This is a genomic window from Intestinimonas massiliensis (ex Afouda et al. 2020) (assembly GCF_001244995.1).
Taxonomy (GTDB): Bacteria; Bacillota; Clostridia; order Oscillospirales; family Oscillospiraceae; genus Intestinimonas; species Intestinimonas massiliensis.
In genome coordinates, this window is sequence record NZ_LN869529.1 from 758006 (window position 1) to 870627 (window position 112622).

Here is a 112622-nt window from a genome sequence, read left to right on the forward strand (position 1 = left end):
ATGTTTTATACTGCCAACAACGACCGTGGGGACGGAAGGAGGGGGCTGGGCCTGGGGCTCTCCCTTTGCAGGTCGATTGTGACGGCCCACGGCGGCACCATATCCGTCGAGGACAACGCGCCCCACGGCGCCGTTTTTATGTTTACGCTGCATTCTGCGGAGGTGAATCCCATTGAATAAACCGCAAATTCTAGTGGTCGAGGATGATGTGGCCATCGGCAATCTGATTACTACGACGTTGGAGACACAGAACTATCAGTACCACAAGGCCCGGACCGGCGCTGCTGCCATTCTGGAGGCGGCCTCCAGCCATCCCGACGTCATCCTACTGGACTTGGGCCTGCCCGATATGGATGGGGTGGATATCATCAAAAAGGTGCGTTCCTGGAGCAATACCCCCATTATCGTGGTCTCCGCCCGAAGTGAGGATATGGACAAGGTCAGCGCGCTGGACGCCGGAGCCGACGACTATCTGACCAAGCCGTTTTCCGTGGAAGAGCTGCTGGCGCGGCTGCGGGTCGCCCTGCGCCGGGTACGGTATGACACTTTGAAGTCCAGCGAAGGGAACAGCATCTATGAAAACGGAGACCTGAAGATCGACTACGCGGCCGGCTGTGCGTACAAATGCGGCAGAGAAGTCCACCTTACGCCGATTGAATACCGGCTGCTGTGCCTGTTGGCCCGAAATACAGGAAAGGTGCTGACCCATAACTACATTATGAAGGAAATCTGGGGGAATACCCTGCCGTCGGATACCCCCTCCCTCCGGGTGTTCATGGCGACCCTGCGTAAAAAGGTCGAGACAGATCCCTCCCGGCCCCGGTATATCCAGACGCACATCGGCGTGGGCTACCGGATGATCCGGATGCAGGAGGAGGGGCCCGGCGACTGAACCGGCCCCATCTGTCAGGGCCGGTCCAGTGCCCAGGCCTTGCGGAGCAGTGAGAAGGCGGGCGCCATGTCCTCCCCGCGCATCCGGGCATAGCCCATGACCAGCGTGGGGAGGGCAGAGCGGGCCCCGGGCGCCAGATAGTAGCTGGAAAGGGGATAGACGCCCACGCCGGCCTCCGCCGCCCGGCGGACCAGCTCCGGCTCTGTCATGCCGTTGTTCATTTGCAGCAGCAGGTGGAGGCCCGCCTCCGCGCCGGAGAAGGTCCCGCGGGAGGTGATCCCCTCTTCCCGGGCGGCGAACAGAAGGGAGTCCCGGATTCCCTTATAAAGCGTGCGCATGCGGGCGATATGGCGCTCAAAGTGCCCCCGCTCCATGAATCGGGCCAGCGTATACTGCTCGAAGGAGGGGACCGTGGAAGAATAGAACTGCAGCTCCTGACGGTAACGGGCCAGCAGATGGGGCGGCAGCACCATGTAGCTGATGCGCAGGGAGGGGGCCAGGCTCTTGGCAAAGGTGTTGAGATAGACGACCCGTTCCCCGGTGTCCAGGCTCTGGAGAGCGGGGATAGGGCGGCCGGAAAAACGGAACTCGCTGTCGTAGTCGTCCTCAATGATATAGCGGTCCTCCGACTGTCCCGCCCAGGACAGGAGAGCCCTGCGCCGGGTCACGGGCATGACCATACCGAGGGGAAAGTGGTGGGAGGGGGTGACGTGGGCCACACGTGCGCGGCTCCGCTTCAGCAGATCCACCCGCAGTCCCTGGGCGTCCAGCGGGATGGGCAGCACCTGCGCGCCGTTGTTGGCCAGGATGCGGGCGGGCTTCCGGTATCCGGGGTCCTCCACGGCGTAGCCCCCCTCCCGGCCCAGGAGCTGGGTCAGCAGGCCGGTCAGGTATTCAGACCCGGCGCCCACCACAATCTGCTCCGGCTCGGCCTGGATACCGCGGAAGTCTCCCAGGTAGCGGACGATGGCCTGCCGCAGCTCCTCCACCCCCTGGGGGTGACTGGCGGCCAGAAGGCCGCTGTCCTCCTGCGTCAGAACCTCCCGCATGAGTCTGGCCCAGGTGGAGAAGGGGAAGCGGGCGGTGTCTACCGCATTGGTGGTAAAATCATATTGAATGCTTTTTTCCTTTACAGACGCAGCGGCGGAAGGCCGGGCTGGGATGGCGGCTGGGGCGGGCTGCGCTTCGAAGGGCTGGACAAAAAAGCCGCGTTTGGGCTCAGAGCGCAGATAGCCCTCCGCCAGGAGTTGGCCATAGGCCCCCTCTACGGTCACTATGCTGACCTTCAGATGGGAGGCTAGGGCCCGCTTGGAGGGGAGCCGTTCGCCGGCAGCCAGGGCCCCCTGTTCGATTTTGTGCCGAATACCGCGGTAGAGCTGTTCATAAAGAGGCTGGGCGCCGTGTGGTTCCAGCGTGATGGTGAGCATGAGAGTCCTCCGATCTGACCTGATTTTAAAAACAGGTCAGATTCATTATAGTGAAAGATAAGCTTGGATGCAACCGGGCAGACTGGGTATTGCCTGATTGCTGAGATATGCTATCGTAAGGGGGAGAAGATGCGGGCTTATGTCAGCGCAGTCGCGCAGTATCTTTTGCCTATACGTCATCTGTTCCAACACAAGCTTGCTCGTCATTCTTTCCAGGTCCCTTGTCCTGTGTAGACAGCCGCGCCTTTGGCTCGGGATTTTTCTTGCGGTAGAGCGTTGTCCGATGGATATCAAGGACTTTGGCCGCCTCATTCAGTGCTCCATGGTTCTCCTCCAAAACCGCATTGATATAGTAATTCTCAAACGATTCTAAGGCGTCTTTGAGTGGAAGATCAAAGCGGATATGAAAGCCTTCGCCATAATTGAGGACATCCATCCCGTTGGTACCAAAAAGGGAGGCCTGCAGAAAATCCCCTACGTTTTCCTGCTGGCACATAACCACAGTGCGCTCAATAATATTCTTAAGTTCCCGTACATTGCCTGGCCAAGGATAAGCCTTCAGAAGCTCCATCTCCTGCTCAGCAAAAAGGATAGCTTTTTTATATTTCTGGTTGTATGTGGCAAGAAAGGCCTCTGATAGCACCTTGATATCCTCAATCCGTTCCCGTAAGGGGGGGATACGGATGGGGATCACATTAAGCCGATAATAGAGGTCTGTCCGGAAGGTTTTCTCCCTCGTCATCTGTAACAAATCCTGGTTAGTGGCAGTTATAATGCGCACATCCACCTCTTCTGGCTTGTTGCTGCCCACAGGGATGAACATTTTTGTGGAAAGAAATCGGAGCAGTTTGGTCTGCATATCCAGCGGCAGCTCCGCTACCTCATCCAAGAACAGAGTACCGTTATGGGCCAGCTTGATAAGGCCATTCTTCCCCTTGGATGAGGCTCCTGTAAAGGCGTGGGGTGCATAGCCGAACAATTCGGATTCAAACAGTTCTTTTGAGATTGCGGCACAATTGATCGGGATAAAGGCATTTTTCCTCCTGGGGCTGTTATTGTGGATGTGATGAGCGATGACCTCTTTTCCCACACCGGACTCCCCCAGCAGCATAACGGTGCTGTCAGCCCCGGATATGATATTGCAGATCGACATGATGTCCTTCATTTGATTACTGCAATAAATTACCTTATCCGTACGTATGTCCGTCAGATAAGCGGCGATCTCTTGATACTTCTCATGCAACCCCTGTTCATAGGCTAGCTGTTTGGAAAATTCATTCAGTATATCTTCAGCGCGGGAGTTGGTGATGACCATGGAGAGGTCTCCCTCAGTATTGAACATGGGCACACTGGTAGAGAGTCGGCGGGCGCCATTAGGGAAGTGAATAATTTCGGTCACCGTATCTCTCGTCTCAATCGCTTTAGTAATGCTGGAGTTGAGGTAGACACCTTCAGCAATCAACTGGGACGGGGTCTTACCAATCAACTGTTCCCGAGTGAGGGAAAAGGAATCCAGAGCCGCTTGATTGGCTAAGATGATTACACCATTGCTGTCGGTGACCATTACAGCGTCATAAAGGGCCTCAAGAACCGGAAGAAAGACTGCCTGCTCATTCATCTGCTCCACCTCTACTCTACATCATTTCTCATGGAAGGCGTTTCATGCGGCCTCTCTGCTTCGCTTTATTTTCTTTTAGGAAAAGAGCTTCTTTTTGTTTCCGACATTTAACCTCGCTTTTTGCAGCCTGCGCAGGTACTTTTGCCTGTCTAAGGATATTATACCACACTCCAACGAGGATACGATTCATAACTTGGTGCTGGTCCTTGCAACGTAGCGCCGCCGAATACTCGGAGCGAGCGCCAGGATTGCGTCAGAAGAATGACAAACGGGGGGAGCATAAAGCCGCCCATCTCTCCGCAAGTAGCTGTACGGCCATCAAGGGCAAAATCGCCTTAATGGCCGTACATAGAGGGGGAAAGGGCTCCATTACGGCTGCTTAATGCTTAAATTGAGCACGAATCCAACCACAGCAAAAGCGATGAGCATCAGGACGGAGGCCATGTAGCCGCCGGTGGAGGCTGCCAGAGCAGAGGCCAGAGTAGCCGTAAAGGAAGCTGGAATCAACATGGTGTTTGCAATGCTGAAATTCATGGCAAAGTGCTTGGCCCCGTAGAAAGTAGCCACAAACGCAGAAGAAATGGTCGGAGCACAGCCATAGGAAATGCCAGTCAGGCACAACCCTGCCACACACAGTGGCACCGAGCCCATCCAAATCGCCCCCAGTGTCACAGTTGGGGCCAAAATCGTCAGCACATTGGAAAGTAACATCGTTTTTCTTCGGCCCAGCGCATCAAAAATGGCACCGCACAGGATGCGGCCCAATCCATTGCAGACTGACAGCACTCCTACCAGCGTAGTGGCAAGCGCGGCAGAAGCCCCCACTGAGAGAGCCAAGTCTTTTGCAAAGCTGATGACCGTATTTCCGACTGCCGCCATGGCGATCGTGAACAGGAAAAACCGCCAGAAGCTGGGGCGCTGAATCATTTCCGGAGTGGTATAGTCCCGAGTCTCGAAAGAATCCTCGCTTTTACGAGCCTTCTTCTGCTTTGGCTTGGGCAGGGCCCCTGCCTCTTCCGGAGAGGGCAGGCGGACCACCCGGGCTGTAACCAGCAAGACCACCCCGATCAGGATGCCGAGAATCAGATAGGTTCCCCGCCATCCGATAGCGGGCGTCTCGATCATCGCCCCGGCCACATTTCCCAGTACCAAGGTGCTGGCTCCGAAGCCCATCATTAGGGCCCCGGAGCACACACCTTTTTTGTCTGGAAACCAGGCATTGGTCGAGGCGATCACGGCATTATAGGCCATTCCGATGCCCAGGCCACACATAACTCCGTAGGTAATATACAGCATGATGACCTGCCTGGACAGGCGGGAGGTCAGCGCAAAGCCCGCCCAGGACAGGACCGCCGCACACAGCACGGTCACCTTGGGGGAGGTCCGTTTGGTCAGCACACCGGACACCACGCCGCCGATACAGAAAAAGCACATGGTCAGGGTAAAGTTCATGGCCAGTTGAGAGGCGGTCCACCCGAAGGCGTCCCCCAACGGAGCCTTCAGGATGGACCAGGCATAGATGATGCCCGCAAAGAGCATGCTCACCACGCCGACTGCCAGAAACGGCCAGCGGACAATACCCTTCCTCATTTCAAAAGCTGGCCGGAGATGACCATCTGCTGGACCTGGGAGGAGCCCTCGTAGATGGAGCAGACCCGGACGTCGCGGTAGATGCGCTCGATCTCGTACTCGCGGGAATAGCCGTAGCCGCCGTGGAGCTGGAGGGACTTGTTGACGATCTCAATGGCGGCCTCCGCGGAGTAATACTTGGCCATGGAGGCGGCCTTGTCCGCCGGCTGCCTGGTGTCCAGCAGGTAAGCGGCGTTGTAGGTCAGCAGCCGGGCGGCGTTGAGCTTGGTCTCCATATCCGCCATCATAAACTGCAGGGCCTGCATTTTGGCCAGGGGCTTGCCGAACTGCGCCCGGTTCTTGGTGTGGTTCACCGCAAGGTCGATGGCCTCCTGGGCCATGCCCAGGCACATGGACGACACCCCCACGCGGCCCACGGACAGCGTCTTCATGGCGTTGATGAAGCCCATGCCCACCTCGCCGATGACGCAGTCCTTGGGTACCCGCACGTCCTCCAGCACCACATCGCTCACCGGCACGCCCCGCTGGCCCATCTTCTCCTCGTGGCGGCCGCAGGACACGCCGGGCAGGTTCATATCCACCATAAAGCAGGTGATGCCCTTGGCCCCCTTCTCCGGGTCGGTCTTGGCGTAGACGATGCACTGATCGGCGATGGGAGCCATGGTGATGAAGCACTTGCGGCCGTTGAGGATGTAGCTGTCTCCGTCCTCCACCGCACGGGTGGTCATGGACGCGGCATCCGAGCCGGCGTTGGGCTCGGTGAGGCCAAAGGCGATCAAGCTCTCGCCGGCGGCCACGCCGGGCAGGTACTTCTCCTTCTGTTCCGGGGTGCCGGAGATGACGATGGGGGCGGTGGACAGGGAGTTGGCCGAAGAGATGAAGATCGTAGCAGTAGCGCACTTTTTGGCGATCTCCTCCATGACGCAGATATAGCTGCGCATATCCAGGCCCAGACCGCCGTACTCCTCGGGGATCTTCAGTCCCAGAAAGCCCATGCCCGCCATGGTCTTCACCACGTCCATGGGGAATGCCTCGGTTTTGTCGATCTCCCCCGCGATGGGGGCCAGGGTCTTTTCGGCGAAATCCTTCGCCATCTCACGGATGCCTTCGTGATCCTCGTTGAAATAGGGATATTTGATATTCATGCGGAATGGTTCCTTTCTTAAAAATGCCCGTTTATACGCGGCTCTTCACCATCAGGGTCTGGTTGGACTCCATGATGACCCGCTCGTCCTGATTGACCAACTTGACTAATTGCTTCAAAATACCCTTGCCAGGCTTGGAACTGTGGATGACTTCGGTGGGGATGACTACGATATGGACGGTATCGCCGATCAGCAAAGGCGCCGTATATTTTACAGTGCATTCGATAAACGCAATCGTAGTGCCTTCCGCAATACCCATTTGATTGTTGAGTCCGTTGGAAATAATGAAGCCCAAGGCTCCGTGGGCGATCCGCTTTCCAAACTGGTTGGCCTTTCCAAACTCCTCATCCGTGTGGAGCGGGTTAAAGTCGCCTGAAACACCTGCAAAATTCACCACATCGGCTTCTGTGATCGTACGGCCCTGGCTGGTGTATTCCCTGCCAATTTCGTAATCCTCCAGATAAAAGCCCTTTGGATTATACAGGTAAGACATAAAAATTCCTCCTTGTTGATACCTTTCGGCTGTCCTCTGTTATTTGTTTTGGAAGTTGGCCTCTCGCTTCTCCAAAAAGGAGGCGATACCCTCGCTTTTATCCTCCGTTTCGAAAATGTCGCCGCTCAAATTTTGTTCGTATTCAAGTCCATCCATCAGAGTATGCTCTCTGGAATAGTTGATACATTTTTTATCTGCCGCAACGGCTAACGGGGCTTTCGTACAGATTGTGGCAGCCACCCCCATGGCTTTGGCAAGACACGCATCCTCATCGGCCAAGTATTCACACATACCCAAGCGATAAGCCTCTTCACCGCGGATGGTCTCGCTCGTGTAAATTAACCGCTTGGCCGCACCCAGACCGATGAGTTTAGACAGACGTTGTGTTCCGCCCGCGCCTGGAATAATGCCTAGGCCGCCCTCGGGAAAGCCTACCTTCGTCTTGGCGGTAAAGACTCGAAGGTCGCACGATAGGGCCAGCTCCAGACCGCCTCCCAAAGCGACACCGTTCACCGCGCAGATGACGGGATGCGGGAAGTTCTCAATCTGCAGGAAGACTCTCTGCATGTGGCGTGCGGTCTCCAGGTTACCAGAGCGGCGAACAACCGCCAAATTTTTTAAGTCCGCGCCAGCGGCAAATAAGCGCATGCCGCTGCACAATACTACGGCCCAGACATCCTGATCTGCCTCCAGTTCATGGAAGGCTCCGGAAAGGTCGTCCAACAGATCAAAGGTCAACGCGTTGACAGGAGCGCTGCACATAACGACAACGCCCACATGTCCTTCTCTGGTAACAGTCACATTCTGATATTTGCTCATACCATGCTCCTATTCTCGCACTGCAATGTTAACAAATACCCAGGCCGGCCAAAGCAAGACCAAGGAATTGACAAATCATCGGGATGATACAGGTAATAACAAAAATGGGGAAGTAGCCCTCCTTAAACTTGAGATCGCAGACAGTCATAAAGGTCAAATTGGGACCGGCGTGGGGCAGGGAATCCAACGTGCCGGCAGCCACTGTGACCAGGCGGTGGAGTTGTTGGGCATTGACGCCCATGCTGAGGAAATGCTTTCCCAGAAGCTCACACCAAATCTGGATACCGCCGGAGGAGGAAGCCGTAATGGCGCAGATGATATCCATGGAGATGACTGCGGCCAACAGCGGGGAGCCGCCAATACCAGTAGCAAAATCCAAGAAATTCTGGAAAGCCGGCACCATCTTGACCGCCCCGGCAAATCCAACGATTGCGGCACTGTTTGTAATGGAAATCAATGCGTTGGCAGCACTCTTATTGATTCCCTCTAGCTTTGCAGCATTGGAGATATTCTTCCAGGAGAGGATAGCGGTATAGAGAATACCCAGCAACAGGCTGATGCAGACAGCAAATGTGGCGTTGAGGCCCATCCTGGTCCCAACTAAGTTGCCTACAAAGATGATGGCAACAGGGACAAATGCGACAAAGAAATTAGGGACATCCTTGCGACTCTCCCCCGACATAGGCATCATGACATCCTTGGACCCAGGGGTAAAGTGCTCGCCGTTCTTCTTCCACACCTTAGCCTGCCACTCCAGATAGACAAGCCCCAGTACGGCTGCTACGATAGCCAGAATGATACCTAGGGTGGGAGCGGCATAAATAGTGGTGCCTAAATAATTGGCTGGTACCACGTTGGTAAGAGCGGGGGAGCCCGGGAGCATAGTCATGGTAAAAACGCCGGCACCTAGGTTGACCATGCCGGGTAGAAGGCGGCGGGGGATGTCTCCGGCCTGGAGGACATAAAGGGCGATCGGATAGATAGCGAATATGACTACGAAGACCGACACGCCGGAGTAGGTTAGAATGGCGGTGGTGGCCACGATGATCAGAATGCCGCGCTTGGCACCAAAGATGTCAATCATCTTGTAGGCGATTGAGCGGGCAAAGCCGCTTAGGGACATAAACTCGCCAAAGGCAGCGCCCATAAAGAACATAATAACGTAGTTTTTGATAAAACCCGTCATACCGGCGCTGTAGCCGTTAAGAAAGGTGTCCCACACGGGAACTTGACAGCAGACAATGACCACAGCGGTGGCCAACAGGCCTGCGATTAAGGGATGCAGGCCCTTGAAAACAGTAATGATCAAAAGCGCAATTGCCAAGATACAGCCGATCGTACCTAACATGAGTGATCCCTCTCTTCCGATTTTTATTGTACCTTTATTATGTAAGACGTAAAGGTCCCTCCAAGGGTATCGCGCTGTGCTGTCATTTGGCTCCAATGATGGAGGCAAGGCCCATGGGTTCCTCCCGGAAGATGCGTGCGTCCATGAGCTTGAGGTTGGGGGAGATGAGCGGCTCAAATTCCATACAAGGCAGGATGTGCTCCTCAATCGTGATTCCTGGGGCAATCTCGGTGAGCATAAGACCTTTCTCTGTGACCTCGAAGACGCAACGTTCCGTGATAAAGAGGACCTTTTGCCCGGCTCTCCTGCTCTGGGCGGCGCTAAAGGTAATTTGACCGATGGAACGAAGGAACTTTTTCTTTTGCCCCTCTTCCAGGATGTGGAGCGTTCCGTCCCTGATTTCCAGCCTCAGCCCACCGGCAGTCATGGTCCCGGAAAAGGCAACCTTGGGGGTGGACTGGGAGATATCGATGAACCCGCCAGCACCGGCGATGCGGTTTCCAAAGCGGCTGACATTGACGTTTCCGGCAGGATCGACCTCGGCAAAGCCCAAGGAACAGATGTCCAAGTTTCCACCGTCGTAATAGTCAAATTGGTGTGTCATGGAGAGAGCTGCCCAAGCGTTATAGCTGGAGCCAAAATGTGCACCGCCGGCTGGAACACCTCCAATAAGACCGCTTTCGATGGTCAGACACAGGCGGTCGGCAATGCCTTCCTCACTGGCTACCTTGGCGACTCCTTCTGGGATTCCAATTCCCAAGTTGACCACCGAATTGGGGGCCAGTTCCATAGCGGCCCTCCGTGCGATGACCTTGCGGTCATTCAGCGGCAAGGTGTCAAAGCCGATGTCATTGGCTCGGAAATGGCCCGAAAGGATTGGGTCGTAGAATGCAGCGGGGGTCTGACGGTGATTTTCCTCGGGGTTCGTGCAGACCACGACCGCGTCTACCATGCTGCCCGGTATAACAACTTGGGAGCGGTCCATGGAGCCGGAAGAGACATAATTCTTGACTTGAACGATGACTTTGCCGCCCATGCCCTTGACACCCATGACCACATCTAACAGGTCTACGGGGGCGGACTCCTCCTCGATGGTAATGTTCCCCAACTCATCCGAGGTAGTTCCACGCACTAATGCAATATCCAGCTTTGGGGTCTTATAGACCAGATACTCCTCCCCGCAGATATCGGTCAACTCCACCAGATCCTCTGTGGTGATCTCGTTCATCTTGCCGCCACCCAAACGAGGGTCGCAGAAGGTGTGCAAGCCAATCTTGGTGATCTCACCAATCTTTCCGCCGGCCGCGGCACGGTACATGTGATCGACGACACCCTGTGGTAGGTTGTAGGACTGGATCTTGTTTTCAATGACCATTTGGATCATCTTCTGGTTACCAGCGTAGTGTCCCGTGATATACCGCGAAAATAACCCTTCTTCTGTCATGTCCTGCACACCCGTATTGCCGGCACCCTGCATGAGTGTCAGGCCACAGGGATGGCCGGTGGTACGAAACCGCTCAGCCAATGCCAAGTAAAGCTCCCGCGACACAGTACAAGACTGGAAGCCAGAGATGGCAATTCCATCCCCATCATGAATCATGTCGATGGCTTGGTCAATGCTAACTCTTTTGCTCATAAAATCCCTCCTAAGTGGTTGTAGAACAACGGTTTGTGCATATGAATCGCTACCCCTGTGATCGGCGCCCTCCTTGTATTATAAAGTAGTAGTTATTAGAGCCCCTCTCCAAGGGCTATGTGCTACACTGTAAGGGATGCTGTGGATTGGTGTTGTCCTCCTACCAGAAGATGGTTTAAGAAAGGTTCCAACCACAGCCCTTTGCAGTTTTGTTAATCAGTTAAATACCGCCAGACGGTTTATGTGGAACAAGGCTACAAGAGCAAAGTGTTCTGTGGAGCAGCATCACAATCTTACCGTTGGAGGTTTTATCATGGTAGTTTCTGTTGGCATTGATGTCTCAAAGGACAAGCACGACTGCTTCATTCTCAACTCGGAAGGTGAAGTCCTGGCAGATGTGTTCACCATTCCCAACAACATGGATGGTTTTACCTGCCTGCTTCAGAAAATCCGGGACTGCACCACATCCCAGGACAAAATAAGAGTAGGGCTTGAGGCGACCGGACATTACAGCTACAACATCCTTGGGTTTCTTCTTGACAACGGTCTGGCCACCTATGTCTTGAACCCTTTGCGCACCAATCTCTACAGGAAAAGTCTCAGCTTAAGAAAGACAAAGACTGACCGTGTGGATGCACGAACGATTGCAGCTATGCTTCTGTCCGATGTAGGCCTCAAGCCCTACACAGACACAGCATACCACAATGAGGAGCTAAAGTCACTCACAAGATACCGTTTCGACAAGGTGAAAGAACGAGCCAAACTGAAATGCTCTGTTTCCAGGCTGGTCTGCATCCTGTTCCCAGAGTTGGAAAATCTGGTACCGTCCCTCCATGGGGCTTCTGTCTATGCCTTGCTGGAAGAGTTCCCTGGCGCCGTTCAGATCGCCGGGGCGCACCTGACACGACTGAAATCCCTTTTGACTGACGCCTCCAGAGGCCGTTACGGGCGGGACATGGCCCTGGACATCCGGGATGCTGCCAGGAATTCCATAGGCTCCAGAATGCCTGCCAAGTCCCTCGAATTGCAGCATACCATCCGGCTTATCCGGGAACTGGACGCTGAAATTGAGGAAATCGAAACAGAAATCCAAGCTATGATGGATGAACTGCACTCTCCGATCACGACCATTCCGGGCATTGGCTGTCGCATGGGGGCTATGATCCTTGCCGAGGTTGGGGACTTCTCCCGCTTTGAATCTCCCGACAAGCTGCTTGCCTATGCAGGGCTTTCACCATCGACCTACCAATCCGGACAGCTCAAGAACTGCTATCCGCACATGGAAAAACGCGGCTCCAGATACCTTCGCTACGCCATTTACAACGCCACCAAGTATGTCTGCTTATGGGACCCGGCCTTTGCGTCTTACCTTGCCAAGAAACGAGCGGAAGGCAAGCATTACAATGTTGCAATCTCCCACGCGGCCAAGAAACTGGTACGGCTCATCTTCGCTCTGGAGAAGTCCAGACAACCGTACCGTCTGGTAGCCTAACTTACTCTTGCTGGCATCCGGGGTCCTAACGGACCTCTACTTTGATATACTTTTTTTGAACCATCTGTTTTTGTACCACCGCCATTCATTTTGGGGGTTGACTTCTAATAGTTAATCTTTCTTGGCGTATCAAGGCGTTGTTCTGTTGTTGTTTAAAGCAAATTGCGTGCCAAAAGATTATCTTGCATAAAACCCCGCAATTCCAAGGCCCTTGGAGGACGGCAGAGCATTCCCATTTAAATCTGAGTTGCGAAAATGCATCCTGGATGTTGCGCAGTCGTTAAAACCGTGTGATGTAGGAGTAGGATATGCCCAAGGATAAAAATGCCTCTGCGGAGAAGTCTCTCTGTGAGACATTTCCGCAGAGGCGCAAAGACTTTTTGGAGGGGATTCAGGATACAGAAAACTCCTCCCCAATATGCATTCAGAAATCCGTGTATGAGACTGCGGTGGGCTTGACGAATTGCCCTGCCCGGGTTATACTGATAAAAACGCAGCATAGAGGCCATGCCGTCCCCATCCCGGAGGGCGCTGGCCGCGTATTTCCGGACAGAGATGACCTGCGGTCTTTCTGTGCGCCCCCTTGGGGCGCTTTTTTTGTCGGAAAAGAGAGGAGGAATCCTTTGTGGAACAAACTCGCCGCGGAAAGGCGGCGCTGATCTGGCACTTTTTGAGGGGGGTGCTGGGCCTTTTTCTAGCCGCACTGGTCTTTTCCATGCTGAACACGGTGTGCAATGCGGTGACGCCTCAGATCATTCGGACGACCGTAGATTCGATCATCGGTGACAAGCCGTTTGCCCTGCCAAATACTGCTGCCGAGTGGATGGGCGGCCTGGAGCTGACCCGGGCGCTGGCCTGGGCCGCCGGGGCGGTCCTGGCGGCGGCGGCGGCATCCGGCGTCTGCAATTACTTCAGCCGCCTGTGCACAGCCAAGTGTTCCGAGCGGTTCGTCAAGGGGATGCGGGACGAGCTCTACGGTCACATCCAGCGCCTGCCCTTTGCGTGGCACACGGCCCATCAGACGGGGGAGATCATCCAGCGGTGTACCTCTGACGTAGAGGTCATTCGCGGCTTTGTCACAAACCAATTTTTAGAGGCCTTCCGCACCATCTTTCTGGTGACCTTTTATCTGATGATCATGTTTTCCATGGATGCGGAGATCTCGCTCATCGCGCTGGCCTTTCTGCCTGTGGTCGTGGGCTACTCCGTCTTCTTCTACCGCAAAATCGCCAGCCGGTTCCTGGCGGTGGATGAGGCGGAGGGGGAGCTCTCCACGGCGGTACAGGAGAACCTGACGGGGGTGCGGGTGGTCCGGGCCTTCGGACGGGAGCGCTTTGAGATCCAGCGCTTTGATGAGAAGAACGAGCGGTTTTCTCAGCTTTGGATCAAGCTGGGGCAGATCCTGAGCGCCTATTGGGGCAGCGGTGACCTGATTACCGGCCTGCAGATCCTGACGGTGCTGCTGGCCGGGGTGCAGAAGACCGTGGACGGAGGTATCACCTCGGGGGAGCTCTTGGCCTTTCTGTCCTATAACGCCGCCATGGTCTGGCCGGTTCGTGCCCTGGGCCGCATTTTGTCCGAGATGAGCAAGGCCGGCGTGTCCATCGACCGGGTGAATGATATCCTGAGCGCCGGGGAGGAACGCCAGCCGGCCCAGCCGTTGAGGCCGCCCATGGACCGGGATATCCGCTTCGAACACGTCACCTTCGGCTATGAAGAGCAGACTCCGGTGCTGCGGGATGTGGACTTTACCATCCCGGCCGGGACTACCTTTGCCATTCTGGGCGGGACAGGCAGCGGAAAAAGCACTCTGGTCCACCTGCTGGACCGCCTTTATGATCTGGAACCGGGGCAGGGCCGGGTGACCATCGGCGGGGTGGACGTGGCGGAGATCCCCAGAGATTACCTGCGCAGCCACATCGGCCTGGTCCTCCAGGAGCCCTTCCTCTTTTCCCGCACCATCGAGGAGAACATCCGGGCCACCGCCCCACGGGCCGGCCGGGAGGAGGTGCGTCACGCCGCCCAGGTGGCCTGCGTGGACCGGGCCATGGAGGAGATGCGCCTGGGCTACGACACCATGGTGGGGGAGCGGGGTGTGACCCTCTCCGGCGGACAGAAGCAGCGGGTGGCCATCGCGCGGATGCTGATGCAGCAGGCCCCCATCATGGTTTTTGACGACTCCCTGTCCGCTGTGGACGCCGAGACTGACGCCCAGATCCGCGCCGCGCTGAAGGAGCACGAGCAGGGCCGCACCGTCATCCTGATCTCCCATCGGGTCACCAGCCTGATGCAGGCCGACCAGATTCTGGTCCTGGAGGGCGGCCGGGTAGCCGAGCTGGGGACCCATGCCCAGCTCCTGGCCCGAGGCGGCACCTACAAGCGCATCTATGACATCCAGATGAACCGCGACGACCGGGTACTGCTGGAGACGGAAGGGGGGAAAGAAGACCATGGCTTATGAGGAAAAGGAGTATGCCCAATCCTTTGACTGGCGGGTGTGGAGGGGGCTGATGCCCTTTCTGCGCCCCTACCGGAAGACCATTGCCCTGGTGGTGGTATTCAACCTTCTGTGCGCGCTGATCGACATTCTGCTGCCCCTCTTCCAGCGCTATGCCATCGACCATTTTATCGAGGAGGGGACTACGGAGGGCATGTTTGGCTTCGGGGTGGCCTACTTTGCAGCCATCCTGCTCCAGGCTCTTTTTGTGATCCTATTTACTCGCGGCTCCATGCGCATTGAGATGTACTTTGGGCGGGACCTGAAGCGGGCCTGCTTCGTCCATTTGCAGACGTTGTCCTTTTCCTACTACAATGTGACCCCGGTGGGATATATCCACTCCCGGGTCATGAGCGATACCAACCGCATCGCCACCATGACGGCCTGGAACCTGTTCGACATGCTCTGGTCCCTGGCCTATGTGCTGGGCGTTTTTGTCGCTATGCTGCTGCTGAATGTGCAGTTGGCCATGCTCATCATCCTGGTGGTCCCCGCGATCGCCGCACTCACCTGGTATTTCCAAAACCGCATTCTCCATTGGAACCGAAAGGTGCGCAAGCTCAACTCGAAGATCACCGGCGCCTTCAACGAGGGCATCACCGGCGCCAAAACATCCAAAACGCTGGTCATCGAGGAACAGAACCACCGCCAATTCCGGGAACTCACCGAGGAGATGCGGGCTTCGTCCGTGCGGGCCGCCCGGCTCTCCGCCGTGTATATCCCACTGGTGCTCTTTGTCAGCTCGGCGGCCACCGCGGTGGTACTGGCCAGGGGCGGCTTCCTGGTGGGCCGGGATCTGCTTCTGCTGGGGACCCTCTCCGCCTTCACCTCCTATGCGGTTGGCATCTTTGAGCCCATCCAGCAGTTTGCGCGCAATCTGGCCGACTTCATCTCCATACAGGCCAGCATGGAACGGGTCACCGGTCTGCTGCACGAGGTGCCCCAGGTGGTGGATGCGCCCCAGGTGGTGGAGAAGTATGGAGATACCTTTCACCCCAAGCGGGAGAACTGGGAGACCATCCGGGGAGAGATCACGTTTGAGGACGTATCCTTCCGCTATCCGGACGGCGACGAGGATGTTCTGAGGCACTTCAGCCTTCACATCCCGGCGGGCACCACCGTAGCCATCGTGGGTGAGACCGGGGCGGGCAAGAGTACGCTTGTCAACCTGGCCTGCCGCTTTTTCGAGCCCACTGAGGGCCGTATCCTCATTGACGGCGTGGATTACCGGGAACGCAGCCAGCTTTGGCTACACAGCAGCATCGGCTACGTGCTCCAGAGCCCCCATCTCTTTTCCGGAACGGTGATGGAGAACATCCGATACGGGCGGCTGGAGGCCAGCGAACAGGAGGTCCGCCGGGCGGCCGAGGCGGTGAGCGCCGATACCGTGGTCAACAAGCTGGAGCAGGGCTATGACAGCCCGGTGGGGGAGGGAGGAGACCGGCTGTCCACCGGGGAAAAGCAACTGATCTCTTTCGCACGGGCCGTGCTGGCCGATCCGCGCATCTTTGTGCTGGACGAGGCCACCTCCTCGATCGACACTGAGACCGAGCAGCTTATTCAAAATGCCATCGCCCGCCTGCTGGAGGGGCGGACTTCCTTCCTCATTGCCCACCGGCTGTCCACTATCCGACACGCGGATGTGATCCTAGTGGTGAAGGACGGCCACATCGTAGAACAGGGCCGCCATGAGGAACTGCTGCGGCGGCAGGGCTACTACCATACCCTCTACAGCCGGCAATTTGCCGAAGAGGCGGCGCTGCGGCTGCTGGAGAACGGAAAATAAAAGCAAAAGAAAGAAAACAGCCCCCGCCGTGACGGCGGGGGCTGGACAGCGGCCTCAATCGGTGAGCCAGTTGGTGGAAGAGCGGATGACTGAACGCTCCTGCTCCGAGAGCTGGGACAGGAGATCCTCCGGGCCGGTTTCAGAGGGGGCATAGTCAATGATGATGCGTCCATCCTGCGGATCCACATGCACGCGCTTCACACCGGGGAGGCGGCGGAGCAGAGCACTTTGACGCTCGACAGCGCGGGGACCGGACAGATAGTCCGAGAAAAAGGAGTACAAATCCATCACCTCTCACGGATAGAATCCCCGGCATAGACGTTCCGGGTTTGACCAAGGGGAAGGGCTAAATCACCAGCGTACCGGACTCGTCCTCGAGAAGAATGAGGATCTTTTCCTCCTGGCCGGTCTGCGCGTTGATATAGACCAGAACATGCCGGCCATCCGCAGACTGGCACTTGAACTCGTGCGTGAGCACCTCATATTCTCCGCCGGTGGGGATCAGCGCCAGTCGGTGGGAGAGGATATCCAGCTCGGGGGAGAGGGCCGCCTGGGCCTTACCCAGACTGACGGGGAAACGGGGCAGGTCCCGGAGGGTATGGTTCATCAGATAGCCCTCCGACTCGAAACCCACGACCCGTCCGTTGTCCAGGGCCACCGAGACCTTCACCAGGTCGGGATAACAGAGGACCTCGCCCTGCTGGGCGGCAAAGTTGATGGTGAGCACGTTGCCCTGGTCGATGAAGTAGCTTTCCGTCATATTGGGATACCCGCGGCTGGTCAAAAAAGCGGCTGCGGCGGCAACGGCCTCCTCCCGGGAGAGCGCCGCGGACTCCACCGGCCTGGAATGGAGCAGTTCCACCACCAGGCCACCCCGGCGGGTGACCTCCACATACAGCTCCCCGCCGTCTACCATGGCGGAGAAGGAGTAGGTGGGCAGTCTGCCGCTCCCGGCGGAGACCAGCGTAAAGAGCTCGGGCTTCAGGTCCAGAAATCGGGCGGCGGCCAGCCGGGCCTCGTCCTGCGTGACGTCCTCCCGGCCTTCCAGCATGGCGGGTGTCCGCCCGGCAATGTGCTCGGAGAAGGGACCGTCGTAAATGAGGGAGGGGAGCTCCGGAAAGTCGCTCTCCACCGTCTGATAGGAGGAATCGGCCAGCGTATGACCGCCTCCTTCGGCGGCGGAAAGGCGGGCCTCAGCGGCCTCCAGGTCTTCCAGGGTAACGGCTCCGCCCATCAGGTCGCTCTGGAGCCCCGCCACCCGGGCGGACAGGTCGCTGGCCCCCGCCGAGAGCCCGCGCAGGGCCTCCCGCTGCTCGTCTGAGCAGACCCCGGTGACGGCGGCGGATCGGGAAAGCGCGGCGGCGTAGTCTCCCGCCTTGGCCAAAAAGGCGGCGGTCTGCTCCAGCTCGACGTTGCTGTAGGGCAGCTCACCCAGCGCCATCTGGGCGGACATGGCCTTGCCGTAGATCTGGGTGCAGAGCACTCCCAGCATGGAGGGGGAGGTGGCGTAGATCCCCTTTTGCAGGGCCACATCCAGTTCGTTGAGATTGGCGGAGAGCTCGGCAAAGGCGTGACGGTAGCCGTTTTCCAGATAGAGGCGGTAGGCCTCTGCCCGGGCCCGGGCCTGCAGAGCGAGGCCGCCGACTACCACAAAGGCCGCGAGCAGAAAGCTGGCCGCCCGGACCAGGGTCCTGCGGCGGAAGATTTGTTTATGCATAAGAATGCCCCCTCTTTGCCATGCCCGCGCGCCGCGGCACAGCCATGTCGCCCCCATGACGGGCGGCGGCCTGAAATCATATCCCTATCTTGGTCCGGGCATGGATGCCTTATTCCTCCGGGGCTGTGAGAAATTTTGGCGCGGCGCTGCAAAGAGCTTTGAGACCATGCCCAGAGCCCGGTTTGACAAGCTGCGGGGGCTATGCTATATTAAACATAATATCGTAAGATTTGAGGTGAGAGGATGCGCAAATAACTTGCTGAACTGTTGTACAGCCAACGAGGCGGCCCGGGAGCCGCTGATTTGCTGTGCCCGTCGGCAAGCGACTGCGCTTCTCTCACGTTTTGCGCCGCCTATGGACAGAATGGGCGCGGAGCGTGGCCGCTCTGCGCCTTTTTTGTGCATATGGAGGTTTTTTATGGCTTTGATTGACATTTCCCGCCTCTCGTTTACCTACGAGGGCAGCTATGACCCGGTGTTTCAGGACCTGTCCCTGCAACTGGACACCGACTGGCGGCTGGGCCTCATCGGCCGGAACGGCCGGGGCAAGACCACCCTGCTCCGTCTGCTGATGGGGCAGGAGACCTACCGGGGGACCATCTCATCCCCGGTGGCCTTCGACTATTTCCCCTTTTCGGTGCCGGATGGGGCGCGCACCGGGGAGGAGGTGGCGGAAGCGCTGCACCCCGGCCTGGAGCGGTGGCGGCTGCTGAGGGAGCTGCACCTGCTGGACCTGGACGAGGGCGTCCTGTACCACCCCTTCGGTACGCTCTCCAACGGGGAGCAGACCCGATTCCTCCTGGCGCTGCTCTTCCTGGGAGACCACCGTTTCCTGCTGATCGACGAGCCAACCAACCACCTGGACCTGGCGGGCCGGGACCTGGCGGCAAACTATCTGGCGGGGAAACGAGGGTTCATCCTGGTATCCCATGACCGGGCCTTCCTAGACCGCTGCGTGGACCACGTGCTGGTGTTCAACCGGACGGGGATGGAGGTGCAGAAGGGGAATTTCTCCTCCTGGTGGGAGAACAAGGCACGGCGGGACCAGTTCGAGCGGGCGGAGCAGGCCCGGCTGAAAAAGGACATCCGCCGCCTGGACGAGGCGGCCCGCCGAGCCGCCGGGTGGTCCAACACGGTGGAAAGGACCAAGAAGGGGACCAAAAACTCCGGTCTGCGCCCGGACCGGGGGCTTATCGGGCACAAGGCGGCCAAAATGATGAAGCGCTCCAAGGCGTTGGTGGAGCGGCGGCAGAGCGCCGCGGAGGAGAAGTCCGGGCTCCTCCGAGATCTGGAGACGGCGGAGGCGTTGAAGCTCCACCCCCTGAGCCACTCCCAGCGGCGCATCTTGGAGGTGAAGGACCTCTGCGTGGATTACGGCGGCGGGCCGGTCTGCCCACCTCTCTCCTTCACCCTGGAGCGAGGGGAGCGGGTGGCCCTCCGGGGGCCCAACGGGGCGGGGAAGTCCAGCCTGCTGAAGCTGCTGCTGGGCCAAGAGATCCCACACACCGGCACGGTGTGGCTGGCGGGGGGATTGCAAATCTCCTATGTGCCCCAGGACACCGGCTTTTTGCGGGGGAAGCTGGGGGCATTTGCCCGTGAGAGCGATATTGACGAGAGCCTTTTTAAGGCCATTCTGCGCAAGCTGGACTTCCGGCGGGTGGAGTTTGAAAAGGACATGGCGGACTACAGCGGTGGGCAGAAGAAAAAGGTCCTTCTGGCCCGCAGTCTGTGTCAGCAGGCCCACCTCTACCTCTGGGACGAGCCGCTGAATTTCGTGGATGTGTACGCCCGGATGCAAATAGAGGACCTTTTGCTGACGTACCAGCCTACCATGATCTTCGTGGAGCACGACCGGGCCTTTACGGAGCAGGTAGCCACCAGCGTGGTGGAGCTGTAGGCGCCGGTCCTTATCGAAGATGAAAAAGCGGCGTCCTCCCAAAGGAGGACGCCGCTTGGGTACAGGCGATCACTGGGCCAGCTTTTCCATGCCGGTCCGGATGCGGCGGAGCGTCTCGTCCTTGCCCAGAATCTGGCACAACTCCACCGCCCCGCCGGGGGTGACGGCCTTGCCGCTGAGGGCGGTGCGCACCGGCCACATGATGCGGCCGTTCTTCAGCTCCAGCCGTTCGGCCAGGCCGATGAGCGCGTCGTGGATGGAGTTGTAGGTCCAGGGCTCTAACTGCTCCAGCACGGGCAGCACCTGCTGCAGGGCCTCCAGGGAGTTTTCCAGATTGGTCTTCATCTTCTTGTGCACGTACAGCTCGGTGGAGTAGTCGGGCAGCGCATCGAAAAAGTCCACCTGGGGAGCGACGTCCTCGAAGGTGTCGCATCGGGGCTGGACCAGGGGAGCGATGAGCTTCCAGTCAATGGCGGGATTTCTCACCGCTTGCCTCAGATAGGGCTCGGCGGCGGCGCAAAAGGCGTCCGCATCCATGGCCCGGAGATATTTGGCGTTGAAATACTTCAGCTTCTCCCGGTCAAAGATGGCGGGCGACTTGGAGATGCCGCCGATGTCAAAGCTGTGAGAGAGCTCATCCAGGGTGAAGAATTCCCGCTCACTCTCCTCGCCCTTAGGGGACCAGCCCAGCAGGGCCACGTAGTTGACCACAGCCTCGGACAAAAAGCCCATGGCCAGCAGATCCTCATAAGAGGGGTCTCCGTGGCGCTTGGACATCTTGTTGTGCTGGTCACGCATGACGGGGGAGCAGTGGATATAAGTGGGGACCTCCCAGCCGAAGGCCTGATAGAGCAGATTGTACTTGGGGGCGGAGGAGAGATACTCCGAGCCACGGACCACATGGGTGATGCCCATCAGGTGGTCGTCGATGACGTTGGCGAAGTTATAAGTGGGCAGGCCGTCGGACTTGATGAGCACCTGATCGTCCAGCGTCTCATTTTCCACGGTGATGTCCCCAAACACCGCGTCGTGGAAGGTGGTGGAGCCGCTGTCGGGGATACGCTGGCGGATCACGTAGGGGACGCCGCGTGAAAGATTCTCGTCGATCTCCTCCCGGGTGAGATGGCGGCAGTGGCCGTCATAACCGCCGACGCCGTTTTCTCCGTGGAGGGACTCCAGCCGCTCCTTATCACAGAAGCAGCGGTAGGCGCCGCCCTTTTCCACCAGGAGCTGGGCATACTTTCCATAGAGCGCCCGGCGCTCCGTCTGGATATAGGGGCCCACCGGGCCGCCCAGATCGGGACCCTCGTCCCAGGTGAGGCCGCACTTGCGCAGGGTGGCGTAGATGACGTCGGTGGCCCCCTCCACCAGCCGCCCCTGGTCGGTGTCCTCGATGCGCAGGATGAATTTGCCGCCGGAATGGCGGGCGATGAGCCAGGTATACAGGGCGGTGCGCAGATTGCCCACATGCATGTAGCCGGTGGGGGAGGGGGCGAACCGGGTACGGACCTCTCCGGTCGGGATGCGGCGCTCCATCTCCTCAAACCAAGTCATATCCATGACGATTCCTCCAAAACGATCTTTTGTGTGTCTGGGACCATTCTAACGGTGTGGGTAAAACTTGTCAAGCGGTGCGGGATGTGATATGATAATCAAGTATGTAAATCCAGGGTATCGAACCTGATTTCGAGGTGTTTGAAGCATGGAAAACGAGAAGAAAGTGATTCTGTCCGGCATCCAGCCCAGCGGAGAACTGACGCTGGGCTCCTATCTGGGGGCCATCAAGAACTGGGTGGAGCTGGCCGATGAATACGACTGTTACTATATGATGGCGGATATGCACTCCATCACGGTACGTCAGAACCCCGCCGACCTGCGCCGGCGGACGCTCACCCAGATGGCGGCCTATATCGCCTGCGGCCTGGACCCGGAGAAGAACACCATCTTCATCCAGTCCCATGTGCCCGCTCACGCCGAACTGGCCTGGGTGCTCAACTGCTACACCATGTTCGGGGAGCTCTCCCGCATGACGCAGTTCAAGGACAAGTCGGCCAAGAATGCCGACAACATCAACGCCGGGCTCTTCACCTATCCGGCCCTGATGGCCGCCGATATCCTCCTTTATCAGGCCGACCTGGTGCCGGTGGGCGGGGACCAGAAGCAGCATGTGGAGATCTGCCGCGATATTGCCAACCGCTTCAACGGCGTGTATGGAGAGGTGTTTCAGATCCCGGAGCCCTATATCCCCAAGGTGGGGGCCCGCATCATGTCCCTCACCAGCCCGGACAGCAAGATGTCCAAATCCGACAAGGACCCCAACGGCTGCGTCTACGTGCTGGAAAAGCCGGAGGACATCCTGCGCAAATTTAAAAAGGCCGTTACCGACAGCGACACCGAGCGCTGTGTCCGGTATGACCCGGAGCAGAAGCCCGGCGTGTCCAACCTCATGGCCATCTACTCCGTGGCCACGGGCCGAAGCTTCGACGAGATCGAGGCCGAGTTCGACGGCAAGGGCTACGGGGCGTTCAAGCCTGCCGTGGGCGAGGCCGTGGTGGAGATGTTCCGCCCCATCCGGGAGGAGACCGAGCGCATCCTGGCGGATAAGGCGTATCTGGAGTCCGTCTACCGCGCCGGGGCGGAGAAGGCCGGCTATGTGGCCAACAAGACCCTGCGCAAGGTCTATAAAAAGGTCGGCTTTGTGGCCCGCTGATACAAAGGAGTAACATACCCATGCCTTTGACCGAATTGAGCTTTCTCGGGCTGGTGGCCACCGCCCTGATCACGGCGCTGCTCATCTCCTTTGTGGCCACGCCGGTGGTCAAATCCTTGGCGCAGAAAGTGGGAGCGGTGGATGTGCCCAAAGACGGCCGCCGGATGCACGACCACCCCATCCCACGGATGGGCGGGCTGGCTATCTTCCTAGGCTTTACCCTGGCGGTACTGGTCTTTGCCGACCTGACCCGGCAGCTCCAGGGGATGCTGCTGGGGGCGGTGATCATCGTCGTCCTCGGCATCTTCGATGATATCTACGCCCTGCGGGCCTCCTTCAAATTCGTGGTCCAGATCATTGCCGCCCTGGTGGCGGTGCTCTACGGCGGCAACGTCATCTCCGTGCTGTCCAACCCCAATATCTTCAGCAGCAACCCCTGGTGGGTGCTGGGACCGCTGTCCATCCCCGTCACGGTGCTGTGGATCGTGGCTATCACCAACGCCGTCAATCTGATCGACGGGCTGGACGGCTTGGCGGTAGGGGTGTCGACCATCAGCTCCATGACCCTGCTGGTCATCGCCCTGACGGTGGCCGACTGGGAGGTGGCGGTGCTGATGGGGGCCTTGGCGGGGGCCTGCATCGGGTTCATGCCATACAACCTGAACCCCGCCAAGATTTTTATGGGGGACACTGGCTCCACCTTCCTGGGCTTTGTACTGGCGGTGGTGTCCATTCAGGGACTGTTCAAATTCTACACCATCATCTCCTTTGCAGTGCCCTTCCTCATGCTGGGACTGCCCATTTTTGACACGGCCTTCGCCTTTATCCGCCGCATCGCCCATGGGCAGAACCCCATGTCGCCGGATCGCAGCCACGTCCACCACCGCCTCATTGACATGGGCTTCAACCAGAAGCAGGCGGTGGCGGTGCTGTACGTCATCAGCGCCATTTTGGGCCTGTCCGCCGTGGTCCTGACCACCAGCGGCGCGCTGAAGGCGATGATGCTGCTTCTGGCCCTCTGCGCCGCCGGGGCGGTCTCAGCCCGGCTGTTTTGGGGCAATAACAACGGGAAAAACCACCCCGATGAACCGAGGAAGAACAAGCCGGAAGCCAAACCGGATGGAGGAGAGGACAAGCCATGAAGCCAATCCGTGTGATGACCATCTTCGGCACCCGGCCAGAGGCCATCAAAATGGCCCCGCTGGTCCGGGAACTGGCCGGGCGGGACGGCATCGAGAGCCTCTGCTGCGTGACGGCGCAGCACCGGCAGATGCTGGACAGCGTGCTGGAGATTTTTCGGCTGAAGCCGGACTACGACCTCAACATCATGGAGCCCAATCAGACGTTGTCCACCATCACCAGCAAGTGTCTGGCCGGGGTGGAACAGGTCCTGGGTCAGGCGAGACCGGACCTGGTGCTGGTCCACGGGGATACCTCCACCACCTTCGCCGGGGCGCTGGCTGCGTTTTACAGCAAGGTGGCAGTGGGCCATGTAGAGGCCGGGCTGCGAACCTATGACAAGTATTCCCCCTTTCCAGAAGAGATGAATCGGACGCTGGTGGGGGATATAGCCGATCTCCACTTCTGTCCCACGGTGGCCAACCGGGACAATCTGGCCAGGGAGGGGATCACCAAGGGTGTTTTCATTACCGGGAATACGGTGATTGACGCCCTGAAGACCACAATGGTAAAGGATTATCACTTTTCAACCGATGGTTTGAACCGGCTGGACTTTGCCGGCAAAAAAGTCATTTTGGTGACCTGTCACCGGCGGGAGAACTATGGCCGCCCCATGGAAAACATCATGGCGGCCCTGCGGCAGCTGGCCCAGACCTTTCCGGACGCCGAGCTGGTCTATCCGGTCCATCTGTCGCCGGTGGTGCAGCAGGCGGCCCACGCTGGGCTGGACGACCTGCCGAACGTCCATCTGATCGCGCCGCTCTCCGCGGACGAGATGCACAATCTGATGGGCCGGTGCTACATGGTCATGACCGACTCCGGCGGCCTCCAGGAGGAGGCGCCCGCCCTGGGCAAGCCGGTGCTTGTCCTGCGGCGCGAGACCGAGCGGCCGGAGGCCGTCGCCGCCGGAACCGTCAAGCTGGCCGGCACGGAACAGGAGGATATCTTCCGCATGGCGGCCGAACTGCTGGAGTGTCCCGAGGCCTATGCAGCCATGGCCCATGCGGTGAATCCCTACGGCGATGGATTTGCCTGCCGACGGATTGCGGATGCCATTGAGTGGCATTTTGGCCTGCGGCCGGAGCCGCCCCAGGCGTTTCGCGCGCAGTAAAAAAGGACGCCGCAGAAGGCGGGGGAGGTGGGACCGGCTTGGGACAGAAGAATAAGACGGTGCTCGCCCTTCTGATTGCCGTCGTCATTGTGGCGGCGGTGGGCGCCAGCTCCCTGTTCAATCTCATCAGTCCGGGGACCCCTGCTGTGGTGCTGCCGGCGGCGACTGAGCCCGGCAGCACGGAGGAGCCGGGTACACCCGGCGGTGACTTTTTCACGCCGGTGGAGGTCACGCCGGAGACGGTGCAGAGCGTGATCGAGACTCTGAGCCGCCCCAGCAACTATGCCCGGACGGTTACCATCCTCACCGCCGTCGGCGGGGATGCCTACGCGGCGGACACGGCCCGGGTGTGGGTGGACGGTGCGCCGGACACCACCTGGCCCCGGTGGACCCAGACGGAACGGACCAGACCCACCGGCCAGGTGGAGCACAGCATCATTGAGGAGACCGGAGAAGGGGAGGGAACGCTCTACCTCTGGTATAACAACGACCGGGAGTATCGCAGCTACCCGGCGGACCGCTGGTCGGCGGATCTGTCGCAGCGTATTCCGACCTACGAGGATGTGCTGGCGCTGGAACGGGACTCCATCACGGATACGGGTTACGAGGAAAAAAGCGGTACCCCCTGCATTTATGTCGAGGTGGAGGACCCGGAGCTGCACTACCGGCAGCGGTATTGGGTCTCGGTCAGCGACGGGCTGCTGGTGGCGGCCGAGACCGTCAAGGACGGCCAGGTGGTGCTCAGTGCCAGCGCCTCTGGCATGGAGTCCACCGAGGGCACCGCGTTCACCCTGCCGGACGGGACGGTGCTCCACCGCACCAGTGACTGAGCATGGCAGACAGGCACGCAGAGGGGCTCCCTCCGCGTGCCTGTTTTGACCTTATTCTTTTTCCTTGTCCTTATCTCTGCCGCCCAGACTGAACAGGAGCAGCAGGCCCAGGATAATGGCCATTTCGATGTTGTCTCCGTCGCCGTCCAGAAACAGGAACAGCAGGATGAGCAGCAGAAGGATATCGCCGGTATCAATCTCGTCCAGTTTCAAGCCCTTCAGAAGACCGGACAGCCAAGAGGCTTTCCGGTCCGGACCGCCCGGCGGCCCGGATGGTCCGGGAGGCGGCTGGTGGGCGGTATGCGCTCCCGCCGGCCCGGGGCCAGGGGAGGCGGCCCGGTGGGCCTGGTGAGATTCCGCTGCGTGAGTCGTCTGCGGCGGCGGCAGGTGCGCCTGACGGGAGGAAGCGCCGCCACGGGGCGGCTCGGGACGCCGGAAGGGAGGGGCGTCCTCCTCCACGACCCGGGTGTAGGTTGTGCCGTTGGGGATGTACCGGTTATACATGTTCGCCTTCGCCCCCTTCCTTGCTCTCGCGGAACATTCGAAGGGCGGCCCGAACCACCCGGGCCAGCCGGGCGGCCTGGATCGCCCGGTCTACCTTGGCGAACCGTTCTTCCTTGACAAAGGGGCGCAGGGCGGCCAGCAGGGCGGTCTTGTCATCGGCAGGACTGTTGTACTCGCTGATCAAACGCATCCCCAACTGGATGAGCCTGGGGTCCAGATCGGCCAGGGCGGACAGAGGATTGCCTCCGCCGTTCTGGAGCTCTTTCTTCGCATCCCCTTCACCCCGCTGGCCAGGACCTCCGCCCCCCTGGCCCAGCTCGGGCGGGACCTGGGCGACGCCCTCCGCTTTCTCTCCCGGGACAACCCGCGGCTCTTGAAGCTGCTGGTGGTGGTGGCGGGCATCAATCTGTTCCTCTCTTCTCTATTCACGGTGGGCCTGCCCTATCTGGTTAAGGTCCATCTGAGCCTCAGCGATCCGCTCTACGGGTTTGCCGAGGCGGCCATGGGCATGGGCTCCATCCTGGGCGGGCTGCTCTCCTCCACCCGGCTGGGCCGCCTGGGCTTTGNTGCCTGCGGCGGCGCGGCGTTCCCGTCCCCGGTCAGGGCGCGGGCGATGGACATGATCTGGCCCATGGCCTCCGGGTTGCCGAGTACGGCATTGAGTTGTTCCGTGAAGTCGTCGGCCATGGTTTGATCCCTCCAATCCAGTGCCGGGGAACTTCAGGCGGGGGTGCCCGTCATTTTCCCTGAATGGTCTTGTTGAGCTGTTCTACCACCTTGGCGCCGTTTGGGTCCTTCATCAGACGGTCCATCAGGCCCATAAGCTGGGAGGTGTCTCCCTTCATGGCGGCCTCCGCCGCAGATTTCAGGCCGCCGCCCGCGCTCTGGTTGAGGAGATTCATCAGATGCTGGGTCTCGGGGGCCTTGGCCAGGTTTTCCACCGCCGTCCTGTTCTTCAGAAGCTGGGCGGCTTGAGGGCTTTTCATAAGGTCGTTCATGTTGGGCTGACGATTTGCCATGGCAGTTTCCTCCTTCGAAGGCGGTACGGCCACGCCGGTCCGCCGGTTGGGGTTCCTAAATTTGGGTTCAAACTATTATATGTGCCGCGGCAGGTAAGGTGACTGCGCAGCGGCAGGTTCGGAAGAGAGGCACGAGATGAAAGCAGTGGTTTTTTCCGACTCCCATGGGGACACGGCTGCCATGCGGGAGGCGGTGGAGCGGGAGGCTCCCGATCAAATCCTCCACCTGGGGGATCTGGCCGGAGACGCCGAGCGGCTGGGCATCCGGTTCCCCCAAATCCCGCTGGAATATGTCTGCGGCAACTGTGACGGCTTTAGCCTGGCGCCGGCTGTGCGGCTTTTGGAGCTGCGGGGGCGGCGGGTCCTGATGATGCACGGGCATACCCATGGGGTAAAGACAGGCTATGGAGGCGCCATCGCCGCCGCCCGGCAGGTGGGCGCGGATATCCTGCTGTTCGGCCACACACACCAGGCGTATGCCGAGCGGCTGGAGGACGGGCTATGGGTGATGAATCCCGGTAGCTGCCAGAGCTGGGGTAGGTCCACTTACGGCGTTATTTTACTGGAAAAAATGGACACGCTGTGTTACACTGTACCAGTATAAACAGTATGAGCCCGCACATGGGAACATGCGGAGGAGGAAGTGCAATGCTGCTTGCCATTGATGTTGGAAATACCAATATGGTTTTTGGCCTGATCGAAGGGGACGCTCTGACGGGGAGCTTCCGGCTGATGACCGACGCGAACCGCACCTCGGATGAGATCGGGCTGGCGGCCTGGGACTACTTCCAGCGCTTCGGGCTGAAGACGGAGGATGTGGAGGACGTCATCATCGCCTCAGTGGTTCCCCAGGTCATGCACACGCTTTCCAACGCCATCATCAAATACTTCAACAAGACCCCCATCATTGTGGACGACGGAGTAGATCCCGGCCTGCCCTACGGTGTCAGCGGTGACGAACGGCTGGGCCCGGACCGGGCGGTGGCCTGTATCGGGGCCATGGCCAAGTACGGAGCGCCTCTGATCGTGTTGGACTTCGGGACAGCCACGACGTTGGACGCAGTCAACCAGGCCGGGGAGTACATGGGCGGCTGCATCACCGCGGGAGTGCGCATCGCGGCCGACGCTCTGTTTACGCAGACCGCCATGCTGCCTAAGGTGGAGCTGGTCAAACCGGACACGGTTCTGGGCTGCACTGCTGTGGGACAGATCCAGGCCGGAGCAGTGGTCGGCTATATCGGCGCCATGGAATACCTCATCCGGGAGGCAAAACGGGAGCTGGGCGGCGGCGATATCCGGGTGGTGGCTACCGGCGGACTGGCCCGGCTGATCGCGGACAACACCGGGCTCATCGATGATGTGGACCCGAGTCTCATCCTGGAGGGACTGCTCCTCATCTATAAGCGGTACAAGGAACAGGCGTAAGGGCGGCGTGCCGCCGATAAAAGAGGGAAGGGGGGGTACCCATGCCGGAGCAGGAAATGGATATGACCCGCGGCAGCCCCATGCGGCTCATGGTGCGCTTTTCCCTGCCGCTGCTCTTTGGGAATGCGCTGGAGCAGTTCTATAACATGGTGGATAGCTGGGTCGTGGGAAATTTTGTGGGGACCTCCGCCATGGCGGCGGTAGGCATTGCCTTTCCCATTATCTTTTTACTCACCTCGCTGTTTATCGGAATGGCTGTGGGCACCAGCATCCTGATCGCGCAGTTTTTCGGCGCAGGGGACCGGGACGGGGTCCGCCGGTCGGTGGACACGGTGTACGGCGCGCTGATGGTGAGCATCTTGCCGCTGACCCTGCTGGCTCTGCTGGCCTCCGGCCCCATCCTGCGGCTTATCCAGGTGCCGGAGAGCGTATATGAGGAAGCCCATATCTATTTGATGGTGGTTTTTGCCGGAATCATCGGCAATCTGGGCTATAACGTCAATGCCGGTATCCTTCAGGGGTTAGGTGACAGCCGGACGCCGCTGCTTTTTCTGTCGGTGGCCTGCGGCATCAACATCGTGCTGGATCTCCTGTTCGTGCTGGTGTTCCATTGGGGCGTGTTCGGTGTGGCGTTGGCCACCATTCTGGCCCAGTGCTTTTCCTGGATATTTGGTGTTTTTCACATCAACCGGACCTATAAGAACTTCCGCATCTGCCTTTTCAGAAGCCCCATGGATCGGGGACTGCTGAAGCGGGTCCTGCGGCTGGGCATACCCTCTGGCATCCAGCAGTGCCAACTGGCGGTGGCGGTCTTGGTGATCCAGGCCCTGATCAACAGCTTTGGTGAGGCCTTCGCTGCCGGGTTTTCAGCGGCCAATAAAATTGATACTTTCGCCTTCATGCCGGTGGACAGCTTTTGCCTGGCAGTCACCACCTACGTGGGCCAGAACGTAGGGGCCGGTCGGCTGGATCGGGTGAAGGATGGGGTGCGGAAGTCGCTGCTCCTGTGCGTGGGGACCTGCCTGGTCATTTCAGTGCTGGTGGTACCCAATTCGGCGTGGCTCATCTCCATCTTCAATAAGGACCCGGCGGTTATTGCGGCGGGACAGGCCTATTTGGTGCGGGTGCTGTCCACTATGTGGCTACTGTCCATTATGTATCCGCTCAACAACGCCCTCCGGGGCGCGGGCGCATCGGTGGTGCCGATGGTGTCCAGTATTGTGGCCCTGTGGGGGGCGCGGGTGCCGGCGGCCTATGTACTGGCCCATTTCTTTGGCAAAGAGAACCTCTACTGGGCCTATCCCATCGGCTGGACGGTGGGGATCGTCATCTCCGGGACCGTATACCTCCGGGGCAAGTGGAAGCTAAAATGCGCGGCTGGCCTGGAGTCTGTGCCAGATCCCGTGGAAGACTAAACGAGCGCGCCGCGAAACAACTGTTTCGCGGCGCGCTTTTCGGTCGGAAGTAGTGTAAAGGACGTTACAGCCCCGGGGCAAGCTGGTCCAGAAGGCCCTGGACCGCCTGGAGAAGCTGGGCGACATGCCACCCATCCAGCAGCCGGTGATTGAGCTGAACGGCATAGGGGAGGATAAGCCGCCCATTTCGCTCTTCATATTTGCCCCAGGTGATGCGGGGGATGGAGTCGTCTGGGTCGCAGTCCATCTCGTTGGAGAGTGAAGTAAAGGAGAACCAGGGTGTGCAGGAGATGTAGACCAGATCATCCCGGTTCTCCTGCTGAGCGTCGGGAAAGGGTTCCTTCTGAGTTAAGACCTGTTCCTCCGCCCGGCGGCAGAAAGCCTCCATTGTTCCGTCCAGAGGAACGTTGACTATTTTGATCAAGTGGGTGTCTTCATCCAGCACCACAAAACTGGGGTGAAGCCTGTCGTGGCGGACGATCCGATCCCCGCGGATTTTATAGAGGAAATCAGGCAGGCCGTTCATGGCTGTCAGGGTCGCATAGATAAGGGCGTAGTAGAAGGACAGTCCGTGTGCTTTGACATAAGACCGGAGGTTGGTCACGTCCAGGGATAGGGTCACGCCATAAAACGGGAAAGAGAGGCTGGAGAAAAAGCGAAAATGCTCTTTTCTCGGCCAGGAATGAAAGTCAATGTATTCCAAATCATGCGCCTTCCTTGCGGAAAAAGTCGCACCAGGGCCGCAGGGTGCAGTTGGGACAGTCAGGCTTCCGCGCCATGCAGACCGCCCGGCCATGGAGGACCAGCCGGTGGCAGAAGTCGTTGGATTCCTCCGGAGGCAGGATTGCCCGGAGCTGCTGCTCCACCTTGCCCGGGTCTTTGGTGCCGTCGGTGAGACCCAGCTTGCCGGAGATCCGGATACAGTGGGTGTCCGCCACCACTACCCCCGGCTTGTGGTAGATGTCCCCTAAAATGAGGTTGGCTGTCTTGCGGCCCACCCCGGGGAGGCGCAGCAGGTCCTCCATGGTGTCGGGGACTCTGCCGCCGTACTCCTCCAGAAGCATCCGGGAGGCGGCGACGATATCCCGAGCCTTGGCACGGAAGAAGCCGGTGGAGTGGATGTATTCCTCCACCTCGGTCACATCGGCGCTGGCCAGGGACTCCAGGGTGGGGAACCGGGCGAAGAGGGCGGGCGTGACTAGGTTCACCCGCTCGTCGGTGCACTGGGCGGCCAGGCGGACGGAGAAGAGCAGTTCATAGTCTTTGGGGTAATCCAGTGAGCAGATGCCGTCGGGATAGCGTATTTTCAGCTCCTCAATGATATGCAGCACGTCAGCTTTTTTCTTCATATGTGGGATTCCTTTCTTTTGTGTCGATTCATGGTATTATCATACCATAAACGGCGGTGAAATGCGACGGCCTTTTTCTGAGTATGACAGTTGTATTTCCTGGGAAGGTCCGGTATAATACCGATATATCGCTTTGACACATTACTTACTTAAGGAGAGGTGCGACGGCAATGGTTCAAGAAATGATCGACTTTCTGACTGCCAGCGATCCCGAGATCGGGGCTTCCGTGGCGGCCGAGCTGGCCCGCCAGAGACGGAACATCGAGCTTATCGCCTCCGAAAACATCGTCAGCGAGGCGGTGCTGGTGGCCATGGGGACAGTGCTGACCAACAAGTACGCCGAAGGCTACCCCGGCAAGCGGTACTACGGCGGCTGCCAGGAGGTGGACGTGGCGGAGAACATCGCCCGCGATCGGGCCTGCAAGCTCTTCGGCGCCGACCACGCCAATGTACAGCCCCACTCCGGCGCCCAGGCCAACTTTGCCGTCTATCAGGCCCTGTGTGAGCACGGCGACACCGTGCTGGGCATGGATCTGGGCAACGGCGGACACCTGACCCACGGCTCTCCCGTAAACTTCTCCGGCAAGAACTACCATATGGTGGCCTATGGCCTGGACGACAGGGGCTACATTGACTACGACCAGGTCCGCGATCTGGCCCGGCAGCACAAGCCCAAGATGATCATTGCCGGCGCCTCCGCCTACCCCCGTATCATCGACTTTAAGGCCTTTGCCGACATCGCCCACGAGGTGGGCGCTTATCTCTTCGTGGACATGGCCCACATCGCCGGTTTGGTGGCCGCCGGGCTCCACCCCTCGCCCGTGCCCTATGCCGACGTGGTTACCACCACCACCCACAAGACCCTGCGGGGTCCCCGGGGCGGCATGATCCTCTGCAAGGAGGAATTGGCCAAGAAGATCGACTCCGCCATTTTCCCAGGCTCCCAGGGCGGCCCGCTGATGCACATCATCGCCGCCAAGGCGGTGGCGCTGGGCGAGGCGCTCAAGCCGGAGTTCAAGGATTATCAGGGCCGTATCGTCAAAAACGCCCAGGCGCTGGCCGCCTCTCTGACCGCGTCCGGCTTTGATCTGGTCTCGGGCGGCACCGACAACCACCTGATGCTGGTGGACCTGCGCAAGGCGGGCATTACCGGCAAGGAGCTGGAGAAGCGTCTGGACGAGGTGCACATCACCGTCAACAAGAACGCCATCCCCAATGACCCGGAGAAGCCCTTTGTCACCAGCGGCATCCGTGTGGGCACCCCTGCCGTCACGACCCGCGGCATGGGCGAGGCGGATATGAAAGTCATCGGCCAGTTGATCTGGGAGACGGCTACCGATTTTGACGCCAAGGCGGACGCCATTCGGGAGACCGTGGCGGGCCTGTGCGGAAAGTATCCCCTTTACGAGTAATCGAACGTATGTTAGAATAGGGCAAACGGGGCGACCGTTTGCCCTATTTTTGCAGAAGGAGGGATGGCGATGGCATACCGGCCGTTGGCGGATGAAATTCGACCCACCAGCCTGGACGAGGTGGTGGGTCAAAGGCATATCCTGGGGGAGGGCGGCCTGCTCCGGCGCCTGATCGAGCGTGGGGACATCCCCAATATGGTATTTTACGGCCCGTCCGGTACCGGCAAGACCACAGTGGCCAATATCATTGCCGCACGGACCAACCGGACCCTGCGGCGGATCAACGCCACCACCGGCTCGCTGTCTGACATCAAGGAAGTCATCGCAGACGTGGGCACCATGCTGGCGCCCAACGGCATCCTGCTCTATCTGGATGAGATCCAGTACTTTAACAAAAAACAGCAGCAGTCCCTGCTGGAGGTCATCGAACGAGGGGATGTGACCCTCATCGCCTCCACAACGGAAAACCCGTACTTCTATGTCTATAACGCCGTCCTGAGCCGTTCCACTGTCTTTGAATTCAAGCCCATTGAGGCAGATGACGTGCTCCCGGCGGTGGACCGGGGCATGGCCCTGATGGGGGAGCGCCTGGGGGCGGAGGTAAGCTGTGAGGACGGGGTGCGGGAGCACATCGCCTCCTGCTGCGGCGGCGATGTGCGCAAAGCCATGAATGCCGTAGAGCTGCTGCTCAGCGCTGCCAAGCGCAGGGAAGGAAAACTCCTTGTCACAATGGAGGACACCAAAATGGCAGCCCAGCGCTCCGCCATGCGATATGACCGGGCGGGAGACGACCACTACGACATCCTCTCCGCCCTCCAGAAGTCCATCCGCGGTTCCGACCCGGACGCCGCCTGCCACTACCTGGCCCGTCTGCTGGAGGCGGGAGACCTGATTTCCGCCTGCCGCCGCCTGATGGTCATCGCCTGTGAGGATGTGGGCCTGGCTTACCCACAGGTCATCCCCATCGTCAAGGCCTGTGTGGACGCGGCCAACATGCTGGGGCTGCCCGAGGCCCGTATCCCCCTGGGGGACGCGGCGGTCCTCATGGCGACCGCGCCGAAGTCCAACTCCGCGCACCTTGCGCTGGATGCGGCCATGGCGGATGTGCGGGCGGGCAGGACGGGGGATTATCCCCGTCACTTACAGAACGTTCATGCGGATTCCACCGGCTTGGAGCGGGAACAGGGCTACCTGTATCCCCATAACTTCCCGCATCACTATGTGAAGCAGCAATACCTGCCGGACCAGTTGGCGGGGGTCCGGTACTACGAATACGGCGAGAACAAGACCGAGCAGGCGGCCAAGCAGTACTGGGACCGCATCAAAGGAGAGACGGATTAGCCACCGAACACCGTCTCCATCCCCGATTTGGCGCAGCTCTCGGGGGCATAGCGCCAGCGCGTCAGGGTGCCGCCGGTGATGTAATAGGTAAGCGGAGGCGGTGCAGGCTCGGCAGGCAGCCGGTCGATGACCAGCAGCTTGATTTTCATCCGCTCGGGCAGGACCGCCTTGAGGTAGACCGATACCCGGTCCCCTTCCTGTAGCGCGGCGCGGGGCTCGGCCAGGCCGGAGAGGTTGGGAAACAGCTCGATGAAGGCGCCGTAATCCTTAATGCCCCGGACATAGCCGGACACGGTCATGCCGGGGGAGAGGCGGGCGGCGTTCTCCTGCCAGGTGCCCAGCAGCTCCCGGTGGGTCAGCTTGACCCGGCCCAGCTCCGGCTCGGTGTCCAGAACGGCCGTGAGGATCTCCTGCCCCACGGTGAAGCGGCAGCCCGGATGGGGGATGCGGGAGACGGAAATGCGCTCGATGCCGATCATCGACACCAGCCCGCAGCCGATGTCTACGAAGGCGCCGAAGGGTTCCAGATGGGTGACGGTGGCGGGGATGACCATGCCGGGGCGCAGCCGCTCCATGAGGGCCTCCTGAGCCTGAAGCTGGGCCCTGCGCCGGGAGAGAACGATGCGGAGATCCGGCTCTTCTCCTTCCACGGACTCTACTGTGAAGCAGACAGGCTTTCCGACCCTGGAGAGGATGGCAATTTCCCGGGTGGTGCCTTCGGAAATGCCCAGGGCGGCCTGGTCCCGGGGGATCCGGCCGGTATAGGGCCCCAGTCGGACGATGAGGTCGTGGTTGGCGTCGCAGAGGAGGACGCGCCCTTCCAAAATGGCGCCCCGGTCCCGTGCGGCCAGCAGGCCGCCCTTGGAGGCGCAGGCGGCCAGGTTATCCGGGGCGGACAGGCGTCGGCCCTCGGGCAGATAGCGGTCCAACATGGCTCACATTCCTTTCTCTTGTCCACGCGCGGAGAGCGATGGAGGCTGATAGGCCACTATATGCGCTGGCGGAGAAGGAATTGACAGGGGACAAGGTGAAACCTATAATAATGTCTACGGCATAAACCGCCAAGCGGTTTATGCGTGCGGCCACTGCTGCATCATTTCATCAAAAAGGGCTATAGATAGCCCTTTTGATGAAGTTTAGACATTGCTACAATGCGTCTTTCCTCTGGAGCGCCGGATTGCTCCAGCGGAAGGTGCAAGGTTTTCTGGCTCATTTGCCACAAAACCTTGCACCTGGAACAAAGCCAATTGGCCTCGAAAGCATGGGGATTCAAGGCTTTCGGCTTTGTTCAGTACGCATTACAATAGTAGAAATTGATTCGCGGCGTTGTGACTGAAAACGTGAAAGGGAGGGAGCGGCATGGACGTCCGGGTCGGCGACGTGCTGGAATTGAAAAAGGAGCACCCCTGCGGCAGTAAGAGCTGGAAGGTCCTGCGGGTCGGCATGGATTTTCGTATGAAGTGCGAGGGCTGCGGCCATGAGCTCATGCTGCCCCGCAGCAAGGTGGAAAAGAGCATCAAAAAAATCAAACGCCCCGGGGAGGCGGGATCATGAAGAATTTTTGGAGCAAGCGGATTCGGGATATGGTCCCCTATGTGCCGGGAGAACAGCCCAAGGATCGGAAATTTATCAAGCTGAACACCAACGAGAACCCGTATCCGCCGTCCCCGAAGGCGCTGGAGGCCATTCGGGCGGCTGTGGGGGACGGCTTGCGCCTCTACCCGGACCCGGAGTGCGCCGAGCTGCGTGACGCCATCGCGGAGTATCACGGCCTCCCGTCCGATATGGTCTTTGCGGGCAACGGCTCTGACGAGATCCTGGCGTTCTGCTTCCAGGCCTTTTTTGACCCGGACCGCACCATTTTGTTCCCCGACATCACCTATAGTTTTTACCCGGTTTATGCGGCCTACTTTGGTTTGACCTTCCGGGAGGTGCCTCTGGACGGGGACTTTGGAATGCCGGTGGCCGAGCTGTGCCGCGGCGGCAGCGGAGGCGTGGTGGTGGCCAACCCCAACGCGCCCACCGGCCGGGCCATCGAGCTGCATGCGCTCCGGGCCATTTTGGAGTCCAACCGGGACTGTGTGGTGCTGGTGGACGAGGCCTATGTGGACTTTGGGGCCCAGTCGGCGGCCGGGCTGGTGCCGGAGTATGACAACCTGGTGGTGGTCCACACCCTGTCCAAGAGCCGATCCCTGGCGGGCCTGCGGGTGGGCTATGCGCTGGGCCAGCCCAACCTGACGGCGGCGCTGCGCTGTGTCCGGGACTCCATCAACTCGTATACCGTGGACCGGCTGGCCCAGGCGGGGGGAGCCGCCGCGATGCGGGACCGGGCCTACTTTGAGGCGACGGCGGCCAAGGTACAGGCCACCCGGGAGCGGACGGCGGCCCGCCTGCGGGAGCTGTGCTTTACGGTGTACCCCTCCGCCGCCAACTTCATTTTTATCTCCCACCCCGACCGGGCCGCCCGGGCGCTTTTGGCAGGCCTGCGGGAAAAGGGCGTATTGGTCCGCTGGTTTGACCGGCCCCGCATCGACAATTACCTGCGGGTCTCCATCGGTACCGACGAAGAGATGGATGCCTTCTGCGCCGCCGTGCAGGAGCTGCTGACAAAAACCTGACCGCAGAAAGGAAGGATAAAACCCGATGCGTTATGAAGGCGACATTTACCGGCCGCCCGGCGAGTGGAAAAGCTATTTGCTCCAGACCACCATAGGCTGCTCCAACAATACCTGCACCTTCTGCGGGATGTACCTGGATAAAAAATTCCATATCCGGCCCATGGCGGACATCCTGGAGGATATCCGTATGGCCAAGGCTTATTACGGCGACGTGGAGCGGGTGTTCCTCTGCGACGGCGATGCCATCATCATGCGGACGCAGGAGCTGCTGACCATTCTGGAGGCGCTGCATCGCGCCTTCCCCTCGCTCCAGCGGGTGACTACCTACGCCGGACCCCGCAGCACCCTGGCCAAAACGCCGGAGGAGCTGCGGACCCTGCGGGAGGCCGGGCTCACCCGGGCCTATTTGGGGGTGGAGACCGGCTGCGACGCACTGCTGAAGCAGGTGAAAAAGGGCGTAGACGCCGCACAGATGCTGGAAGCCGGCGTGCGGCTCCGGGAGGCCGGTATAGATCTGTGGGTGATGGTCATTCTAGGGCTGGCTGGGACGGGAGAGCCCTCCCGCCGCCATATGCTGGACACCGCCGCCATGATGAACGAGATGAAGCCCCGGCATCTGTCCGCGCTGACTCTGACTCTGGACCCGGGGACTGAGCTCTATCAGGATTACCGGGCGGGGCGGTTTCACCCCATCACGCCCCGGGAAAGTCTGCTGGAGGCCAAGCTCCTGCTGGAAAATCTGACGGTGGACCCGCTGCACTTTACCTGCAACCACGCCTCCAATTACCTGCCGCTGAAGGGTGGACTGCCGGAGGACCGGGACCGATTTCTGGCCATGCTGGATCGGGCGCTGGCCGGGGAACAGGAGCTACGGCCCGAGTGGAGCCGTGGATTCTGAGCGGGCGGGACTTTGCTGGAATACCCTGGAAAGCTGACAAGCACTTGTGCTTGTCAGCTTCTTTTTTGTACCGGCCCCGGTTTGACCTTTTTTGAGCGGTCGGGCCCGTATAATAATACCTGCGTATGATCCCCGGACCGGCTCCGGGTCACGGAGGAGGAGCGGCTTTGACCGTCGTATACATAGACGCGCTGTTTTTACTCAACTTAATCGTCAACTATCTGCTGCTTCTGGCGGCCGCAAAGCTGGCGGGGGAGCCGCTGCGGCGGCTCCGGCTGGCCGCCGGGGCGGCTCTGGGCGGCCTGTACGCCGCGGCGATCTTTTTCCCGGGCATGGGCTTTCTCACCCACCCCCTGTGCAAGCTGGGGGCGGCGGTGCTGATGCTGCTGACCGGGTTCGGCGGCAGCCGCCGGCTGCTGCGGGTGACGCTGGTCTTTTTTGGGCTGTCCTGCGCCTTCGGCGGCGGTATCTTTGCCATCGGCCTGCTGGGCGGTCAGGGACTTACTCTGCGGAACGGCGTCCTTTACTCGGTGATGGATCTGCGCATTCTGCTGCTGTCCGCGGCGGTGTGCTACGCGGTACTGACCCTGGTGTTCCGGCGGACGGCCCGCCACGGGCGGCGGGAGGTCTTACCCGCTGTTCTGACTCTGGAGGGACGGCGGGTGGCGGTCAACGCCCTGGTGGATACGGGCAACACCCTGACCGACCCGGTGACGGGGCGGCCGGTGATGGTGGCCGAGGGGAGTCTCCTGAGCCCTCTGCTGCCCGGGGAGCGGGTTCTGGACGAGAAGGCCCTGCGGGACCCGGTGGGCACACTGGAGCGCTTGTCCAGAGGGGGGCGGGGCCGGCGGTTTCGCCTGCTGCCCTACCAGGCGGTGGGCGTGGAATGTGGCATGCTGCTGGCCCTGCGGCTGGACGACGCCAGAGTCGGAGCCGAGGACTACGGCGGCATCTTGGTGGCCTTATCGCCCAATCCGGTGTCGGACGGGGGCGGCTACAGCGCCCTGATCGGAGAAACCTGACAGAAAGTAGAGGGAATGGAATGAAGGGCTGGACGCTGCGCCTGTATGTGCGCGCGCATAGACTACTGGCCCGGCTGGGCCTGATGCTGCCGGGAAAGATCATGTATATCGGCGGGAGCGATACCCTGCCGCCCCCCCTGACCCGGGATGAGGAGTCGGAGCTCATCGCCCGGCTGGAGGAGGGGAGCGAGGAGGTCCGCTCCCAGCTCATCGAGCGGAACCTGCGGCTGGTGGTCTATATCGCCCGCCGCTTTGAAAACACCGGCGTTGGCATCGAGGACCTCATCTCCATCGGCACCATCGGACTCATCAAGGCGGTGGGGACCTACAAGCCGGCCAAGAACATCAAGCTGGCCACCTACGCCTCCCGCTGCATTGAAAATGAGATCCTCATGCACCTGCGCAAGACCGCCAACCTGAAAAGCGAGGTCTCCTTCGATGAGCCGCTCAACACCGACTGGGACGGCAACGAGCTGCTGCTCTCCGATATCCTGGGCACCGAAAACGACCTGGTGATGCGCCCCATCGAGGAGGATGTGGACCGCAAGCTCCTGTCCGACGCACTGGAAAAGCTCAATGACCGGGAACGGCTCATCATCACCCTGCGTTTCGGGCTGGACGGCCGGCCGGAGCGGACGCAGAAGGAGGTAGCCGACCGGCTGGGGATCTCTCAGTCCTATATTTCCCGTCTGGAAAAGCGCATCATCTCCCGTCTCAAGCGTGAGATCCTGCGGATGCTGTAAAAAACGGAAGGCGCCGAAAACCGGCGCCTTCCGTTTTTGGCCGCTCAGGGGATCAGGCCCAGTTCCCGCCGGACGGTTTTGGTCAGCTTGGCCGTTACCAGCGCGTAGGACATGTCGCACATGTCCCGCAGGATCTGGTCAGGGACCTGTCCGTCCAGATAGACGGAGTTCCAGGTCTTCTTGTGGGAGTAAAAGCCGGGCACCACATCGGGGTACTGCGCCCGAAAGGCCTCGGCCAGACGGGGGTCACATTTCAGGATAATCATGGTGCGCCCCGCATGGAGCTTGTGCTCCGCGCCGGGGGTGCAGACCGCCGCAAACATCCTGCCCCGGACCAGATAGCGCTGCCACTGCCACTCCAGCTTATAGTCCTGCTCCGCGCCGGGCCGGTCCATCAGGTAGCCATCCAGCCATGGATAGCGATTCATTCCGCCACCTCCCATAATCGTACAAACATTCTATCACGGGGCATCAAGCTTGTCCAGGGAAAGAAGTCCATCGAAAACCGTCCTACGATAAAAAATATACCCGCCGCCCAGACCGTATGAATCGCACCTCTCAGGAAAAAATACGGATATCAAAGCACGGGAGGGAGATCCAAAGTGCAGGGCAAGGTGGAGATTTGCGGCGTCAATACAGCCAAGCTGAAGGTGTTGAAAAATGAAGAGACGGCGGAGCTGCTGAAAAGGACCAAGCAGGGCGACATGAAGGCGCGGGAAGAGCTGATCGCCGGGAACCTCCGGCTGGTGCTGTCGGTCATCCAGAAGTTCACCAACCGGGGGGAGAACGTGGACGACCTGTTCCAGGTGGGGTGCATCGGCCTCATCAAGGCCATCGACAATTTTAATGTGGACCTGGATGTGCGCTTCTCCACCTACGGTGTGCCCATGATCATCGGGGAGATCCGGCGCTACCTGCGGGACAACAGCTCGCTGCGGGTCTCCCGCTCCATGCGGGACACGGCCTATAAGGTCCTTCAGGCCAAGGAGAGGTATATCAGCGAGCACCAGAAGGAGCCCACCATCGAGGAGATCGCCCAGATGCTGGAGATCAAGCGGGAGGAGGTGGTCTTTGCCCTGGACGCCATCGTGGACCCGGTCTCCCTCTATGAGCCGGTCTACTCCGACGGAGGCGACACCATCTGTGTCATGGACCAGGTGAGAGACAGCAAGAACACCGACGAGAGCTGGCTGGAGCAGATTGCGCTGAAGGAGGCCATTTCCCACCTCTCAGAGCGGGAGCGCCACATTTTAAACCTCCGCTTTTTTGAGGGCAAGACTCAGATGGAGGTGTCGGCGGAGGTGGGGATCTCCCAGGCTCAGGTGTCCCGGTTGGAGAAAAACGCCATCAATCAGATCAAAAAGAACCTGTGAATGCAGCCGCCCGCCGGGCGGCTTTACATATTTGTGGGGAAATCGTATACTGGGGAAAAAGCGGAGAAGAGGTGAGGGGGACATGCTGTGGTATTTTTCTCCTACCGGTACCGGCAGATGGGTGGCCAAGGGGCTGGAAAGGGCATTTCCCGGGCTGGAGACCGCCGATCTGACGCAGCCGGCGGCGCGGGCAGTGCCGCCGGAGATCCCTTCCGGGGAGCTGTTCACACTGCTCTTTCCGGTGCATGGACACCGTCTGCCAGGACCGCTGCGGTGCTGGCTGGGGCGGCTGCCGGAGACCGTAATTCATCAGATATTGTCCCTCCAGCCGCCAGCGGGACTGCAAGACAGGAATCATAAGGGCGCCTCCTTTCAGTATATCCATTGCCGGGGGTCCAGACCATAGAGCTGCACCACCTCGAACAGGGGAGAGCGGGCCAGGTCGTCCACCGTCACCAACCGTCCGCCGTCGGCGTCCACATCGTAGCTGAACTGCTGGAAGGCGTACCAGATCAAGTGGGCGCATTGCACCCCGAAGCCGGGAAGGCCGGGGTCGGGCGCCTTCGGCCCTAACAGACCGCTGAACAGGCGGTAGGGGACACCCTCCAGGTGCTCCAGCGCCCAGGTGGTCAGTTCAGACTGGAGTTCCGGCGACCTCTCCCGCAGGCGCAGGACCAGATAGTTGGAGTAGGACCGCCAGTGTCCGAGGTTGGTCACCGCGGCATCGCTGCCGATGACCACGGCCTCCAGCACCTTCTGCCCGGCTGCATCGACGACCAGACCGGCGTGGCCATGGCGCCAGCCCATGGAGTGGGTGGCATAGGTCAAAAGCACGTCGCCGTCCTCCAGCGTGGGCATTGGAGGGCCCCAGACCGGCTGGCCGTTTTCGTCCGGGGCCAGACGGTCTTCACGGACGAGCAGGCCGAAGAGCTCGGCGCAGACGGTGGCCGGCGCGGCAAAGAACTGCCGCTGGATGGCCAGAACCTGCTCCCGGCCCTGAGCCCCCTGGGCCAGCAGGGCGTCGATGGCGGGCGTCCCCAGGCCGGTCTGTAAAAACAGTGTGTCGTAATCGGCGGCGGAGAGCTGTTCCTGTGCCAGAAGCGCCGTCAGGTCCTCCATGGGGTAATCGGGCGTGAATACGGGGTTCCGATGGGCAAACAGGGTCTGAGCGCCCCAGAGCAGCAGGAACAGAATCAGCAGGACCGCCGCGGTGATGCGAAACAGCCGGGCTCCGGTCCGGGAAAAATCTTTCAAACGGTACACCTCATAGTACAAGCGGAAGGGGTCATAGACTGTGTATATGATTATACACAAAACGAACCGCTTTGAAAATGGGGTGTCAGTATGGAGAGCCGGATGGCTGAGCTGCGGGACAAGGAAATCATCAACATCAGCGATGGGTGCCGCTTCGGATATGTGGGGGACGTGGAGCTGGATCTGGAGACCGGCAAGGTCAAAGCGCTGGTGGTGCCGGGACGGCTGCGCTTTTTCGGACTGCTGGGCCGGGAGGAGGATTACGTCTTTCCCTGGGAATGCGTGCGTCGCTTCGGGGAGGACATCATTCTGGTGGAGGCTGAGCAGACCGCCGGCCGGCCGGCGCTGGACGAGAAACGGGGTCTGCTGGGATAAAGGCGGGAAAAAGTCTTCCGGTCAAGGAAAAAAGTGTTGCATTGCAGGGCATACTATGGTAAAATATCACCGCTGTGCGTAAAAGCACAGTATGACTCACACCGCTGGACGAAGCGTCCTGTGCCCCATTGGGGTTGGCGTCTTCGGATGAACGGGTGGAGGAACAACTAAAAGGAGGAACTTTATCAATGGCAGTCGTATCTATGAAACAGCTTCTGGAAGCCGGTGTCCACTTTGGTCACCAGACCCGTCGGTGGAACCCCAAAATGTCCGCTTATATCTACACGGAGCGGAACGGCATCTATATCATCGACCTGCAGAAGACCGTGAAAAAGCTGGAGGAAGCCTATAACTTTGTCCGTGACCTGTCCGCCAGCGGCCAGACTCTGCTGTTTGTGGGCACCAAGAAGCAGGCCCAGGAGGCCATCAAGGAAGAGGCCACCCGTTGCGGCGGCTACTATGTCAACGCCCGCTGGCTGGGCGGCATGCTCACCAACTTCAAGACCATGCGCGGCCGTGTGGACCGTCTGAACCAGCTTAAGAAGATGCAGGAGGACGGTACCTTCGACATGCTGCCCAAGAAGGAAGTCATCAAGCACATGGGCGAGATCGCCAAGCTGGAGAAGTATCTGGGCGGCGTCACCGAGATGAAGCGCCTGCCTGGAGCCCTGTTTGTGGTGGACCCCCGGAAGGAGCGCAACGCCATCAACGAGGCCCGCAAGCTCCATATCCCCATCGTGGCCATCGTGGATACCAACTGCGACCCCGATGAGATCGACTACGTTATCCCCGGCAACGACGACGCCATCCGCGCCATCCGCCTGATCTCCTCCGTCATGGCCAACGCCATCCAGGAGGGCAAGCAGGGCGAGGATACCGCCGCTGACGAGGCTGCCAAGGTCAACGAGACCGCAGCTCCCGCCGAGGCCTGATTGAAACATTGACAAGCGCCCGCCGCGCGCGGCGGGCGCTTGTTTACGAGTAGAAGTATAAAAAATGATGGAGGTTTTGTAATATGGCAATCACTGCGAAAGAGGTACAGGCTCTGCGCGAAATGACCGGCGTGGGCATGATGGACTGCAAGAAGGCCCTGACGGAGGCCGAAGGCAATATGGACAAGGCCGTCGAGATCCTGCGTGAGAAGGGCTTGGCCGCCTCGCAGAAGAAGGCCGGCCGCATCGCGGCCGAGGGCGCTGCTTATGCCGCTGTCATCGACGGCGTGGGCGTGGTGGTCGAGGTCAACGCCGAGACCGACTTCGTGGGCAAGAACGAAAAGTTTGTGGAATTTGTCAAGGGCGTGGCCGCAGTTGTGGCCAAGGAGAAGCCCGCCGACATGGACGCCCTGATGGCCGCTCCCTACGGCAATGGCCGTACTGTTCAGGAGGAGCAGCAGGAGATGGTCCTGGTCATCGGCGAGAACATCAAGGTCCGCCGGTTTGCGTTGTTCACCGAGGGCGTGTGCGTGCCCTATATCCACGCCGGCGGCAAGATCGGTGTGCTGGTGAATCTGGAGACCAGCCTGACGGCCGAGCAGGTCAATGAGGTGGGCAAGGATGTGGCCATGCAGATCGCGGCCCTGAATCCCCGTTTCCTGGACAAGAGCCAGGTCGATCAGGCCACGCTGGACGAGGAGAAGAAAATCATGCTGGTCCAGATGGAGAACGATCCCAAGATGGCTGCCAAGCCGGATAAGGTCAAAGAGGGGATTGTCATCGGCAAGCTGGGCAAATTCTATAAGGAAAACTGCCTGCTGCAGCAGGAGTTCGTAAAGGACAACTCCATGAGCGTGGAGCAGCACATTGCCAACGTGGCCAAGAGCCTGGGCGGTACCATTGTGCTGAAGGACGCGGTCCGCTTCGAAAAGGGCGAGGGCATCGAGAAGAAGCAGGAAAACTTTGCGGAGGAAATTGCCAAGCAGTTGGGCAAGTAAACCGCCCGTTTGTGGCAGGGCCCCGGGAGTCGTCTCCCGGGGCCCTTTTCTACGGCCCAGGAGAGGCAGGGACCATCAAACAGGTAAGAACAATTTGTAAAAAATCTATTCTGGGCTCTATGCAAACGGGCAAACTTATATTAAAATAGAGAAAGCGTAATTCCGCGCGGAGGTGAAAACCGGCCGCGCGGCAAATGACGAGAACAGGTTAAAGATAGGGGCTGATGGAATGGCTGAACCGCAGTATAAGCGGGTGCTGCTGAAGGTCAGCGGCGAAGCCCTGGCTGGCGATGCCAGCCGTGGGCTGGATTTTGACGTCATCGGCAAGGTCTGCGATGTCATTAAGAAGTGTACACAGGCCGGCGTCCAGGTAGGGATCGTCGTGGGCGGTGGCAATTTCTGGCGGGGGCTCAAGGATGGCGGCGACCGGATGGAGCGGACCCGGGCCGACCACATGGGGATGCTGGCCACCGCCATCAACTGCCTGGCCATTGCGGATGTGCTGGAGCAGAAGGGTGTGGATGTGCGCGTACAGACGGCCATTGAGATGCGCTCCGTGGCCGAGCCCTACATCCGCTCCAAGGCCATCCGGCATATGGAAAAGGGGCGGGTGGTCATCTTTGGCTGCGGCACCGGCAACCCCTTCTTCTCCACCGATACCGCGGCGGTGCTGCGTGCGGCGGAGATCGACGCCGACGCCATCCTGCTGGCCAAAAATATCGACGGCGTCTACAGTGCCGACCCCAAGAAAGACCCCAACGCCGTGAAGTATGACTCCATCTCCTACGATGACGTGCTGGCCCAGCACCTGCAGGTGATGGATTCCACCGCGACGTCCCTCTCCATGGACAACAAAATTCCTGTGATTCTGTTTGCCCTCAAGGACCCGGAGAACATCTACCGGGTGGTCATGGGTGAAAAGATCGGTACCATTGTCAAGGAGGAACAGTGATATGAAGGAAGAGCTGAAGGTTTACGACGTCAAAATGCAGAAGACTGTGGATGTGGTAGTCTCCGACTTTGCCAGTGTCCGGGCCGGACGCGCCAATGCTTCCGTGCTGGATAAGATCGCCGTGGACTATTATGGCAGCCCCACCCCCATCAATCAGGTGGCGGCCATCTCCTCGCCCGATCCCCGCAGCTTGATGATCCAGCCCTGGGACGCCACGCTGCTCAAGGCCATTGAAAAAGCGATTCAGACCTCCGATTTGGGCATCAATCCCCAGAACGACGGCCGTGTTATACGCCTGGGCTTCCCCCAACTGACCGAGGAGCGCCGCAGGGACCTGACCAAGCAGGTAAAAAAGTATGGAGAGAACGGCAAGGTGGCGGTCCGCAATATCCGTCGGGACGCCATGGATAAGTTTAAGGCCATGCAGAAAAAGTCAGAGATCACCGAGGACGAGCTCAAGGAGTTGGAAAAAGAGCTGCAGGATATGACGGATAAACGCTGCAAGCAGATCGACGAGCTGACAGCCAAGAAGGAGACGGAGCTGATGGCTGTGTAGGGGATTTCCTTCACACAGCTTGCGGTGCGGGGCGCCCCGGCGCCCCGCACGCTTCGTATTTGAGACAACTTGAGGTGGGACGGAAGCCGCCCTGCCCGACAGGAGCGAGGACATGCCGCTGTTCAGAAAAAAGGAAAATACGGCCGCGCCGGTAGACTTTGATCGTCTGCCGCGGCACATCGCCATCATCATGGACGGCAATGGCCGGTGGGCCAAGAGGCGGGGCCTGCCACGCACCGCCGGACACGCCGCGGGCGCCGAGACCTTTCGTACCATTGCGACTTACTGCAAGGACATTGGATTGGAGTATCTGACGGTCTACGCTTTTTCCACGGAGAACTGGAAGCGCCCGGCGGAGGAGGTCTCCGCCATCATGGGTCTGCTGAGGAAGTATCTGCTGGAGGCCATCGGGCGCATGGAGAAGGACCGGGTAAAAATGCGCTTCTTCGGGGATTTGTCTCCGCTGAATGAGGAGCTGCGGACCTTGTGCCGGGAGACCGAGGCGATCTCCGACCGCTATGAGGGGTGCCAGGTAAACATCTGCCTCAACTACGGAGGCCGGGACGAACTGCTCCGGGCGGCCCGGGCCTTTGCCGGGGATTGCGCGGCGGGCAGGGGAGACCCCAACCATCTGTCTGAGGCGGAATTTTCACGGTATCTGTTTTCCGCCGGCGTGCCGGACCCAGACCTTGTCATCCGGCCCAGCGGCGAGCTGCGCATTTCCAATTTTCTGCTGTGGCAGTCGGCCTACGCGGAGTTCTATTTTACCGACGTGCTTTGGCCGGACTTCAGTAAAGACGAGCTGCACAAAGCGCTGGCGGCCTATCAGGGGCGGTCGCGCCGATTTGGAGGGATCTGATGCATGGGTAAGCGGATCATGGTAGCGGTGATTTTTGTCCCGCTCATCATTTTGATGCTGTTTTTTGCGCCAAGCTGGGTATTGCCCGTTGTCGTGTCCGGCCTGGCCATGATCGCGCTGCACGAGGTGCTGTGGTCCACTGGATTTGTCAAAAATCCGAAGATCTCTGGCCTGGCCATCGTCCTGGCGGGCCTCATCCCCTTCTGGGTCTTTGTAGGAGAGCGAATGCTGCCCGCACTGGTGACCCTTTTCCTCTATGTGGTACTGTTGTTTGCAGTGGCTATGAAAAGCCACTATACGGTGACTATGGAGAAGATGGGGGGCTCTTTCTTCCTCTCCATCGTCATCCCCTATTTCCTGTCCACCTTCATCCGCATCCGTGAGATGCCCGACTGGCGCTACTATATCCTGCTGCCCTTTGTGGTAGCCTGGCTCAGCGACGCTTTTGCGCTGTTTGCGGGCATGGCCTTCGGAAAGCATAAGCTGGCCCCGGAGCTCTCCCCCAAAAAGACGGTGGAGGGGGCGGTTGGCGGCGTGGCAGGCTCGGTCGCCGCTACGCTGATCTACGGCTTTGTGATGTCCGCCTGTTTTGGGGCTGCCGCAGTGCGCTATGGGCTGCTGATCCTCTACGCACTGCTGGGGGCAGTGGTGGCCCAGTTTGGCGATTTGGCCTTCTCCTACATCAAGCGGCAGTATGACATCAAGGATTACGGCACGATCTTCCCCGGTCACGGCGGAGTGCTGGACCGCTTTGACAGCGTCATCTTCTGCGCTCCGCTGCTGGAGATCCTCATCGTCTATTTCCCGGCTATCCAGGGGGCGGTGGGATGAAAAGGACTCTTTCGGTGCTGGGGTCCACCGGCTCCATCGGGCGGCAGACCCTGGAGGTTGCGCAGGCCTGCGGCCTGACGGTGGCGGCGCTGACCGCCAACCGGAATTCTCTGCTGCTGGAAGAGCAGGCTCGGAAATTCCGGCCCAAGCTGGTGGCGGCGGTGGAGGAGTCGGCCGCCGCCGATTTGAAGGTGCGCCTGGCGGACACCCCCATCCGGGTGGCGGCCGGACCTCGGGGCGTTTTGGAGGCAGCCACCCTGGCGGAGGCCGACACCGTAGTCACCGCTGTGATGGGGGTGGCCGGGCTGGAGCCGACCCTGGCCGCCATCCGGAAGGGCAAACGCATCGCCTTGGCCAACAAAGAGACCATGGTCTGCGCCGGGAAGCTGGTCATGGACGAGGCAGACCGCTATGGGGCCGAGATTGTCCCGGTGGACTCGGAGCACTCGGCCATTTTCCAGTGCCTGCAGGGCTGCCGCGACCGGGGAGAGGTGCGCCGCCTGATCCTCACCGCCTCCGGCGGGCCCTTTTTCGGCTGGAGCCGGGAACAGCTCGCCCGGGTAACAAAGGCTCAGGCGCTGTGCCACCCCAACTGGGCCATGGGGGCCAAGATCACCATCGACTCCGCCACTCTGATGAACAAGGGCCTGGAGTTGATCGAGGCCATGGGCCTTTACCGAATGCCGCCGGAAAAGATTTCGATCGTGATCCATCGGGAGAGTATAGTTCACTCCTTGGTGGAATACTGTGATAATGCCGTATTGGCGCAGTTGGGCGCGCCGGATATGCGCCTGCCCATCCAGTACGCCCTTACCTGGCCGGCGCGGGCGCCGGGCCCGGCGGCGTCACTGGACCTGTTGTCCTGCCCGCCGCTCACCTTTGCCGCCCCGGACTGCGAGACCTTCGAATGTCTGGCACTGGCCCTTCAGGCGGCCGCGCAGGGGGGTACGGCGCCGGCCGTGCTCAGCGGAGCCAACGAGGCGGCGGTGGACCTCTTCCTGCGGGAGGAGATCGGCTTTCTGGACATCCCCAGACGGGTGGGAGAGGCTCTGGAGCGGGTCAAACCCGTAGAGCGGCCCTCTCTGGAGGACATCCTTCTGGCCGACCATGCCGCCAGAGAGGCGGTCCGCTGCGCCCGGTAATACCCGTCAAGGAGACTGAATACGCTTATGCTCTATATCATCATCGCCATTCTCATGTTTGGTATCCTCATCGCCCTGCATGAGTTCGGACACTTCATCACCGCCAAGCTGCTGGGGGTGCGGGTGAACGAATTTGCCATCGGCATGGGGCCACTGCTGTTCTCCACGCAAAAAGGGGAGACGCAGTATTCCCTGCGCGCCATCCCCATGGGCGGCTTTTGCGCCATGGAGGGGGAGGACGACGCCTCCGACGACCCCAGGGCATTTTCCAATAAGCCGGCCTGGAGAAAGTTCATCATTCTGGTGGCGGGATCCTTTATGAACTTCCTCACCGGCTTTGTCTTGCTGGCGCTGCTCCTGGCCCAGAATACCTTCTTTGTGGTCCCGGTCATCGACACGCTTATGGAAGGCTTTCCCTATGAAAGTGCCCAGGGGCTGCTGCCGGGCGACCGGATCGTCCGGGTCAACGGCGAACGGATCTATACCAAGAGTGATTTGGACCTGTTCTTTGGCCGTGACGAGGACGGCATCATGGATCTGGTCATTGAGCGGGACGGCGTACGCCTGGAGCGGCCGGGCTTTGATCTCCGGCCCCGGGAATACACCTACGAGGGCGAGACTGTGCAGATGCGGGGGCTCATCTGCGTCCGGGAGCCCTTCCACGTGGGAAATTGGCTGCGTCAGAGCTGGTACAATACCATTGATATGGTGCGGATGGTGCGCCTGTCCCTGGTGGATCTTTTTTCCGGTCGAGCCGGTATCCAGGACATGTCCGGCCCGATCGGCATCGTAACCATGATGTCGGACGTGGGGGCCCAGTCTCCCAATATGGCGGCCGCACTGGCGAATATCCTGTGGTTCGTGGCCTTCATCGCCATCAACCTGGCGGTGATGAACCTGCTGCCCATTCCAGCCCTGGACGGCGGGCGCATTTTCTTCCTGGCGGTCAACGGATTGTTCTCTCTGCTTACCCGGCGGAAGCTGGACCCCAAATACGAGGGCTATGTGAATATGGCGGGGTTTTGCTGCCTGATCCTGCTGATGGTGGTTGTGGCCTTCAATGATATTGTCAAGCTATTTGCGTAAAGCGAAATTACTTTCCTATAAGGGATAAAAGGTGATTGTATGACAAAGCAGATCAACATTGGGGGCGTTCCCGTGGGTGGGGGCGCTCCCATTCCCATCCAGTCCATGTGCAACACCCGTACCGACGATGTGGCGGCCACCGTGGCGCAGATCCACCGGCTGGAGGCGGCGGGCTGCGACATCATCCGGGTAGCCGTGCCCGACCAGGCGGCGGCCCGTGCTGTGGGCGCCATCAAAGAGCAGATTCACATTCCGCTGGTGGTGGATATCCACTTCGATTACCGTCTGGCTCTGGAATCCGTGGCAGCCGGATGCGACAAGGTGCGCATCAATCCCGGCAACATCGGGGACGCCGAACGGGTGAAGGCGGTGGCGCGGGCCTGCCGGGAGAAGGGCGTCCCCATCCGGATTGGGGTCAACGGCGGGTCTCTGGAAAAGCCGCTGCTGGCCAGGTACGGCGGGGTAACGCCCGAGGCCCTGGTGGAGTCCGCCTTCGGACACATTGCGTTGCTGCATCGCTTCGATTTTGACGACATCTGCATCTCCCTCAAGTCCTCCGACGTGCGGACCACCATGGCGGCCTACCGGCTCATGAGCGAGCGGTGCGATTATCCGCTTCACCTGGGCGTCACCGAGACGGGTACCATCCGCATGGGCACCCTCAAGTCTGCCATAGGCATCGGCGGTCTGCTGGGCTTCGGCATCGGGGACACCCTGCGGGTGTCTCTGTCCGCCGACCCGGTGGAGGAGGTCTACGCCGCCCGGGATATCCTGAAGGCCCTGGGCATCCGACAGGAGGGTCCCGACCTGATCGCCTGTCCCACCTGCGGCCGCACCCGGATCGACCTCATCGGCCTGGTCGAGGAGGTGGAGTGCCGCCTCAAAGGAGTGGAGAAGCCCATCACCGTGGCGGTTATGGGCTGCGTGGTCAACGGCCCCGGAGAGGCATCGGCCGCCGACGTGGGCATTGCAGGGGGAGACGGCGTGGGCCTGCTCTTCCGCAGGGGAGAGATCGTAAAGAAGGTGCCCCAGGCGGAGCTGGTGGACGAGCTGTTTGCCCTGATCGAGGAATTGTAAAAAATCAGCGTAGGAGCGTATACATATGCCAGAGCAGAAGAAAATCCCCATTCTGGTTCTCTTTTCCGCGTGGAAGCCATCGGAGGACCTGCGGCCGCTTCTGACCGATATGCTGGTCACCGGTGCGGTCATCGACCGGCAGCAGCGCTGCATCCAGGCGGAGATCCAGTGTGCTCAATGCCCGGATGATGTGCGCAGGGCGCTGCTGGAGCGGGAGCTGGCGGCGGCCTATGGGGTCCAGCGCGTAACGCTGCGGTTTCAGACGCCGGCGGCGGAGCCGCTTCCCCCGCCGGAGCCCCCAAAGCTGCCGGTTTCGGCGGAGCGGAAGCCCCTACCCACCGACGAGGCTGCCCCGCCGGAAGCGGTGCCCCCGGAATCGGAGGACCCGATGGAGGTCTTTCGCCGGACGGAACGCATCCGGCAGGCGGCGCTGAAGAAGATCAAGCCGGCGGCACACACGGAGAAAAGGGGCGGCCGGGAAGGGCCCAAGGAGAAGCTGATTTACGGCCGTATGGTGAAAAAATTTCCCGCCATCGCCATGAACGACATCACCCTGGACTCCGAAATGGTGACCATTGAAGGAGATGTATTCGCCACCGACCATCTGGAAATGAAGAAGCGAGGCGCGTGGATCGTCCGCTTTGACATCACGGATCAGACCAATTCCATCCGGGTGGCCAAATTTCTGGTCGGAGACGAAGGTAAGGAGCTGGCCGGGGCCATCCGGGAGGGGCAGCGCCTTGTGGTCCAGGGCCGGGTCAGCCCCTACCAGGGGGAGCTGCAGATCGAACCCACCGGCATCGCGGAGGGGACGCGGACCGTCCGCCAGGACAAGGCGGAAGGGGAGAAGCGGGTGGAGCTCCACCTGCACACCCGCATGTCGGTGATGGATGCCACCACCGACATCAAGGAGGTCATTAAGCGGGCGGCGGCCTGGGGGCATCCGGCCATCGCCATCACGGACCACGGCGTCTGCCATGATTTCCCCACCGCCTATTCCGCCGCCAAAAAGGCTGGCATCAAGATGATTTTCGGGGTGGAGGCCTACTTCCAGAACGACGTGGACGACATGCCCACGGTGCGGGGGACGATGGATGTTCCCTTTTCCGGGGAATACGTCTGCTTTGATTTAGAGACCACCGGCCTGGACGCCCAGCGGGACGTGATTACGGAGATCGGCGCGGTGGTGCTGAAGAACGGCCAGGTCACCGACGAGATCTTTTCCACCTTTGTGGACCCGGAACGGCCCATGAACCCCGAGATCATCCGTCTGACCGGCATTACCGACGAGATGGTCAAGGGCGCGCCCAAGCAGGCGGAGGCCATCCGGCAGTTTCTGGCCTTTGTCAACGGGCGACCTCTGGCGGCCCACAATGCCGGCTTTGACGTTGGGTTTCTTTCGGAGGGCTGCCGCCGCTGCGGTATCCCCTTCGAGGCGACGGCGGTGGACACCTTGCCGCTGGCCCAGGCCCTTCTGCCCCACCTGTCCAAGCACAAGCTGGACGTCGTGGCCGACCACCTGGGCCTGCCCGCCTTCCACCACCACAGAGCCACCGACGACGCCTCCACCGTGGCCTATATGCTGGTGCCCTTCTTCAAAAGGCTGGAGGAGGAACACGATATCCACTCCCTGGGGCCCATCAACCACTGGGTCGCCGGACAGAACCAGGCCCGGAAGGGCAAACGCCGGGCCCGGCATCTCATCGTCCTGGCCCGCAACCAGACCGGCCTGCGCAATCTCTATAAGCTGGTCTCCAAGGCTCATCTGGAGCACTTCCAGCGCAAGCAGTATCCGGTGATGCCCAAAAGCCTCATTGATGAGAACCGGGAGGGGCTGCTGATGGGCTCGGCCTGTGAGGCGGGCGAGCTGTTCCAGGCAGTGGTGCGGCACAGCTCCTGGGCGGAGCTCAAGCGCATCGCCTCCTGGTACGACTATCTGGAAATTCAGCCTCTGAGCAATAACGCCTATATGCTCCGGCCCGACAAGAACGGCAAGACCATTGCACGTGATAGGGAGGAGCTGCGGAATTTCAACCGCACCGTCGTGGAGCTGGCCCATGAACTGGGCAAACCCGTGGTGGCCACCGGCGACGTCCACTTCCTGGACCCGGAGGACGAGATCTACCGCCATGTGCTGCTGGCCACCAAGGGCTTTGAGGACGCCGACGCGCCCAATCCGCTTTACTTCCGCACCACCGACGAGATGCTGGAGGAATTCTCCTATCTGGGCGCTGAGACCGCCCGGGAGGTGGTCATCGACAATCCCCAACTCATCGCCGCCTGGTGCGGAGATCTGAGCCCGCTGCCCAACGGTCTGTTCGCCCCCAAGCTGGAGGATTCCGAGGGGGAGCTGAAGCGGCTGGTGTGGGGAAAGGCCAAGCGCCTTTACGGGGAGGAGCCGCCCCAGATCGTAGTGGATCGCATCAACGCCGAGCTGGGAGATATCCTGATGCGGCATTATGACGTGATTTACATGTCGGCCCAGAAGCTGGTGCAGGACTCCCTGGACCATGGCTATCTGGTGGGCTCCCGGGGCTCGGTGGGGTCCTCTATCGTGGCCTTTCTGTCGGGCATCACCGAGGTCAACGCCCTGCCGCCCCACTACCGCTGCCCCAACTGCAAGCATTCCGACTTCGAAGCGGCCAAGGAAGGGGGCTGGGGCTGTGGAGCCGATATGCCCGACGCGGTGTGCCCCGTGTGCGGGACTCCCTACGAAAAAGACGGCTTCAACATCCCCTTCGAGACCTTCCTGGGCTTCGGCGGCGACAAGGTGCCCGATATCGACCTGAACTTCTCCGGCGAGTACCAGTCCAGCGCCCACCGCCATACCTTTGAGCTCTTTGGAGAGACCCACGTGTTCCGGGCGGGCACCATCGGCACGGTAGCGGAAAAGACCGCCTTTGGCTACGTAAAAAAGTACCTGGAGGAACGAGGCAAGACCGCCACCAAGGCGGAGATGCTGCGGCTGGCCAAGGGCTGTACCGGGGTCAAACGGACCACCGGACAGCACCCCGGCGGCATGGTGGTCATCCCTCAGGACAAGGAGATCTACGATTTCTGCCCGGTGCAGCACCCGGCCGATGACACGGATACCGACATTATCACCACCCATTTCGAATATCACTCCATGGAGTCCAATCTGCTCAAGCTGGACATGCTGGGCCACGATGATCCCTCCATGATCCGCATGATGGAGGACCTCAGCGGCATGGATGCCAAGACCATCCCTCTGGACGATCCGGATACCCGGAGTATCTTCATCACCTCCAGGGCACTGGGGTACGAGGACGACCCGGTTCTCGGCCCGACCGGAGCCACCGCCATCCCGGAGTTCGGTACCTCCTTCGTCCGGGGCATGCTGGAGGAGACTAAGCCCACCGAATTTGACATTCTGGTGCGGCTGTCCGGTTTCTCTCACGGCACCGATGTGTGGCTGGGCAACGCCCGGGACCTGATCTTGTCCGGCACTGCTACCGTCGGCCAGGCCATCGGCTGCCGGGACGATATCATGCTCTATCTCATCTCCTGCGGCATGAAGGAAAAGCGGGCTTTCAAGATCATGGAGGCGGTCCGAAAGGGCAGGGGGCTTCCGGAAGGGGCCGAGGACGAGATGAAGGAGCATGGCGTACCCGACTGGTACATCGGCTCCTGCAAAAAGATCGCCTATCTGTTCCCGAAGGCCCACGCCGTGGCCTATGTGATGATGGCCTTCCGCATCGCCTGGTTCAAGGTCCACGATCCACTTGTGTTCTATGCGGCTTACTTCTCCATCCGGGCCAAGGCCTTTGACGCCACCGTCATGTGTCTGGGGATGGACCGGGTCAAGGCAAAGATGAACGAAATTCGGGCCAAGGACAAGGACGCCTCCGCCGTGGAACAGGACATGCTGACCACCCTGGAGGTGGTCTATGAATTCTATCTGCGCGGCTACACCTTTGATCAGATGGACCTGTACCGCTCCGATGCAGTGCGGTTCCAGGTGGACCGGGAGCGGAAGGCGCTCATTCCTCCGTTCATGGCCATCCCCGGCCTGGGGGAGACAGCGGCGGTTTCCATTGTGGAGCAGCGCAAGGGGAAGCAGTACCTCTCGGTGGAGGAGTTCTCCGCCGACTGTCCCAAGGTGACCAAGGCCCACATTGAGCTGCTCCGGACCTGCGGCGCCCTGGGCAATCTGCCGGAGACCAGTCAGATGACCCTGTTTTGAACCCTGTCTGTCTATTTTGAACAAGGTGGGGGCCATAAGTCAGGCCGGATTCCTCTTGACTTTAGCATAGTAGCGTGATAGTATATAAAAGCAAATTGGAGAAAGGTGGGGAATTCCCTTTGCGCTATACGATCCATACGCCCGAGGGGACCCGGGACCGGCTGTTTTCTGAGTGCCGGGAGCGGCGGCAGGTGCAGAGCGCCCTGACCAAGCTGTTTCAGTGCCGGGGTTATGCCGAGATTTCCACCCCGGAGGTGGAGTTTTACGACTTATTTCTTCAGTCAGGCAACCCCATGCCCCAGGAGAGCATGCTGAAGATCATCGACCGGTCGGGCAAGATCATGGTGATGCGCCCCGACTGCACAACCCCCATCGCCCGGGTGGCCGCCACCAAGCTGAAGGCGGTGCCGCTGCCCCAGCGGCTCTACTACGACCAGACGGTGTTTCGCTCCGGCCAGGAGCACAAGGGCGGCAGCAGTGAGATTGCACAGTGCGGGGTGGAACTCATCGGCGCGGCTGGACAAAAGGCCGACCTGGAGATGATCGCCATGGCGGTGGATGCCCTGCGGGCCTGCGGAGTGGAGAGATTCCATATCGAGCTGGGACATGTGGGGTTTTTCCGGGACTTGGCGGGCCGGATGGATATGCCCTCTGAGACGGTGGAGCAGATGCGCGCCCTCATCGAGGGAAAGAATTTTGCCGCCCTCAACGACCTGCTGGAGCCCTATGCGGGACAGGGGGCCTGCGCCGCTTTGAAGCGCTTGTCCAGGCTGTTCGGCGGGGCCGAAGTGCTGGACGAGGCCGAGACCCTCGCCGGGGGCAGCAGCGCCTTGAACTATCTGCGGCGGCTGTATACCGAGCTTTCGGCGGCGGGCTATGGCGGTTATCTCCGCTTTGACCTGGGCCTTGTCCATCAAATCGACTATTACACCGGCGTGGTTTTCCGGGGCTACGTGGAGGGAGCGGGGGACGCCGTCCTTTCGGGCGGGCGCTATGACAAGCTGGTGGAGGCTTTCGGCCGCACTGCTCCGGCCACCGGATTTGCGGTGGACGTGGACGCGGTGGCGGGCTGTCTGCCGCCCCGGGAGCTCCCGAAGGTGGGCCTGCTGGTCCATTTTGAGCGCGGGGAACTGGCCCGCGCCTGGAAGGCCGTGGACGACCGTGCGGCGGGGACTTGTGAGCTGTCTCCCTGCGAAACGCTGGAGCAGACGCTGGAGCTGGCCCGTGAAAAGGGCGCGGACCGTGTGCTGGTGCTGGATGGAGACGGGGAAAGGCTGGTGGAGGTATGAGCCAGAGACTGCGAATCGCCCTGACCAAGGGCCGGCTCCAGGAGAAATCGGTGGAGCTGTTTGAGGCCATGGGTCTGGATTGCTCACCCATCCAGTCGCCCGGCCGGCGGCTGGTCCACGCCATTCCCAACTATCCTCTGGATGCGGTGCTGGCCAAGGCCCCGGACGTAATCACCTACGTGGAGCACGGAGTCTGTGATTTGGGTATTGTGGGTAAGGATACCATTTTGGAGCAGGGCCGCTCCTTCTATGAGGTGCTGGACCTGGGCTTCGGTAAGTGCCGGTTTGCCCTGGCGGTAAAACAGGGGAGTGATTTTTACGGCACCTATAAGACCCGGCGCATCGCCACCAAATACCCCAACGTGGCCCGTACCTTCTTTGAGAAGAAGGGTATGGACGTGGATATCATCAAGATCGAGGGCTCGGTGGAGCTGGCCCCCATCCTGGAGTTGGCCGACGCTATTGTGGACATCGTGGAGACCGGGGCGACTCTGCGGGAAAATGGTCTGGTGCCCATTGAGGACGTGGCGCAGGTTAGCGCCCGGCTGATTGTCAATCCAGCCAGTATGAAGCTCCATAAGACGGAGCTCACCGACTTTATAAACCGCTGTGAACGGGAATTGGAGTGTCGCGTATGATACAGATCATCCAGGCTGACGGGAGGGCAGAACAGGCCCGTATCGCGGCGATGCGAGCCCGGGCGGCAGAGGTGGGCGCGGATATCGAAGAAGCTGTCTCTGCTGTGATAAGAGCTGTAAAGGAAAAGGGCCTTTCGGCTGTAGAGGCGTATTCCCTCAAGTTTGACGGCAAAATTCCCTATGAGATTCCCCGTGAGGAGCTGGAGGCCGCCTATGACCGCTGTCCGGATGAGCTGATTGCCGCCATGGAGCGCGCGGCGGCCAACATCCGGGACTACAATGAAAAGCTGCTGGTCCAGAGCATGGAGTGGACCTCCCCGGACGGCGGGACGGTGGGCCGGGTAGTCCGGGGCCTGACTCGGGTGGGGCTCTATGTGCCCGGCGGCACGGCGGCCTACCCGTCCTCAGTCCTGATGAACGCGGTCCCCGCCAAGGTAGCGGGGGTCGAGGAATTGATCATGGTGACCCCTCCCACTGAAAATCTGAACGACGCTGTGCTGGCCGCCGCCAAAATTGCCGGAGTGGATCGGGTCATCGCCGTGGGCGGAGCCCAGGCCATTGCGGCCTTGACCTTTGGGGCCGGCTTCATTCCAAAGGTGGATAAGCTGGTGGGGCCGGGCAATGCTTTTGTGGCCACCGCCAAGCGGTTGGCCTATGGCAAGGTGGATATTGATATGGTGGCGGGGCCCTCCGAGGTGCTTGTGATAGCCGATGAGACCGCCAACCCCGCCTATGTGGCCGCCGACCTCCTGAGCCAGGCCGAGCATGACCGCCTGGCCTCTGCCGTCCTTCTGACCACCAGTATGGAGCTGGCTCGGGCGGTGGACGCTGAGATCGTCCGTCAGGCCGGCTATCTGAGCCGTTCGGACATTATGGAGGCTTCACTGCGGGACTTTGGCTGCGCCATTGTCTGCGACAGCCTGGAGCAAGCAATTTCCCTTGCCAATGAGATTGCTCCGGAGCATCTGGAGATCGTGACCGAGGACCCCAGGGCGGTGCTGCCTGAAATTCGAAACGCCGGCGCGGTCTTTCTGGGAGAATGGTCACCCGAGCCCCTGGGGGACTACCTGGCGGGCCCCAGTCACGTGCTCCCCACTTCCGGTACGGCCCGCTTCTTTTCTCCCCTGTCTGTGGATAGCTTCCTTAAGACCATGAGCATCGTAGCGTACAGCCGCGATACCCTGGCCCCGATCCGGGAGCAGGTGGTGGCCATGGCGGAGGCGGAGCATCTGACCGCCCACGCCAATTCCATTCGTGTGCGGTTTGAATAGGAGGGAAGGCATGGAGAGAATTTCCAATATTTCCCGGGAAACCAAGGAGACCCGGATTCAAGCGGCCCTGTGGCTGTCCGGCGGCCCGGTCAAGATCGACACGGGGATCGGTTTTTTTGACCACATGCTGCACGCCTGGGCTTTCTATGCAGGCTTCGGGCTGACTCTGACGGCGAAGGGCGATCTGGAGGTGGACGGCCACCATACCGTGGAGGACACCGGTATCGTACTGGGACAGGCCCTGCGGGAGGCGCTGGGAGACAAGGTGGGGATCCGCCGGTTTGGGAGCGCCTATGTACCTATGGACGAAGCGCTGGCCTTCACGACTTTGGACTTCTCTGGACGGCCTTTCCTGGTCTATGAGGCAGATATGCCACAGGCCCGGATGGGCGCGTATGACGCCTGCCTGACGGAGGAGTTTATGCGGGCCCTGGCAATGAACAGCGGGCTGACCCTGCATATGCGGGCCCAGTATGGCCGGAACGCCCACCACATCACGGAGGCCCTTTTCAAATCTTTGGGGCTGGCCATGAAAGACGCCGTCAAGATGGAGGGGACCGGAGTCACCTCCACCAAAGGAGTTCTGTGAGGATGAATCACTTTACAGCCATTTTGGATTACGGCGTTGGAAATCTGAAAAGCGTCACCAATGCCATGCGCTATCTGGGATTTGATACCCGCATCACCAGTGATCCGGCAGAATTGGAGCGGGCGGATGCCATCATACTGCCCGGGGTGGGGGCCTTTCCCGATGCGGCGGAGAAACTTCGTGTTCCCGGCCTGGACAAGACGCTGCTGACCCAGGCGGAGAAAAAACCCATTCTGGGCATCTGTCTGGGGATGCAGCTCCTGTTCGACCGGGGAGAGGAGATCCGTCCCTGTGCGGGGCTTGGACTGGTCCACGGCAGTGTGAGGCGGCTCGAGACCGACCGAAAGCTGCCGCACATCGGCTGGAACAGCCTGGCCTTCCAGAACCATTCCCCTCTGTTCCGTGGATTGGACGACGGTGTATACGTCTATTTCGTACACACCTTCTGCGGCGTGGCCGACAGGGAATCCGACGTCATCGCCCGCACGGAGTACGGCCCTTCCGTGGTGGCGGCGGTGTCCTGCGGCAACGTCTACGGCTGCCAATTCCATCCGGAAAAAAGCGGTGAGACCGGCTTGGTCATCCTGAAAAACTTTGGGGAGCTGAACAAATGATACTTTTGCCTGCCATTGATATGAAGGACGGGCGGTGTGTCCGCCTGAAAAAAGGGGAGTTCCACACAGTCCATCAGGTGGCCAACAGTGCGCTGGAGACCGCCCGGCGGTTCGCTGAGGCGGGGGCTCAATGGGTCCACATGGTGGATCTGGACGGGGCCCGCGACGGTGTGCGGGCCAATTTTCCCCTGATCTATGAGGTCATCCAGCAGTCTGGTCTCCGCGTGGAGCTGGGGGGCGGCGTAAAGTCGATCCCCGATGTCATCACCATCGTGGAGGCGGGTGCCGCCCGGGCGGTCATCGGCTCTGCCGCCGTCACCGACCCGGCGGTCTTGGATTACGCCGTAAACTGGAAGCCGGAGCAGATCGCCGTGGGCATTGACTGCCTGAACGGCAAGGTCCGCACGGCGGGTTGGGAACAGGACTCCGGCCTGGATTATTTGGAGTTCGCCCGGCAGGTGGAGGCAAAGGGTGTAAAGACGATTATCTTTACGGATATTGCAACAGATGGGATGCTGTCCGGTCCTTCCTTTCAGCAGTTGGAGGCTCTGCAGAAGACCGTGCCATGCAACATCGTGGCCTCCGGCGGAGTCGCCACCCTGGATGATGTGAAGCGGCTGCGAGACATGGGCCTGTATGGGGCCATCATCGGCAAGGCCTACTATGCTGGGACGCTGGACCTGCCCCAGGCCGTGAAGGAGGCGGGGCCCCAATGCTAGCCAAGCGGATCATCCCCTGCCTGGATGTCCGGGACGGCCGGGTAGTCAAAGGGGTCAACTTCATTCATATCTGGGACGCCGGCGATCCGGTGGAGCTGGCAAAATTTTATTCCGATCAGGGAGCGGATGAGATCGTCTTCCTGGACATCACGGCTACCAGCGATGACCGGGATACCGTGGCGGACGTGGTGGAGCGGACGGCTGGTCAGGTCTTTGTGCCCCTCACCGTGGGAGGCGGCATCCGTACGCTGGAGGATTTCCAACGGCTGCTGCGGGCGGGGGCGGACAAGATCTCCGTCAACTCCGCGGCGGTGGCCGACCCCGGGCTGATCTCCAGGGCGGCGGAGCGGTTTGGTTCCCAGTGCGTGGTGCTGGCCATCGACGCCCGGAGCCGGGAGGACGGCAGCTATGAGGTAGTGGTGGCCGGCGGCCGAAAGCCCACCGGCATCGACGCGGTCTGGTGGGCGAAGGAGGGCGAGCGGCTGGGCGCGGGAGAGATCCTGCTGACCTCCATGGATGCCGACGGGACCAAGGGGGGCTTTGATCTGGCTATGACCGGGGCCGTGGCCCGGGCCGTCCATATCCCGGTCATCGCCTCCGGCGGCTGCGGCTCCCTGGCCCATTTTGCCCAGGTCTTTGAAGAGACGGACTGTGATGCGGCTTTGGCGGCCTCGCTGTTCCACTTCGGGGAGCTGACTGTGCCCCAGGTCAAAACCTATTTGAAAGGACGGGACATCCCGGTAAGGTGAGGTTATGGAGCTGAATCAGCTATTTCAGAAATCGGACTTGATCCCGGTCATCATCCAGGATATAAACACCAGAGAGGTGCTGATGCTGGGCTTCACCAACCGGGAGGCGGTAGAGCGGACGCTCCAAACCAAGACCGCCTGGTTCTGGAGCCGCAGCCGTCAAAAGCTGTGGAACAAAGGGGAGACCTCGGGGCATTTTCTCCAGGTCAGAAAGGTGGTTGCCGACTGCGACACCGATACGCTGCTCTATCTCTGCACGCCGGACGGGCCCACCTGTCATACCGGAGCACAGAGCTGCTTTTTCAATGTGCTGATGGAGGAAAAAGAATGAAAGATACTGTATTACAGGACCTGTACGGCGTGATTCAGGGCCGGAAGGCCAATCCCCAGGAGGGCTCCTATACCTGCTATTTGTTTGAAGAGGGTCTGGATAAGATTCTGAAAAAAGTAGGAGAGGAGTGCGCAGAGACCATCATCGCCGCCAAGAACGGTGAGATGGGGGAGACTGTGGGGGAGATCTCGGACCTCATCTATCATGTGCTGGTCATGATGGCGGATCAGAACATCCCGCTGAATGCGGTGCTGGAGGAACTGGACCGCCGCAGTCAGAAGATCGGCAACCTGAAGCAGTTCCACCAGACGGACCACGAGACCTGAAAAGGACCTCCGGAAGTGAAGCTTCCGGAGGTCCTTTTTGCATCAGAACTCGGTCTCCTGCCAGCCCTTGCAGACGTCGATCCAGCCTGCGCTGCGAGCGAGCTGAGCCAACTCGCAGCAGGTCAGGCGCACAGCGGAGCTGGAGCTGCCGGCGGCGGGGTAGACGGTGTCAAACCGCTGGAGAGACACATCAAGGTAGGAGGTGACCCGATCCGGGTCCACGGCGAAGGGACAGACGCCGCCCACCGCATGCCCGGTGAAGTCCAGAGCCTGTTGCGGGGTCAGCATCTTGGCCTTGGTGTGGAACTGAGCCTTGTACTTCGAATTGTCGATTTTGGCGTCGCCGGCCGCCACGATAAGGACGCACCTGCCGTCCACCAGGAAGGAGAGGGTCTTGGCGATGCGGGCGGGCTCGCAGCCCACGGCCTGGGCGGCCAGATTCACGGTGGCGCTGGATACCCCAAACTCCCGGATGCGGTCCTCAAAGCCTGTTTCACGCAGGAACAGGCGTACCGTTTCAATGGACATCGGTTTCAGGGGCCTTCTTCTGCCCGACCTTGGCCAGGAACTTTTCGACGTTGATGACAGCGCGCTTATGGGTACCCTTGCCGATGACGCCGGCCTCGTCGTAGGCGGTGACGGTGAAGGTGAGGGCGCGGCCATTGACCTCGATAAGCTCGCACTCCGCCCAAACCTTCATGCCGATGGGGGTGGCGGCGTCGTGAGATACGTCCAGGTGGGTGCCTACGGAGCCCTCACCCTCGGCCAGGTGGGGTGTCAGAGCGTTGACGGCGGCGTTCTCCATCAGAGCCAGCATATAGGGGGTGGCAAAGACGGGGACCAGGCCGGAGCCCACGGCAGCGGCGGTGTTTTCATAGACGACCACGGTCTCGGCGCGGCCCTTAAGTCCAACAGTAAGCGACATAATATCATTTGCTCCCTTCAAGGAAATTTATGCTTTATTCTACACTATAATTTCGTATTAGGCAAGAAAAAGAGCCTCCAGGCGGAGGCTCTTTTGGCCGTTTAGTTATTCATCAGACGGACCCACTGATCGTTGTAGAGCGTGCGGATCTGCGCAGGGAGGCAGGCAAAGGTCTCGCACTGGTTATCCATGAAGTCCTGATCCGGGTAGGCGAAGGGATCGTCCACCACCTCGGCGTCCAACTCCTTCCGCACGGAGAGCAGGGGAGTGGAGTACCAGGTCTCCTCGCAGTTTTTCAGGCCCGCTTGGGTGGAGCACATGAAGTTGATGAAGGCCTCGGCGTTTTCCTGATTCTCGCAGCCCTTGGGAATGCACATGGCGTCCACGTAGCGGTTGGTGCCCTCCCGGGGCAGAGCGAAGGCCAGGTCCTCGTTGCTCTCATACATGGTGAGGAAGTCGCCGTAGTAGTACACGCCGATGGCGGCGTTGCCGCCCTCCAGCTTCTCAAAGATGTCGTCCATGACATAGGCCTGCACCAGGGGCTTCTGCTCCATCAGCAGGTCCACCGCGGCAGTGATCTGAGCGGCGTCGGTAGTGTTATAGGAGTATCCCAGCTTCTTGAGCGCGATGCCGATGGTATCGCGGGGATTGTCGAACATGAGGATATCCCCGGCGTACTTTTCGTTCCAAAGCACATCCCAGGTCTCCATATCCTCGCCGGGCTCCACCATGGTGGTGTTGTAAATGATGCCCAGCGTGCCAAACATATAGGGCACGGAGTAAAGATTTTCCGGGTCGTACTCCGGGTTTTTCAGGGATGGGTCCACATCGGAGAAGTTGGGAATGTTATCAAAGTTGAGGGGCTCCAGCATATCCTCCTCGATCATCTGGCCGATCATGTAGTCGGAGGGAATAATGACGTCGTAACCGCCGGAACCGCCGGCCAGCTTGCCGTACATGGCCTCGTTGGAATCATAGGTCTGATAGTTAACCTTGATCCCGGTCTGGGCGGTAAAGTCGTCCAGTACGGACATGTCAATGTATTCGCCCCAGTTGTACACGTTGACCTCACCCTTGGACGGGTCGGCGGCGCTGCCGCCGCCGCAGGCCGTAAGCGCGAGGGTGAGGAGGCTGGCGGAGGCCAGCACGAGGGAGATCAGCTTCTTTTTCAATTCTATTCAGTTTGCTCCTTTCGGGATAAAATAGGTTTGTTCAGGGCCGGGGGCCCAGAAACACAGAGTTATTTGGCGGACAGAACCGCCCGGCGCCGCTTCTCCATGCGCTCCTGCCGAGCTTGACGGAGGTTGACCAGGACCATCAGGGCCACCACCACCAGGAACATCAAGGTGGACAGGGCGTTAATCTCCGGGCTGACCCGCTTTTTGGCCATGGAATAGATGACCATGGAGAGGGTCTGGGTGGTGCTCCCGGCCGTAAAATAGCTGATGACAAAGTCGTCGATGGAGAGGGTGAAGGCCATGATGAGCCCGTTGATGACCCCGGGCATGATCTCCGGCAGAATGACCTTGTAGAAGGCGTGGAAGCCGTGGTCGCCCAGGTCCTGAGCGGCCTCGTAGATATTGGGGTCCAACTGGGAGAGCTTCGGCATCACGCTGAGGATGACATAAGGCACGTCAAAGGCGATGTGGGAGATCAGCAGGGTGAGGAACCCCATGCTCCACTTCACGCCGGTAAGCTGGCCCAGGCTGCCGTTCCAGGCGCTGATGGCCAGCAGGAAGAGCAGCATCATGGACACGCCGGTAATGATATCCGCATTGGTCAGGGGGATGTTGTTGACGGTCAGGCAGATGCTCCGGAACCGGCGGCGGAGGTTGCGAAACCCGATGGCCGCCGCCGTGCCCATGACGGTGGAGATCACAGCCGCCAGGGCGGAGACCGCCAGTGTGACCGCCAGCGCATTGAGGATCATGTCGTTTTGGAAGAGCTGCCGGTACCAGTCCAGGGTAAAGCCGGCCCACACCGCCTTGCTCTTGGAGGCGTTGAAGGAAAAGACCACCAGGACCAGGATGGGGGCGTAGAGGAAAAGAAATACCAGGAGCATAAACAGGCGGCTGACAAGTCCGTTTTTCTTCACAGGACCGTCACCCCTTCCTCGCCCTCGCCAAAGCGGTTCATCACGGCCATACAGACCAGAACGATGACCATCATCACCAGGGATATGGCAGAGCCCAGATGGGGATTATAAGCGCTGCCCAAAAACTGCATGTCGATGAGGTTGCCCAGCAGGAGGGTCTTGCTGCCGCCCAGCAGCCGGGAGATGGCGAAGGTGGACACCGATGGGATGAACACCATGGTGATGCCGCTGAGGACCCCCGGCAGGGACAGGGGAAAGACGATCCGGCGGAACACGGTGCGGTCATTGGCGCCCAGGTCCTGGGCGGCCTCGATGACCTTGGGATCAATCTTCTCGATGACGGAGAAGATGGGCAGGACCATGTAGGGCAGAAAGTTGTAGACCATGCCCAGCACGATGGCCCCCTGGGTGTCGATCATTTGGAAGGGTCCCACGCCGAACAGGCCAAAGAGGGTGTTGATCAGGCCGTTGCGCTCCAGCAGGAATTTCCAGGAGTAGGTCCGCAGAAGGAAGTTCATCCACATGGGAAGCATGATGAGCATAGTAGCCATGCGGTGGACCCAACTGGTCTCCCGGGCCAGAAAGTAGGCCAGGGGGTAGCCGATCAGCACGCAGATGACGGTGGCGATGGCGGCCAGCAGGAAGGAGCGGCCGAATGCGGCGGTGTACTGGGCCATGTCCTGAAAATTGGCCAGCGTGAAGCCTCCGGCGTCCGAAGTGAAGGCGTAGACCGTGATGATGACCAGGGGAGCCACCACAAACAGGGCCATCCACCCCACATAGGGAAAGGCAATGGCTTTACTCTTCATCGCCCGCCTCCGCATCCTCGCTGAGCTCATCGTACTCGTCGCTGTAGGAGCTGTAGTCTCCGAACTTGCCGGAATAGGCGCTCTTTTTCATGATGTGGAAGCCGTCGGGGTCGATCTTGACGCCGATTCTGGCTCCGACAGGGGAGAAATCCGTGGTCTGAATGAGCCACTTGAAGCCCCGGAAATCCACGATGATGTCGTAGTGCATTCCCTTGAAGGTGACCTCGGTGACCGTGCCGGTGAGCTGGCCCTGTTCCTCGGAGACGATGTCGATGTCCTCGGGCCGGATGACCACGTCCACCGCCTCGTTGGGAGCAAACCCCCCGTCCAGACAGGGAAATTTCTTTCCGTACATCCCAACCACACCGTCGGCGTGCATGATGCCGTCGATGATATTGGACTCCCCGATGAAGTCGGCCACAAAGGCGTTCTTGGGCTCGTTATAAATGTCAATGGGGGAGCCGATCTGCTGGATGTTGCCCTTATCCATGACGACGACCGTGTCGGACATGGTGAGGGCCTCCTCCTGATCGTGGGTGACGTAGACGAAGGTGATGCCCACCTGCTGCTGAATCTTTTTCAGCTCGATCTGCATGTCCTTGCGCAGCTTCAAATCCAAGGCGCCCAAAGGCTCGTCAAGTAGAAGCACTTGCGGGCGGTTTACAATGGCCCGGGCGATGGCGATGCGCTGCTGCTGCCCACCGGAGAGGGAGTCCACGCTCCGCTTGCCGTAGCCGGGTAGGTTGACCAGTTCCAGGGCCTCGTTGACCCGGCGCTCAATCTCTTTTTCCGGCACCTTGGCAATGCGAAGGCCGAAGGCCACATTTTCAAAGAGGTTCATATGGGTGAACAGGGCGTATTTCTGAAACACGGTGTTCACCTGCCGCCGGTGCGGCGGAACATCATTAATCCTCACACCGTCGAAAAACACATCCCCGGAGGTAGGCTTCTGAAAACCACCGATGATACGCAGGGTGGTCGTCTTGCCGCAACCGCTGGGGCCGAGCAGTGTGAGGAATTCCTTGTCATTGATATACAGGTTGATGGAGTTCAGGACGACCTCGTCGTCGAACACCATGCGGCAATCCGACAAGCGGATGAGTTCTTTGGACATTATCCTCCCCCGTTCCGTCAGAGGCCCCGCTTCCGCAGGACCCGAAATACGCAGATATAGCAAGCTACAATATATATGGTATCGCAAAAAAAGTCAATGAGATTTCCGTATTATTTTCGTGTATATTCGGGGAAATACTCTTCCGCGAAATCCACATGTTCCACCTGCCAGGACCGGCCGTTCAAATGATTCAGCACGCCGGCGTCAGTGGAGAAGGAAAAGGTCAGCTTGTACGAGTAAAGCGCCTGGAATTTTCGGTCAAATTTTTTATTCTCCCGGGCTTTTCCATACTTGCCGTCTCCCAGCAGAGGGTGCCCGGCGGCGGCAAACTGGGCACGAATCTGATGGGTCCGTCCCGTAATGAGCTCGCACTCCATCAGTGACAGGCCGTTCCGGACGGCCAGCGTGCGGTAGAGGGTGACGGCGGTCCGCCCCCCCGGCACCGGAGACCTGTGGACTGTGACCTGGTTTTTGGCCTCATCCTTGGAGAGAAAGTCCTCCAGCCTTCCGTCGGAAGGCGTCATTCTGCCGTGAACTACGCACAGATAATATTTTTCCAGCTCGCGGTCCTTGATCTTCTGGTTCATGATGCGCAGAGCCTCGGCGGTCTTGGCGGCGATGACGATGCCGCCGGTGTTCCGGTCGATACGGTTGCACAGGGCGGGGGTAAAGGCGTGCTCGGCCCTGGGGTCCCACTCCTTTTTCTGGTAGAGATAGGCCTGGATATGGGTAATGAGGGTATTGACGTACTCGTGTTCGTCGGGGTGGACCACCAGACCGGGCCGCTTGTCCACCAGCAGGATGTGCTCGTCCTCGTATAGGATGTCCAGCTGCGGCTTGAAAACGGACAAAAAGGCATTTTCTGGCGCCGGGGCGTCAAAAAACTCGTCATTGATATAGAGCTGGAGCACATCGCCCACACACAGGCGGACATCCCGCTTGGCTCCCTTACCGTTGCGCTTGACCCGCTTGAGCCGGATATATTTCTGCGCCAGGGGAACGGGGAGAAGGGGAACGGTCTTGCCCAGCCAGCGGTCCAGCCGCTGCCCGGCGTCGTTTTTTCCGACAAGATACTCTTTCATATGGCGCCTCCCGCCGTAGAGATGCTCTATATTGTATCATAAAATAAAAAAAAGTGAAGAAAGTATTTGACATTGACAAAACACTTGACTATAATATTTGTCGTGCCATTATGCGAGGTGTGCCATGCGACTGAACCTAAAAGACATCATCCATGTTCCCGGCGCGATGCGTCCGTTTTCCTTCCGGTTGGACCTGTCCGACCTGGAATTCGGCGGTGCGCGTCCCATTGGCCGTCCGGTCACTGTGGAGGGCCGGGTGAGGAATATGGCCGGTGCCCTGGTTTTGGAGGCGGAGGCCAAGACCGTACTGGACTTGACCTGCGACCGCTGCGCCCGGCCCTTTGCCCGGGAAAAGATCGTCCCTATCGAGACGCTGCTCGCCACGGAGCTGGCGGACGAGACCAATGAGGACGAAATTTATCTCCTGGACGGGGACGAGGTGGACCTGGATGAGGTTGCAACCACAGCGTTTGTCCTCGCAATGGATTCCAAAAACCTCTGCTCAGAGGACTGCAAAGGCATCTGTGCCGGGTGCGGCGCCGACCGGAACGTCGAGCCATGCCGGTGCAAGCCCGAGGTAGACCCCCGGCTGGCATCTCTTGCCAAGCTATTGGAGGACAAAGAGAGCGAGTAAACGAACCGTGCCCGTGCAGGGCATCCAAGGAGGTGTCACAGATGGCAGTCCCTAAGTCGAAAGTATCCAAGCAGCGTCGGAATAAGCGCCGCAGCTCCGTGTGGAAGCTGGAGACCCCCGGCCTCAGCAAGTGCCCCAAGTGTGGTGCGTACCGCCTGCCCCATCGGCTCTGCAAGTCCTGCATGACTTACAATGGCCGCGAGTTCGGCAAGACCGAGGCCACTGAGGCCAAGGCCAACTAAATGCGCGAGAAAAGAAGAGGGGTTTATCCCCTCTTTCTTTTTGCCCGGAAACGGGGTACAATAAAACGGAAAAGGAGGCGCGCCCATGAGTCTGACCAAAATCCGGTCGGTAGACCCAGACAGTCCGGCCAGGCGGGCGGGAGTACGGATCGGGGAGACCTTGACCGAAGTCAACGGCCACCCCATCGTGGACGTGCTGGACTATAAATTTCATACCTATGACCCCAGGCTGATCTTGAAACTGAAAGAGGAAAACGGTCGGGAGCGCACCGTCCGGGTGCGGAAGGCGGAAGGGGAGGACCTGGGCCTCAATTTTGAGACCTATTTGATGGACCGGGCCCGTTCCTGTGCCAATCGCTGTATTTTCTGCTTTGTGGACCAGATGCCCCCCGGCATGCGGGAGACGCTCTATTTCAAGGACGACGACGCCCGGCTGTCCTTCCTGATGGGTAATTATATCACATTGACCAATCTGTCCAGACGGGAGCTCCAGCGGATTATGGACTTGCACATCAGCCCCGTCAACATTTCCGTCCACGCCACGGACCCGGAGCTGCGGGCCAGTCTGCTGAAAAACCATCGGGCGGGGGAATGTTTGTCCATCATGGAGCAGTTTGCCCGGGCGGGGATCACGATGAACTGCCAGGTGGTCTCCTGCCCCGGCATCAACGACGGGCCCGCCCTGGACCGCACCCTGCGGGAGCTGGGCGGTCTCTATCCCGCGGTGAACAGTGTGGCCGTCGTTCCGGTGGGGGTGACCCGCTTCCGGGAGGGCCTGTGCCCTATTGCGCCCTATACGCCGGCCCAGGCTGCCGAGGTGATCGGGCAGGTGGAGCGCTTCGCCGACGCCTTTCGAAGGGAACACGGCACAGCTCTGGCCTGGTGCTCGGACGAGTTTTACCTGATTGCCGGGCGGGACCTGCCGGAAAAGGGCTATTACGAGGACCTGGCCCAGCTCGAGAACGGTGTTGGGATGCTGCGCCTGCTCCAGGGTCAGGCGGCGCTGGCCCTGGAGGATCTGGAGCCGGATGTGGCGCCGTCGCCTTTTTCCATCGCCACCGGAATGTCCGCGGCACCCTTTTTGCAGGAAATCGTTGACAGAATCCGGGAAAAATGTGGTAATATAAAAGGAATGGTCTATCCCATTCGCAACCGCTTTTTTGGGGAGACCATCACCGTATCGGGGCTGATTACCGGCCGGGACCTAATCGAGCAGCTCCGGGGGCGGGACTTGGGCGCGCGGCTGCTGCTGCCGGCCAATATGCTGCGCACGGGGGAGCAGGTCTTTCTGGACGACGTGACGGTGGAGCAGGTGGAGGCGGCGCTGGGGGTGCCGGTGATCCCGGTGGAGGCCGACAGCGGCTTCGACCTGGTGGACGCCATTCTGGGACTGACGGTGGAGCTCCCAGCCTATCGTCTGCCGCCGGAGGCCGAGTATTACCGCTATAACCCGTGACAACAGAAATGAGAGGGATAGAATGAAGCCTTTGGTAGCTATCGTAGGCCGCCCCAACGTGGGCAAGTCCATGCTGTTCAATAAACTCTGCGGCCAGCGGCTGTCCATCGTAGAGGATACCCCCGGCGTTACCCGGGACCGGCTGTACGCCGAATGCGAGTGGTGCGGGCGCTCTTTCAACATCGTGGACACCGGCGGCATCGAGCCCTCGGCCGACACGGAGATTCTGAGCTTCATGCGCAGGCAGGCGGAGATTGCCATCCAGAACGCCACGGTCATCGTGTTCCTCTGCGACATCAAGACGGGTCTGACCGCCTCCGACCAGGAGGTAGCCAATATGCTCCTGCGCTCCCGTAAGCCGGTGGTGCTGGCGGTGAACAAGATGGACCAGGTGGGCCCCACCAATCCGGATATCTACGAGTTCTATAATCTGGGCCTGGGGGACCCCATCCCGGTCTCAGCCGTCCACGGACACGGCACCGGCGACCTTCTGGACGCCTGCATCCAATACTTTCCTCCGGAGGAGGAGGAGCGGGAAGAGGACGACGTCATCAAGGTGGCGGTCATCGGCAAGCCGAACGTGGGGAAGTCCTCTCTGGTCAACCGCATCCTGGGGGAAGAGCGGGTCATCGTCAGCGATATGGCGGGCACCACCCGGGACGCGGTGGACAGCTTTTTTGAAAACAAACTGGGCAAGTATCTCTTTATCGACACCGCCGGGATGCGGAAGAAATCCAAGGTGGACGACCGGATCGAAAAGTTTTCGGTGCTCCGTGCCACCATGGCCATCGAACGGGCCGACGTGTGCCTCATCCTCATTGACGCCAACGAAGGCGTGACCGAGCAGGACACCAAGGTGGCGGGACTGGCCCATGAGGCGGGCAAAGCCTGTATCATCGTGGTGAACAAGTGGGATGCGGTGGAGAAGGATGACAAGACCATGGACCGCATGCGGGAGGACGTCCGCCGGGATCTGGCCTACATGACCTATGCCCCCATCGTGTTTATCTCGGCGTTGACCGGGCAGCGGGTGGGCCGCCTGTTCGAGCTCATCAACTATGTCAACGATCAGGCCTCCATGCGCATCACCACGGGGATGCTCAACTCGGTGCTGGCCGACGCCACCGCACGGGTCCAGCCCCCCACCGATAAGGGCAAGCGGTTAAAGATTCTCTATATGACCCAGGTAGGCATCAAGCCACCCCATTTTGTCTGCTTCTGCAACGATGCCAAGCTCTTCCACTTCTCCTACCAGCGGTATCTGGAGAACCAGATCCGGAATACCTTCGGCCTGGAGGGGACGCCGGTGCGGCTGACCATCCGGCAGAAGGGTGACAAGGAGGGGTAGAGATGCTGGAGTTCTGGTTGAGGCTGATTGCTATTGCAGTGATCGCCTATTTCTGCGGCTGCTTCAACGGGGCGGTCATTGTCTCCAAGTATATCCTGCGGGATGATATCCGCACCCATGGCAGCGGCAACGCGGGCCTGACCAATTTTTTCCGCACCTTCGGCGGCCCATTGACCTTTGTGGTCATCCTGACCGATGTGCTTAAGGCTGTTGTGGCCGTCTGGGTGGGTGTGCTGACTGTCCAGTATTGGGGCGGAGGTACAATATGGGCCCAAGAGGAGATTGCCTTTGAGATTGTGAAATACTGGTCCGGCCTCTTCTGCCTGCTGGGCCACATGTTTCCCTGCATGTTTGGGTTCCGGGGCGGCAAAGGCATCCTCTCCGGCGGAACCGTTGCCTTCCTGCTGGACTGGCGGCTGGCTCTGCTGGCCTGGGGCGGCTTTTTGCTGCTGACTCTTCTGACCCGCTATGTCTCGCTGGGCTCCATCTATGCCGCCGCGTCGTTCCCGGTGGGGACCTGGCTGTTTGTCAGCCATGACCGGATGATTATGCTCCTGTCGCTCATCATCACGGCGCTGATCCTCTGGAAGCACCGGGCCAACTTTATGCGTCTAATCCACGGGAAAGAATCCAAGCTCACGTTTCACAAGAAAAAAGAGGGGGTATAACCAATGAAGGTATCGGTCATCGGCTCTGGCGGCTGGGGCACGGCGCTGGCGCTTCTGCTGCTGGAAAACGGCCATGACGTCACCCTGTGGTCCTACAGCGAGGCGGAGTCCCAGATCCTGCGGGAGAAGCGGGAAAATCCGGTGCTCAAGGGAGTGCCCCTGCCCGAGACGCTCCGCCTGACCACCGACCTGGCCTGCGTCCGGGGCTGCAAGGTGGTGGTGATGGCTACGCCCTCCTTTGCCGTGCGGAGCACCGCCCATCAGTTGGCCCCCCACCTGGAGCCCGGCACCGTCCTGGTTTCGGTCTCCAAGGGCATTGAGAAGGATACCTCCCTGTGCCTGACTCAGGTGATTGCCCAGGAGGTGGGAGAGTGCTATCCGGTGGTAGCCCTGTCCGGGCCCTCTCATGCCGAGGAGGTGGGACGGCGGGTCCCCACCGCCGTGGTTTCCGCGTCGGAGGACCGGGCGGCGGCAGAGCTGGTTCAGGACCTCTTCATGAACGAACGTTTCCGAGTCTATGCCTCCGACGACGTAATCGGCGTGGAGTTGGGCGCGGCGCTGAAAAACGTCATCGCTTTGTGCGCCGGCTGCTGCGACGGCATGGGCTGTGGCGACAACACCAAAGCCGCGCTGATGACCCGGGGGCTGACTGAAATTGCCCGGCTGGTCGTGGCCATGGGCGGCCGGAAGGAGACAGTAGCCGGCCTGGCTGGCGTGGGCGATCTGATCGTCACCTGCACCTCCATGCACTCCCGGAATCGGCGTGCGGGCATCCTCATCGGTCAGGGCACCCCGCCGGAGCAGGCCGTCAAGGAGATCGGCATGGTGGTAGAGGGCTACTATGCCGCCGTGACGGCCACGACACTGGCCAATAAGCTGGGGGTGGAGATGCCCATCGCCCAGGCCGCCTATGAAGTGTTGTACGAGGGCCGGGACGCCCATCTGGTGCTCACAGAACTGATGACCCGGGAAAAAAAGCACGAGCTGGAGGACAGTTGGGTGTAACGGGTATGGCCGGATAAGAAGATGATGCTCTACCGATCCGCAGGCGAAAACCGCCCATGCAAATATCATCCGTCTCACCCTACGGAATTGTGTTGGCAAGGTGGTAGAGAATGCTTGCAAAACGGAAAAAGAAACAAGTGATCGAGAGAGACTTCTTCTTGATCTGGGGTCCCGTATTTCATTTTGCAGCTCTCGTGAGTTTTGGATGTGATTGGCTGAGGATAGGGTATAGCAGTATCAAGGACTCTATCATTCGTGCACTGTGCTTAGTGCCCGTATATTTAGGCGGCTGTTATGCCACCTATAAACTGATGAGGCGGGAGTACAGACATCGGGATATTCTGCATTCCATGGGTGGAATCACTACGGGTCTGGGGGAGTAAAGTGAAAAAATATGGTATATCTGGGGCTCTGTTTTGTCTTTTTCGGTTCTGTTTATGATAACAGGAATTCAGATCCTGACCATTTGAGCAAATACAATAGCCTGGAACCAATCTGAAAGAGTAAGAGAAGAAGCGCGGGGAGTTTACCCGCCGCGTCTCTTCTCCTACGGCTATTCATCATCGGGTTGGGTTAGGCGGTACTCGAGCCGGGGATTTTGGCTTAAGGCAAAAGAAAAGCCCTGCACCTTGGTGCAGGGCTTTTTGGAAGTATCACTCACACAGCGCGGGTGACCTTACCCGAACGGAGGCAGCGGGTGCAGACGTACACGTGCTTGGGCGTGCCGTTCACGATCGCCTTGACGCGCTTCACATTGGGCTTCCAGGGGCGGTTAGAGCGTCGGTGAGAGTGGGACACCTGAATACCGAACGTAACGCCCTTATCGCAAAACTCGCATTTGGCCATTTCCTTGAACCTCCTCGCTGGTCAAAGTATCAGCTTATCCTGGACTCAAATCAAAGCATCGAATGATATATTACCAGATGGAGGCTGAAAATGCAAGTATTATTTTTCGCTTTTTCCGGATATTTGGCGGAAGGAGAAGATGGGATTGCCAAATGAAGCAAACGCGGCTATACTAAAGCGGTAAGGAAACGAATGGGGTGATCGTATGGACAGCCACTATTCCGTCAAACTGGGGCAGCTCATCAAGGACTTCGAGCTGGAGGTCCTACGGGGGGCGCCGGGCTTTGAGGACATCCTGATCCAAAAAGAGGATGTAAACCGCCCGGCACTTCAGTTGGCGGGCTTTTTTGACTACTTCGACTATAAGCGCATCCAAATGATCGGCAGGGTGGAGGCCACCTATCTGGCCCAGCTCAGTGCAGAGGAGCGGCGCATCAGCTTTGACCAGCTCCTGGCCCGGGACATCCCCTGTCTCATCATCACCCGGGGCATGGACCCCTTCCCGGAGTGCATGGAGCTGGCAGAGCGCTACAACCGCACCATCCTGCGTACGCAAGAGACAACGTCGGCCTTTATGGGCGCCCTGATTGCCGCCCTGCGCAACTATCTGTCCCCCCGCATCACCCGGCACGGCGTGTTGGTGGAGGTCTACGGCGAGGGTGTGCTCCTGCTGGGCGAATCCGGCGTAGGCAAGAGCGAGACCGCTATTGAGCTGGTCAAGCGGGGACACCGGCTGGTGGCCGACGATGCGGTGGAGATCAAGCGGGTGGGCGTCAAGCGGCTGGTGGGCTCCGCGCCCGAACTGATCCGCCATTATATTGAGCTGCGGGGTATCGGCGTGGTGGATGTGCAGCAGCTCTTTGGCATGTCCGCCGTCCGCGAGGACCAGGACATCGACCTGGTGGTCAATCTGGAGCAGTGGAACGACAACACCATGTACGACCGGCTGGGCCTGGAGGACCTCTATACGGTTATTCTGGACGTGAAGGTGCCCGCCCTCACGGTGCCGGTGAAACCGGGCCGCAACCTGGCCATCATTGTGGAGGTGGCCGCCATGAACAACCGCCACAAAAAGATGGGCTATAACGCCGCCCAGGCTTTTACGCAGCAGATTAACGAGCACTTCGATCAGGCCCTCAGCGCCCAAAACAAATAGTCAAGCCCGAAGCGGGGCGGCCTTACTGCGGGGCCGTCCCGTTCTGCTGTCCCCGTTCTGCTGCGGAAAGAACTGGACGCTGACGGAGGAATATGATATAATATCCCATTAGATTTTGCGTAAAATCAGCCTCGCTTGTCAGAGCCGGGCTGTGGATCAATTGGAGGTAGCTGCTATGTGCGGTATCGTCGGATTCATTGGAACGGAAGAGGCGGCCCCCATCCTGCTGGACGGCCTGGCCCGGCTGGAATACCGGGGCTATGACTCGGCCGGATTGGCCGTGTACGACCAGGTGGAGGGGCTGAAGGTGGTCAAGGCCAAGGGCCGGCTGCAGGTCCTGTCGGACATCGTGGAGGGCGGAAAGAACATTCATGGGACCGTGGGCCTGGGGCACACCCGCTGGGCCACGCACGGGGAGCCGTCGGACGTCAACTCTCACCCTCAGGTCAGCATGTCGGGGCGCATTGCGGTGGTCCACAACGGGATCATTGAGAACTATGTTCAGATCAAGGAATTTCTGGAGTCCAAGGACGTTAAATTTGTCTCACAGACCGACACCGAGGTGGTGGCCCAGCTTCTGGAATACTACTACCGGGGCGACATCATGGAGGCCCTTACCAAGGTGCTCCACCGCATCGAGGGGGCGTATGCCCTCGGCATCATCTGCGCCGACTGCCCCGACCGGCTCATCGCCGCCCGCAAGGACAGTCCGTTGATCCTGGGCTATGGCGAGGGCTGCCATTTCCTGGCCAGCGATGTGACCGCCGTTATCAAATACACCCGGGAGGTATGCTATCTGGAGGATGGGGAAATCGCCGTCCTCACGGCGGACGGCATCACCGTCTACAATCACCCCTACCTCCAACCGGTGGAGAAGGAAAAGCACCATGTGGACTGGGAGATCTCCGCCGCCGAAAAAGGCGGGTACGAGCACTTTATGGCCAAGGAGATCATGGAGCAGCCCAAGGCCTTCCGAGACACGGTATTTCCCCGCATCCAGGATGGCCGGGTGGTGCTGGATGACCTGAACCTCGACGGAGAGTACCTGAAAAATGCCGACAAGATTTACATCATCGCCTGCGGCTCCTCCTACCATGTGGGCATGGTGGCCAAATACGTCCTGGAAAAACTCCTGCGCAAGCCGGTGGAGGTGACGCTGGCCTCCGAATTCCGCTACTGCGATCCGCTGGTGAGTGAGCGGACGCTGTGCATCGTCATCAGCCAGTCCGGTGAGACCATCGACACCCTGGCCGCCATGCGCGAGGCCAAGCGGCTGGGCGCGCGCATTCTGTCCATCGTCAATGTGGTGGGCTCCTCCATCGCCCGTGAGTCCGACGACGTACTCTACACCTGGGCTGGGCCGGAGATCGCTGTGGCGACCACCAAGGCCTACTCCACCCAGCTTGCGGTCATCTACCTGATCGCTCTGCGGTTTGCCGAGCTGCTGGGCACCATCGGGAAAGAGGAATACGAGGATATGGTGGCCGAGCTGCTCACCATCCCCACCAAGATGGAACGTATCCTGGAAAACCGAGAGGCCATCCAGTACTATGCCTCCATCTACTTCAACCACGAGTCCATCTTCTTCATCGGCCGGAACATCGACTACGCCATCGGTCTGGAGGGCTCGCTCAAGCTGAAGGAGATCTCCTATATCCACTCCGAGGCGTATGCCGCCGGCGAACTTAAGCACGGTACCATCTCCCTCATCGAAAACGGCACCCTGGTGGTGGCGCTGGCGAGCTGTGTCCAGTTGTTTGACAAGCTGATGAGCAACGTGGTGGAGGTCAAATCCCGGGGTGCCGACGTGGTGGGCCTGACGGTGGAGTCCAAGGAGAGCGCGCTGAAAAAGACGGTGGACCACGCCATCCTGGTGCCGGATACCCACCCCATGCTGCTGCCCAGCTTGGCTGTGATCCCCATGCAGCTATTTGCCTATTATGTGGCGCTGATGCGGGGCTGTGACATCGACAAGCCCCGGAATCTGGCCAAATCGGTGACGGTGGAGTGAAACGAAATATGAAGAAGAGACTGACGGTCCTCTGCGCGGCCCTGGCCCTGGCCCTGGCCGCCTGCGGCGGCACGGCGGGGGAGAGCGCCCCGCCGGCAGCATCCGCCACACCCTCGCCTGCGGTATTGCCGGTGACGGTGAAGTACGGCATCTCCAATTCCTGGGACGCCCTCATGCCCTACAACAGCGTATCGGGCAGCAACTACGCCCGTATGGTCTACGACAAGATCTATGACCGTCTGGCCTATGTGCATGCGGACGGGACCCTGTCCCCGCGGGCGGCCAAGAGCTGGGAGAGCGCCGACGGCGGCTATGCCATTGTGTTTCATCTGGATGAACGGTCGGCCTTTCACGACGGCACACCGGTGACGGCGGAGCACTGGGCCCGGACCTTTTTCCTGATGACAGACCCTGCGTGTCCCACGCTGGGCCGGGGCAACTTTGCCGGGCTTGTGGGTACGGATGAAGACGGCTGTCGACTGGAGGGGGAGCCCTTCGGAGCGGAAGCGGCGGACCCCTATACCTTCAAGCTCACCTTTAAGGACCCGGTGATCCCTGAGGACTTCCTGCTGGAAAAAAACCGGGAATTCTACGTTCTGCCCACCCACCGGCTGGAGGGGGTGGACCCGGCGGAGATCATGGAGCAGGCGCTTTGGCTGGACCCCATCGGCTCCGGCCCCTGTAAGTTTGTCTCCGAGCTGCCCGGCAGCCAGATCCAATTGGCCGCCAACCCCAAGTATCCGCTCGGCGCGCCCGGCTTCGACTATCTGGTCATCACCGTGATGGATAAGGCCAACCTGCTCACCGCGCTGATCGCCGGGGACCTGGACTACTACGCCATCGGCGGCAGCGTGTCCGCCGAGGATGCCGATGTGGCCCGTTCTCACGGCCTGGAGGTCCTCCCGGGCACCGTGCCCAATACCTTCTATGAGCTGATGCTCAACAACAAGACCCTGCCCGACGCCCAGCTCCGGCGGGCAGTGGAGCTGGCGCTGGACAAAGAGCTGCTCTGCCTGCAAAGCAGCCAGGGGTTGGGGCAAGTGACCGGTAGCTACGTGGTCCCCACCAGCGTCTACGCGCCGCAGGAAAAGACGGCGGCGATTCGGGATACGGAGGAAGCGGAGGCCCTGCTGGCAAAGGCCGGCTACGACGGGCGGACCTTCACCCTGGCCTGTACCTCCAGCCGGGCGGGACTGGCCGCGCTCATGCAGCAGAATCTGGCGGAGGCCGGCATCCGGGTGGAGATTGAGACTGTGGATTCCGCCACTCTGTTTGCCGGAATGTCCGACGGCATCTATGACATGGCCATCGCCAGTCATACCCCCAACGCCCTGCCCTTATGGTTCGTGGAAAGCCGGTTCACGGAGGGCAATAATCTGTTTCATGTGGCTGACCTGTCGCCTTATCAGGCCCTGATCTCCGCCGTCCGGACAGAGCGGGACCAGCCGGCCCGGCAGGCACTGGTGGAGGAGCTGGACAATCTGCTGGCCCAAGAGCGGCCCTTCATCCCGCTGTGGTTCTCCACGGCGCTGCACGTCCAGTCTCCCACGGTGACCGGTATCGACTATCCCTCTGCCAGCTTCTCCAACGAGAATGTGTGGGACTGGGTAAAACGCTGACAAAAGAAAGAAAACCTCCGTAAGGCCGAGCTTTATGGCGTGGCCTGTGCCCCCGGCTTGGGGGCCGGAAGTGCAGGAGGAACGAGCATGGCGCACTATCTCTGGAAGCGGGTTCTCACCGCTGTCCCTGTTTTTTTCGGTATCACGGTATTGGTATTCCTGCTGATGAACGCCGCCCCCGCCGATATCACCGACCTGGCCGGGAGCGAGGGCGGCGGCACCGCCGGAGACAAAGCGCTCCTGGCGGAGACCCTGGGCCTGGACCAGCCCCTGCCGGTACGATATTTTACCTGGCTGGGCGGACTGGTCCGGGGCGAACTGGGCAGGTCGTACCGCTCCGGCCAGGCAGTCTCGGCGCTCATCGGCCAGCGCATCGGGCCATCCCTTCTCCTTACGGGGACGGGGGTGCTCCTTGCGGTGGCCGTCGCCCTGCTCTTGGGGGTCCTGTCGGCCTGGAAGCCGCGGTCCCGCTGGGACAACCTTGCCTCCAACCTTGCCATGACGGGCTCGGCCACGCCGGGCTTTTTCCTGGCCCTGCTGGCAATCTATTTCTTCTCCGTCCGGCTGCGCTGGCTGCCGGCGGCCTTTACCAGTGACTACGGCGGCGGGAGCCTGCGGGAGCTGCTGCGCCACCTGTTCCTGCCGGCGCTGGTCATCGCGGTCAGCAACGTGGGCGGCTTGCTGAAGCAGACCCGCAGCGCCTGCCTTGAGGTGCTGGGGGAGGACTATATCACCACTGCCCGGGCCAAAGGGCTGCGGGAGGGCGTAGTGGTCCTCCGCCACGGCCTGCGCTCCGCCCTCATCCCGGTGCTCACCGCCGTGCTGACCCACATTCCGCATATCATCGGCGGGTCGGTGGTGGTGGAGCGGGTGTTTGGCTGGCCAGGGATGGGCAGTCTCATGTTCTCTGCCATCAGCAGCCGAGACTACAACGTCATCATGGGGGTCACGGTGGTCATCGCCCTGGCGGTGCTGGCCACCAGCCTTCTGCTGGACCTGGTCTATGGCCTGGTGGACCCGAGGGTGCGCTATGAGCGGATATAGAGGCGCATGGGCCCGTTTGCGGGAGGACCGGCGGGCTATGGCCGGATTGGGCCTCCTGGCGGCGGAGCTGCTGCTGGTCCTCCTGCTGCCGCCGCTGCTTGGGCTGGAGCCCAATGTCACCGACCGGGCAGCAGGCTTTTGGGCGGCGCCCTCCGGCGCCCACTGGCTGGGGACCGACGAGGTGGGGCGGGACGTATTGGCCCGTCTGATCTGCGGGGGGCGGGTATCCCTGCTGGTGGGCTTTGCGTCGGCGGCCCTGAGTCTGCTGATCGGCGTCCCTCTGGGCCTGCTGGCTGGCTACCGGCGGGGCAAATGGGAGTTCTGGATCATGCGCTGCGCCGATGTGTTCCAGTCCTTTCCCAGCATCGTGCTGATCCTGTGCCTGGTAACCCTGGTGGGTCCGTCCGTGGTCAATATCATTCTGGTCATCGGGCTGATGGGGTGGGTGAGCATCGCCCGGCTGGTCTACGGCAACACCCTGTCCATCCGGGAGAAGGAATACATTCTGGCCGTCCGAGCCCTGGGCGCTCCCACCAGAACCATTTTACGGCGCAACGTGCTGCCCAACGCCGTGGCTCCGGTATGGGCAGCCCTGGCCCAGCGGGTGGGGCGGGCCATCCTGTCCGAGTCCAGCCTCAGCTTTCTGGGGGTGGGCATCCGTACGCCTCAGGCATCCTGGGGCAACCTGATCCAATACGCCACCGGCCTGGCCACCTTCACCGGGCGGCCTTGGGTGTGGATTCCGCCCGGGGTATGCATCGTGCTGACGGTATTGGCCCTCCAATGGGTGGGGGATGGGCTGCGGGATGCGCTGGACCCGCGCTGCCGCATCTGGAGTGAAAAATCATCCCGGCACACATAACCCAGGGCCCGTCCGAATATACTGGCTTATCCCGGAAACAAAAGAGGGGAGGCGCCGGTATGGAATCAGCGTACAGCCGTACGGGTCGGGAGCGTCGGGGAAAGGTCCGGAGCCGCCGGACCGCAGGCGGGTATCATCCGAAAAGAAAGGTGGCGCTGGCCCCGCGGGAGCGGCGCAGACTGACCCAACTGGGGGTATGCTTGGCCCTGTTTTTGGTAATCTTTCTGGGGCGAGGCGTCTTCCCTGAGCGCATGGATACCCTGCGGGGGGAACTGCTCCAGCTCATCCAGACGGACACCGATTTCAAGGCGGCCTTTGCCAATCTGGGCCGCTCCATCCAGCGGGGCGAGCCGGTGCTGGATACGCTGGGAGATCTGTGGGTCGATGTATTTGCAGGGGGCGGGCGGGTGAGCAGCACATATGTGAACCCCAGGGACCACGCTCCGCTGTATCATGAGGAGCTGGCATTCCTCAACGCCAGACCTACGGCGGTGGAGCTGCTGGAGCGCCGGTTTGGCGGCCTGCCGGCCGGGGCAATGTCCCGGCGGGAGACCGTGGCGGAGGACGTGACCGTCCTGCCGTCGGCGCCGGAGCCGGTAGCTTACGACGGCCCCCCTCTGCCGGAGAACGCCACCATGGAGCGGCTGCCGCTGGGCTTGGACCAGACGGCGGCGCCGGTGATGGCGGTGGTCTCGTCCGGCTATGGCTGGCGGGAGCATCCCATTGAGGGCGGCGAGAAGTTCCACGCTGGGGCGGACCTAGCCGCCCCTTATGGAGAAGCGGTGGGGGCCTTTGCCGACGGGGTGGTGGACTACATTGGGGAGAGCCCGGCCTACGGGCAGTATTTGCAGATCCGCCACGCCGGCGGTGTGACCTCCTTTTATGCCCATTGTAGCAAGCTCTGTGTTCAGCAGGGGCAGCAGGTGAAGCTGGGGGAGAAGGTGGCTGAGGTGGGCGACACGGGGGAGACCACCGGGCCTCACCTCCATTTTGAGCTGCGGCTCAACGGGGAACTGCTGAATCCCGTCTACTATATCGAGACTTTGCGTGAGTAGGGATGCTGCGGTGGGGAAGGCTGGAGGTGACCGGCGGCTTTTGTCTGGCTGCCGCGGCACTGTTTTACCTGGATACGGAAAATATCCTGCCATGGGCCCTGCTGGCCTGTGCCCTCCATGAGTCGGGCCACTATGCCGTTACCCGCCTGGCGGGGGGCGGGGTGGCCTATTTTCGCCTTACAGCGGTGGGGGGAGATCTTGGCCTGGATCCGGCCAGGCCCCTGGGCTACGCGGGCGAGATGGCCGCCATCCTGGCCGGACCGACCGTCAATCTGCTTTGCGCCTCGCTGTGCGCCCGGCTGGGCGGCGGGGGAGAGACGGGGCTTCTGTTCGCGGGCCTCAATCTGGCGCTGGGCTGCTTTAACCTGCTGCCCATCTGGCCGCTGGACGGCGGTCGGCTGCTGCTGCTCATCCTGACGGGGCTGATCCCGATCCACTGGGCGGAGCGGACGGTGCGTGGCTGCTCCGCGCTGGCGGCGGGACTGCTGCTGACGGGTGGGCTGCGGCTGCTGGGAGACGGCGGTGGAAATTTTACGCTGCTGCTGGCGGCCCTCTGGCTGCTGGCCGGGATGCTCCAGAGGAGATTTCCAAAGAGAAAAGGGCAAAAGAGCGGGAGAAAGCGAGATTTCCTGTAAAATACGCTTGCATTTCCAGAAGTCCTGTGGTATCATACTTTGGTCTCAATAAAGGGTGGTCCTCTGCGCTGCCGCTCCATCTCACTGGAGGAATGGCGCTCAAAGCGGCATGAACGCCTATAAACTAGGAGGAAAAAACCATGGATCTGATGCAGACATTCTCTGAGAAGTACAAGAAGGCCGAGCCTCCCAAGGTGGAAGTGGGCGATACCGTCCGCGTGCACATTAAGGTCAAGGAAGGCAACCGTGAGCGTATCCAGGTCTTCGAGGGCACCGTCATCGCTAAAAAGCACGGCGGCATCGAGGAGACCTTCACCGTCCGCCGCATCTCCTACGGCATCGGCGTGGAGAAGGTGTTCCCCCTGCACTCTCCCGTGATTGAGAAGATCGAGACCGTCCGCACGGGTAAGGTGCGCCGGGCCAAGCTGTATTACCTGCGTGACCGCGTGGGCAAGAGCGCCAAGATCAAGGAGAAGCTGTAAGCAGTTACTGCCGGAAAAGGAGCGGGAAACCGCTCCTTTTTTGTATATTGTGGATAGAGCAGAAAATGGGTTGCGGACCTTTTCAAACCTCTAGATATTGTGTATAATAATATCTACGCCATAAACCGCCAAGCGGTTTATGCGTGCGGCCACTGCCGCATCATTGCACCTGAACAAAGCCAAAAGCCTTGGGATTCAGGGCTTTTGGCTTTGTTCAGTACGCATTATAATAAAAAATGAGGATGAAGCGCGGAGTGGAAAGGAGCGGGAAATACCATGGACATCCACTGGTATCCGGGGCACATGACTAAGACCCGGCGCATAATTCAGGCCGATCTCAAGCTGGTAGACCTGGTGGCGGAGGTCATCGATGCCCGTATCCCCATCTCCAGCCGGAATCCCGACATTGATGAGCTGGTGGGGGACAAGCCCCGGCTCATTATTCTGAACCGGGCTGACCAGGCCGATCCGGAACAGACCAGGGCCTGGACCCGCTGGTTTAAGACAAGAGGCTACGCCGTCCTGGAAACCGACAGCAAGACGGGGGGCGGGGTGAATCAGTTTTCCGCTGTCATCAAGGATGCGCTCAAGGAGCAGATTGCCCGCTGGCGGGAAAAGGGCCAGGTAGGCCGCCCGGTGCGGGTGATGGTGGTGGGGGTGCCGAACGTGGGCAAATCCACCTTTATCAATAAAGTGGCAAGGCGAAAATCGGCCAAGGCGGGAGACCGCCCTGGGGTCACCCGTGGAAAACAGTGGGTGGCGGTGGATGCGGGACTGGATCTGCTGGACACGCCCGGTATCCTGTGGCCCAAGTTCGAGGACCAGACGGTGGGCCGGAACCTGGCGTTTACCGGCGCCATCAAGGACGAGGTGATGGACGCTGAGACGCTGGCCTGTTATTTGATGGAGACGCTGGCGGAGCGCTATCCCCAGGCGCTGCTGGAGCGCTACAAGCTGGAGCTGCCCCCGCGGGCCCAGGATGAGGAGACGGGGGGGCTCTCCTATGGCTACGACCTGCTGGAGCGGGCTGCGCGAAAGCGCGGGTTCCTCATTTCCGGCGGCGAGCCGGATACCGAGCGCATGGCCAAGGTGTTGCTGGATGAATTCCGGGCCGGCAGGCTGGGGCGCTTTACACTGGAGACACCGGAAGGGGCGGAAGCGTATGGCGACGGCTGATCTCTGGACGGTGGAGCGGGAATGCCGGGCGCAGGGGCTGCGGCGGATCTGCGGAGCCGACGAAGCCGGCGCCGGCCCTTTGGCCGGAGACGTATACGCCGCCGCGGTGATCCTGCCCTATGGATGCTTGCTGGAGGGCCTCAACGACTCCAAGCAGGTGAGTCCCAAGAAGCGGGACCGGCTTTTTGACGAAATCCGGGAGAAGGCGGTAGCCTGGGCGGTGACGTCGGTGGGCGCCGCCGTTATCGACGAGATCAACATCCTCAACGCCCGCCTTCTGGCCATGGAGCGGGCCATCCAGGCCCTGGACCCCGCGCCGGATTTTGCCCTGATCGACGGCAACCGGGACGCGGGGATCACCTGCCCCCACCGGACGCTGGTCAAGGGGGACAGCCGCAGCGCCAACATCGCGGCGGCCTCCATCCTGGCCAAGGTCAGCCGGGACCGCTACATGGAGAAAATGGCGGCGCTCTACCCCCAATATGAGTTTGAGCGCCACAAGGGCTATCCCACCAAACGCCACTACGAGCTGCTGCGGCAGTATGGGCCCTGTCCCATCCACCGCAGGAGCTTTCTGAAAAAGCTGTGAGCGGGGAGAGCACCCGGCTGCTGGGCCGGTGGGGAGAGGCCTTGGTGGCCGAGTACCTACGGCGGCGAGGTTTCCGGCTCCTGGCGGCCGGCTGGCAATGTCGGTACGGCGAGATTGACCTGATTGCAGAAGATGAACAGTATATCCTCTTTACAGAGGTGAAGCTGCGGAAAAGCGCCGCCTTTGCCCCGGCGCGGGCCTTTGTGGACCGCCGGAAGCAGGCCAGACTGCGGACCACGGCGGAGCTCTATCTCGCGCAGTTCCCCACCGGAAGGCAGCCCAGATTCGACGTGGCCGAGGTCTACGCGCCGGAGGGGACCGCCACCCGGGACCCCGAAATCCATTACATAGAGGATGCGTTTTAAGTGGAAGTATTCGACGGGCACTGTGACACCATATTGCGCTGCTATCTGGAGGGCGGCGGCTTTCGGGAGCGTCCCGGCCATCTGGACCTGACCCGAACCCGGAAATTCAGCCGCTATGCTCAGTTCTTCGCCTGCTTTGGAGAGCCGGAGGACATGCCGGGCCGGCCTCTGTGGGAAGTTTTTCAGGAAGAGGTGGCCCTCTTCCGGCGGGAGATGGAGCAAAACGCCGACCGGGTGGTTTTCTGCCGCAGCGGAAGGGAGGCGGAGGCCGCCTTCGCCGGAGGCCGGGCGGCGGCTTTTCTGTCCGCGGAAGGGGCGGAGCTGCTGGACTGTGATCTGGACAAGCTCCGTCAGGCCCATGCGTGGGGCGTGCGGGCGGTGAACCTGACCTGGAACCATCCCAATGCGCTGTCCGGCACCAACGCCGAGGAGCGGGAGCGGGGACTCAGCTCCAAGGGTCGGGCCTTTGTGCGGGAGATGCAGCGGCTGGGGATGCTGGTGGACGTCTCCCATCTGTCCGACCCGGGCTTCTGGGATGTGATGGAAATCGCGGAAAAACCCATATTTGCCAGTCACTCCAACGCACGGGATGTATTTTTCGACACCAGAAACTTGACCGATGCGCAATTTACTGCCATAATAAAAAACAATGGTGTTGCTGGGCTGAATCTGTACGCCGGTTTTTTGGGCAAGGCGGCGGATCTGGATACCGTCACCAGACATCTGGAGCACTTCCTGGCGCTGGGCGGAGAACGAAACCTCTCCCTGGGCGGCGATTGGGACGGGTGTGCGGTTCTGCCGAGGGGGATGGAGGGCATCCAGGATCTGGACCGGCTTTATGAGCATTTGCTGCGCCGCAATTATCACGAAGAGCTGGTGCGGGGCATTTTTTATTCTAATTTGATGAGGGTAGTGAGTGAAGTATGCAATACGTAAGTACGAGAAACAAGCGGTGGCGCTGCTCGGCCTCCGAGGCCATCGCCCAGGGCTTGGCCCCCGACGGCGGCCTTCTGACGCCGGAGGTGCTGCCCAAGCTGTCCCCAAACGGCCTGACTACCATGACCGACATGTCCTATCAGCAGCGGGCGGTCTTCGTCATGAACTCTTTCCTGGAGGACTTCACCGCCTCCGAGCTGTCCAGCTACGCCAACCACGCCTATGGGCCGGACAAGTTCGACGCCAAGGAAGTTGCCCCCGTCCGTGCAGTGGACGACAGCACCTACTGCCTGGAGCTGTGGCACGGTCCTACCTGCGCCTTTAAGGATATGGCCCTGCAGATGCTGCCCCACCTCCTGTCCGCCTCGCTGGTAAAGAACGAGGAAAAAAAGACGGTCTGCATCCTGGTGGCTACCTCCGGCGATACCGGAAAGGCCGCCCTGGAGGGCTTCCGGGATGTGGACAAGACCCGCATCCTGGTGTTCTATCCGAAGGACGGCGTCTCCGACATCCAGCAGCTCCAGATGCGCACCCAGGAGGGCGGCAACGTTGGGGTCTGCGCCGTGGTGGGCAACTTCGACGATGCCCAGACCGGCGTGAAACGGCTGTTCTCCGACGAGAGCCTGCGGGAAACGCTGGCCGAGCGCGGCTATTTCTTCTCCTCGGCCAACTCCATTAACTGGGGCCGTATCCTTCCCCAGGTGGTGTATTACATCTCGGCCTACTGCGATCTGCTGCGGGAGGGCAAGGTGCAGAAGGGGGAAGCAGTCAACATCTGTGTGCCCACCGGCAACTTCGGCAACATTCTTTCGGCCTACTATGCCGGGCAGATGGGCGTGCCCATCCACAAGCTGATCTGCGCCTCCAACCGCAACAACGTCCTCACGGACTTTTTGCTGACCGGCGTGTACGACCGGAACCGTACGTTCTATAACACCATGTCCCCCTCCATGGATATCCTCATCTCCTCCAATTTGGAGCGGATGCTCTTCGAGTTTACCGAGCACGACGACGAGGAGGTGCGGGGCTATATGGAGGCCCTGGCCCAGACCGGCCGGTATGAGGTGAGCGAACCGGTCAAGAAGAAGCTGGAGCGCCATTTTGCCGCCGGCTGCTGCGACGACGCCGCTACCCAGGCCATGATCGCCAAAATGTGGACTGAGCGCCGCTACCTCATTGACACCCACACCGCCGTGGCCTTTCATGTGCTGGAGCAGTACCGGGCCGGGACGGGGGATGCCACTCCCACCATTGTGGTCTCCACGGCCAGCCCCTTCAAGTTCTGTGACAATGTGCTGGGCGCGCTCGGGGTCCGCGAGCTGGCGGACGGTACGGCCATCCTGAACCAGCTTGCCGAGGTCACCGGCGTTCCGGCGCCCGCGCCCCTGGCCGCCCTGGCCGGCAAGGCTGTGCGGTTCGACCAAGTGGTGGAGAAGGACCGCATGGTGGACCAGGTGCTGGAGATGCTGAAATAATGGCGCTGTTCGCCATTGGAGATACCCACCTCTCTCTGAGCGCCAACAAGCCGATGGATGTGTTCGGAGGCGGCTGGACGGGCTATGTGGACAAGCTGTCCGCCGGGTTTCGCGCGCTGGTGGCGCCGGAGGATACGGTGGTCATCGCCGGGGACGTCTCTTGGGGGATGAGTCTGGAGGAGGCGGAGAAGGATTTCGCCTTCCTGGACGCGCTGCCCGGGAAGAAGCTGCTGCTCAAGGGCAACCATGACTACTGGTGGACCACGGTGTCCAAAATGACCCGCTTTTTTGCCGAGCACGGCTTTACGACCCTGGAAATTCTCCATAACAATTGCCATTTTTATGGGGAGACCGCCCTGTGCGGAACCCGGGGCTGGTTTTACGAGGAGGACCAGAACGGCCATAACGAGAAGGTGTTCAACCGGGAACTCATCCGGCTGGAGGCGTCGCTGAAGGCGGCGGGGGAGCGGCGGAAGCTGTGTTTTCTCCACTACCCGCCCTGTTACGAGGGTTACCGCTGTCCGGAGATCATTGCCCTGATGGAGCGTTATGGCGTGGAGGACTGTTATTACGGCCACCTCCACGGCGGCAGCCACCGCCTGGCGGCACAGGGCAGGCAGGGAGGCCTGTCTTACCACCTGATTGCGGCAGATTTTCTGGGCTTTCGTCCGCTGAAAATCATGGATTGAGGGCGGTTTCGTTTTTTTCTGAAAAAAGAGTGGAAAAATTCACAATTATCTGATAGTATATGTAAGATTCTGATTAGGTGCCTGCGCAGGGCACGAAATAGCAGGAGGAAGTAAGCAGATGAACGTCAAGAGTAAAGAGAACGTAGAGAACAGCGCCGTAGAGCTGGTCATCGAGGTCGGGGCTCAGGAGTTTGAGGCCGCGCTGGACAAGGTCTACAAGAAGCAGCGGGGCAGCATCGCCGTCCCCGGTTTCCGGAAGGGCAAGGCCCCCCGGAAGATCATCGAGGGTATGTACGGCTCTGGCGTGTTCTATGAAGACGCCATCGAAGAGCTTTATCCCTCCGCTTACGCCGAAGCCGTGGAGCAGGAGAAGCTGGATGTGGTGGCCTACCCCAAGGTGGAAGTCCTGGAGGTGGGCAAGGACGGCTTTACCTTTAAGGCCGTGGTCACCGTCCGACCCGAGGCCAAGATCGGTACGTACAAGGGCCTGAGTGCGGAGAAGGAAGCTGTCGCCGTCACCGACGAGGACATCGAAAACGAGCTCAAGCCCTATGTCGAGCGCGCGACCCGCCTGGTAAACGTGGAGCGCGAGGCCAAGATGGGCGATACCGTTCTGCTGGACTTTGAGGGCTTTGACAACGGCGTGCCCTTCGAGGGCGGCAAGGCCGAGAACCACGCCCTGGAGCTGGGCTCCCACTCCTTTGTTCCCGGCTTTGAAGAGGGCGTCGTGGGTCTGAAGCCCGGCGATGAGAAGGACATTGACGTCACCTTCCCCGAGGACTATCACGCCGACCTGGCCGGTAAGCCCGTGGTGTTCAAGATCAAGGTTCACGAGGTGAAGGAGCCCCAGGCCCCCGTGGTGGACGACGAGTTTGCCAAAGACGTGTCCGAGTTCGACACGCTGGACGAGTTCAAGAAGGACCTGGGCGACAAGCTGAAGGAGCGCCGTCAGACCCAGGCCGACCGCGCCTATGAGGACGCCCTTATGGATCAGGTGGTGGAGGCCCTTGAGGTAGAGCTGCCCGACGCCATGGTGGACTACCGCGCCGAGCAGATGGTGCAGGATTACGCCCAGCGCATCACCAGCCAGGGCATCCCCTTTGAAAAATATCTGGAAATGACCGGCCAGACGATGGATAGGATGAAGGAGCAGGCCAAGGAGTCCGCCATTAAGCAAATCAAGTATGAGATGGCGATGGACGCCGTGGCTGCGGCCGAGGGAATCGTCATCTCCGACGAGGAGCTGGACGCTGAGTACCAGTCCCTGGCCGACCAGTACAAGATGGAGCTGGACCAGGTGAAGGCGCTGGCTTCCGCCGAGGATGTCAGGACCACGCTGTTGCGCCGGAAAGCCATCGACGTGGTCAAGGACAGCGCCAAGGTCGGCAAGGCCAAGAAGCCCGCCGCAAAGAAAGCCGCCAAGGAGACCGAGGACGAGACCGCCGAGGAAAAGCCGAAGAAGAAGGCTGCATCCAAGAAGAGGGCCGAGACGGAACAGGCGCCCAAGACCGAGGAATAAGCAGGCATTGTTTCAGCGGCGGCAGTCCGGAGATGGGTATGGAGTGAAACCAGGAATAATGTTCCAGCCTCCGGGTATACTTTCTTAGCGTGACTGCCGCAAAAAGGAGAGCATATTATGAGCCTAGTACCTTATGTAGTAGAGCAGACCAACCGCGGAGAGCGGTCCTATGACATCTTCTCCCGTCTGCTCAACGACCGTATCATCTTTCTGGGTGAGGAAGTGAACGATACCACCGCCAGCCTGGTGGTGGCGCAGCTCCTCTATCTGGAGGCGCAGGACCCGGACAAGGACATTCAGTTCTACATCAATAGCCCAGGCGGGTCTGTCACGGCCGGCATGGCCATTTATGATACCATGCAGTACGTGAAGTGCGACGTATCCACCATCTGCATCGGTATGGCTGCCAGCATGGGCGCTTTTCTGCTGTCCTCCGGGACCAAGGGCAAGCGCTTTGCCCTACCCAATGCCGAGATCATGATCCATCAGCCCTCCGGCGGCACCAAGGGCCAGGCCAGCGACATCAAGATCCAGGCCGAGTGGATGCTGCGTACCCGCGAGAAGCTGAACAAGATCCTGGCGGAGAACACCGGGAAGTCTGTGGAGCAGATCGCCGTGGATACCGAGCGCGACCACTTCATGCCCGCGGATGAGGCCTGCGCCTACGGCCTCATCGACAAAGTCATCACATATAAGCGGTAATACGCGGTCAGCAGGAGTGGGGGCGTTTTGCGCTCCCGCTCCTGCTGGCAGAAACGCACGGCGGCTGCCGTGGATTCAAGAGGTTGAGTTATGCCTAAAAATGACGAAAAGCGTCCGGTCCGCTGTTCCTTCTGCGGAAAGCACCAGGAGCAGGTCTCCCGCATCATTGCCGGACCCGGCGCTTATATCTGCAACGAATGCGTCCAGCTCTGTATGAGCATTTTGGACGACGCGGGGACCGCACCCGAAGAGGCGCACGTGGATATCCCCGACGTGATCCCCACGCCCCGGGAGATCCGAGACGTGCTGGACCAGTATATCATCGGCCAGGAGGATGCCAAAGTGGCCCTCTCGGTGGCGGTATACAACCACTATAAGCGCATCTACTTCGGCGGCGGAGACGACGTGGAGCTTCAGAAGAGCAATATCCTGCTCATGGGACCCACCGGCTGCGGCAAGACCCTCTTCGCCCAGACGCTGGCCCGTATCCTGAAGGTGCCCTTTGCCATCGCCGACGCCACCACCCTGACGGAAGCCGGCTATGTGGGCGATGACGTGGAGAACATCCTGCTGCGCCTGGTCCAGGCCGCCGATTACGATATCGAGCTGGCCCAGCGTGGCATCATCTATGTGGATGAGATCGACAAGATCGCCCGGAAGTCGGAGAACACCTCCATTACCCGGGATGTCTCCGGCGAGGGCGTCCAGCAGGCTCTTTTGAAGATCCTGGAGGGCACCGTGGCCAACGTACCGCCTCAGGGTGGCCGGAAACACCCCCACCAGGAGTTTATCCAGATCGACACCAAAAACATCCTGTTCATCTGCGGCGGCGCCTTCGACGGCATCGAGAAGATCATCGAGCAGCGCCTGGACAAGAAGGCCATCGGCTTCGGCGCCCAGGTGGAGAGCCGCAAGGACCGGGATGTATCCGCCATTCTCAAGCAGGTCCAGCCTCACGACCTGCTGAAGTTTGGCATCATCCCCGAGCTGGTGGGCCGCCTGCCCGTCATCACGGCGCTCCAGTCCTTGGGAAAGGAGCAACTGGTCCGCATCCTCACCGAGCCCAAAAATGCTCTGGTAAAGCAATATCAGAAGCTGCTGGCTTACGACAACGTGGAATTGGATTTCCAGCCGGAGGCGCTGGAGGCGGCAGCCGAGAAGGCTATCCAGCGCGGCATCGGGGCCCGCGGACTCCGGGCGGTGCTGGAGGAGGTCATGACCCAGGTCATGTATGATGTGCCCGACCAGCCCGACATCGAAAAAGTGGTCATCACACCCGCCTGCGTCACCGAGCAGGTACGGCCGGAGCTGGTCCGGAATCCAGAACGCCCGCCCAGGCCCCGTCTGGGCGGCGCCGCGCTCCGGGCAGAGCGGGGCGGCCTGCAGCCCCGAAACAGCAACGTGTCATAACAGCGCAAGGAGGGCGGGGCGGAGCTCCGTCCTCCTTGTTCTATTCGTTTTGCAACCTGAAAGGAAGTGATTTTCCATGAAGGCTGATCCCGATATCAGCACGATGCCGGTACTGGCTCTCCGGGGGCTTACCATTTTTCCCAATATGCTGCTCCACTTTGACGTGGGCCGGGAGGCGTCGATCAAGGCCCTGGACGAGGCTATGGCCTCCGGGTCCCCGGTGTTTCTGGTGACCCAGAAGGATCTGGCGGTGGAGGAGCCCCGGCAGGAGGATCTGTTCTCCGTGGGCACCATCTCCAATGTCAAACAGATCCTGCGTCTGCCGGGAGACAACGTGCGGGTCATGGTGGAGGGAGAGGACCGGGGCAAGCTGTTGAGCCTGATGCAGACTGCACCCTTCCTGGAGGGTCAGGTAGAGACGTTGCCCATTCCGGAGTCCGTACGCAATACCCCCAGGACCGAGGCCCTGATTCGCAGCACCTATGAGCTTTTCGAGACCTATACCGAGCTCTCGCCCCGAATGACCAGCGACGTGCTCATCCACGTACTGGCCAGCGAGGACCCGGGCTATATTGCCGACTATATCGCCCAGAATATCGCCATGCGGGCGGGGGATAAGCAGGCTATTCTGGAGGAGCTTCGTCCCTTGCGCCGCCTGGAGCGGCTATGCCACGCCCTGAAACGGGAGGTGGAGATCCTCCAGTTGGAGCAGGATATGCAGTCCAAGGTCCGGGACCAGCTTACCCGCAACCAGCGGGACTACGTTCTCCGGGAGCAGCTCAAGGCCATCCAGAGCGAACTGGGCGAGGGGGACAGCGGCGACAGTGAGCTGGGAGAGTACCGCCAGAAAATCAAAAAGGCGCGGCTCCCCCAGGAGGTGTCGGAAAAGCTCAACAAAGAGGTGGACCGCCTGGCCAAGCAGCCCTTTGGATCGGCCGAGGCCACAGTGATCCGCAACTATCTGGATATCTGTCTGGAGCTGCCCTGGAGCAAGAAGACACGGGAGCGTGTCAATGTGGAGTCCGCTCGCAGAGTACTGGACGCCGACCACTACGGCCTGACGAAGGTCAAGGAGCGCATTTTGGAATTTCTGGCCGTCAAGCAGTTGGCGCCTGACCTGAAGGGGCAGATCATCTGCCTGGTGGGCCCTCCTGGCGTGGGCAAGACCTCCATCGCCATGAGCGTGGCCCGGGCACTGAATCGGAAGCTGGCTCGGATCTCGCTGGGCGGCGTTCACGATGAAGCCGAAATTCGCGGCCACCGGAAGACTTATGTGGGCGCCATGCCTGGTCGGATCATTTCCGCCATTCGACAGGCGGAAAGCAGTAACCCTTTACTGCTATTGGACGAGATTGACAAGCTGGCTTCCGATATCCACGGCGACCCGGCGTCGGCCCTGCTGGAGGTACTGGATGCGGAACAGAACAGCACCTTCCGGGACCACTTTTTAGAGTTGCCCTATGACCTATCCGACGTGCTCTTCATTACCACGGCCAACACCACCGAGACCATTCCGCGGCCGCTGCTGGACCGGATGGAGGTCATTGAACTGACCAGCTATACCGATGAGGAGAAGCTGCAGATCGCCAAGCGCCACCTGCTTCCCAAGGAGATGAAGCGGCATGGCCTGAAAAAGACGCAGCTCAAGCTAACGGACGACGCTATCCGGGAAGTCATCACCGGCTATACCCGCGAGTCCGGCGTCCGTGTGTTGGAGCGTGAGCTGGCTGCCCTGAGCCGGAAGGCGGCGATGCATATTGTATCCGATTCTGTAAAGCAAATCTCCATTACAGGAGATGATTTAGAGCGGTACCTTGGGGTGAGAAAATACCATCCGGAAAAGCTGGACAGCGGAGAGCAGGTGGGCGTCGTCAACGGACTGGCCTGGACCTCGGTGGGCGGCGAACTACTTCAAGTGGAGGTCAATGTGGTTCCGGGTTCCGGCAAGGTGGAGCTCACCGGAAACCTGGGCGACGTGATGAAGGAATCGGCTCACGCGGCGCTCTCCTATATCCGCAGTCGGTCCCAGCAGTTGGGGATTGCATCCGATTTTTACAAGACCAGGGATCTGCATGTCCATTTCCCGGAGGGCGCGGTCCCCAAGGACGGACCTTCCGCCGGCATCACCATCGCGGTGGCGATGGTGTCGGCCTTGACCGGGGCCACCGTAAAGCGGGGAATCGCCATGACCGGGGAGATCACCCTGCGGGGTCGGGTGCTGCCCATCGGCGGCTTGCGGGAAAAGACCATGGCCGCACTGCGCAATGGGATGCGGACAGTGATCCTGCCCGCAGAGAATGCGCCCGACCTGGCGGAGATTGACCAGACTGTGCGCAGCGCCCTTCACTTTATTCCCGTGGAGCATGTGGACGAGGTGCTGGCAGCCGCGCTGAACTTCGACGAGTCCCAGGTCCAGCCGGACCTGTCCGGCTTTACCGGTCAGGAGGCGAGACGGGCGCAGGCCAGTCTCAATCTGAAACAGTGACGGGAGAACGGATATGATCAATCTCCAAAAGGCGGAGTTCGTGCGTTCAGCGGCCAAGCGGGAGGACTTTCCCCGGGACGGTATGCCACAGGTAGTCTTTTCCGGGCGGTCCAATGTGGGAAAGTCCTCGGTCATCAACCGCCTGCTTAACCGCAAAAATTTTGCCCGAGTGGGCAATTCTCCGGGAAAGACCACCCACATCAACTATTTCAAGATCGACGGTAGGCTCTACCTGGTGGATTTGCCTGGCTATGGCTATGCCAAGGTATCCAAGGCGGAAAAAGAGCGGTGGGGCCGCCTGATTCAATCCTGGTTTGACGACCCTTCTCTGATGACCTTGGGGGTCATGATCGTGGACGCGCGGCACAAACCGACGGCGGATGACTGCACAATGGGGGCCTGGTTCAAGCAGGCGGGCAGGCCCTATGCAGTGGTGGCCAACAAGCTGGATAAGCTGAAGAAAAGTGAGATCGAACCCAATCTCCGGCGAATCCGGGAGACCCTGGAGCTGGAGGATACCGTAAAGGTGATTCCCTTTTCGGCTGAGAAGGGAGCAGGGCGGCAGGCGCTGCTGGCCCTAATATCGGAACAAGTGGGGGAGAGTGTGCAATGAAATATGTGCGTGCAAACCGGCTGGGCCGGGTGCGCTGGGGCGTGCTGGACGGCGATGTGATACGGACACTGAAGTGGCCGCCTTATGACGGCGCGGAGTACTACGATGGGAAGGCGTGGAAGGTGGCGGACTGCCAGCTTCTGGCCCCCTGCGACCCCGGCAAGATCGTCTGCGTAGGCAAGAACTACTACGATCATGCCGTGGAGATGGGGGAGGGCATCCCAGATCGCCCCATCCTCTTCATGAAGACCCATAACTGCATCAACGATCCGGAAGGCGAAATCCACGCCCCGGATTTTGTACAGCGGCTGGATTACGAGGGGGAATTGGCCTTCGTGGTTAAAAAGACCGCATCCAGGGTGAAGGCCGCCGAGGCGTGGGAATACATACTCGGCTTCACGATTCTCAACGACGTTACCGCCCGGGATGTCCAGAAAGGGGACGGCCAGTGGACCCGCGGCAAGTGCATGGACGGCTTTGCGCCCGCCGGGCCGGTGCTGACCGACGAGGTAGATCCCACCGATCTGAAACTGGAGACCCGGCTCAACGGCAAGACGGTCCAGTCCTCCCGTACCTCCCTGTTCATGACCAAGATCCCCGAGCTCATGGAGTTCATCACTGCCGGGATCACGCTGGAGCCCGGCGATGTGGTGTCCACCGGCACGCCGGCGGGAATCGGCTCCATGCAGCCCGGCGACACGGTAGAGGTAGAGATCGAGGGGATCGGTGTCCTGCGCAACCATATCGTGTAAAACCGCGAGGTGAAGGCGCTGCGAGCGTCTTCACCTTGTGCTTTTCGGAATCATTTGGTATACTAAGCTGTCTGAATGAATCGGCAATGGGAGGCAGAGGCTATGCTGCGGCGCATTCCCCTGGGGAAGATGAACAACCTGAGAGATCTGGGGGGCTACCCCGCCGGCGACGGCGTTACCGTCTGGGAGCGTTTTTTGCGGGGCGATAACCCCGCTGGCCTGTCCGAACAGGACATCCAATGGCTCCGGGAGCGGGACATCACCACCATCGTGGACCTGCGCAGCGGGGAGGAACTGGCGCGTCAGCCGGACCAGCTCCGCAGCCAGCCCGGTTTTCTATACCACCACTGTCCGCTGGTTGGAATTGAGAAGCTGCCCAATCTGGAGGCCGACATCGGAAGGGCCTATTTTGAGGCCATGGACCGACTGACCTGCGTGGGACGGGCCATGCGTATCCTGGCGGCCGCGCCCGGCGGTGTACTCTTCCACTGCACGGCGGGCAAGGACCGCACCGGCATTCTGGCCATGCTGCTGCTCTCGCTGGCGGGCGTGGCTCGGGAGGATATCCTGGCCGACTATCAGATCTCCGAGACCTATCTGGCGGAGATCATCCAGCTCATCCAGCTCCGGGTTCCCGATCTGGCGGCCTTCGCCGGCCAGTCCAGGCGGGAGTATCTGGAGGAGTGCATGGACCTGCTGCTGGACAAGTACGGCTCTGTGCCGGACTACCTCCGGGCGGCCGGGCTGACCGATGGAGAACTGGAGACCCTGCGGCACAAGCTGCTGGCCTGAGCAATGAAAGGGGAAGCTCCCTTGTATTCCTTTTCCAATTTTACACAGAATATGGATTGGAGCGGACTGATCGACCTGCTGATGCAGGTAGCGGCAGTCCTGCTGTGCCTCACCATCCACGAGACCTGTCACGGTCTGGCCGCTTATGCGCTGGGTGACCCCACGGCCAAGCGGATGCACCGGCTGTCCCTCAATCCGCTGCGGCACATCGATCCCTTTGGCGCCCTCATGATGCTGGCGGTGGGCTTTGGATGGGCCAAACCGGTGCCGGTGGATATGCGCTATTTCAAGCACCCCAAAAGCGGCATGGCCCTGACCGCCCTGGCGGGACCGGCGTCCAATTTCCTGTTGGCCTACGCCGCCATGCTGCTGTATGCCCTGTTTTACGGACTGCTTTACGCAGGAGCGGTGTCCGGCACTGTGGCTGAGGGCCTTTTGGACTTCTGCTGGCTGCTGGCCTCTCTGAGCGTGGGCCTGGGGGTATTCAATCTCATCCCGTTTCCGCCCTTGGACGGCTCCAAGGTGCTGGAGGGAGTCCTGCCCGACCGAATCTATTACCAGATCCTGCGTTTCGAGCGCATTGGGATCGTCGTACTGATGGCGGTACTTTGGACGGGGGTGCTGGACGGTCCCCTGTACGCGGTGCGCCGCTGGATTCTGGAGCTGCTCCTCCACGGCTCGGAGTGGGTGTTCCGGCTGTTCGTCTGAATTGGAAAGGGGGTGGCGGCGTGGAGGCTCCCATCTATCATCTGGAGGGCGTGGTTAAGGCCCGTGCGGAAGAGGAACTGGGGGATTTTACCGGCCCCCTGGACCTGATCCTCCACCTGCTCTCCAAAAACAGGATGGAGATCAAGGACATCCAGATCGCGGTCATTCTGGACCAGTACATGGCCTGGATGAACCAGCGCAAGCGCCTGGATCTGGAGGTGGCCAGCGACTTTGTGTCCATGGCTGCCCAACTGGTCTTTATCAAGTCCCGGATGCTGCTGTCCATCCACGACGAGGAGGCCCTCAGCGAGATGGAGCAGCTCATCGCTTCTCTGGAGGCGCACCAGCGCCATGAGAACTATCTGAAGGTCAAGGTGGTAACGCGGGAGCTGTCCGATCGCTACGCCGTCGGTCGGGATTACATCACCAAGGTACCGGAGCACCTGCCGGTCAGCCGGACCTACCGCTATGTCCACAGCCGGGAGGACCTGCGGCGGGCCATGGCGGCGGTGCTGGAGCGCGCGGACAACAAGCTGCCGCCGCCTATGAGCGCCTTTGAGGGCATTGTTGGCCGGGAGCCCTATCCCGTCTCCGACAAGGCGGCGGAGCTGATCCAGCGGCTGGTGCACTTTGGCGTCACCCGGTTCCGGGCCCTGTTTCGGGGCAACCGCAGCCGGTCCGAGGTGGTGGCCACCTTCATTGCCGTGCTGGAGCTCTGCAAGGCCAAGCGCATCCGGCTGGCGGGTACCGACGCCGACTGCACCGTCACCTGCACCGGGGAGGGAGACGACGCCCTGGAGCTCTCCACCGATGCCTACTGATAGGGGTGGTACTGCAATGGAATTGAAGGAAATCGAATCCGCCATGGAGGGCATCCTCTTCGCCGCCGGCGAGCCGGTGGGCGTGGAGCGCCTATGCCTGACGCTGGGGATCGACCGGGCCGCGGCGGACGCGGTGGCCCAGCGGCTGATGGACTATTACAGCTATGAGCGGCGGGGCATCCGTCTGGTTCGTCTGGACGCCAGCTATCAGCTCTGTTCGGCGCCGGAGTATGCCGACTATATCCGCAGGGCCCTGGAAAGCCGGAAGCCCGCCAAGCTCTCCCAGTCCGCTCTGGAGGTGCTGGCCATCATCGCCTATTACCAGCCCGCCACCCGGGCCTATGTGGACCAGGTGCGGGGCGTGGACAGCTCCTACACCGTTGGTTTACTGCTGGACCGGGAGCTCATCGAGGAGTGCGGCCGTCTGGCCGTCCCCGGACGGCCCATCCTGTACCGCACCACGCCCACCTTTCTGCGTTCCTTCGGGCTGTCCAGTCTGGAGGAGCTGCCCGAGCTGCCCAACGCCAGCCTCGAGGACGGGCAGCTCACCCTGGAGATGCAGACCGCCCTGGAGCAGCTCAAAAGTCAGCAGGAGAAGCCGGAGTCCTCTCCCACCGGCGGGGAAGAGGCGGGAGGGTGAGACCATGAGGGCATGGATCATCTTAGGGACTGTTCTGGTTCTCCTGTTTCTACTCTCCCTGGTCCGGGTGGGCGGAGTGCTGGAGTATTCCGCTCAGGGGCTGCTGGTCCGTATTCGGCTGGGACGGCTGCACCTCACGGTTTTCCCCATGCGGAAAAGGGCGCGGAAGCCCAGGCCGCCTCAGGAAAAAAATCCGCAGCCGGAGGGTCAGAGGGAAAAGCCGCCGAAAAAGGGTGGGACCCTGTCTCGGGTGAAGGAGTTCCTGCCTCTGGCCGCCGAGACGGCCGGACGGTTCAAGCGCAAGGTGCGCATCGACCAACTGGAGTTGGAGCTGACGGCGGCGGCCTCCAACCCGGCGGCGGCAGCCATGGCCTTTGGCGGCGCCAACGCCGCGTTGGGTATGATGTTGCCCCTGTTGGAGAATCATTTTAATGTCCGGCAGCGGAGCATCCGCACCGCGGTGGATTTCGAGGGCAGCCGCCCTGTAATCTACCTGAAGGCGGCATTCTCCCTTACCATCGGGCAGGGCGTGGTCCTCGCCGTCCGCTTGGGGTTCCAGGCTCTGCGCATCCTATCCCAATACAAAAGCGGGCAAAAACAGAAAGAGGCGGTTTAACTATGGAAAAAAATCATCCCATCGGCGATCTGATGAGCACCACCATGCAGAAGATCCGGGAAATGGTGGACGTCAACACCATTATCGGCACCCCCATCCGGACGGACGACGGCATCACGCTCATCCCCGTATCGAAGCTCTCCTTCGGGTTTGCCTCCGGAGGCAGCGACTTTGCCACCAAGAACCAGAAGCCCGAGGCCGACAACGCCTTCGGCGGGGGCGGCGGGGCCGGCGTCAACATCTCTCCGGTGGCCTTTCTCATCGTGAAGGGGGACACTGTAAAGCTGCTGCCTGTAGCGCCTCCCGCCAATACCACGGTGGACCGGGTGGTGGAGCTGGTGCCCGAAATGTTTGACAAGGTCACCGGCTTCATTGACCAGAAAAAGGCCGAGGATAAATCCGGGTTCTAAGCTCCATACTAGTGTCATCTGTGCGTCGAGGTGACACGTATGAAGCGTATGCTCGCGGCCCTGCTGGCCGCTGTATTGCTGTACCCTTTTGCCCTCCGGAGCGCCCAGGCGGCGGGGCCGGAGACCGCGGCGGCCTCCGCCATCCTGGTCGATGCCGCCAGCGGCCGGGTGCTCTACGAGAAGAACGCCCGTGAAAAACGGCTTATCGCCAGCATCACCAAGCTGATGACCGCCCTGGTGGCGGTGGAATCCACTCCCGACCTGGAGGATGAGGTCACGATCCAGCCGGCAGACACGCTGGCCGAGGGCTCCTCCATGTACCTGAAGCCAGGGGAGAAACTGCCTCTGAAAACGCTGCTGTATGGTCTGCTGCTCCAGTCGGGCAATGACGCCGCCCTGGCGGTGGCCCGCCACTGCGCCGGAGATGTGGAGACCTTTGTGGACTGGATGAACCAGCGTGCGGCGAGCCTGGGTATGGAGGACACCCACTTTGCAAACCCCAACGGACTCAACGACGAAGCGCACTATTCCACTGCCGCCGATATGGCTCTTCTGGCCGCCGAGGTCCTGAGGCATGAGGCGCTGGCGGAGATCGTGGGCACCAAGTCCATTACGCTGGGCGCCCGCACCTTCACCAATCACAACAAGCTGTTGTGGCAGTACGAGGGCTGTGAGGGAATGAAGACCGGCTATACGCAGCTTGCGGGGCGGACCCTGGTATCCTGTGCCCGGCGGGAAGGGCAGCTTTTGATCTGCGTGACCCTCAGCGACCCCGACGACTGGAAGGACCACGCCGCTTTGTTCGACTACGGGTTTGAGACCTATCCCCGGCAGGTGCTGGCTACGGCGGGGAAGGTGTTCCGGCGGGTGCCGGTGGAGGGCAGTCTGACCCGGTTTGTGGCCGTCCGCACCGGCGAGGATGTATATTACCCCACTGCGGCGGAAGAAGAGCTCCAGGCAGAGCTCCTCCTGCCGGAGCGGGCGCAGGCACCGGTAACGGAGGGGACCATCGCGGGGAAGCTGTCCTTCTATCTGGGAGAAACCTGCGTGGGAGAGACCTACCTGCTCTATGACGCCGATGTGCGCCGGGACGCGGTGGTGGGCAGCTCCCTGCTGCGGCGGGTGCTGGATTTTTTGAACCGGGCGGACAGCGCCGCCTTTCTGACGGCCTTCGCCCCCCATACGAGCTGACACAGGCCCGCCTGCGGCGGGCCTTACATATGGAAGCGAGGAGTTCTCTTTATGGAGGAGCGTCTGCAAAAGATCCTATCTGCCGCCGGGGTATGCTCCCGCCGGACTGCGGAGGAGTATATCTCCGCCGGCCGGGTGACGGTCAACGGTGTCACCGCTGCTCTGGGGACCAGGGCCGACCCGGTCCGGGACCAGATCGTGCTGGACGGGCATCGGGTCGGCGGTCCGGCCCACCCGGTCTATTTGATGCTGAACAAGCCACGGGGCTATGTAACCACCCTTTCGGACGAGAGGGGGCGCAAGACGGTGGCAGAGCTGGTCTCCGGCTGCGGGGCGCGGGTGTGGCCGGTGGGACGGCTGGACCTGGACTCAGAGGGCCTGCTTCTGATGACCAATGACGGAGCGGTCACCAACCGCCTGATTCATCCTCGGCATGCGGTGGAGAAGGAATACTGGGTATGGGTCTCCGGCGATCTGGCACGGGCGCTGCCCCACCTGCGGGGGCCCATGGAGCTGGACGGCGTCCCGCTGGCCCCCGCCAAGGTGACGGAGCGGGGCGCAAACTGCCTGTCCATCGTTATCCACGAAGGGAAAAACAGGCAGGTGCGCCGGATGTGCGCCCAGGCGGGGCTGACGGTAAAAACCCTTCGCCGGGTGCGGGAGGGGCCTATTTTTCTGGGAGATCTGCCCGTGGGGCGGTGGCGGCCGCTGGCCAATACAGAAGTGGCGTGGTTCCGTAAGCTTCTTTTGTGATTTTGCAAGAAACCTAATTTTCCTTGCAGATTTTACTTGCTTTTCTCCGGGCTTCCCGCTATGATATAGTACGTTAGTACGTAAAATCCATGCTCCCCAAGGGCGGGGAACAGAGCCTGGGGGTATTTCCTTATGACCCGTGATATTCTTTCCATAATTCAGACCCGGATGAACACCTTCTCCAAAGGGCAAAAGCTGATTGCGCGCTTCATTCTGGAGTCCTATGACAAGGCTGCCTTTATGACCGCCAGCCGGCTGGGCAAGACGGTCAACGTCAGCGAGTCCACCGTGGTGCGGTTCGCCGCCGAGTTGGGCTACGATGGCTACCCCAGTATGCAGAAGGCACTGCAGGAGATGATCCGCAACAAGCTGACCTCCATCCAGCGCATCGAGGTGGCGAACGACCGCATCGGCAATCAGGACGTGCTGTCCATGGTGATGCAGTCGGATATCGAGAAGATCCGCATGACCATGGAGGAGACCGACCGGGAGAGCTTTAAGGCCGCGGTGGACGCCATTCTGGCCGCCAAGCGCATCTATATCCTGGGCGTCCGGTCCGCCGCCGCGCTGGCCGACTTCATCGGGTTCTATTTTAATCTGATCTTTGATAATATCGCGCTGGTCCACACCACCTCGGCCAGTGAGATCTTCGAGCAGCTTCTGCGTGTGGGCCCCGAGGACGCCGTCATCGGCATCAGCTTTCCCCGGTACTCCAGCCGCACGGTAAAGGCCATGCACTTTGCCCGGGACCGGGGGGCCAACGTCATTGCGCTGACCGATTCCGAGGCCTCTCCGCTGGCCGAAATCGCCACCGAGACCCTGCTGGCCAAGAGCGATATGGCCTCCTTTGTGGACTCCCTGGTGGCGCCTTTGAGTCTGGTCAACGCCCTCATTGTGGCGGTGGGCCGCAGGAAAAACGAGGATGTGGAGCAGACCTTTGTGAATCTGGAGCAGATTTGGTCGGAGTATGGCGTCTACGAAAAGGTCGAGGAATAAAGACCCGCTGAAAGGGGCTTCACTTTGGAATCTCAGATCGTTGTGGTAGGTGGCGGCGCGGCGGGCATGATGGCCGCGCTGTCCGCCGCCCAGTCAGGCGCTTGCGTCATCCTTCTGGAGCGCAACCAGAAGGTGGGCCGGAAGCTTTATATCACAGGGAAAGGCCGCTGTAACCTTACCAACGACTGTCCTGCGGACGAGGCGCTCTCCAACGTCCCGCATAACAGTCGTTTTCTTACCAGCGCTATGACCCGCTTTCCGCCCTCCGCCGTGCAGGAATTCTTTACCGGCCTGGGCGTCCCGCTCAAGACGGAACGCGGCGGCCGGGTTTTTCCGCAGTCCGACCGGGCGGCGGATGTCATCGACGCGCTTTTCATGGCTCTGCGGCGTCAGAAGGTGTCCATCGTGGAGGACCGGGCGGTGCGCCTGCTGGCCACGGAGGACCGCATCTCCGGCGTAAAAGGGGAGCGCGGCACTTATCCCTGCGCTGCGGCCGTGTTGGCCACGGGAGGGTGCTCCTATCCTCTGACCGGATCCACCGGCGACGGCTACCGCATGGCGGCGGAGCTGGGGCATACCGTCCTGCCGCCCAGGCCCTCCCTGATCCCCCTGGTGATCGAAGGGGAGGAGTGCCCCCAAATGCAGGGGCTCTCCCTGCGCAATGTGTCGGTGCGGGTCAAGAACCAAAGGGGCAAGGTCGTCTTTCAGGAGCAGGGGGAGCTGTTGTTCACTCACTTCGGCCTGTCCGGACCGCTGATTCTCAGCGCCAGCGCCCATATGCGGGAGTATGAAAAGGACCGCTATACCGTCTGCATCGACCTGAAGCCCGCCCTGGACGAGCAGACGCTGGACGCCCGTCTGGTGCGGGAGTTCAGCGAGCATGCCAACCAGGCCTTCCACAACGTGCTGGAGCATCTGGCCCCCAGACTGCTGGTGCCTGTGCTGACGGCGCGCTCCGGCATTCCGGCGGACCTGCCGGCCAATTCGGTCACCAAGGTCCAGCGGCGCAGGCTGCTGGAGTTGCTCAAGGCATTGTGCTTTGAGGTCCAGGGGCCGCGGCCGGTGGAGGACGCCATTGTCACCTCCGGCGGGGTGAAGGTGGGAGAGATCGACCCCAGGACAATGGAATCCAAATTGGTGCAGGGGTTATACCTCGCCGGAGAACTCATCGACGTGGACGCCTACACCGGCGGGTTCAACCTGCAGATCGCCTGGTGTACCGGCCGTGCGGCGGGACAGGCCGCGGCGCTGCGCGTATTGGGGGGATAAGAATATGTCATTTCGGAGCATCGCGGTGGACGGACCGTCCGGCGCGGGGAAGAGTACGATGGCCAAGCGGTTGGCGGAGGCTCTGGGTTTTGTCTATGTCGATACCGGCGCGATCTACCGTACGCTGGGTCTGCTGGCCTGCCGTCAGGGGGTGGCCCCCGACGACGCGGCGGCCGTCACCGCCCTTCTGCCGGACGCGGATATCCGCCTGCGTTACGGCAGCGACGGGCTACAGCACATGTACCTGGGCGGCGAGGATGTAACCGAGTCCATCCGCCGGCCGGAGATCTCCAAATACGCCTCCTCCGTCTCCGCCATCCCGGCGGTACGGGCGTTTCTGCTGAACATGCAGCGGGACCTGGCCAGGACCCATGACGTCATCATGGACGGACGGGACATCGGCACAGTGGTTCTGCCCGCCGCAGACGTGAAGATTTTCCTGACCGCCTCCGCCGAGGACCGGGCCCGCCGCCGCCATGCCGAGCTGGCGGCCAAAGGGCTGCCGGACTGCTATGAGACCGTGCTGGCCGATATCATTGAGCGCGACCGCAAGGACACCACCCGCGCCGCCGCACCTCTGCGTCAGGCGGAAGACGCCATCGCGGTGGACACCACGGGTCTGTCCCTGCAGGAGAGCTTTGATGCCTTACTTGAGACTATCAGGAGGAAACTGGGCCAATGAGGACCGTTTACGCCATACTTTACTGTATTATTTTTCCTTTTTTTAATTTGGTGCACCCCTGCCGGGCCGTCGGCAGGGAGCACATCCCGGAGGGCGGCGTGCTGGTCTGCGCCAACCACACGGCGGCTTCTGATCCCTTTTTTTTGGTATTCGCCTTCCGGCTCAAGCATCAGGTCCGCGCCATGGCGAAAGCCGAGTTGATCCGGGTACCCGTGATTGGCTGGCTCCTGAGCAAGGCCGGCGTATTCGGCGTGGACCGGGGCAAAGCCGATGTGGGCGCCATCAAGCAGGCGATGAAGTTCCTGAAAGGCGGGGAAAAAGTGCTTCTCTTCCCGGAGGGCACTCGCATCAAGGACGGCGGAGCGGGCGAGGCCAAGACCGGGGCCGCCATGCTGGCCGTGCGGTGCGGCGTCCCCATCCTGCCGGTCTATATCTCCGAAAAGAAAAAGTGGTTTGGCCGCACTCCGGTGATCATCGGAGAGCCCTATTATCCCGTGACGGCGGGCAGACGGGCCACCACGGAGGAATACCACGCCATTGCCGACGACATGATGGCGCGGATTCGGGCTCTGAAGGCCCAGGCAGCGGCATGAGAGTGGAGCTGGCGAAGTCCGCCGGTTTCTGCTACGGCGTCCGCCGTGCGGTGGAGCTGGCGGCACAGGCGGCGGAATCGGGCGAGCCCTGTGTCATGCTGGGGCCCGTCATCCACAACGACCATGTGGTGAGCTGGCTGGCGAAAAAGGGCGTGTCCTGTGTGGGAAGCGTGGATGAGGTCCCGGAAGGCAGTTCGGTCATCCTGCGCTCCCACGGAGAGCCCCGCCGGGTGCATGAGGCGCTGAAGGCTAAGGGCGCCAAAGTCATTGACGCGGCCTGCCCCAACGTCACCAAGATCCACCGGCTGGTGGAAAAAGCCGAGCAGGAGGGGCGTCAGCCCGTGATCATCGGCACGCCCGATCATCCGGAGGTGGTGGCCATCGCCGGCTGGTGCAGGCGCCCGGTGGTGCTGGCTGGCGCGGAGGAATGGGAGATTTGGCTGTCGGAACATCCAGAATATCGGGAAAAACCCTTGACACTGGTCTCGCAGACCACCTCCACCCGCGTAATTTGGGAATCAAGTATAGAAAAAACAAAAAAACTATGTACAAACGCAGAAATTTTTGATACAATATGTAGCGCTACGTGTACGCGGCAAACGGAGGCCCAGGCGTTGGCCGCCCGTTCCGATGCCATGATTGTCATCGGAGACCGGCGAAGCTCCAACACCAAACGGCTGGCGGAACTGTGCCGCGCCCTCTGTCCCCGGGTGGTCGCCGTCGAGGGGGCGGAGGAGCTGGAACCGTCCTCGTTCCGGGGACTGGCTTCTGTAGGAGTCACTGCGGGCGCTTCCACGCCCGGGTGGATTATAAAGGAGGTCTATGACAAAATGAGCGACGAAATCATGGAGATCGAAGAATCCTTCGCTGATCTGCTGGAGAAATCGATCAAGACTTTAAATACAGGGGAGAAGGTAACGGGCATCGTCACGGAAATCACGCCCACGGAGATCTACGTGGATCTGGGCACCAAGCACGCCGGATACATACCCGTATCCGAGCTGTCCGACGACCCCACCGTCAAGGTGGAGGACATCGTGAAGGTGGGCGACGAGATTGAAACCTACGTCATGCGCGTCAACGACGCGGAGGGCGTTGTCACCCTGTCCAAGAAGCGCCTGGATACCGTCAAGAGCTGGGATGACATCGAGGCCGCCTGCGAGAATCACACCCCTGTCGAGGGCGTGGTGACCAAGGACAACAAGGGCGGCGTAGAGGCCTCCGTGCGGGGCGTGCGCGTGTTCATTCCCGCTTCCCAGACCGGCCTGCCCCGTGACGCCGACATGAGCGAGCTGGTGAAGCAGAAGGTCCGTATGCGTATCACCGAGGTCAACCGTGCCCGCCGTCGGGTGGTGGGTTCCATCCGCGCCGTGGCCCAGGAGGAGCGCGCCGCCAAGGCCGCCAAGGTCTGGGAGGAGATCGAGGAGGGCAAGCGCTATACCGGCGTGGTGAAGTCTCTGACCTCTTACGGCGCCTTTGTGGACATCGGCGGCGTGGACGGCATGGTCCACATTTCCGAGCTGTCCTGGTCTCGCATCAAGCACCCCTCCGAGGTGGTGAAGGTGGGCGATACCGTGGAGGTGTATGTCATTTCCTTCGATCCCGAGAAGAAGAAAATCTCTCTGGGCATGAAGGACCGCACGGAGGACCCCTGGTCCAAGTTCATCAACACCTACAGCATCGGCAGCACCGCCAATGTCAAGGTGGTCAAGCTCATGACCTTCGGCGCCTTTGCTGAGATCGTCCCCGGTGTGGACGGCCTGATCCACATCTCCCAGATCGCGGACCACCGCATCGACAAGCCCGGCGACGTGCTGAGCGAGGGTCAGATGGTGGACGTGCGCATTACCGACATCGACATGGACAACAAGAAGGTGTCTCTGTCCATCCGCGCTCTGCTGGAGGATGCCCGCAACCAGCCCGGTGAGGCGGACGAAGTGGTCGCTTCTTCTGAGGCGGAGGAGTAAATCCATCCTGTTCCAATGAAAAAACACCCCGTTTCCAGTTGGAAACGGGGTGTTTTACTGCTTTTTTACAGAGTTTATTCCAGAAAGGCCCTTGCAAACCATGATCGAAAGGTTTATAATAAACTCATTCATAAGATTTGTCAAGAGTTATTTTTCGGTTTTTGTGGAGGTGGATTCATGTTTCAGGTAGGGGATAAAATTGTTCATCCGATGCATGGTGCCGGTGTCGTAGACAGCATCGTAAGCAAAAAGGTGAACGGCGTGGTACGGGAATACTATCTGCTCAAAATTCCCGTCGGTGGGATGCTGGTCATGATCCCCACCACGAACAGCGAAGAGATTGGCGTGCGACCGGTGGTGAACAGCGCCGAGGCTGACCGTATCATTGCCTCTATCCCCGACATTGAAGTGGATATGACCGCCAACTGGAATCGGCGCTACCGGGAAAATATGCTGCGTCTGAAAAGCGGCGACCTGACCGAGGTGGCCCGCGTGGTAAAGGGGCTGGCTCTGCGGGATACGGACCGCGGCCTCTCCACCGGGGAGCGGAAGATGCTCCACTCCGCCAAGCAGATCCTCATCTCCGAGTTGGTTCTTTCCCAAAACACCAGCTATGAAGATGTGGAAGCCCGCATAAATACGGCACTTGCGCAATAAGCTGTTTTCGAGTACACTGAAAAGGAGCCGTCAGGCTCCTTTTTTGCCAAGCAGGAAGGAAGTGTATGGCAGATGCCGCCGCTGTTTGAACGACTGCGCCGAAAAAAGCACGCCGGGCCCCGGTGCTCCATGGTGGTCCCCGCCGCCGGTTCCTCTGCACGGATGGAGGGGATGGATAAGATCCTGCTGCCTCTGGGGGACGTGCCCATTCTCATCCGCACGCTGCAAGCCTTGGAGAACTGTCCGCTGGTCCAGGAGATCATCGTGGTGACCCGGCAGGATCTGATTGTCCCCGCCGGCCAGCTCTGCAAGGATTTTGATTTACAGAAGGTGCGGAAGCTGGTGGTGGGCGGAGCCACCCGCACCCAGTCGGTGCTGGCGGGCGTCCGGGAGACCGACCCGGCAGCCGATGTCATCGGCGTCCACGACGGAGCCAGGCCCTTTGTCACTCCGGAGGTGCTGGAGCAGGTCATCCTGCGGGCCGCCGAGTGCGGGGCCGCCGCGCCGGCCGTTCCGGTCCACGACACCATCAAGCGGGCCGCAGGCGGTCTGGTGGAGGAGACGCTGAACCGGGAAGAGCTGTTCGCGGTACAGACGCCGCAGGTATTTGAGCCCTCCCTGATCAAGGCGGCGCTGCAAAAGGCGGCGGAGGAAGGCGCCACACTGACAGACGACTGCGCGGCCGTAGAGCGGCTGGGCATGACGGTCTGCCTGACCCGGGGCTCCGATGAGAACATCAAGATCACCACCCCGGCCGACCTGAATCTGGGGCTGGGCATCCTGAACGGAAGGGGAGAGCTGGTATGAGCGGATTCCGCATCGGCCACGGCTACGACGTGCACCGCCTCACGGCAGGGCGAAAGCTGATCCTGGGCGGGGTGGACGTGCCCTTTGAGCGGGGACTGCTGGGACACTCCGACGCCGACGTGCTTACCCACGCGGTAATGGACGCCCTGCTGGGCGCCGCCGGGCTGGGAGACATCGGCAAGCTATTTCCCGACCGCGACCCGGCCTATCGGGGTATTTCCAGCCTGCTGCTGCTGGACCGGGTGGTCCTGCGGCTGGCGGAGAGCGGCTGGCAGGTGGGAAATGTAGACGCCACCGTGGTTGCCCAAGCCCCCAAGCTGGCCTCCCACATCCCGCTGATGCGGCAGAACCTGGCGCGGCATATGGGGGTCCCGGCGGAACGGGTCAATGTGAAGGCCACCACAGAGGAGGGGTTGGGCTTCACGGGGCGTGGGGACGGCATTGCCGCTCACGCGGTGGCCCTGCTGGAGACGCTGGAGCGGTAGCGCAGGAAAAAGCCCTCTCGGCCAAGGAGCCGGAAGGGCTTTTTTGTCCCCTGTGCCAGTCCTGCGGCATACACTGGGCAAGAGAGGAGTGTCATGCCAATGGTCTATTATCTCATCGTCTGCCGTTCCCTGACCTATGCCCAGCGGACGGCCTCCGTTCTGGAGCGGGCGGGCATCACCGCGCGCATTCTCCGCTCTCCCAAAAGTATCGCGGGCGAAGGCTGCAGCCACGCGGTGAAGGTGTCCGAGCGCCGTCTATCCGACGCGTTGGTGCTCCTCAACCGCGCCTACCTGCCCCCCAAGCGAATCTATATGACGGAAGCAGACGGAAGCTACCGGGAGGTGGATCTATGATCTACCTGGACGCCGCCGCTACCACGCTGCAAAAACCGACCGCCGTGGCCAGTGCTAGCGCCTATGCGGTCAACCACATGGCCACGCCCGGACGGGGCGGACACCAACCTGCCATGCTGGCCGCGGAGACTGCCTTCGCCTGCCGCCAGGCGGCGGCGGAGCTGTTTCACGTGGGGGAGCCCGACAATGTGGTACTGACCTTCAACGCCACCCATGGGCTCAACATCGCCATTCAGTCCCTGGTCAAGCCGGGGGACACCGTGCTGATTTCCGGCTACGAGCACAACGCCGTCACGCGGCCTCTGGCCGCAATCCCAAACGTCAAGGTGAAGGTGGCCGCCTCGCCCCTGTTTCAGCCGGAGACCATCCTGTACCAGTTCCAGCGGCTGCTGACCCCGGAGGTCTCCGCAGTCGTATGCAACCATGTCTCCAACGTCTTTGGCTATGTGCTGCCGGTGGCTGAGATCTCCGCCCTGTGCGCCAGAAGGGGCGTACCTCTGATTCTGGATGCCTCCCAGTCCGCCGGCTGCCTACCGGTGCACCTGGATGAGCTGGGGGCGGCTTTCATCGCCATGCCCGGCCATAAGGGCCTTTACGGACCGCAGGGGACCGGGCTGCTGCTGTGCAATCACGAGACCGCCCCCATTCTGCGGGGCGGAACAGGTTCGGTGTCCATCCGGCAGGATATGCCGGATTTTCTGCCCGACCGGCTGGAGGCGGGGACCCAGAACATCGCCGGTGTGGCCGGACTGCTGGAGGGCCTGCGGTTCGTACGCAGCCAGGGGGAGGAGAAGATCCTGGATCACGAGCGCAGGCTGGCCGCCCGAGCGGCGGAGCAGCTCTCTGCTCTGCCGGGGGTTCGGGTCTATGCCGCCCGGGGCCTGTTCTGCCAGTCGGGCGTCCTCTCCTTCCAGATGGAAGGGATGGACTGCGAGGAGGTGGGGGAGACCCTGGGCGGCATGGGGATTGCCGTCCGGGCAGGACTCCACTGCGCCCCGCTGGCGCACCGCTCTGCCGGGACCCTCAAGGCGGGGACCGTGCGGGCCAGCTTCTCCGCCTTCAACCACGGCAAAGAGGCCGACCAGCTCGCGGCGGCTGTGGCGCGGCTTGGAAAATAGCAGTCCCATCGTCAGGCGCACGGCGCTCCGCCGTGCGCCTTCGCGCGTCCATTTTCTCCTGTTCTCTTCGGAATTTAAGGGAAAATTAATGGGGCGCCGTATTGCCATTTCCCACTGAATCAAGTATAATAATTCAAATGGAGGACAGCTTTTTGTGGCTGGCTCCAGGAACAGCTAAAGCGCCGTCCCGGCGCATTCGGTTTTTGTGGGAGACTTTGGAAATGGACACGTTCTTTGCAGCGGCGGGTCAACTGTTCGTGAACATCCGGAACCAGATCCAGATGATCACCATCAGCGATATCATCGACATCGCCATCATCGCCTATATCGCCTACCGGATGCTGCTGCTGGTGCGGCACAGCCGGGGCGCTCAGGTGGCCAAGGCAATCGTATTGCTGCTGGCCGCCCTTGTCCTGTCCAATGCTTTCCGGCTGAACGTCGTCAATTTCATTTTGAGCAAGACGGTGGAGCTGGGTCTGTTGGCCCTGGTGGTGGTATTCCAGCCGGAGATCCGCCGTTTTCTCGAGCAGGTGGGCAGTAGCCGGCTGGGGGACATGTTCAGCAAGGAGGAGATCCCCTCCGAGATTGAGGATGCCATTGGCCAGACCGTGGCGGCCTATACCGCTCTTTCCCGGGACAAGGTGGGCGCGCTCATGGTCTTTGAGCGTAAAACCCCTCTGGATGACATCATCAAGACCGGCACGGTGCTGGACTGCAGCGTCTCCTCAGAGCTGCTGAAAAACCTTTTCTGGAACAAAGCGCCGCTCCACGACGGAGCGGTAATCGTGCGCAACGGTCGTATCGTCGGCGCCGGCTGTGTGCTCCCCCTGTCCGGGAACACCAATTTGTCCAAGGACCTGGGAATGCGCCACCGGGCGGGGATCGGCATGAGCGAGAACTCCGACGCGGTGGTGGCCATCGTCTCAGAGGAGACCGGCTCCATCTCCGTGGCGGTCAACGGGATGCTCAAGCGGCATTTGGCGCCCGAGACGCTGGAGCGCCTGATGGAAAACGAGCTGATGCCCGAGCAGGAACCGGCCAAGCCCTCGGTACTGGCCAATCTATTCAAGTCGAAAAAAGGTGAAAGTGACGATGGGGAAACGAATCACTGACAGCAAGGCCTTTAATATCGTCCTCGCCATCCTCATCGCCATCGGGCTGTGGTTTTATGTGACGGTCGAGGTAAACTCCACTACCAGCGCGACCATCTACAATGTCCCGGTGACCATCGTCAACGAGGACGTCCTGACCAGCCGCGGCCTGATGATCGCACCCTCTTCCGAGCTGGCCGTCGATCTGAAAGTATACGGCAACCGGAACGCCATCAGCCGTATCAAAAGCGACAAGGACAGCATCACCGTTTCAGTAGATGTGGCGGACGTCCAATCGGCGGGGGAGAAGGAATTCCAGTGTAAGGTGACCGTGCCCTACACGGCCACCGGCGGCTCCGTCGCAGTCCAGGACCAGGAGAGCTACACCGTCCAGCTCCTGATCGAACGGATGATGAACAAACAGGTGGAGGTCAGGGGCAACTTTACCGGCACGGTGGCGGAGGGCTTCCGCGTCGGGGACTTCATCATCACCCCATCCACCGTGGAGATCAAGGGTCCGGAAGAGCTGATCAAGAATGTGGATCACGCCCAAGTCACCGTTTCCCGCCAGGACCTGTCTGAAACCTATACCGGCGAGCTGAGCATTACCTTCATTGATGCCGAGGGCAGCGAGGTGGACGGCTCCGATATCGTCACAGACGCGGAGTCGGCCAGCGTGGTTCTGCCCGTCTATATGACCCTGGACCTGCCTCTGGACGTTCGATTTGTCTATGGAGGCGGCGTCACGGCGGACAACTTCAACGACGTGGTGAGC

The 112622-nt window shown here is 60.6% G+C and carries 114 protein-coding genes (2 of these 114 running past the window's edge); 87 read left to right on the forward strand and 27 right to left on the reverse strand.

Features of this window, described 5'->3' with window-relative positions; translation table 11 throughout:
- Together BN2154_RS07585 and BN2154_RS07590 are read left to right on the forward strand one after the other, a co-directional pair.
- Positions 1 to 180, forward strand: partial view of a sensor histidine kinase gene (locus BN2154_RS07585; protein WP_050618238.1) — the final stretch only. Its footprint begins 2505 nt before the window's first position; only the last 180 of its 2685 coding nucleotides appear in the window; its start codon lies off the left edge, out of view; the stop codon is at positions 178 to 180.
- Positions 173 to 892: a response regulator gene (locus tag BN2154_RS07590; protein ID WP_050618239.1), complete on the forward strand. Its 720-nt coding sequence runs from the start codon at positions 173 to 175 to the stop codon at positions 890 to 892. The genes BN2154_RS07585 and BN2154_RS07590 overlap by 8 nt, the downstream gene beginning before the upstream one ends.
- Positions 893 to 906: 14 nt before the next feature.
- On the opposite strand, the gene BN2154_RS07595 is transcribed toward BN2154_RS07590, so the two are convergent.
- The 9 genes from BN2154_RS07595 to BN2154_RS07630 form a co-directional block, all read right to left on the reverse strand.
- Entirely contained in the window at positions 907 to 2319 is a 1413-nt protein-coding gene (locus tag BN2154_RS07595; protein WP_050618240.1) for a MocR-like pyridoxine biosynthesis transcription factor PdxR, read from the reverse strand.
- A 169-nt stretch (positions 2320 to 2488) separates the two neighbouring features.
- Positions 2489 to 3937 (reverse strand): sigma-54 interaction domain-containing protein, encoded by a 1449-nt coding sequence (locus BN2154_RS07600; protein WP_050618241.1) that lies wholly within the window; start codon positions 3935 to 3937, stop codon positions 2489 to 2491.
- Between the two features lie 28 nt (positions 3938 to 3965).
- Positions 3966 to 4127 carry a hypothetical protein gene (locus BN2154_RS16030; RefSeq protein ID WP_195892324.1) on the reverse strand — a complete coding sequence of 54 codons (162 nt, stop codon included), beginning with the start codon at positions 4125 to 4127 and terminating at the stop codon, positions 3966 to 3968.
- Between the two features lie 179 nt (positions 4128 to 4306).
- Positions 4307 to 5527 carry an MFS transporter gene (locus BN2154_RS07605; protein ID WP_050618242.1) on the reverse strand — a complete coding sequence of 407 codons (1221 nt, stop codon included), beginning with the start codon at positions 5525 to 5527 and terminating at the stop codon, positions 4307 to 4309.
- Positions 5524 to 6672 carry an acyl-CoA dehydrogenase family protein gene (locus BN2154_RS07610; RefSeq protein ID WP_050618243.1) on the reverse strand — a complete coding sequence of 383 codons (1149 nt, stop codon included), beginning with the start codon at positions 6670 to 6672 and terminating at the stop codon, positions 5524 to 5526. Before BN2154_RS07610 ends, BN2154_RS07605 begins: the two co-directional genes overlap by 4 nt.
- A 31-nt stretch (positions 6673 to 6703) precedes the next feature.
- Positions 6704 to 7165 carry a MaoC/PaaZ C-terminal domain-containing protein gene (locus BN2154_RS07615; RefSeq protein ID WP_050618244.1) on the reverse strand — a complete coding sequence of 154 codons (462 nt, stop codon included), beginning with the start codon at positions 7163 to 7165 and terminating at the stop codon, positions 6704 to 6706.
- Between the two features lie 39 nt (positions 7166 to 7204).
- Complete coding sequence (locus tag BN2154_RS07620; RefSeq protein ID WP_050618245.1) at positions 7205 to 7984, reverse strand: enoyl-CoA hydratase/isomerase family protein; 780 nt, start codon at positions 7982 to 7984, stop codon at positions 7205 to 7207.
- Positions 7985 to 8012: 28 nt separating this feature from the next.
- On the reverse strand, positions 8013 to 9332 hold the full coding sequence (locus BN2154_RS07625) for a GntP family permease (protein ID WP_050618246.1): 1320 nt from the start codon (positions 9330 to 9332) through the stop codon (positions 8013 to 8015).
- A gap of 82 nt (positions 9333 to 9414) precedes the next feature.
- The gene (locus tag BN2154_RS07630; RefSeq protein WP_050618247.1) at positions 9415 to 10968 is read right to left on the reverse strand and encodes an acyl CoA:acetate/3-ketoacid CoA transferase; all 1554 of its coding nucleotides are present in this window, start codon (positions 10966 to 10968) and stop codon (positions 9415 to 9417) included.
- Between the two features lie 313 nt (positions 10969 to 11281).
- On the opposite strand from BN2154_RS07630, the gene BN2154_RS07635 reads away from it, so the two are divergent.
- The 3 genes from BN2154_RS07635 (at position 11282) to BN2154_RS07650 (ending at position 16743) form a co-directional block, all read left to right on the forward strand.
- A complete protein-coding gene (locus BN2154_RS07635) occupies positions 11282 to 12460 on the forward strand; it encodes an IS110 family RNA-guided transposase (RefSeq protein ID WP_050617779.1) in 1179 nt (392 codons plus the stop codon).
- Positions 12461 to 13085: 625 nt separating this feature from the next.
- On the forward strand, positions 13086 to 14921 hold the full coding sequence (locus BN2154_RS07645) for an ABC transporter ATP-binding protein (protein ID WP_050618249.1): 1836 nt from the start codon (positions 13086 to 13088) through the stop codon (positions 14919 to 14921).
- Complete coding sequence (locus BN2154_RS07650; RefSeq protein ID WP_050618250.1) at positions 14911 to 16743, forward strand: ABC transporter ATP-binding protein; 1833 nt, start codon at positions 14911 to 14913, stop codon at positions 16741 to 16743. The genes BN2154_RS07645 and BN2154_RS07650 overlap by 11 nt, the downstream gene beginning before the upstream one ends.
- Before the next feature lie 54 nt (positions 16744 to 16797).
- Here BN2154_RS07650 and BN2154_RS16035 read toward each other — a convergent pair whose 3' ends face one another.
- Together BN2154_RS16035 and ypeB are read right to left on the reverse strand one after the other, a co-directional pair.
- Positions 16798 to 17031, reverse strand: coding sequence for a heavy-metal-associated domain-containing protein (locus tag BN2154_RS16035; RefSeq protein WP_195892325.1), 234 nt, complete (start codon positions 17029 to 17031; stop codon positions 16798 to 16800).
- 58 nt (positions 17032 to 17089) lie between these two features.
- Entirely contained in the window at positions 17090 to 18460 is a 1371-nt protein-coding gene (gene ypeB / locus BN2154_RS07660) for a germination protein YpeB (protein WP_242853718.1), read from the reverse strand.
- A 418-nt stretch (positions 18461 to 18878) separates the two neighbouring features.
- Here ypeB and abc-f point away from each other — a divergent pair, with 418 nt between their 5' ends.
- Complete coding sequence (abc-f, locus tag BN2154_RS07665) at positions 18879 to 20357, forward strand: ribosomal protection-like ABC-F family protein (protein ID WP_050618252.1); 1479 nt, start codon at positions 18879 to 18881, stop codon at positions 20355 to 20357.
- A gap of 69 nt (positions 20358 to 20426) precedes the next feature.
- Here abc-f and gltX read toward each other — a convergent pair whose 3' ends face one another.
- Positions 20427 to 21917, reverse strand: a complete 1491-nt coding sequence (gltX, locus tag BN2154_RS07670) for a glutamate--tRNA ligase (RefSeq protein WP_050618253.1) — start codon at positions 21915 to 21917, stop codon at positions 20427 to 20429.
- A gap of 142 nt (positions 21918 to 22059) precedes the next feature.
- Between gltX and trpS the strand changes: the two genes are divergently transcribed.
- Genes trpS through BN2154_RS07690 form a run of 4 tightly spaced genes read left to right on the forward strand, consistent with a single transcriptional unit; the run spans position 22060 to position 26187 of the window.
- Positions 22060 to 23067 (forward strand): tryptophan--tRNA ligase, encoded by a 1008-nt coding sequence (trpS, locus tag BN2154_RS07675; protein ID WP_050618254.1) that lies wholly within the window; start codon positions 22060 to 22062, stop codon positions 23065 to 23067.
- A gap of 20 nt (positions 23068 to 23087) precedes the next feature.
- Entirely contained in the window at positions 23088 to 24209 is a 1122-nt protein-coding gene (locus BN2154_RS07680) for an MraY family glycosyltransferase (RefSeq protein ID WP_050618255.1), read from the forward strand.
- Entirely contained in the window at positions 24206 to 25357 is a 1152-nt protein-coding gene (gene wecB, locus BN2154_RS07685) for a non-hydrolyzing UDP-N-acetylglucosamine 2-epimerase (RefSeq protein WP_050618256.1), read from the forward strand. The genes BN2154_RS07680 and wecB overlap by 4 nt, the downstream gene beginning before the upstream one ends.
- A gap of 38 nt (positions 25358 to 25395) precedes the next feature.
- Entirely contained in the window at positions 25396 to 26187 is a 792-nt protein-coding gene (locus BN2154_RS07690; RefSeq protein ID WP_050618257.1) for a hypothetical protein, read from the forward strand.
- Between the two features lie 51 nt (positions 26188 to 26238).
- Here BN2154_RS07690 and BN2154_RS07695 read toward each other — a convergent pair whose 3' ends face one another.
- Complete coding sequence (locus BN2154_RS07695; RefSeq protein ID WP_050618258.1) at positions 26239 to 26691, reverse strand: hypothetical protein; 453 nt, start codon at positions 26689 to 26691, stop codon at positions 26239 to 26241.
- 737 nt (positions 26692 to 27428) lie between these two features.
- On the reverse strand, positions 27429 to 27710 hold the full coding sequence (locus tag BN2154_RS07705) for a hypothetical protein (RefSeq protein WP_050618260.1): 282 nt from the start codon (positions 27708 to 27710) through the stop codon (positions 27429 to 27431).
- Positions 27711 to 27846: 136 nt separating this feature from the next.
- Between BN2154_RS07705 and BN2154_RS07710 the strand changes: the two genes are divergently transcribed.
- From BN2154_RS07710 to BN2154_RS07720, 3 genes are read left to right on the forward strand one after another with little or no spacing between them, the layout of a single operon-like run.
- Positions 27847 to 28314 carry a YfcE family phosphodiesterase gene (locus tag BN2154_RS07710; RefSeq protein WP_050618261.1) on the forward strand — a complete coding sequence of 156 codons (468 nt, stop codon included), beginning with the start codon at positions 27847 to 27849 and terminating at the stop codon, positions 28312 to 28314.
- A gap of 44 nt (positions 28315 to 28358) precedes the next feature.
- Entirely contained in the window at positions 28359 to 29135 is a 777-nt protein-coding gene (locus tag BN2154_RS07715; protein WP_050618262.1) for a type III pantothenate kinase, read from the forward strand.
- A 41-nt stretch (positions 29136 to 29176) separates the two neighbouring features.
- On the forward strand, positions 29177 to 30550 hold the full coding sequence (locus tag BN2154_RS07720; RefSeq protein ID WP_050618263.1) for an MATE family efflux transporter: 1374 nt from the start codon (positions 29177 to 29179) through the stop codon (positions 30548 to 30550).
- A gap of 64 nt (positions 30551 to 30614) precedes the next feature.
- Here BN2154_RS07720 and BN2154_RS07725 read toward each other — a convergent pair whose 3' ends face one another.
- Both BN2154_RS07725 and nth read right to left on the reverse strand, forming a co-directional pair.
- Positions 30615 to 31346: a chloramphenicol acetyltransferase gene (locus BN2154_RS07725; protein ID WP_094762412.1), complete on the reverse strand. Its 732-nt coding sequence runs from the start codon at positions 31344 to 31346 to the stop codon at positions 30615 to 30617.
- On the reverse strand, positions 31255 to 31899 hold the full coding sequence (gene nth / locus BN2154_RS07730) for an endonuclease III (RefSeq protein ID WP_050618265.1): 645 nt from the start codon (positions 31897 to 31899) through the stop codon (positions 31255 to 31257). The genes BN2154_RS07725 and nth overlap by 92 nt, the downstream gene beginning before the upstream one ends.
- Before the next feature lie 170 nt (positions 31900 to 32069).
- On the opposite strand from nth, the gene glyA reads away from it, so the two are divergent.
- Together glyA and BN2154_RS07740 are read left to right on the forward strand one after the other, a co-directional pair.
- On the forward strand, positions 32070 to 33311 hold the full coding sequence (gene glyA / locus BN2154_RS07735) for a serine hydroxymethyltransferase (RefSeq protein ID WP_050618266.1): 1242 nt from the start codon (positions 32070 to 32072) through the stop codon (positions 33309 to 33311).
- Positions 33312 to 33380: 69 nt separating this feature from the next.
- On the forward strand, positions 33381 to 34652 hold the full coding sequence (locus BN2154_RS07740; protein WP_050618267.1) for a replication-associated recombination protein A: 1272 nt from the start codon (positions 33381 to 33383) through the stop codon (positions 34650 to 34652).
- On the opposite strand, the gene BN2154_RS07745 is transcribed toward BN2154_RS07740, so the two are convergent.
- A complete protein-coding gene (locus BN2154_RS07745; protein ID WP_050618268.1) occupies positions 34649 to 35584 on the reverse strand; it encodes a S1 RNA-binding domain-containing protein in 936 nt (311 codons plus the stop codon). The genes BN2154_RS07740 and BN2154_RS07745 overlap by 4 nt on opposite strands.
- Before the next feature lie 427 nt (positions 35585 to 36011).
- Between BN2154_RS07745 and BN2154_RS07750 the strand changes: the two genes are divergently transcribed.
- The 5 genes from BN2154_RS07750 (at position 36012) to sigE (ending at position 39933) form a co-directional block, all read left to right on the forward strand.
- On the forward strand, positions 36012 to 36206 hold the full coding sequence (locus BN2154_RS07750) for a DUF951 domain-containing protein (protein ID WP_050618269.1): 195 nt from the start codon (positions 36012 to 36014) through the stop codon (positions 36204 to 36206).
- On the forward strand, positions 36203 to 37270 hold the full coding sequence (gene hisC / locus BN2154_RS07755) for a histidinol-phosphate transaminase (protein ID WP_050618270.1): 1068 nt from the start codon (positions 36203 to 36205) through the stop codon (positions 37268 to 37270). Before BN2154_RS07750 ends, hisC begins: the two co-directional genes overlap by 4 nt.
- Positions 37271 to 37295: 25 nt before the next feature.
- The gene (locus tag BN2154_RS07760) at positions 37296 to 38168 is read left to right on the forward strand and encodes a B12-binding domain-containing radical SAM protein (RefSeq protein WP_050618271.1); all 873 of its coding nucleotides are present in this window, start codon (positions 37296 to 37298) and stop codon (positions 38166 to 38168) included.
- Positions 38169 to 38335: 167 nt separating this feature from the next.
- On the forward strand, positions 38336 to 39190 hold the full coding sequence (locus BN2154_RS07765) for a sigma-E processing peptidase SpoIIGA (protein WP_050618272.1): 855 nt from the start codon (positions 38336 to 38338) through the stop codon (positions 39188 to 39190).
- Positions 39191 to 39210: 20 nt separating this feature from the next.
- A complete protein-coding gene (gene sigE, locus BN2154_RS07770; protein WP_050618273.1) occupies positions 39211 to 39933 on the forward strand; it encodes an RNA polymerase sporulation sigma factor SigE in 723 nt (240 codons plus the stop codon).
- A 44-nt stretch (positions 39934 to 39977) separates the two neighbouring features.
- Here sigE and BN2154_RS07775 read toward each other — a convergent pair whose 3' ends face one another.
- Positions 39978 to 40361, reverse strand: coding sequence for an MmcQ/YjbR family DNA-binding protein (locus BN2154_RS07775; RefSeq protein WP_050618274.1), 384 nt, complete (start codon positions 40359 to 40361; stop codon positions 39978 to 39980).
- Positions 40362 to 40535: 174 nt separating this feature from the next.
- Between BN2154_RS07775 and sigG the strand changes: the two genes are divergently transcribed.
- Positions 40536 to 41306 carry an RNA polymerase sporulation sigma factor SigG gene (gene sigG, locus BN2154_RS07780; RefSeq protein WP_050618275.1) on the forward strand — a complete coding sequence of 257 codons (771 nt, stop codon included), beginning with the start codon at positions 40536 to 40538 and terminating at the stop codon, positions 41304 to 41306.
- 372 nt (positions 41307 to 41678) lie between these two features.
- Here the strand turns inward: sigG and BN2154_RS07785 are convergent, their stop codons facing one another.
- A complete protein-coding gene (locus BN2154_RS07785; protein ID WP_050618276.1) occupies positions 41679 to 42560 on the reverse strand; it encodes a C40 family peptidase in 882 nt (293 codons plus the stop codon).
- A gap of 90 nt (positions 42561 to 42650) precedes the next feature.
- Here BN2154_RS07785 and BN2154_RS07790 point away from each other — a divergent pair, with 90 nt between their 5' ends.
- The 20 genes from BN2154_RS07790 to hisE all read left to right on the forward strand — a co-directional run bounded on the left by BN2154_RS07790 (position 42651) and on the right by hisE (position 62098).
- Positions 42651 to 42935 carry a YlmC/YmxH family sporulation protein gene (locus BN2154_RS07790; RefSeq protein WP_050618277.1) on the forward strand — a complete coding sequence of 95 codons (285 nt, stop codon included), beginning with the start codon at positions 42651 to 42653 and terminating at the stop codon, positions 42933 to 42935.
- 188 nt (positions 42936 to 43123) lie between these two features.
- On the forward strand, positions 43124 to 43867 hold the full coding sequence (gene rpsB / locus BN2154_RS07795; protein ID WP_050618278.1) for a 30S ribosomal protein S2: 744 nt from the start codon (positions 43124 to 43126) through the stop codon (positions 43865 to 43867).
- A gap of 83 nt (positions 43868 to 43950) precedes the next feature.
- Positions 43951 to 44865 carry a translation elongation factor Ts gene (gene tsf, locus BN2154_RS07800; RefSeq protein ID WP_050618279.1) on the forward strand — a complete coding sequence of 305 codons (915 nt, stop codon included), beginning with the start codon at positions 43951 to 43953 and terminating at the stop codon, positions 44863 to 44865.
- Positions 44866 to 45094: 229 nt separating this feature from the next.
- The gene (pyrH, locus tag BN2154_RS07805) at positions 45095 to 45817 is read left to right on the forward strand and encodes a UMP kinase (protein ID WP_050618280.1); all 723 of its coding nucleotides are present in this window, start codon (positions 45095 to 45097) and stop codon (positions 45815 to 45817) included.
- Position 45818: 1 nt separating this feature from the next.
- On the forward strand, positions 45819 to 46373 hold the full coding sequence (frr, locus tag BN2154_RS07810; RefSeq protein WP_050618281.1) for a ribosome recycling factor: 555 nt from the start codon (positions 45819 to 45821) through the stop codon (positions 46371 to 46373).
- A 112-nt stretch (positions 46374 to 46485) separates the two neighbouring features.
- On the forward strand, positions 46486 to 47232 hold the full coding sequence (locus BN2154_RS07815; protein WP_050618282.1) for an isoprenyl transferase: 747 nt from the start codon (positions 46486 to 46488) through the stop codon (positions 47230 to 47232).
- Between the two features lie 3 nt (positions 47233 to 47235).
- Positions 47236 to 48063: a phosphatidate cytidylyltransferase gene (locus BN2154_RS07820; RefSeq protein ID WP_050618283.1), complete on the forward strand. Its 828-nt coding sequence runs from the start codon at positions 47236 to 47238 to the stop codon at positions 48061 to 48063.
- Positions 48060 to 49205 (forward strand): 1-deoxy-D-xylulose-5-phosphate reductoisomerase, encoded by a 1146-nt coding sequence (locus BN2154_RS07825; protein WP_050618284.1) that lies wholly within the window; start codon positions 48060 to 48062, stop codon positions 49203 to 49205. Before BN2154_RS07820 ends, BN2154_RS07825 begins: the two co-directional genes overlap by 4 nt.
- 27 nt (positions 49206 to 49232) lie before the next feature.
- A complete protein-coding gene (locus BN2154_RS07830) occupies positions 49233 to 50291 on the forward strand; it encodes a M50 family metallopeptidase (protein WP_050618285.1) in 1059 nt (352 codons plus the stop codon).
- Between the two features lie 39 nt (positions 50292 to 50330).
- The gene (gene ispG, locus BN2154_RS07835) at positions 50331 to 51368 is read left to right on the forward strand and encodes a flavodoxin-dependent (E)-4-hydroxy-3-methylbut-2-enyl-diphosphate synthase (RefSeq protein ID WP_050618286.1); all 1038 of its coding nucleotides are present in this window, start codon (positions 50331 to 50333) and stop codon (positions 51366 to 51368) included.
- A 25-nt stretch (positions 51369 to 51393) separates the two neighbouring features.
- Complete coding sequence (locus BN2154_RS07840) at positions 51394 to 55572, forward strand: PolC-type DNA polymerase III (RefSeq protein ID WP_050618287.1); 4179 nt, start codon at positions 51394 to 51396, stop codon at positions 55570 to 55572.
- A gap of 119 nt (positions 55573 to 55691) precedes the next feature.
- Positions 55692 to 56861, forward strand: coding sequence for an ATP phosphoribosyltransferase regulatory subunit (hisZ, locus tag BN2154_RS07845; RefSeq protein WP_195892326.1), 1170 nt, complete (start codon positions 55692 to 55694; stop codon positions 56859 to 56861).
- On the forward strand, positions 56858 to 57499 hold the full coding sequence (gene hisG / locus BN2154_RS07850; RefSeq protein WP_050618289.1) for an ATP phosphoribosyltransferase: 642 nt from the start codon (positions 56858 to 56860) through the stop codon (positions 57497 to 57499). The genes hisZ and hisG overlap by 4 nt, the downstream gene beginning before the upstream one ends.
- The gene (gene hisD, locus BN2154_RS07855) at positions 57496 to 58770 is read left to right on the forward strand and encodes a histidinol dehydrogenase (protein WP_050618290.1); all 1275 of its coding nucleotides are present in this window, start codon (positions 57496 to 57498) and stop codon (positions 58768 to 58770) included. Before hisG ends, hisD begins: the two co-directional genes overlap by 4 nt.
- A gap of 10 nt (positions 58771 to 58780) precedes the next feature.
- The gene (hisB, locus tag BN2154_RS07860; RefSeq protein ID WP_050618291.1) at positions 58781 to 59359 is read left to right on the forward strand and encodes an imidazoleglycerol-phosphate dehydratase HisB; all 579 of its coding nucleotides are present in this window, start codon (positions 58781 to 58783) and stop codon (positions 59357 to 59359) included.
- Positions 59360 to 59361: 2 nt separating this feature from the next.
- Positions 59362 to 59973, forward strand: coding sequence for an imidazole glycerol phosphate synthase subunit HisH (hisH, locus tag BN2154_RS07865; RefSeq protein WP_050618292.1), 612 nt, complete (start codon positions 59362 to 59364; stop codon positions 59971 to 59973).
- A complete protein-coding gene (gene hisA / locus BN2154_RS07870; protein ID WP_050618293.1) occupies positions 59970 to 60692 on the forward strand; it encodes a 1-(5-phosphoribosyl)-5-[(5-phosphoribosylamino)methylideneamino]imidazole-4-carboxamide isomerase in 723 nt (240 codons plus the stop codon). The genes hisH and hisA overlap by 4 nt, the downstream gene beginning before the upstream one ends.
- Positions 60686 to 61441: an imidazole glycerol phosphate synthase subunit HisF gene (hisF, locus tag BN2154_RS07875; protein ID WP_050618294.1), complete on the forward strand. Its 756-nt coding sequence runs from the start codon at positions 60686 to 60688 to the stop codon at positions 61439 to 61441. The genes hisA and hisF overlap by 7 nt, the downstream gene beginning before the upstream one ends.
- A 4-nt stretch (positions 61442 to 61445) precedes the next feature.
- A complete protein-coding gene (gene hisI, locus BN2154_RS07880; protein ID WP_050618295.1) occupies positions 61446 to 61772 on the forward strand; it encodes a phosphoribosyl-AMP cyclohydrolase in 327 nt (108 codons plus the stop codon).
- The gene (gene hisE, locus BN2154_RS07885; RefSeq protein WP_050618296.1) at positions 61769 to 62098 is read left to right on the forward strand and encodes a phosphoribosyl-ATP diphosphatase; all 330 of its coding nucleotides are present in this window, start codon (positions 61769 to 61771) and stop codon (positions 62096 to 62098) included. Before hisI ends, hisE begins: the two co-directional genes overlap by 4 nt.
- 42 nt (positions 62099 to 62140) lie before the next feature.
- Here the strand turns inward: hisE and BN2154_RS07890 are convergent, their stop codons facing one another.
- The 7 genes from BN2154_RS07890 to BN2154_RS07920 form a co-directional block, all read right to left on the reverse strand.
- Positions 62141 to 62626 (reverse strand): YbaK/EbsC family protein, encoded by a 486-nt coding sequence (locus BN2154_RS07890; protein WP_050618297.1) that lies wholly within the window; start codon positions 62624 to 62626, stop codon positions 62141 to 62143.
- Positions 62616 to 63023 (reverse strand): thioesterase family protein, encoded by a 408-nt coding sequence (locus tag BN2154_RS07895; RefSeq protein ID WP_050618298.1) that lies wholly within the window; start codon positions 63021 to 63023, stop codon positions 62616 to 62618. Before BN2154_RS07895 ends, BN2154_RS07890 begins: the two co-directional genes overlap by 11 nt.
- A gap of 101 nt (positions 63024 to 63124) precedes the next feature.
- A complete protein-coding gene (locus BN2154_RS07900; protein ID WP_050618299.1) occupies positions 63125 to 64195 on the reverse strand; it encodes an ABC transporter substrate-binding protein in 1071 nt (356 codons plus the stop codon).
- Positions 64196 to 64263: 68 nt separating this feature from the next.
- The gene (locus BN2154_RS07905; RefSeq protein ID WP_050619576.1) at positions 64264 to 65085 is read right to left on the reverse strand and encodes an ABC transporter permease; all 822 of its coding nucleotides are present in this window, start codon (positions 65083 to 65085) and stop codon (positions 64264 to 64266) included.
- A 29-nt stretch (positions 65086 to 65114) separates the two neighbouring features.
- Positions 65115 to 65927, reverse strand: coding sequence for an ABC transporter permease (locus tag BN2154_RS07910; protein ID WP_050618300.1), 813 nt, complete (start codon positions 65925 to 65927; stop codon positions 65115 to 65117).
- Positions 65917 to 67041 (reverse strand): ABC transporter ATP-binding protein, encoded by a 1125-nt coding sequence (locus tag BN2154_RS07915; protein WP_050618301.1) that lies wholly within the window; start codon positions 67039 to 67041, stop codon positions 65917 to 65919. Before BN2154_RS07915 ends, BN2154_RS07910 begins: the two co-directional genes overlap by 11 nt.
- 110 nt (positions 67042 to 67151) lie before the next feature.
- A complete protein-coding gene (locus BN2154_RS07920) occupies positions 67152 to 68123 on the reverse strand; it encodes an RluA family pseudouridine synthase (RefSeq protein WP_050618302.1) in 972 nt (323 codons plus the stop codon).
- A gap of 124 nt (positions 68124 to 68247) precedes the next feature.
- On the opposite strand from BN2154_RS07920, the gene BN2154_RS07925 reads away from it, so the two are divergent.
- The 6 genes from BN2154_RS07925 (at position 68248) to BN2154_RS07950 (ending at position 73476) form a co-directional block, all read left to right on the forward strand.
- Positions 68248 to 68757, forward strand: coding sequence for a YceD family protein (locus tag BN2154_RS07925; protein WP_050618303.1), 510 nt, complete (start codon positions 68248 to 68250; stop codon positions 68755 to 68757).
- A 41-nt stretch (positions 68758 to 68798) separates the two neighbouring features.
- Positions 68799 to 68999, forward strand: a complete 201-nt coding sequence (gene rpmF / locus BN2154_RS07930) for a 50S ribosomal protein L32 (protein ID WP_050618304.1) — start codon at positions 68799 to 68801, stop codon at positions 68997 to 68999.
- A gap of 85 nt (positions 69000 to 69084) precedes the next feature.
- Complete coding sequence (locus BN2154_RS07935) at positions 69085 to 70455, forward strand: DUF512 domain-containing protein (RefSeq protein WP_050618305.1); 1371 nt, start codon at positions 69085 to 69087, stop codon at positions 70453 to 70455.
- A 22-nt stretch (positions 70456 to 70477) separates the two neighbouring features.
- Positions 70478 to 71803: a ribosome biogenesis GTPase Der gene (gene der, locus BN2154_RS07940; RefSeq protein WP_050618306.1), complete on the forward strand. Its 1326-nt coding sequence runs from the start codon at positions 70478 to 70480 to the stop codon at positions 71801 to 71803.
- A gap of 2 nt (positions 71804 to 71805) precedes the next feature.
- Positions 71806 to 72471, forward strand: a complete 666-nt coding sequence (locus tag BN2154_RS07945; protein ID WP_050618307.1) for a glycerol-3-phosphate acyltransferase — start codon at positions 71806 to 71808, stop codon at positions 72469 to 72471.
- Between the two features lie 3 nt (positions 72472 to 72474).
- Positions 72475 to 73476: an NAD(P)H-dependent glycerol-3-phosphate dehydrogenase gene (locus tag BN2154_RS07950; protein ID WP_050618308.1), complete on the forward strand. Its 1002-nt coding sequence runs from the start codon at positions 72475 to 72477 to the stop codon at positions 73474 to 73476.
- Positions 73477 to 74133: 657 nt separating this feature from the next.
- Here the strand turns inward: BN2154_RS07950 and rpmB are convergent.
- Positions 74134 to 74322 carry a 50S ribosomal protein L28 gene (gene rpmB, locus BN2154_RS07960; RefSeq protein ID WP_050618310.1) on the reverse strand — a complete coding sequence of 63 codons (189 nt, stop codon included), beginning with the start codon at positions 74320 to 74322 and terminating at the stop codon, positions 74134 to 74136.
- A gap of 205 nt (positions 74323 to 74527) precedes the next feature.
- Between rpmB and hprK the strand changes: the two genes are divergently transcribed.
- The 40 genes from hprK to BN2154_RS08160 form a co-directional block, all read left to right on the forward strand.
- A complete protein-coding gene (gene hprK, locus BN2154_RS07965; RefSeq protein WP_050618311.1) occupies positions 74528 to 75478 on the forward strand; it encodes an HPr(Ser) kinase/phosphatase in 951 nt (316 codons plus the stop codon).
- A 175-nt stretch (positions 75479 to 75653) separates the two neighbouring features.
- Positions 75654 to 77489 (forward strand): glutamine--fructose-6-phosphate transaminase (isomerizing), encoded by a 1836-nt coding sequence (gene glmS, locus BN2154_RS07970; protein WP_050618312.1) that lies wholly within the window; start codon positions 75654 to 75656, stop codon positions 77487 to 77489.
- A gap of 8 nt (positions 77490 to 77497) precedes the next feature.
- A complete protein-coding gene (locus BN2154_RS07975; RefSeq protein ID WP_094762415.1) occupies positions 77498 to 79108 on the forward strand; it encodes an ABC transporter substrate-binding protein in 1611 nt (536 codons plus the stop codon).
- An 87-nt stretch (positions 79109 to 79195) separates the two neighbouring features.
- A complete protein-coding gene (locus BN2154_RS07980; RefSeq protein ID WP_050618314.1) occupies positions 79196 to 80152 on the forward strand; it encodes an ABC transporter permease in 957 nt (318 codons plus the stop codon).
- Positions 80139 to 81014 (forward strand): ABC transporter permease, encoded by an 876-nt coding sequence (locus tag BN2154_RS07985; protein ID WP_050618315.1) that lies wholly within the window; start codon positions 80139 to 80141, stop codon positions 81012 to 81014. Before BN2154_RS07980 ends, BN2154_RS07985 begins: the two co-directional genes overlap by 14 nt.
- Positions 81015 to 81073: 59 nt before the next feature.
- On the forward strand, positions 81074 to 82069 hold the full coding sequence (locus BN2154_RS07990; RefSeq protein ID WP_050618316.1) for a M23 family metallopeptidase: 996 nt from the start codon (positions 81074 to 81076) through the stop codon (positions 82067 to 82069).
- A gap of 2 nt (positions 82070 to 82071) precedes the next feature.
- Complete coding sequence (locus BN2154_RS07995; RefSeq protein ID WP_154666658.1) at positions 82072 to 82704, forward strand: site-2 protease family protein; 633 nt, start codon at positions 82072 to 82074, stop codon at positions 82702 to 82704.
- Between the two features lie 140 nt (positions 82705 to 82844).
- Positions 82845 to 83186: a 50S ribosomal protein L19 gene (gene rplS / locus BN2154_RS08000; RefSeq protein WP_050618317.1), complete on the forward strand. Its 342-nt coding sequence runs from the start codon at positions 82845 to 82847 to the stop codon at positions 83184 to 83186.
- Positions 83187 to 83462: 276 nt separating this feature from the next.
- The gene (gene ylqF / locus BN2154_RS08005; RefSeq protein WP_050618318.1) at positions 83463 to 84362 is read left to right on the forward strand and encodes a ribosome biogenesis GTPase YlqF; all 900 of its coding nucleotides are present in this window, start codon (positions 83463 to 83465) and stop codon (positions 84360 to 84362) included.
- A complete protein-coding gene (locus BN2154_RS08010; protein ID WP_050618319.1) occupies positions 84349 to 84951 on the forward strand; it encodes a ribonuclease HII in 603 nt (200 codons plus the stop codon). The genes ylqF and BN2154_RS08010 overlap by 14 nt, the downstream gene beginning before the upstream one ends.
- Positions 84948 to 85316 carry a YraN family protein gene (locus BN2154_RS08015; RefSeq protein ID WP_050618320.1) on the forward strand — a complete coding sequence of 123 codons (369 nt, stop codon included), beginning with the start codon at positions 84948 to 84950 and terminating at the stop codon, positions 85314 to 85316. Before BN2154_RS08010 ends, BN2154_RS08015 begins: the two co-directional genes overlap by 4 nt.
- The gene (locus BN2154_RS08020; protein ID WP_050618321.1) at positions 85317 to 86252 is read left to right on the forward strand and encodes a dipeptidase; all 936 of its coding nucleotides are present in this window, start codon (positions 85317 to 85319) and stop codon (positions 86250 to 86252) included.
- Positions 86240 to 87727 carry a threonine synthase gene (gene thrC, locus BN2154_RS08025; RefSeq protein WP_050618322.1) on the forward strand — a complete coding sequence of 496 codons (1488 nt, stop codon included), beginning with the start codon at positions 86240 to 86242 and terminating at the stop codon, positions 87725 to 87727. The genes BN2154_RS08020 and thrC overlap by 13 nt, the downstream gene beginning before the upstream one ends.
- Positions 87727 to 88416: a metallophosphoesterase gene (locus BN2154_RS08030; protein ID WP_050618323.1), complete on the forward strand. Its 690-nt coding sequence runs from the start codon at positions 87727 to 87729 to the stop codon at positions 88414 to 88416. The genes thrC and BN2154_RS08030 overlap by 1 nt, the downstream gene beginning before the upstream one ends.
- 118 nt (positions 88417 to 88534) lie before the next feature.
- A complete protein-coding gene (gene tig / locus BN2154_RS08035; RefSeq protein WP_050618324.1) occupies positions 88535 to 89935 on the forward strand; it encodes a trigger factor in 1401 nt (466 codons plus the stop codon).
- Between the two features lie 117 nt (positions 89936 to 90052).
- Positions 90053 to 90637, forward strand: a complete 585-nt coding sequence (gene clpP / locus BN2154_RS08040; protein ID WP_050618325.1) for an ATP-dependent Clp endopeptidase proteolytic subunit ClpP — start codon at positions 90053 to 90055, stop codon at positions 90635 to 90637.
- 90 nt (positions 90638 to 90727) lie between these two features.
- A complete protein-coding gene (gene clpX / locus BN2154_RS08045; protein ID WP_050618326.1) occupies positions 90728 to 92047 on the forward strand; it encodes an ATP-dependent Clp protease ATP-binding subunit ClpX in 1320 nt (439 codons plus the stop codon).
- A gap of 76 nt (positions 92048 to 92123) precedes the next feature.
- Positions 92124 to 94532: an endopeptidase La gene (gene lon, locus BN2154_RS08050; protein ID WP_050618327.1), complete on the forward strand. Its 2409-nt coding sequence runs from the start codon at positions 92124 to 92126 to the stop codon at positions 94530 to 94532.
- A gap of 13 nt (positions 94533 to 94545) precedes the next feature.
- Positions 94546 to 95145 carry a ribosome biogenesis GTP-binding protein YihA/YsxC gene (gene yihA, locus BN2154_RS08055; protein WP_050618328.1) on the forward strand — a complete coding sequence of 200 codons (600 nt, stop codon included), beginning with the start codon at positions 94546 to 94548 and terminating at the stop codon, positions 95143 to 95145.
- Positions 95142 to 95897: a fumarylacetoacetate hydrolase family protein gene (locus tag BN2154_RS08060; protein WP_050618329.1), complete on the forward strand. Its 756-nt coding sequence runs from the start codon at positions 95142 to 95144 to the stop codon at positions 95895 to 95897. The genes yihA and BN2154_RS08060 overlap by 4 nt, the downstream gene beginning before the upstream one ends.
- A 102-nt stretch (positions 95898 to 95999) precedes the next feature.
- On the forward strand, positions 96000 to 96689 hold the full coding sequence (locus BN2154_RS08065) for a tyrosine-protein phosphatase (protein WP_050618330.1): 690 nt from the start codon (positions 96000 to 96002) through the stop codon (positions 96687 to 96689).
- A 51-nt stretch (positions 96690 to 96740) separates the two neighbouring features.
- Complete coding sequence (locus tag BN2154_RS08070) at positions 96741 to 97397, forward strand: site-2 protease family protein (RefSeq protein ID WP_050619577.1); 657 nt, start codon at positions 96741 to 96743, stop codon at positions 97395 to 97397.
- Between the two features lie 20 nt (positions 97398 to 97417).
- Positions 97418 to 98218, forward strand: coding sequence for a segregation and condensation protein A (locus BN2154_RS08075; RefSeq protein WP_050618331.1), 801 nt, complete (start codon positions 97418 to 97420; stop codon positions 98216 to 98218).
- A 16-nt stretch (positions 98219 to 98234) separates the two neighbouring features.
- A complete protein-coding gene (gene scpB, locus BN2154_RS08080) occupies positions 98235 to 98858 on the forward strand; it encodes an SMC-Scp complex subunit ScpB (RefSeq protein WP_050618332.1) in 624 nt (207 codons plus the stop codon).
- A 4-nt stretch (positions 98859 to 98862) separates the two neighbouring features.
- The gene (locus tag BN2154_RS08085) at positions 98863 to 99474 is read left to right on the forward strand and encodes a DUF2953 domain-containing protein (protein ID WP_050618333.1); all 612 of its coding nucleotides are present in this window, start codon (positions 98863 to 98865) and stop codon (positions 99472 to 99474) included.
- 2 nt (positions 99475 to 99476) lie between these two features.
- Positions 99477 to 99884: a GerW family sporulation protein gene (gene ytfJ, locus BN2154_RS08090; protein ID WP_050618334.1), complete on the forward strand. Its 408-nt coding sequence runs from the start codon at positions 99477 to 99479 to the stop codon at positions 99882 to 99884.
- Positions 99885 to 99923: 39 nt separating this feature from the next.
- Entirely contained in the window at positions 99924 to 101075 is a 1152-nt protein-coding gene (locus BN2154_RS08095) for a D-alanyl-D-alanine carboxypeptidase family protein (protein WP_094762417.1), read from the forward strand.
- A 51-nt stretch (positions 101076 to 101126) separates the two neighbouring features.
- Positions 101127 to 101828 (forward strand): pseudouridine synthase, encoded by a 702-nt coding sequence (locus tag BN2154_RS08100; RefSeq protein ID WP_050618335.1) that lies wholly within the window; start codon positions 101127 to 101129, stop codon positions 101826 to 101828.
- A gap of 132 nt (positions 101829 to 101960) precedes the next feature.
- Positions 101961 to 102824 carry a MurR/RpiR family transcriptional regulator gene (locus BN2154_RS08105; RefSeq protein ID WP_050618336.1) on the forward strand — a complete coding sequence of 288 codons (864 nt, stop codon included), beginning with the start codon at positions 101961 to 101963 and terminating at the stop codon, positions 102822 to 102824.
- A gap of 24 nt (positions 102825 to 102848) precedes the next feature.
- Positions 102849 to 104093 carry a BaiN/RdsA family NAD(P)/FAD-dependent oxidoreductase gene (locus tag BN2154_RS08110; RefSeq protein ID WP_094762418.1) on the forward strand — a complete coding sequence of 415 codons (1245 nt, stop codon included), beginning with the start codon at positions 102849 to 102851 and terminating at the stop codon, positions 104091 to 104093.
- 4 nt (positions 104094 to 104097) lie between these two features.
- Complete coding sequence (gene cmk / locus BN2154_RS08115; protein ID WP_050618337.1) at positions 104098 to 104775, forward strand: (d)CMP kinase; 678 nt, start codon at positions 104098 to 104100, stop codon at positions 104773 to 104775.
- Positions 104776 to 104825: 50 nt separating this feature from the next.
- Positions 104826 to 105368: a lysophospholipid acyltransferase family protein gene (locus BN2154_RS08120; protein ID WP_242853776.1), complete on the forward strand. Its 543-nt coding sequence runs from the start codon at positions 104826 to 104828 to the stop codon at positions 105366 to 105368.
- Positions 105365 to 107335, forward strand: a complete 1971-nt coding sequence (locus tag BN2154_RS08125; RefSeq protein WP_050618339.1) for a bifunctional 4-hydroxy-3-methylbut-2-enyl diphosphate reductase/30S ribosomal protein S1 — start codon at positions 105365 to 105367, stop codon at positions 107333 to 107335. Before BN2154_RS08120 ends, BN2154_RS08125 begins: the two co-directional genes overlap by 4 nt.
- A gap of 177 nt (positions 107336 to 107512) precedes the next feature.
- Positions 107513 to 107992, forward strand: a complete 480-nt coding sequence (locus tag BN2154_RS08130; RefSeq protein ID WP_050618340.1) for a CarD family transcriptional regulator — start codon at positions 107513 to 107515, stop codon at positions 107990 to 107992.
- 72 nt (positions 107993 to 108064) lie between these two features.
- Complete coding sequence (gene ispD / locus BN2154_RS08135; RefSeq protein WP_050618341.1) at positions 108065 to 108799, forward strand: 2-C-methyl-D-erythritol 4-phosphate cytidylyltransferase; 735 nt, start codon at positions 108065 to 108067, stop codon at positions 108797 to 108799.
- On the forward strand, positions 108796 to 109284 hold the full coding sequence (gene ispF, locus BN2154_RS08140) for a 2-C-methyl-D-erythritol 2,4-cyclodiphosphate synthase (protein ID WP_050618342.1): 489 nt from the start codon (positions 108796 to 108798) through the stop codon (positions 109282 to 109284). The genes ispD and ispF overlap by 4 nt, the downstream gene beginning before the upstream one ends.
- A gap of 99 nt (positions 109285 to 109383) precedes the next feature.
- Positions 109384 to 109638 (forward strand): putative Se/S carrier protein, encoded by a 255-nt coding sequence (locus BN2154_RS08145; RefSeq protein WP_050618343.1) that lies wholly within the window; start codon positions 109384 to 109386, stop codon positions 109636 to 109638.
- Positions 109635 to 110756: an aminotransferase class V-fold PLP-dependent enzyme gene (locus BN2154_RS08150; RefSeq protein WP_050618344.1), complete on the forward strand. Its 1122-nt coding sequence runs from the start codon at positions 109635 to 109637 to the stop codon at positions 110754 to 110756. Before BN2154_RS08145 ends, BN2154_RS08150 begins: the two co-directional genes overlap by 4 nt.
- A gap of 221 nt (positions 110757 to 110977) precedes the next feature.
- Entirely contained in the window at positions 110978 to 111868 is an 891-nt protein-coding gene (cdaA, locus tag BN2154_RS08155; protein ID WP_094762419.1) for a diadenylate cyclase CdaA, read from the forward strand.
- Positions 111849 to 112622, forward strand: partial view of a CdaR family protein gene (locus tag BN2154_RS08160; RefSeq protein WP_050618345.1) — the 5' portion only. It continues 483 nt past the right edge of the window; only the first 774 of its 1257 coding nucleotides appear in the window; its start codon is at positions 111849 to 111851; its stop codon lies off the right edge, out of view. The genes cdaA and BN2154_RS08160 overlap by 20 nt, the downstream gene beginning before the upstream one ends.

Excerpts from the sequence above, each read along its gene's own strand:
- BN2154_RS07595 (WP_050618240.1), bottom strand. The coding sequence starts at position 2,319 with ATGCTCACCATCACGCTGGAACCACACGGCGCCCAGCCTCTTTATGAA.
- BN2154_RS07600 (WP_050618241.1), bottom strand. The coding sequence starts at position 3,937 with ATGAATGAGCAGGCAGTCTTTCTTCCGGTTCTTGAGGCCCTTTATGAC.
- BN2154_RS16030 (WP_195892324.1), bottom strand. The coding sequence starts at position 4,127 with ATGAATCGTATCCTCGTTGGAGTGTGGTATAATATCCTTAGACAGGCA.
- BN2154_RS07605 (WP_050618242.1), bottom strand. The coding sequence starts at position 5,527 with ATGAGGAAGGGTATTGTCCGCTGGCCGTTTCTGGCAGTCGGCGTGGTG.
- BN2154_RS07610 (WP_050618243.1), bottom strand. The coding sequence starts at position 6,672 with ATGAATATCAAATATCCCTATTTCAACGAGGATCACGAAGGCATCCGT.
- BN2154_RS07615 (WP_050618244.1), bottom strand. The coding sequence starts at position 7,165 with ATGTCTTACCTGTATAATCCAAAGGGCTTTTATCTGGAGGATTACGAA.
- BN2154_RS07620 (WP_050618245.1), bottom strand. The coding sequence starts at position 7,984 with ATGAGCAAATATCAGAATGTGACTGTTACCAGAGAAGGACATGTGGGC.
- BN2154_RS07625 (WP_050618246.1), bottom strand. The coding sequence starts at position 9,332 with ATGTTAGGTACGATCGGCTGTATCTTGGCAATTGCGCTTTTGATCATT.
- BN2154_RS07630 (WP_050618247.1), bottom strand. The coding sequence starts at position 10,968 with ATGAGCAAAAGAGTTAGCATTGACCAAGCCATCGACATGATTCATGAT.
- BN2154_RS07635 (WP_050617779.1), top strand. The coding sequence starts at position 11,282 with ATGGTAGTTTCTGTTGGCATTGATGTCTCAAAGGACAAGCACGACTGC.
- BN2154_RS07650 (WP_050618250.1), top strand. The coding sequence starts at position 14,911 with ATGGCTTATGAGGAAAAGGAGTATGCCCAATCCTTTGACTGGCGGGTG.
- BN2154_RS16035 (WP_195892325.1), bottom strand. The coding sequence starts at position 17,031 with ATGGATTTGTACTCCTTTTTCTCGGACTATCTGTCCGGTCCCCGCGCT.
- ypeB (WP_242853718.1), bottom strand. The coding sequence starts at position 18,460 with ATGCATAAACAAATCTTCCGCCGCAGGACCCTGGTCCGGGCGGCCAGC.
- abc-f (WP_050618252.1), top strand. The coding sequence starts at position 18,879 with ATGGCTTTGATTGACATTTCCCGCCTCTCGTTTACCTACGAGGGCAGC.
- gltX (WP_050618253.1), bottom strand. The coding sequence starts at position 21,917 with ATGGATATGACTTGGTTTGAGGAGATGGAGCGCCGCATCCCGACCGGA.
- trpS (WP_050618254.1), top strand. The coding sequence starts at position 22,060 with ATGGAAAACGAGAAGAAAGTGATTCTGTCCGGCATCCAGCCCAGCGGA.
- BN2154_RS07680 (WP_050618255.1), top strand. The coding sequence starts at position 23,088 with ATGCCTTTGACCGAATTGAGCTTTCTCGGGCTGGTGGCCACCGCCCTG.
- wecB (WP_050618256.1), top strand. The coding sequence starts at position 24,206 with ATGAAGCCAATCCGTGTGATGACCATCTTCGGCACCCGGCCAGAGGCC.
- BN2154_RS07695 (WP_050618258.1), bottom strand. The coding sequence starts at position 26,691 with ATGTATAACCGGTACATCCCCAACGGCACAACCTACACCCGGGTCGTG.
- BN2154_RS07705 (WP_050618260.1), bottom strand. The coding sequence starts at position 27,710 with ATGGCAAATCGTCAGCCCAACATGAACGACCTTATGAAAAGCCCTCAA.
- BN2154_RS07710 (WP_050618261.1), top strand. The coding sequence starts at position 27,847 with ATGAAAGCAGTGGTTTTTTCCGACTCCCATGGGGACACGGCTGCCATG.
- BN2154_RS07715 (WP_050618262.1), top strand. The coding sequence starts at position 28,359 with ATGCTGCTTGCCATTGATGTTGGAAATACCAATATGGTTTTTGGCCTG.
- BN2154_RS07720 (WP_050618263.1), top strand. The coding sequence starts at position 29,177 with ATGCCGGAGCAGGAAATGGATATGACCCGCGGCAGCCCCATGCGGCTC.
- BN2154_RS07725 (WP_094762412.1), bottom strand. The coding sequence starts at position 31,346 with ATGGCCGGGCGGTCTGCATGGCGCGGAAGCCTGACTGTCCCAACTGCA.
- nth (WP_050618265.1), bottom strand. The coding sequence starts at position 31,899 with ATGAAGAAAAAAGCTGACGTGCTGCATATCATTGAGGAGCTGAAAATA.
- glyA (WP_050618266.1), top strand. The coding sequence starts at position 32,070 with ATGGTTCAAGAAATGATCGACTTTCTGACTGCCAGCGATCCCGAGATC.
- BN2154_RS07740 (WP_050618267.1), top strand. The coding sequence starts at position 33,381 with ATGGCATACCGGCCGTTGGCGGATGAAATTCGACCCACCAGCCTGGAC.
- BN2154_RS07745 (WP_050618268.1), bottom strand. The coding sequence starts at position 35,584 with ATGTTGGACCGCTATCTGCCCGAGGGCCGACGCCTGTCCGCCCCGGAT.
- BN2154_RS07750 (WP_050618269.1), top strand. The coding sequence starts at position 36,012 with ATGGACGTCCGGGTCGGCGACGTGCTGGAATTGAAAAAGGAGCACCCC.
- hisC (WP_050618270.1), top strand. The coding sequence starts at position 36,203 with ATGAAGAATTTTTGGAGCAAGCGGATTCGGGATATGGTCCCCTATGTG.
- BN2154_RS07760 (WP_050618271.1), top strand. The coding sequence starts at position 37,296 with ATGCGTTATGAAGGCGACATTTACCGGCCGCCCGGCGAGTGGAAAAGC.
- sigE (WP_050618273.1), top strand. The coding sequence starts at position 39,211 with ATGAAGGGCTGGACGCTGCGCCTGTATGTGCGCGCGCATAGACTACTG.
- BN2154_RS07775 (WP_050618274.1), bottom strand. The coding sequence starts at position 40,361 with ATGAATCGCTATCCATGGCTGGATGGCTACCTGATGGACCGGCCCGGC.
- BN2154_RS07790 (WP_050618277.1), top strand. The coding sequence starts at position 42,651 with ATGGAGAGCCGGATGGCTGAGCTGCGGGACAAGGAAATCATCAACATC.
- rpsB (WP_050618278.1), top strand. The coding sequence starts at position 43,124 with ATGGCAGTCGTATCTATGAAACAGCTTCTGGAAGCCGGTGTCCACTTT.
- tsf (WP_050618279.1), top strand. The coding sequence starts at position 43,951 with ATGGCAATCACTGCGAAAGAGGTACAGGCTCTGCGCGAAATGACCGGC.
- pyrH (WP_050618280.1), top strand. The coding sequence starts at position 45,095 with ATGGCTGAACCGCAGTATAAGCGGGTGCTGCTGAAGGTCAGCGGCGAA.
- frr (WP_050618281.1), top strand. The coding sequence starts at position 45,819 with ATGAAGGAAGAGCTGAAGGTTTACGACGTCAAAATGCAGAAGACTGTG.
- BN2154_RS07815 (WP_050618282.1), top strand. The coding sequence starts at position 46,486 with ATGCCGCTGTTCAGAAAAAAGGAAAATACGGCCGCGCCGGTAGACTTT.
- BN2154_RS07820 (WP_050618283.1), top strand. The coding sequence starts at position 47,236 with ATGGGTAAGCGGATCATGGTAGCGGTGATTTTTGTCCCGCTCATCATT.
- BN2154_RS07825 (WP_050618284.1), top strand. The coding sequence starts at position 48,060 with ATGAAAAGGACTCTTTCGGTGCTGGGGTCCACCGGCTCCATCGGGCGG.
- BN2154_RS07830 (WP_050618285.1), top strand. The coding sequence starts at position 49,233 with ATGCTCTATATCATCATCGCCATTCTCATGTTTGGTATCCTCATCGCC.
- ispG (WP_050618286.1), top strand. The coding sequence starts at position 50,331 with ATGACAAAGCAGATCAACATTGGGGGCGTTCCCGTGGGTGGGGGCGCT.
- BN2154_RS07840 (WP_050618287.1), top strand. The coding sequence starts at position 51,394 with ATGCCAGAGCAGAAGAAAATCCCCATTCTGGTTCTCTTTTCCGCGTGG.
- hisG (WP_050618289.1), top strand. The coding sequence starts at position 56,858 with ATGAGCCAGAGACTGCGAATCGCCCTGACCAAGGGCCGGCTCCAGGAG.
- hisD (WP_050618290.1), top strand. The coding sequence starts at position 57,496 with ATGATACAGATCATCCAGGCTGACGGGAGGGCAGAACAGGCCCGTATC.
- hisB (WP_050618291.1), top strand. The coding sequence starts at position 58,781 with ATGGAGAGAATTTCCAATATTTCCCGGGAAACCAAGGAGACCCGGATT.
- hisH (WP_050618292.1), top strand. The coding sequence starts at position 59,362 with ATGAATCACTTTACAGCCATTTTGGATTACGGCGTTGGAAATCTGAAA.
- hisA (WP_050618293.1), top strand. The coding sequence starts at position 59,970 with ATGATACTTTTGCCTGCCATTGATATGAAGGACGGGCGGTGTGTCCGC.
- hisF (WP_050618294.1), top strand. The coding sequence starts at position 60,686 with ATGCTAGCCAAGCGGATCATCCCCTGCCTGGATGTCCGGGACGGCCGG.
- hisI (WP_050618295.1), top strand. The coding sequence starts at position 61,446 with ATGGAGCTGAATCAGCTATTTCAGAAATCGGACTTGATCCCGGTCATC.
- hisE (WP_050618296.1), top strand. The coding sequence starts at position 61,769 with ATGAAAGATACTGTATTACAGGACCTGTACGGCGTGATTCAGGGCCGG.
- BN2154_RS07890 (WP_050618297.1), bottom strand. The coding sequence starts at position 62,626 with ATGTCCATTGAAACGGTACGCCTGTTCCTGCGTGAAACAGGCTTTGAG.
- BN2154_RS07895 (WP_050618298.1), bottom strand. The coding sequence starts at position 63,023 with ATGTCGCTTACTGTTGGACTTAAGGGCCGCGCCGAGACCGTGGTCGTC.
- BN2154_RS07905 (WP_050619576.1), bottom strand. The coding sequence starts at position 65,085 with ATGCTCCTGGTATTTCTTTTCCTCTACGCCCCCATCCTGGTCCTGGTG.
- BN2154_RS07910 (WP_050618300.1), bottom strand. The coding sequence starts at position 65,927 with ATGAAGAGTAAAGCCATTGCCTTTCCCTATGTGGGGTGGATGGCCCTG.
- BN2154_RS07915 (WP_050618301.1), bottom strand. The coding sequence starts at position 67,041 with ATGTCCAAAGAACTCATCCGCTTGTCGGATTGCCGCATGGTGTTCGAC.
- BN2154_RS07920 (WP_050618302.1), bottom strand. The coding sequence starts at position 68,123 with ATGAAAGAGTATCTTGTCGGAAAAAACGACGCCGGGCAGCGGCTGGAC.
- BN2154_RS07925 (WP_050618303.1), top strand. The coding sequence starts at position 68,248 with ATGCGACTGAACCTAAAAGACATCATCCATGTTCCCGGCGCGATGCGT.
- rpmF (WP_050618304.1), top strand. The coding sequence starts at position 68,799 with ATGGCAGTCCCTAAGTCGAAAGTATCCAAGCAGCGTCGGAATAAGCGC.
- BN2154_RS07935 (WP_050618305.1), top strand. The coding sequence starts at position 69,085 with ATGAGTCTGACCAAAATCCGGTCGGTAGACCCAGACAGTCCGGCCAGG.
- der (WP_050618306.1), top strand. The coding sequence starts at position 70,478 with ATGAAGCCTTTGGTAGCTATCGTAGGCCGCCCCAACGTGGGCAAGTCC.
- BN2154_RS07945 (WP_050618307.1), top strand. The coding sequence starts at position 71,806 with ATGCTGGAGTTCTGGTTGAGGCTGATTGCTATTGCAGTGATCGCCTAT.
- BN2154_RS07950 (WP_050618308.1), top strand. The coding sequence starts at position 72,475 with ATGAAGGTATCGGTCATCGGCTCTGGCGGCTGGGGCACGGCGCTGGCG.
- rpmB (WP_050618310.1), bottom strand. The coding sequence starts at position 74,322 with ATGGCCAAATGCGAGTTTTGCGATAAGGGCGTTACGTTCGGTATTCAG.
- hprK (WP_050618311.1), top strand. The coding sequence starts at position 74,528 with ATGGACAGCCACTATTCCGTCAAACTGGGGCAGCTCATCAAGGACTTC.
- glmS (WP_050618312.1), top strand. The coding sequence starts at position 75,654 with ATGTGCGGTATCGTCGGATTCATTGGAACGGAAGAGGCGGCCCCCATC.
- BN2154_RS07975 (WP_094762415.1), top strand. The coding sequence starts at position 77,498 with ATGAAGAAGAGACTGACGGTCCTCTGCGCGGCCCTGGCCCTGGCCCTG.
- BN2154_RS07980 (WP_050618314.1), top strand. The coding sequence starts at position 79,196 with ATGGCGCACTATCTCTGGAAGCGGGTTCTCACCGCTGTCCCTGTTTTT.
- BN2154_RS07985 (WP_050618315.1), top strand. The coding sequence starts at position 80,139 with ATGAGCGGATATAGAGGCGCATGGGCCCGTTTGCGGGAGGACCGGCGG.
- BN2154_RS07990 (WP_050618316.1), top strand. The coding sequence starts at position 81,074 with ATGGAATCAGCGTACAGCCGTACGGGTCGGGAGCGTCGGGGAAAGGTC.
- BN2154_RS07995 (WP_154666658.1), top strand. The coding sequence starts at position 82,072 with ATGCTGCGGTGGGGAAGGCTGGAGGTGACCGGCGGCTTTTGTCTGGCT.
- rplS (WP_050618317.1), top strand. The coding sequence starts at position 82,845 with ATGGATCTGATGCAGACATTCTCTGAGAAGTACAAGAAGGCCGAGCCT.
- ylqF (WP_050618318.1), top strand. The coding sequence starts at position 83,463 with ATGGACATCCACTGGTATCCGGGGCACATGACTAAGACCCGGCGCATA.
- BN2154_RS08010 (WP_050618319.1), top strand. The coding sequence starts at position 84,349 with ATGGCGACGGCTGATCTCTGGACGGTGGAGCGGGAATGCCGGGCGCAG.
- thrC (WP_050618322.1), top strand. The coding sequence starts at position 86,240 with ATGCAATACGTAAGTACGAGAAACAAGCGGTGGCGCTGCTCGGCCTCC.
- BN2154_RS08030 (WP_050618323.1), top strand. The coding sequence starts at position 87,727 with ATGGCGCTGTTCGCCATTGGAGATACCCACCTCTCTCTGAGCGCCAAC.
- tig (WP_050618324.1), top strand. The coding sequence starts at position 88,535 with ATGAACGTCAAGAGTAAAGAGAACGTAGAGAACAGCGCCGTAGAGCTG.
- clpP (WP_050618325.1), top strand. The coding sequence starts at position 90,053 with ATGAGCCTAGTACCTTATGTAGTAGAGCAGACCAACCGCGGAGAGCGG.
- clpX (WP_050618326.1), top strand. The coding sequence starts at position 90,728 with ATGCCTAAAAATGACGAAAAGCGTCCGGTCCGCTGTTCCTTCTGCGGA.
- lon (WP_050618327.1), top strand. The coding sequence starts at position 92,124 with ATGAAGGCTGATCCCGATATCAGCACGATGCCGGTACTGGCTCTCCGG.
- yihA (WP_050618328.1), top strand. The coding sequence starts at position 94,546 with ATGATCAATCTCCAAAAGGCGGAGTTCGTGCGTTCAGCGGCCAAGCGG.
- BN2154_RS08060 (WP_050618329.1), top strand. The coding sequence starts at position 95,142 with ATGAAATATGTGCGTGCAAACCGGCTGGGCCGGGTGCGCTGGGGCGTG.
- BN2154_RS08065 (WP_050618330.1), top strand. The coding sequence starts at position 96,000 with ATGCTGCGGCGCATTCCCCTGGGGAAGATGAACAACCTGAGAGATCTG.
- BN2154_RS08070 (WP_050619577.1), top strand. The coding sequence starts at position 96,741 with ATGGATTGGAGCGGACTGATCGACCTGCTGATGCAGGTAGCGGCAGTC.
- scpB (WP_050618332.1), top strand. The coding sequence starts at position 98,235 with ATGGAATTGAAGGAAATCGAATCCGCCATGGAGGGCATCCTCTTCGCC.
- BN2154_RS08085 (WP_050618333.1), top strand. The coding sequence starts at position 98,863 with ATGAGGGCATGGATCATCTTAGGGACTGTTCTGGTTCTCCTGTTTCTA.
- ytfJ (WP_050618334.1), top strand. The coding sequence starts at position 99,477 with ATGGAAAAAAATCATCCCATCGGCGATCTGATGAGCACCACCATGCAG.
- BN2154_RS08095 (WP_094762417.1), top strand. The coding sequence starts at position 99,924 with ATGAAGCGTATGCTCGCGGCCCTGCTGGCCGCTGTATTGCTGTACCCT.
- BN2154_RS08100 (WP_050618335.1), top strand. The coding sequence starts at position 101,127 with ATGGAGGAGCGTCTGCAAAAGATCCTATCTGCCGCCGGGGTATGCTCC.
- BN2154_RS08105 (WP_050618336.1), top strand. The coding sequence starts at position 101,961 with ATGACCCGTGATATTCTTTCCATAATTCAGACCCGGATGAACACCTTC.
- cmk (WP_050618337.1), top strand. The coding sequence starts at position 104,098 with ATGTCATTTCGGAGCATCGCGGTGGACGGACCGTCCGGCGCGGGGAAG.
- BN2154_RS08125 (WP_050618339.1), top strand. The coding sequence starts at position 105,365 with ATGAGAGTGGAGCTGGCGAAGTCCGCCGGTTTCTGCTACGGCGTCCGC.
- BN2154_RS08130 (WP_050618340.1), top strand. The coding sequence starts at position 107,513 with ATGTTTCAGGTAGGGGATAAAATTGTTCATCCGATGCATGGTGCCGGT.
- ispD (WP_050618341.1), top strand. The coding sequence starts at position 108,065 with ATGCCGCCGCTGTTTGAACGACTGCGCCGAAAAAAGCACGCCGGGCCC.
- ispF (WP_050618342.1), top strand. The coding sequence starts at position 108,796 with ATGAGCGGATTCCGCATCGGCCACGGCTACGACGTGCACCGCCTCACG.
- BN2154_RS08145 (WP_050618343.1), top strand. The coding sequence starts at position 109,384 with ATGGTCTATTATCTCATCGTCTGCCGTTCCCTGACCTATGCCCAGCGG.
- BN2154_RS08150 (WP_050618344.1), top strand. The coding sequence starts at position 109,635 with ATGATCTACCTGGACGCCGCCGCTACCACGCTGCAAAAACCGACCGCC.
- cdaA (WP_094762419.1), top strand. The coding sequence starts at position 110,978 with ATGGACACGTTCTTTGCAGCGGCGGGTCAACTGTTCGTGAACATCCGG.